Origin of the sequence: Variovorax sp. SG517 (genome assembly GCF_013376045.1) — a bacterium.
Lineage (GTDB): Bacteria > Pseudomonadota > Gammaproteobacteria > Burkholderiales > Burkholderiaceae_C > Variovorax.
The window spans coordinates 112,312-222,003 of record NZ_JABMJG010000009.1 but is presented as its reverse complement, the minus strand read 5'-3'; the positions used below and the strand labels follow the sequence as shown (position 1 = coordinate 222,003).

Genomic DNA, 109,692 nt, shown 5'->3' with positions numbered 1-109,692 from the left:
TTGAGGTTGGTCTCGATGACCGCGCTCCAGTCCTCGGGCGTCATCTTGAGGAACATGCGGTCCCGTGTGATGCCGGCGTTGTTGACCAGCACGTCGATGGGGCCGTGCGCGGCCTTGGCGGCGGAGAAGGCTTCGACGGTGGATTGCCAGTCGCCCACATTGCCGACCGACGCGTGGAACTCGAAGCCTGCGGCTTTCTGTTCGGCCAGCCATTTGGCGTAGTCGCGCGTGGGGCCGCAACCTGCGACCACGGTGAACCCGTCCTTGTAGAGACGCTGGCAGATGGCTGTTCCGATGCCACCCATGCCCCCGGTGACATATGCAACTTTCTTGCTCATGAGATTTCCTTTGTGTAATGGCAAAAGCCTGAACGGCCGCCTTCACTCTAGCGAGTTTCAAGCCACGGGCCCTCTGAGGAAAACACTGAGCCAAGCTTGCAACCAGCTGTCACGAAGATTTGCGTCAGGCGGCCTTCGTGCTCACCCTCTATCCTCTCATCCGTGCGTGTCCGCACAGGCAAAAAACCCAAGGAGTTCCAAAGTATGAATTTCGGGATCATCGTCTTCCCCGACGTCGAGGAACTCGACTTCGTCGGCCCCTGGGAGATGCTCACCATGTGGAGCAAGCTGGCCGGCGGTCCCGAGCACTGCCTGATCGTGGCGGAGAAGCGCGAGCCGGTGGCCTGCGCCAAGGGCCTGTCGATCAACCCCCACGTCTCCTTCGCCGACTGCCCGCAGCTCGACTGCCTGCTCGTGCCCGGCGGCATGGGCACGCGCCGCGAGGTCGACAACGTCGTCATGACCCGCTTCCTCGCCGACCAGGCGCCCGGATGCACCACGCTGATGTCGGTATGCACCGGCGCCTTCGTGCTGCACGCGGCCGGCCTGCTGTCGGGCAAGACCGCCACCACCCACTGGGGATCGCTCGACCGCCTGCGCGCGCTGGGCGACGTGAAGGTGGTGGAGCAGCGCTTCGTGCAGGACGGCAACGTCTGGACCTCCGCCGGGGTATCGGCCGGTACCGACCTGATGCTGGCCTACATCGCCCACACCGCGGGCGAGGAAGCCGCCGCCAAGGTACAGCTGCAGTCCGAGTACTACCCCGCGGACACCATCTACGGCAGCACCGCGAGCCACGAGCGCGCGCCGGCCTACGTGAAGCGGCCCGGTCCGCGCTTCCAGGCCCGATGAGCGCGCCCGCCCTCCCCGAGCCGCTGCCGGTGCTCGCGGAACGTGTCGGCGAAGCGCTGCGCGCACGCGGCCAGACCGTGGCGGTGGTCGAGTCCTCGGCGGGCGGGTTGGTGTCGGCCGCCCTGCTCGCCATCGCGGGCGCCTCGGCCTATTTCAAGGGCGGCGCGGTCGTCTATTCGAGGCGCGCCGGCCGGGCATTGCTGAACCTGACCGCCGAAGACATGACCGGCCTGCGCGGCGAGACCGAACCGTACGCCCTGCTCGTCGCCGGCCGGGTGCGCGACACCCACCACGCGACCTGGGGCATCGCCGAAAGCGGCGCGGCCGGGCCTTCGCCCAGCCCGTACGGCGACGTGCCCGGGCGCGTATGCCTGGCGCTCGTCGGCCCCGTCACCGTGAGCCGCACCGTCGAGACCGGCAATGCCGACCGGCCCGCGAACATGGACCTGTTCGCGCGCCACCTGCTCGCCCTGTTCGACGAGACGCTGCGCGCACAGCCCGTCGACTGAGAAGCTCAGTCCGCCTGCACGCCAGCAGCGCGGATCACCTTGCCCCACTTGCCGACCTCCGCCGCAAGGTGCGTGCGCAGGCTCTCGGGCGTCTGCTTGTCCACCGGCACGATCTCCGAGCTGAGCTCGGCCAGGCGGCTCTTCACCATGTCGTCCTGCAGCCCCGCGCGCAGGGCAGCGTTGAGCTTCTCGATCACCGCGGGCGGCGTGCCCTTGGGCGCATAGATGCCGTGCCACACCCGCACGTCGAAGCCCTTGAGGCCTTGCTCGTCCAGCGTCGGGATGTTCGGCAGGCTCGACAGCCGCTGCGGCGTGGTCACGCCGAACACCTTCACCCGGTTGCCGTCCTTGATGACCGGCGCGGTCTGCGTGGTCTGGTCGCACAGCAGGTCGACCTGCCCGCCCATCAGGTCGTTGAGCGCCGGCCCCGCACCCTTGTAGGGCACGGTCGTCAGCTGCACTCCGATCTGGTTCATGAACAGCAGCCCGCACAGCTGCGACACCGCCCCCACGCCCGCATTGGCCAGCGTCACTTTGTCCTTGTTGGCCTTCACGTAGGCCAGCAGCTCCTGGTAGTTGCTGGCGGGAAAGTCCTTGCGCGAGAGCAGCGTCATCGGCACGTCCAGCACCTGGCCGACGTACTCGAAGTCCTTCACCGGGTCGTAGTTGAGCTTCTTGTAGAGCGCCGGCGCGGTGGCCATGCCCATGTGGTGGATCAGGATGGTGTAGCCATTGGGCGCCGCCTTGGCCACCCGCGCGGGGGCGATGGTGCCGCCCGCGCCCACGGTGTTCTCCACGATCACCGGCTGGCCCAGCGACTTGCCCATGGGAATGGCCAGCATACGCGCCACCACGTCGGTCGGGCCGCCGGCCGAGTACGGCACGACCATCGTCACCGGCTTGTCGGGCCATGCGGCCTGCGCCGATGCCGGCGCCTGCAAGGCGAGCAGGCAGGCGCCCGCCGAGGCGGCGATCAGGGTCTTGAGTTTCCAGGTCTTCTTCGTTGCTTTCACTTTCTTGTCTCCTTTGGTTGTTCTCTGGTCCGGTCGTCAGGTGTGTTCGAGTGCGAGCAGGCGCTTGGCCAGCCGCACCACCGGCGCATCGACCATGCGCCCGTCGAGGCTCACGACGCCGCCGCCGGCCGCTTGGATGGCCTCGACCACGCGGCGAGCCCACGCCAGCTCCTGCGCCGTGGGGCCGAGCCCCGCATGCACAGGCGCGACCTGGTCGGGGTGGATGCACAGCTTGGCGCCGAAGCCGCCGCGCCGGGCGCGCGCGGTGTCGGCCGCCAGCCGGGCGGCGTCTCGCCAGTCGGGCGTAACCCCGTCGATGGGCGCGGCAAGGCCGGCGCGGCGCGATGCCAGCAGCAGTGCGAGGCGCACCGGCACCAGCTCGACCTCGTCGGCATCGCAGGCCAGGCCCAGGTCGGCCTGGAAATCGAGGTTGCCGAAGGCCAGGCGCAGGACCTGCGGGCTGGTGGCGAGCTCGTCGACGGCGGTGAGGCCGGCGGCCGATTCGATCAGCGGCACCAGTACGGCCGAGGGGCCTGCCGCGGTGGCCAGCCGGGAGAGATCGGCCGCGCGTTCCGCCTTCGGCAGCACGATGCCGGCGATCAGGCCCTGCGCAGCGAGCGCTCCGACCTGCGCGCAATCGTCGTCATGCCACGGCGTGCCGGCCGCGTTGATGCGCACCAGCAGCCGTCGCCGGTCTTCGGCGGGCAGCGCGGCGAACGAAGCTGCCAGTTGCTCGCGCGCCTGCACCTTGCGCTCGGGCGCGACGGCGTCTTCCAAATCGACGATCACGCCGCCCGCCCCCGTGGCCAGCGCACGCGCATGACGCTCCGGCCGGTCGGCAGGCACGAAGAGAAAGGCGCGCGCCAGCGAAAGCGGCGGCGCGCTCACACCGCCCCCGCTTCGCGCAGCGCCGCGATGTCGGCCTCGCTACGTCCGAGGCTGCGCAGGATCGCGTCGGTGTGCTCGCCGACGGCCGGGATCGGGTCCATGCGGTAGTCGAAGGCGCTCTGGCGACCCGCCGGCAGCAACGCCGGGATGTCGCCCGCGGGCGAGCCGACCTGCCGCCAGCGCTCGCGCGCCTGCAGTTGCGGATGAGCCCAGAGGCCCGCCATGTCGTTCATGCGGGCGTTGGCGATCTGCGCGGTGTCGAGCCGCTCCAACACCTGGGTCGTGCTCAGCGCGCCGAAGGTCTCCACGATGATCGAGCGCAGCGCCTCGCGGTTCTCGTTGCGGCGCGCGTTGCTGTCGAAGCGCGGGTCGGCGGCCAGCCCCGCCTGCAGCAGCACCTTCTCGCAGAAGGTGCGCCATTCGCGCTCGTTCTGAAGGCCCAGCATCACGGTGCCGCCGTCGCCCGCGGGGAACGGGCCGTAGGGGTAGATGGTCGCGTGCGAGGCGGCGCTGCGCGGCGGCGGCGAAGCGCCGTCGTAGGCGTAGTACATCGGGTAGCCCATCCACTCGGCCAGCGCCTCGAGCATCGACACGTCGATGTGCGAACCCTTGCCGGTCTTGCCGCGCTGGAGCAGCGCCGCGAGGATGCCGGTGTACGCATACATGCCAGCGGCGATGTCGGCGATGGAGTTGCCCGACTTGCAGGGCTCCTCGGGCGTGCCCGTCACCGAGAGAAAGCCCGCCTCGCTCTGGATCAGCAGGTCGTAGGCCTTCTTGTCGCGGTACGGGCCGTCCTCGCCGTAGCCCGAGATGTCGCAGACGATGAGCCTCGGGTGCTTTTCCTGCAGCGTCTGCGCGCCCAGCCCCATGCGCGCGGCGGCGCCAGGTGCGAGGTTCTGCACCAGCACGTCAGCGTCGGCCAGCAGCTCCTGCAGCACCGCCAGCGCGGCGGGCTGCTTGAGGTCGAGCGTGAGGCTCTCCTTCGAGCGGTTCACCCACACGAAGTGCGAGGCCTCGCCGCTCACGCGGGCGTCGTAGGCGCGCGCGAAATCGCCCGCGCCGGGGCGCTCCACCTTGATGACGCGCGCGCCGAGGTCGGCGAGCTGGCGCGTGCAGAACGGCGCGGCGATGGCGTGCTCGAGCGAGATGACGGTGATGCCGTCCAGGGGTCTTGTCATTTGTCTTTTCTCTCCGGATCAGGCGAGCATGGCTGTCGCCTGCATCGTGAGCCAGCCGTCGGCGTCCTCGCCCCACAAATCGAACGTCTTTCCGTCGGCGCCCGGCTTGCCATGTACGCGGAACGGCGCGATATCGAAGGTCGGCCGCACCGCGCGGAACTCGAAGCGTACGAGCTGCGCGCCCGGCACGTTGCGGCGCAGCAGATCGACCAGCAGCGTCGCGATCAGCGGCCCGTGCACGATCAGGCCCGGATAGCCCTCGACCTGCGTGACGTACCGGCGGTCGTAGTGGATGCGGTGGCCGTTGAAGGTGAGCGCGGAGTAGCGGAAGAGCAGCACGTCGTCGGGCACGATGTCGCGGCTGAAGGCGGCGTCCTTCGGGGCGGGCGTGGGCGGCGGGCCGGCCTCGCCAGGCTGCGCTGCGGCGCGGTAGACGATGTCGTGCTCCTCGGTGAGCGCGAGGCCGCGTTCGTTGCGTACCTCGTGGCGCACCAGCACGAACACGAGTTCGCCGGTACGGCCCGCCTTGTGCGTGACCGAGACGATGCGCGAGGTGCGCTCCGCCCTGTCGCCCACCTGCAGCGGATTGCCCGGCTCCCACGCGAGCCGCCCGCCCGCCCACATGCGGCGCGGCAGCGGCACGGGCGGCAGGAAGCCGCCGCGCCTGGCATGGCCGTCCTCGCCGATCTCCGACTGGCGGTGGTGCGGCAGGAAATAGAGCCAGTGCCACAGCTCGGGCAGGCGCGTGCCGGCTGCCGGCAACGGATCGTCGCGGTCGAGCGTGGCGGAGAGAGCGCGCACGGGCGCGGCGGTGATGTCGTCGGCCAGCGTCTCGCTGCGGCCCTGCCAGGCCTGCAGCCTGGCCAGCGCTTCGCTGTCGATCGCGGGAGATGAAGTCTGTGTGTTGTCGCTCATGGGTTTCTTCGTCGTTCAGTCGACCGCGGCGCCGGAGGCCTTGACGATCCGCGCCCACTTGGCGAGGTCGTCGTGCAGCAGCGCGGAGAACTGTTCGGGGGTGGTCGGCGCTGCGATCTCCACGCCCTGCTGGTCGAGCTTGTCGCGCAGGTCCTTCGAGGCCAGCGCCTTGCGCGTGGCGTCCTGCAGCGTGGCGAGCACATCGGGCGGCACGCCGGCAGGGGCGAACAGGCCGATCCACAGCGTGCCGTTGTAGCCGGGCACGGCCTCGGCGATGGCGGGCACGTCGGGCAGCACGGGCGAGCGCTTCTCGCCGCTGACGGCCAGCGCGCGCAGCTTGCCGGCCTTGATGTGCGGCAGCGCCGAAGGCAGGCTCGCGAACACGATGGGCAGCTGCCCGCCCAGCACGTCGTTGAGAGCCGGCGCCACACCCTTGTACGGCACGTGCTGCATCGAGATGCCGGCCATGCTGTTGAGCATTTCGCCGAGCAGGTGGTTGAGCGTGCCGTTGCCGGCCGAGGCGTACTGGTAGTTCGCGCCCTTCGCCCGTGCGAGCTTCAGGAACTCGGCGAGGTTCTTCGCCGGGAACGACGGATTGACCAGCAGCACGTTGGGCACCGCGCCGATGAGGCCCACGGGTTTGAAGTCGCGCTCGGGATCGAAGCCCGGGTTCTTGTAGAGCGCCGGGTTGATCGCCTGGCTGCTGCTGATGGTCATGAGCAGCGTGTAGCCGTCCTTCGGGCCCTTGGCCACGAGTTGCGTGCCGATGTTGCCGCCCGCGCCGGGGCGGTTGTCGACCACCACGCTGGCGTTGTTCATCATCTCGCCGAGCTTCTGGCCGACGAGGCGGCCGACGATGTCGTTGGTGCCGCCGGCCGCCTGGGGCACGACGAGCGTGATAGGGCGGGAGGGATAGGTTTGCGCGAGCGCGGAGCCCGCCGCAAGCGCGAGCGGGGCTGCCAGCGACAGCAGCGCCCATGCGCGGAATTTGGTGTGTCTTGTCTCCATGGCCCGCATGGTCGGCCGCCCCACCCTCGCGCGCAATCTGCGATTTCGGAACCCAGCCTTCTGCAATGCCGAAGGCTCGCGCCATGCCGGCCCCTACCATCGCGGCATGCTCTTCGACCTCACCGACCTGCGCCTCTTCGTCGCCACGGCCGAACTCGGCAACCTCACACGGGCCGCCGAGCGCCAGCACATGTCGCTCGCCGCCGCCAGCGCGCGCATCAAGGCCCTCGAAACCCAGGCCGGGCTGCAGCTGCTGCAGCGCGAGGCTCGCGGCGTACGGCTGCTGCCGCCGGGCGAAGCCTTCCTGCACCACGCGCGCCTTGTGCTGCACCAGACGGAGCAGCTGCGAGCCGACCTGCTCGAATACGGCGGCGGCCTGCGCGGCCACCTGCGCGTGTTCGCCAACACCACGGCGGTGACCGACTTCCTGCCCGAGATCCTGCCGGGCTTCCTGGCGCGCAACCCGCGCATCAACGTCGACCTTCAGGAAAAACCGAATGCTCAGATCCCGCGCGGCGTGCTCGACGGCCGCGCCGACATCGGCATCGTCGCCGGCCGGGTCGACACGCTGGGGCTGGAGGCCATCCACTTCAGCACCGACCGGCTGGTGCTCGCCACCTCGCGCAAGCACCGCTTCGCCAAGCGCAAGAAGATTTCCTTCGCCGAGACGCTCGACGAAGACGCCATCGGCATGCAGCAAGGCAGCACGCTGCAGACCTTTCTTTCGCAGATCACCGACAACCTGGGCAAGCGGCAGAAGCTGCGCATCCAGCTCGGCAGCTTCGACGCCATGTGCCGGATGATCGGCAACGGGGTGGGCATCGGCGTGGTGCCCGAGTCGGCTGCCCGGCGCAACCAGGAAAGCATGCAGCTCGCGCTGATCGACCTCGACGACGCCTGGTGCGTGCGGGAGCGCTACCTGCTCGTGCGCGACCGCGCGGCGCTGCCGATCTACGCGCAGGCGCTGGTCGACACGCTATGCCGGCACTACGCCGAGCAGCAGGCTCCCACGTAAAGCTGAGGCGGGCACCGCAAAAACAGCAACTTGCGCGCGATTGCTGAACAACTCGCTCCCGTCCCCATTTTCTGTGGGCAACTTTGGGGGTAACTCATGAGGAGCCTTGTAAAACGAATGCAAGTTATTGTTTTATAAGGGTATTCCTTAGTTTGCTCAAATTTTGGGCGGTGAACAACCTTGGCCGCCAAAACCGCCCCGCCGGGCCTTGGAACAGCCTTTCGATTGAATTTTTCACGGATTCCCGTGAACGGAAAACACCGTCAGGTCAGTCACTTGCGACGGGAATGTGGAAAAGCCGGCTTCTTCCCCATTTTCAGTGCACAACTTTGGGGATAACTCATGAGGAGCGTTGTAAAAGCAATGTAAGTCGTTGTTTTATAAAGGGAATAGTTAAACTGCCCAAATTTTGGGCGGTGAACAAGCTGCTCTGTGCGCGCTCGCCGCAGGGCGTGCGCGATCAATAAGGCGGCGCCTTGCGCGCCCTCTGCGCACGCGCCGCCTCGGTCCACCAGGCCAGGTCGTCGGCAAAGCGGCCGAAGGCGCGCTGCAGCGACTCGCCCGCCGGGCCCGTTGGCTCGCCGGCCGCATCTAGCGTCTGCGAGATCGGCCCGACGGCCAGCGTGCTCGACACCACGACCATGCCCATCTCCGACAGGATCGAATGCCACACCGTGCCCGAGCGCACGCCCGAGAAGCGCCCCGCCGAGTAGCTCGCGATGGCCGCGGGGCGCCAGAACCACTCTTCCAGGAAGTGGTCGGTGAGGTTCTTCAGGCCCGGCTGCGGGCCCCAGTTGTATTCGCCGGTGACGAAGACGAAGGCATCGGCCGAGCGGATCTTCTCTGCCAGCGCCTCCATCGCGGCGGGAGCGCTGCCCTTGGGGTACTCCTTGTACATGCGGTCGAGCATGGGCAGGTCGACCTGCTTCGCGTCGATCAACTCCGCGTCGTCGCCGCGCTCGCGCAGGCCGGCGACGATGAAGTCGGCCAGGCGCACGCCCATGCGGTCGGAGCGGTAGGAGCCGTAGAAGACCAGGATCTTGTCGCTCATCGTCGTTGCTCCGGCTGTGTGGGTGGCGGGGTGCTGCGCCTCGCTCAGGTCGGCGCCTGCAGCTTGTCCTGGGTGCGCGTGTCGAAGTCGGCCGCGTCGTGGCGCTCGTGCAGCTGGCTTGTCGGCTGGCCCCAGGTGCGGTTGACCATGCGGCCGCGCTGCACGGCCGGGCGCTGGGCGATCTCGTCGGTCCAGCGCAGCACGTTCTTGTATTCGCCCACCTGCAGGAACTCACCCGCCTCGTAGAGCTGCCCCTTGGCCAGCGTGCCGTACCAGGGCCAGACGGCCATGTCGGCGATGGTGTATTCGTCGCCCGCGAGGTAGCGGCTTTCGGCCAGGCGGCGGTCGAGCACGTCGAGCTGGCGCTTGGTTTCCATCGCGAAGCGGTCGATGGCGTATTCGATCTTCGTGGGTGCGTAGGCATAGAAATGGCCGAAACCGCCGCCCAGGTACGGCGCGCTGCCCATCTGCCAGAACAGCCACGACAGGCACTCGGCCCGTGCCGCCCGCTCGGTCGGCAGGAAGGCATTGCCGAACTTCTCGGCCAGGTATTGCAGGATCGAGCCCGACTCGAACACGCGGATCGGCTTGTCGCCGCTGCGGTCCATCAGCGCGGGAATCTTCGAATTCGGGTTCACCGCCACGAAGCCGCTGCCGAACTGGTCGCCGTCGTTGATGCGGATCAGCCAGGCGTCGTACTCGGCGCCCGCGTGGCCCAGTGCCAGCAGTTCCTCGAGCATCACCGTCACTTTCACGCCGTTGGGCGTGGCGAGCGAATAGAGTTGCAGCGGATGCTTTCCGACCGGCAGTTCCTTCTCGTGCGTAGCACCCGAGATCGGGCGGTTGATGTTCGCGAAGCGGCCGCCGCTCTCCTTGTTCCATGACCAGACGGTGGGCGGCGTGTAGGCTGTCGTGCCATTCATGCGATGAGTTCCTGGAGTTGAACCGACGATGATCATTCTCTACGACTGCGCCACCGCCCCCAGCCCGCGGCGCGCGCGCATCCTGCTTGCCGAGAAGGGCATTTCGCACGAGACCGTGCAGGTCGACCTAGTCCGTGGTGAGCAGATGGGCGAGGCCTACCGCGCGATCAATCCGCAGTGCACCGTGCCTGCCTTGCGCACCGACGAGGAAGACGGCCTGCTGCTAACCGACAACGCCGCCATCGCGGCCTGGGCGGAGGCGCGCTATCCGCAGCCGCCGCTGATGGGCGTCACGCCGCGCGAAAAAGCCGAGATCGCCAGCTGGAACTGGCGCATCGAATTCGAAGGATTGCTCGCCATCGCCGAGACGCTGCGCAACAGTTCGCCGGCGATGGCCGACCGCGCGCTGCCCGGCCCGGTCAACTACGCGCAGATTCCCGAGCTCGCCCAGCGCGGGCTCGCACGGATCCAGCATTTCTTCGACACGCTGAACGAGCGTCTGGCCGGCCGCGACTTCATCGCCACCGACCGCTTCAGCATTGCCGACATCACCGCCGTGGTGGCGGTGGATTTCGCCCGCGTGGTGCGGGTCAAGCCCGGGGAGCAGCACCCCGAGCTGCTGCGCTGGCGCGCGGCGATGGCGCAGCGGCCGTCGATGGCGATGGCACGCTGAGCCGGCGACAACGGCGCACCGGACGCCGTCATCGGAGCGAAGGAACGCCGCTCAGCGTTCGATGGTGAGCGCCACGCCCATGCCCCCGCCGATGCACAGCGAGGCAATGCCCTTCTTGGCGTTCTGGCGCTGCATCTCATGCAGCAGCGTCACCAGAATGCGGCAGCCCGATGCGCCGATGGGGTGGCCGATGGCGATGGCGCCGCCGTTGACGTTCACCTTGTTGATGTCCCAGCCCATTTCCTTGTTCACCGCACAGGCCTGCGCGGCGAAGGCTTCGTTGATCTCGAGCAGGTCGAGGTCGGCGGCCTTCCAGCCGGCACGCTGCAGCGCCTTGGTCGATGCGGGCACGGGGCCCATGCCCATGATGGCGGGGTCGAGGCCTGCGGTGGCGTAGCTGGCGATGCGGCCCAGCGGCTTCAGGCCCAGGGCTGCGGCCTTCTTGGCGGTCATGACCATCACGGCGGCGGCGCCGTCGTTCAGGCCCGAGGCATTGCCCGCGGTCACGCCGCCGGCCTTGTCGAAGGCGGGGCGCAGGCCGGCCAGGCCTTCGGCGCTGGTCTTGCGGTTGATGAACTCGTCGGTGTTGAAGACGACCGGGTCGCCCTTCTTCTGCGGAATGCTCACGCCGACGATCTCGTCCTTGAACTTGCCGGCGTCCTGCGCGGCGGCCGCCTTGGTCTGGCTGCCCAGCGCCAGTTCGTCCTGCGCGGAACGGTCGATGCCGTACTTCTTGGCGACGTTCTCGGCGGTGATGCCCATGTGGTACTGGTTGTAGACGTCCCACAGGCCGTCGACGATCATGGTGTCGACCATCTTCCAGTCGCCCATGCGCTGGCCGTTGCGCGAGTTGGGCAGCACGTGCGGCGCGGCGCTCATGTTCTCCTGGCCGCCGGCAATGACGATCTCGCTGTCGCCAGTGGCCACGGCCTGGGCCGCCAGCATCACGGCCTTCAGGCCCGAGCCGCACACGGCGTTGATGGTCAGCGCCGGGGTTTCCTTGGCGCCGCCGCTCTTCAGCCATGCCTGGCGCGCGGGATTCTGGCCCGCGCCGGCCGCCAGCACCTGGCCCATGATGGCCTCGCCGACCTGCTCTGCCGTGAGGTTGGCGCGCGCAATCACTTCCTTGATCACGATCGCACCCAGCTCCGTGGCCGGAATGCCGGCGAGCGAGCCGCCGAACTTGCCGACTGCCGTGCGGGCTGCCGAAACGATGACGATGTCTTCCATGAGGTTCTCCGTTGAAGTGATTTGAAACTCTGCTGCTACGGTCTTGCCGCCGTGCCGTACTCCGCCAAGCTTATGCCTTTGCCTTGACGTAGCGCCCCGGTGCCGGCTCGATGGCCTTGTAGGCCCTGCCGTTGCCGTACGCCTTGGGAGCGGGGATCTGCTTGCCCGCGTGCCCCTTGAGCCATTGTGCCCAGTCGGTCCACCAGCTGCCCGGGTGTTCCTGCGCGCCGGCCAGCCATTCGGTCTGGGTCTTGGGAAACTTGCCGTCCTCGCGGATCCAGTGGCTGCGCTTCTTCTTGGCGGGCGGGTTGATCACGCCGGCGATGTGGCCCGACGCTCCCATCACGAAGCGCTTCTTGCCAGGCAGCAGCTGCGTGGAGGCGTAGGCGCCGCCGATGGGCACGATGTGGTCCTCGCGCGAGCCGTAGATGTAGGCCGGGATGTCGATGCGCCCGAGGTCGATCTTCTCGCCGCACACGGTGAGCGCATTCGGCTTGGCCAGCTTGTTCTCGTGGTACGTGTTGCGCAGGTACCAGGCGTAGAACGGGCCCGGCAGGTTGGTGGCGTCGCTGTTCCAGTACAGCAGGTCGAAGGGCGGCGGGGTCTCGCCCTTGAGGTAATTGCCGACCACGTAGTTCCACACCAGGTCGTTGGGCCGCAGGAAGCTGAAGGTCGAGGCCAAGTCGCCGCCGGGCAGCAGGCCGCCCTTGCCCAACTGCATCTCGCGGTACTGCACCATCTGCTCGTCCACGAAGATGTCGAGGATGCCGGTGTCGCTGAAGTCGAGAAAAGTGGTCAGCAGCGTGACCGAGGCAGCCGGCTTCTCGCCGCGCGCCGCGAGTACGGCCAGCGCGGTGCTCAGGATGGTGCCGCCCACGCAGAAGCCCAGCGTGTTGATCTGCTTGCTTCCGCTGATCTCCTGCACCGTGTGGATCGCCTTGATGGCGGCGTTCTCGATGTAGTCGTCCCAGGTGGCCTTGCCCATCGACTCGTCGGGGTTGCGCCAGCTCACCACGAACACGCGGTGGCCCTGCTCGTTCGCATAGCGGATCAGCGAGTTCTCGGGCTGCAGGTCGAGGATGTAGAACTTGTTGATGCAGGGAGGCACCAGCAGGAAGGGCCGCTCGTACACCTTGGGCGTGAGCGGCTTGTATTCGAGCAGCTGGAAGAACTCGTTCTCGAACACCACGGCGCCCTCGGTGGTGGCCACGTTGCGTCCCACTTCGAAGGCGCTCTCGTCGGTCATGCTGAGGTGTCCCTGCTTCACGTCGTGCAGCAGGTTCTGGATGCCCTTGGCGATGCTCTCGCCCTGCGTGTCGATGGCCTTCTTCTGCGCCTCCGCATTGAAGGCCAGCGAATTGCTGGGCGCCGAGGCGGCCATCCATTGCTCGACGGCGAAGCGCAGGCGCGCCTTGGTTTTTTCGTCGGCCTCGATGGCCTCGGCCATGCTCAGCATGGTGCGGCCGTTGAGCAGGTACACGGCCGCGGAGAAGGCCGACAGGGGATTGTGGCCCCAGGCGTCTCCAGCGAAGCGCTTGTCGCCCTCGGGCTTGGCGTCGAAGCCTTGTCGCCAGAGCTCGGTGGCCTCGGCGAGGTATTGCTGCTGGATGGACTGGAGTTTTTCGGGATCGATGGAGAAACGGGGCAGCTCGGGCATCTTCATGCCCTGCGGCAGCTCCCATAGGGGCGTGCCGCCGACGTTGAAGGCCGAAGCCCCTTGCGCGGCGGACTGCTGGAACGACTCCAGCGCCTTGCTCCACCCTTCCGAAAGTGCCTGCTGGAAGGGCGCGAACGCATCGGCCCCCGCTGCTTGTTGCTTCATCATGTCTCCTGGTCCTCGCCTGAAACGGTACGGATGGCTTGCGTGTTTTGAGTATGCTGCATTCAAAGGGCGCTCACAACGCTACCCCCACCACTTACCAGCTGAAACTTTCCGTGTTTGTCCATCTGATCGTCATCGGTTGGTTGTATGTCGCCTTGATGATGGCCGTGGCCGAGGCCACCAACACCACCGGCACCGTGCTGGGCGCCATCTTCACATTTCTTTTGTACGGTTTGGCGCCGGTCGCACTGGTGGTTTACCTGATGGGCACTCCCGCGCGGCGGCGCGCCATCAGGCAGCGTGAACTCGAGGCGCAGGAAGCCGCGCGGCGAGCAGCCGCCGAAGAAGCACGGCAGCCGACCGGAACGACGGGGTCAGACCTTCCAGACCAGGGCGGCGAAGCGCCCGCTGATGCCGTCGCGCCGGTGAGAAAAGAACCGTGACGGGTTGCCGACGGTGCACCACGGGTCGCTGCCGTCGTTGCCATGGATCGACTCCACGCCCGCCGCGCGCAGCCGCTGGCGTGCCAGCCCGGGCAGGTCGGCGAGCCATTTGCCGGGAGCAGGCGCGGGCCGGAAGCAGGATGCCGCCTCGGGCGCATGCGCCTCGAAGGCAGCCTTGACCTCCGACCCCACCTCGAAAGCCTTCGGACCGATGCACGGCCCCAGCCAGGCGATGACTCCTGAAGCGCGATCGAACGACCTCGCCGTCTGCTCCAGCACACCGCCGGCCAGCCCGCGCCAACCCGCATGCGCCGCCGCCACGCGATGCCCGGCTTCGTCGGTGAAGAGCACCGGCAGGCAATCGGCCACCATGATCGTGCAGGCCACGCCTGCCGTGGTCGCGGTACAGCCGTCCGCAGCCGTGCCGTCGTTCACGGCGCTAGAGGCGGCATCGAGCTCGACCACGCCCGTGCCGTGCACCTGCTGCAGAAAGACCGGACGAGCCCCGATGGCAGCGCGCAAACGGTTGCGGTTCTCCGCCACGTGCGTGGGCTCGTCGCCCACGTGGTCGCCGAGGTTCAGGCTCTCGTAGCGCCCTTGCGAGACGCCGCCCTCGCGCGTGGTGCACACGGCCCGCACGTTCGGCGGCGCAGGCCACTCGGGCACGAGCCAGCTTGCATCCATCGGCTTCAGGCTTCCGCGTCGGGGGCCCGCGAGGGCTGCGCGCGCTGGAAGGCCTCGTGCTCCATGCAGGCGTCGAAGGCAGCCATGGTGCGCGGCAGGCCGCTGAAGTCGCAGTCGAAGCGGCGGCCGTTGAAGATCTGCGGCACCAGGCAGCAGTCGGCCAGCGTCGGCGTGTCGCCCCAGCAGTAGGTGCCGGCGGGGTATTGCGCGAGCTGGCGCTCGAAGGCCATCAGACCGTCGCGCACCCAGTGGCGGTACCAGGCGTTCTTGGCTTCCTCGTCGAGCTTCAGGTCCTTCACGAGGTACTTGAGCACGCGCAGGTTGTTCAGCGGATGGATCTCGCAGGCAATCGACTGCGCCAGCGCGCGCACGTGGGCGCGGGCCACCGGGTCGCGCGGCAGCAGCGCGGGCTCGGGATGCGTTTCGTCGAGGTACTCGATGATGGCCATGGACTGCGAGAAGCGCTCGCCGCCGTCTTCGAGCAGCGGCACCAGCCTGTCGGCGGAGATGGCGGCGTAGGGGCCGGTGCGGTGATCGCCGCGCGCGATGTGCACCGGGATGTATTCGAAATCGAGGCCCTTCAGGTTGAGGGCGATGCGCACGCGGAACGAGGCGGAGGAGCGGAAATAGTTGTGCAGCTTCATGATCCGGCAAGCATAGCGCTCCCTCCGAAACGCAGCGTCAGGAGCGGGCTATAGCCGCCAGCACGCAGCGCAAGCCCAGCAGCGCGGCCTTCGGCGAGGTGGCGGCGACGGCCTCGCGCCACTCGCCGAGGATGCGGCGCGCGGCCTCTTCCTCGCGGGCGGCGATGCCGATGCGCCATGGCCCCAGGGTGCCGGGCTCCTCGCCCTCGCCGTGGTTGTGCCGGCCCTCGCCGTAGGGGCGCCCCTCGGAGCAGGCGCGGCAGAGCATCTGCATGCTGGTGGTCCAGTTCTCGGCGCTGGCGTCGGCGGCCTCGAAGCGCGTCACCAGCGCGTCGATGTCTTCCCTGGTCGCATCCTCGACGGTGACTTCGTAGGTCGAATAGTCCGAAGGCGCAATGAGCTCCAGCGCGTCGAACACCGGCACCTCGCGCTCGCCCCGCAGGCGGTAGCCGTTGGCCGCGCCGTCGTGCAGCACGAGGTCGCCGTAGCGGTGGCCGCAGTCGGGCGTGGGCACGTTGCGCAGGATGGCGCGCGCCGGGTCGATGCGGTCGGCCCAGACAACCTCGCTGGCTTCGAGTCCATGCACGCGGATGGGCGTGAGCCCGATGAAGAGATCGACCGGCCCCTCGCCCTCGGGCACCGCGATGCCGTACTGCCGCCAGGCGCTGCGTGCCGCGGCCCAGTCGCCCAGGGCGGTGGCCGCGATGCCCAGGTTCCAGATCGCGCCTTCGTTGCGCGGGTCGCACTGCACGGCACGGGCGTTGGCCTGCAGCGAGGCGGCCCACTCGCCGCGGTACTTGTGGATGAGGCCGATGTTGTACCAGGGGGCCGACCAGTTCGGCAGCACGGCGCCGGCCTGCGCATAGGCTTGCAGCGCACCGTCCTGGTCGCCTTCCTCGTCGAGCCGGCGGCCTAGTTCGTTGAGCGCGTTGGCCTTGCCGGCCTTGCCGAATCGGATGGGCATGGTGGGAAATGAGGGGAATGGAGAAGAAATACGCCGCGCGGGCCGTCTATTGTGGGCCTCCCGCCTCTGGCACACTGCCGGTTTCCCGCTTGGCTTCCCTGAAAAAAGGACACGTCTCCATGGCTTCCGAGTTCGTCTTCGCCCCGCCCGCCGCCGTTTCGGTGCCGGTGGCCGGCCAGTCAGCCCGCTTTCCGGTGCACCGCATCTACTGCGTGGGCCGCAATTACGAAGATCACGCCAAGGAAATGGGTTTCACCGGCCGCGAACCGCCCTTCTTCTTCATGAAGCCCGCCGACGCGCTGGTGGTGGTCGATGCTGGCCAGACCGGCACCATGGCCTACCCCTCGCTCACCAAGAACCTGCACCACGAGATCGAGCTCGTGGTCGCCATTGGCACCGGCGGCAAGAACATCGCCGCGGCCGACGCCCACAAGCACATCTACGGCTACGCGGTCGGCCTCGACATGACGCGCCGCGACCTGCAGAACGACATGAAGAAGCAGGGCCGCCCCTGGGACATCGGCAAGGGCTTCGAGCAGAGCGCGCCCATCGGCCCCATCGTGCCCGTGGCGCAGGCCGGCGACGCCGAGAAGGCCGAGATCTCGCTGCAGGTCAACGGCACCGACCGCCAGCGCAGCAACGTGAGCAAGCTGATCTGGAACGTGGCCGAGACCATCGAGCACCTGTCGGCGGCCTGGGAGCTGCAGCCCGGCGACCTGATCTACACCGGTACGCCCGAGGGCGTGGCGGCCGTGGTGGCCGGCGACACGCTCGTGGGCGAGGTCGCGGGCCTGCCCAAGCTGACCGTCAAGGTCGTCTGAAGGACGGCGGTCGGTTTCATGCTCCTGCGCGTACCCATCAAGCATTGCAAGAACTGCGGCACCGCGGTGGTCTACCGCGTGCCGGACGACGGCGACACCAAGCAGCGCGCCGTCTGCCCGGCCTGCCACACCATCCACTACGAGAACCCGCTGAACGTGGTCGGCACCATCCCCGTGCTGGGCGACAAGGTGCTGCTGTGCAAGCGCAACATCGAGCCGCGCTGGGGCAAGTGGACGCTGCCGGCCGGCTTCATGGAGCTCGAAGAGACCACCGCCCAGGGCGCGGCCCGCGAGACCGACGAGGAGGCCGGCGCGAACTTCGAGCTCGAGGGCCTGTTCTCGGTGATCAGCGTGGTGCGCGTGGGACAGGTGCACCTGTTCTACCGCGCGCGCCTGCTCGACGACAAGTTCGACCCGGGCCACGAGACCATCGAGGCGCGGCTCTTCACCGAGGAAGAGATTCCCTGGGAAGAGATCGCCTTCCGCACGGTGCGCGAAACGCTCGAGCACTACTTCGCCGACCGGCGGCGCGGCAGCTTCGACCGCGTGCACGAACTCAGCATCGTCTGACCAGATCCATGAACAAGAAACTTCGCGCCACCCTCCTGTGCGGCGCCAGCCTCGGCTTCGCATTCGCGGCAGCGGCGGCCAGGGCGGAAACCGTGGGCGACGTCGACACCGCCTTCAAGCTCATCGGCCCCGACCACAAGATCGTGATCGAGGCCTACGACGACCCCAAGGTCAACGGCGTGACCTGCTACGTCTCGCGCGCCAAGACCGGCGGGCTGGCCGGCGCGTTCGGCGTGGCCGAGGACAAGGCCGAAGCCTCCATCGCCTGCCGCCAGGTCGGCCCGGTGAGCATCACGCAGCCGCTGCCCAAGCGCGAAGAGGTCTACAGCGAGCGGCTGTCGGTGCTCTTCAAGCGCCTGCGGGTGGTGCGCATGGTGGACGCCAAGCGCAACACGCTGGTCTACCTGACCTACTCCGACCTGCTGATCGACGGCTCGCCCAAGAACAGCGTGACGGCGGTGCCCATCGACCGCGGCACGCCGATCCCGCTCAAGTAGCCGGCGGCCAATGTCCTCTTCACAGCCGGTTGCTCTTTCGCGCAGCGCCGGCGCGGCGGTTTGCTAGCATCGCCCGCTTGGCGCGCCCCGGGGCGCGCCGGTTTGCAGGAACCCTCCGCAACGAACCCGTTCGAACAGAGCCCATGCACCTTCAGACTTTAGTTTTACGCACCGGCGCCATGGCGCTGCTCGCCGCGGGCCTCGCGGCCTGCTCCACGGTCGACCTCAACAAGCCCTGGCCGGAGCCCCCGGCGGCCAGACCGCCGGTTCAGCAGCGTCCGGCGGCATTGTTCATCCGCCCCGCGAACGGCCCGACCATTGCCCGCTTCGACGGCGACCGCGTCAAGGGCATCGACATCGCCGGCAACCTCGGCGACCCGGTCGTCGCCTCGGCCGACGGCCGCGTGGTGTACGTGGGCGGCGAACTGCCGGCCTACGGCAACATGGTCATCGTGAAGCACAACGAGACCTTCCTCACGGCCTATGCGCACGTGCAGACCATCCTCGTGAAGGAGAACGCCGTCGTCCGCCAGGGCGACAGGATCGCCGAGATGGGCCGCAGCAACGCCGACCGCGTGAAGCTGCGCTTCGAGATCCGCAAGAACGGCAGCCCGGTCGATCCCGAGCCGTATCTCAGCGGCCGGCTGATGCAGTAACGGCTGGCGGCCACGCTCGCCGCCAACGAAAAAGCCCCCTTTTCGGGGGCTTTTGGCTTTCTGGGGCGCGCTGAATACCGTGCCCCGCGCCCGCGTCACGGCAGCACGGCCTGGGTGTCGCGCAGCACGATCTCGCGCCAGCTGCTGTCGTAGGTGCTGACGAACATGTCGCGGAAGGACACCGAGCCCTGCGCCGGCAGGTTGAAGCTCTTCGATGCCGTGCCCGTGGCCGACGGCGCCACGTCGGCCCGGTCTTCCGCGCCGGCCGACGACCCGGCGATCAGTTTCAGGAAGAACTGCGCCGCGAAGGCGGGGTCCAGCCCGGTCGCGCTGATCGAGAAGTCGCTGCCGCCAACGTAGGAGGCCAGGGCCGGCGTGGTCGTGTAGTCCGGGTAGCTGACGGCGGCGGCTTCCGCCAGCGTCAGCGGGCGGCCATGGAAGCGGTGCTTGTAGACGATGTCGAAGCCGCTGATCTTGGCCACCGTCGTGCCGTCGCTCTCGTAAGCGGTGAAGGTGTACTCGGGCGTCGCGGGGAGCGCCGCGATCGCGCTGTCGCTCAGGCCTGCGTTCTGCCGGCCGTTGCAGTTCGTCGTCAGGTAGTAGTAGTTGAAGTTCGGGCTGCCATCGATGGGCCATGCGCCGCCGCCCGACGGACGCGAGTGGCGCAGGCCGCCCGGGGGCAGCCCCGGCCCGGTGACGACCACCGACGCCACGGTGGCGCTGTTGGTGGTGTTCATGTCCTGGATCTCGAACTGCAGCGAGCTGCTCACGCAACCCGTCGCCTTTTCCTTGGTGGCGTGGACGTGCGGGTTGATGTCCAGCACGCGGCCGTCGCCGCGCAGGCGCCATGCGCCGTCGGTGCCCTTCACGATCTGCATGCCCTGGGTGTTGCTGAAGGCGATGCCGTTCTTGTCCTTGTGCGTGAATTCCACGAAGGCGCGCGGGCTCGTGTTGTTCGCGTCGATGGTGTAGTTGATGCGCCGGATCACCACGTCGGTGAAGCTGGCGCCGATGAGGCTGGTGTCGGTCGCCGTCTCGTTGGCGAACTGCGAGGCCGAGAGGTCGGAGAACCTGAAGCCGTAGGTGCCGGTGACGGGATTGGTGCCGTCGGTCATCAGCGACAGCAGCTGCGACGGCGCGGGCAGCCCGGTGGCGAACTTGCCCACGAAGTCCGAGAGCACCTTGCGGATGGCCACGACGTCGTCGGCCGCCGTGTCCATGCCGGAGCCGCTCATCGGCGTGGCGGCTGGCTCGGCAGCCGCCTTCACGGCCAGGTCGTCGGCAATCTGCTGCTGGGTGACGATGTTGGTGATGGTCGCCACGTTGGTAGCCGGGTCGACGCTCACGCGCAGCACGTCGAGCGCCTTGTCCAGCGCGCTCGACAGCGGCGTGAAGGCCGTGCGCAGCAGGTCGATGCTGGCGTCCACGCCCATCGCCTGCAGCACCGGCAGCAGCTTGGCCTTCAGCGCGTCGCTCTCGGCCTTGAGCTCTTCGGCCGAGAGCGAGGCGAACTCGCCGCCGTCGAAATACTGCGAGGCCAGCCGGCCGGCGATGTTGGCCACCACCAGGTCGGTCAGCGGCGTGATGTTGATGTTGCCGTTGATGTCGGCCGCGGTCGCTGCCGAATGGATCACCGTGCGCTCGCCGGCCACCGTGCCCTCGGCGCGGAAGACGAAGGGCGCGGTCATGCCGCTCACGTCGACGGTGTACTTGCCGTCGACCAGCGGCACGGTCTTGCTCGCGCCCTTGGCGTCCTTGACGGTGACGGTACCCACCAGCGGCAGGCCCGAGGCCGCCGTGCCCGAAAACGTAACAGGCGTCGCCGGTGGGTCGCTCGCAGGCGGATTGCTCGCGGGCGGCGTGTTGTTCGAGGCGGGGAAGCCGGCAAAACCTCCGCCACCGCCCCCGCCGCCCCCGCCGCCCCCACCGCCGCCGCAGGCAACGAGCGAAACCAGGAGCGCCACGGCGCACGCGCAGCGCGTCGTCTGGAAGAAGGACTGGCCGGAGGCCGCGGAGGTCGCGAAGTTTGTTTTCATGGATGGTCTTGTCAGTGAAGGAGCAAACAAAAGAATCAACTCGTAACACGAGCGGTGCGATTCTTCTGGAGCCCCCTCCTGTCGACCATCCTCTGTTTTGAGGATGCGGGCTGCGCCCGCCTGGGGCCTGTTCACACTATTTCCGGGGTCGCGAAGGGCAGCCAGGGCGGGCCAATCAAGGCGCGGGACGACGCGTGTGCATGCGCACACGCTAGGAGCGCAACGCCGAGTGGCGCGCCCTGGCTGCCCTTCCCGCAGGGTTGGCGCGCACCAACGGGCCGGCTGCGAGGCGCCCCTTCGAGCGCCAACGCGACCCCGGAAATAGTGTGAACAGGCCCTAGAGCAGGCTCTCGGGTACCAGCGGTGCGAGCAATTCGAGCTTCCACCTCGACCAGAAGTCCGTTTCGGGCTCCCGGTGCAGGATGGTGTCGGCCGCGTCCCCCGAGGCCGGGCTCACCCACTCGATGGCGCCCGTCGGGCCCAGCTGCAGCTGGTAGGCGCCGTCCAGCCGTATGAAGCCGATCAGGCTGGTGAGCTGCTGCGCGATCTGCGGGCTGAAGATGAAGATGCCGACCTCGGTGTTGTGCAGCATCGAGCGCGGGTCGAAGTTCATCGAGCCGATGAAGACGATCTTGCGGTCGATCACCGCCGACTTGCCGTGCAGCCGGCCGCTGGCCGAGCCGTACATGCCGAAGCGCTTCGTCTGCTCCACCCGCTTGGGACTCAGCTCGTAAAGCTCCACGCCCAGGCGCAGCATCTGCGAACGGTAGCGGCGGTAGCCGATGTGCACCAGCGACTCGTCGGTGGCCGCCAGCGAATTGGTGACGATGGTGTAGCTCACGCCGTTGCCGCGCACGAGGCGGATGGTTTCCATGCCGCCGCGCCCCGGGATCAGGTAGGGCGTGGTCTGCATGATCTCGTTCTCGGCGCCGCGCAGGTAGCGCCGCACGTTGTAGAGCACGCTGTCCTTCGACTCGTCGGCGGGCAGGCCGCGCGCCTCGTCGGTCTGGCCCAGCGCCTTGGCGGGCGGATCGGCGTATGCCTCGGCTCGGGCCCATACCAGCTTCAGCTCGCCTGCAGCAAGATCCCTGGCCAGTGGGTTGTTGCCCAGCAGGTCGGTGGAGCCGGGCTCCTCGGGATGCAGCTCTTCAGGCCCGGTGGTGAGGCGGTCGAAGCGCTCGCGCAGCTGCCGCGGCGTCTCGCCGGTGGGCGGCACCAGCGACTCGATGGGGTAGACGTACTGGCTGTTCCAGTACATGTCGAACAGCGACGACAGCCTGGGCACCACCTCGCCGGCCACCAGCGTGTCGATGTCGATGAAGTTCGAGCCCCCGTCGCGCAGGAAGTACTCGTTGGCCATGTTGCGCCCGCCCATCACGCCGATGGTGTTGTCCACCACGTAGAGCTTGTTGTGCATGCGGCGGTGCACGCGGTCGAAGTCCAGGATCGACCATGCCCAGCGCGTACCCAGGCGGTCGCGCCCGGCGGGAAAGGGGTTGAAGAGCCGCACCTCCACGTTGGGATGCGACGCGAAGCTGGTGAACAGCGGGTCGGCGCCGGCGGTGTAGAGGTCGTCCACCAGCAGCCGCACGCGCACGCCCCGGTCGGCCGCGTCGCGCAGGGCGCGCAGCAGGTAGCGGCCGGTCTCGTCGTTCTGCACGAGGTAGTACTGCACGTCGATGGAGCGCTGCGCCCGACGCGCGAGCTCGATGCGCGCGTGCAGCGAGAACTGCGGCATCGGCAGCAGCCGGAACCCGCTCAGCGGCTCGCCGGGCGGCGCCGCCGCCTTCACCAGGCGGCCCAGCGTGGTGTCGGGGCCATCGGCGATGGCGGTCGAGGGCTTGCGCTGCACTTCCGCCGGCAGGCCGGCGCAGCCCGCCATGAAAAGCGCCGCGACGCCGAGCAGCAGCCACGCCAGCCATCGGACATGCGGTTTGTCGGCTGTCCGGCGGCGGGGATTCGGCATGGATGGCGGCGCGTGGTTTGGGGTCGTGGGTCGGGCGTGGCCAGGGAAAGGCTCGCGGTTTCTACCACGAGCCCGGCGCATGTGCTGCGCCGCCGCACGAGATTCAAGACCCGGTCAGGCGCGACGCGACGGCGCCCATTGCCTGACGAAATGATCGGCCCGCAGCGTGGCCCGTTCGACCGCCGCGTCCCACGACAGCTGCTGGGTGATGACGAGCGCACAGCGCGGAATGCCGCTGAAGCTCAGTTCGGCGATGCCGGCATAGGTGCCGCTGGGCGTACGCATGAGCTCGATCCAGCCCGTCCAGCCTTCCGGAACGCTGAGAGCGAGTCGAGCACCGTCCATGATGGATTCACCGTCACCCATTGAATGCGTATTTTTTGGAATTTAAACCCTAAGAACTACTCTTGGCCAGAGGGGTGACGAGGGTAAGGTCTGGGGAGCCAGAGGGCATCACGCGAACATGGGAGGCCCGGGCCCACCGCCGCCGGACGGGCCCGCGAGGCGGCTTTGGCTTTTGGGCAAGATCGGGGTGCATGAACAGGATGACGACGAACTCCAGGAACACGGGCAGCCGCGGCCGGCCCGCGGCGGCAACCACCCTCGCCCTGTTCGACGACCCGCCCCGCGCGGCGCGCGAGCCGCTGGGCACGGCCGCCTTCGTGCTGCCCGGCTTTGCCCTGCCTTTCGTCGACGAGTTGCTGTCCGCCATTCGTGCCGTGGAAGCGCAGGCGCCGTTCCGCCACCTGGTCACGCCCGGCGGCTTCACCATGTCGGTCGCGCTCACCAACTGCGGCGCGCTCGGCTGGACCAGCGACCGGCGCGGCTACCGCTACAGCGCCACCGATCCCGACAGCGGCAGGCCCTGGCCCGCCATGCCCGAAGCGCTTTCCCGGCTGGCGCGCGAAGCGGCTTCGGCGGCCGGCTTCGACGGCTTTGCGCCCGACGCCTGCCTGATCAACCGCTATGCACCCGGCGCGCGGCTGTCGCTGCACCAGGACAAGGACGAGCGCGACTACGGCGCGCCCATCGTCTCGGTGTCGCTGGGCATGCCGGCGGTGTTCCTGTTCGGCGGCCATGCGCGCGCCGACAAGGCCGCGCGGGTGCCGCTCGCGCACGGCGACGTGGTGGTCTGGGGCGGCGAGGACCGGCTGCGCTACCACGGCGTGCTGCCGCTGAAGGACGAGCCGCATCCGCTGCTGGGCGCCGTGCGCATCAACCTCACGTTCCGCAAGGCGGGCTGACACGCATGCAGGCCATCGACGACGAGAAGACGGAGAAGAAGAGCACGAAAGGCACGAGCCCCGGCGCCGCCGTGCGCCAGCTCTATGCGGCGCTGTGGCACTTCGCGGCCGGCGCGCGTGCGCAGCTGCTGTCGGCCACCGCGCTGCTCGCGGCCTCGCAACTGATCCGCCTCGCGCTGCCCTATCTCGCGGGCCAGGCCATCAACGCCCTGCAGCGCGGCGAGCTCGGCACGGCCGGCCGCTGGATCGCGGCGCTGGCCGGCGTGTACGTGGGCGCCTGGGCGCTGCACGGGCCGGGCCGCATCCTCGAGCGCAACGTGGGCGTGAAGGTGCGCGAGGCGCTGGCCGACCAGCTGTATGCGCGCATCGCCGCCGCGCCGCTGGCCTGGCACGAGGGGCACCACTCGGGCGAGCTGCAGCACCGCGTGCACCAGGCCAGCCGCGCGCTGTCGGATTTCGCGCAGAACCAGTTCATCTGGCTCACCAACGTCGTCAACTTCGTCGGGCCGCTGGTGGCGCTGGCGCTGCTGTCGCGCACCAGCGGCATGACCGCGCTCGCGGGCTATGTGCTGATCGGCCTGGTCATCGTGCGCATCGACCGCGCGCTCATGAAGCTCGCGCGCGCCGAGAACGACGCCGACCGCCGCTACGTGGCCGCCCTGCTCGACTTCCTGGGCAACGCCTCGACCGTGATCGGCCTGCGCCTGCAGGGTGCCTCGCGCCTGCTGCTGCGCCGCCGCATGGCCGCCATTTCGCTGCCGCTGAAGCGCGCCGTGGTGCTGAACGAGGGCAAGTGGTTCGCGGTCGACCTGATGGGGCTGGCGCTGACCTGGGGGCTGGTGGTGATCTACGTGTGGCAGGCCCGCGCGCCGGGGCAGGTCGTGATGCTGGGCGCCGTGTTCATGATCCACCAGTACGCGCAGCAGGCCGCCGGCGTGGTCACCTCGGTGGCCGCCAACTTCAGCTTCTTCGCGCGCATGCACACCGACTACGGCAGCGCCGGGCCGATCTGGCAGGCTCCCTCGGACAAGGAGGCGCTGGCCACGCCGCCCGGGCAGGTGCCGGCGCACGAGCGGGTCGAGGCCGACGCGAGCTGGCGGCAGTTGCACATCGAGGCGCTGCAATGGCGCTACGCACCGCGCGGCGCGCCGGTCGACGAAGCCGGCATCGCCGAGCCCACCGTGCGCAGCGGCCTGCACGACGTGGCACTGACGCTGCGGCGCGGCCAACGCATCGCCCTCGTCGGCCCGAGCGGCGGCGGCAAGAGCACGCTGCTGCGCGTGCTGGCCGGGCTCTACGCACCCGGCAGCGGCGCGCTGCTGCTCGACGGCCAGCCCGCCGACTGGGCGCGGCTGCGCCGGCTCGCCACGCTGATCCCGCAGGAAACGGAACTCTTCGAAGCCAGCGTGCGCGAGAACCTCGCCTTCGGGCAGCCGCACGACGACGCGCTGCTGCATGCCGCGCTGCACACCAGCACTTTCGACGAAGTTCTGAAGGCGACCGGCGGCGACCTGGACACCGCCGTTTCCGAGCGCGGCTTCAATCTTTCAGGCGGCCAGCGCCAGCGGCTGTGCCTCGCGCGCGGCGTGCTCACCGCACAGGGCAGCTCGCTGCTGCTGCTCGACGAGCCGACCAGCGCGCTCGACGCCAACACCGAGGCGCGCGTGCTGGAGCGCATCGCCGGCGCGTTCCCCGATGCCTGCCTGATCGCGTCGGTGCACCGGCTGAGCCTGCTCGAGCGTTTCGACACGGTGGTGCTGATGGAGGCCGGCCATGTGCTCGACCACGGGCCGTTCGAAGAGGTGCTGGCGCGGCAGCCATTGCTGCGGCACATGACGGCGGGCAGCGCCCCTGCTCAAGCCGCGCAACAGGAAGCGGAAACCTGAGGAAGCGGAAACCTGAAGCCGGCCCGCTCAGGCCTGCCCCTGGGCTCCTTCCGTTCTGTCGTGCACCCATCGCATGGCCTGCTGCTCCGCATGGCGCAGCGCCTCGGCCTCGGTGCCGTAGGAGGCGTTGTCGGTGTCGGCGGGCAGTTCGATGTCGTCCTCGCCCGCCGAGGGCGTGCGGCAGATCACGACGGGCCTGTAGGTCTGGTCGTCGAGCCGCTCGGCGCGGCACAGGAACAGCCGGCCGCGATAGCTGAACGTGACGAGGCGTTCGTCGAATGCGGGCGGTGTGGTTTCCATGGCATGGGTCCTTTGCTTGCTTGTTTTCCAAAAGAGGCCGCGATACGCAGCCCCAACGTCGTTCCGGGCCTACAGACAGAACCCGCGCGCCGCGCCAAGGTGGCGCCATGACACATCCCATCGAACTCACCATCGAGGAGCCGCTGCCGGGTGCATACGTCTGGCAGCTGCTCGAAACCGACGACCAGGGCACGCATCCGCGCGTGCTGCGCACGGCCTTCGAGCCCGCGGAAAGCTACGAACTGGCGCTTTCGTCCGGGCAGCGCGCGCTGCAGAGTGAAATTCGGCATCGCACGCCTCCTGGCGCGTCGTAGCCGGGGCGCTGTTCTGTTCTGACCTGATGCCAATCTGCCGGGGTGACGGAGGCCCCGGCCAAGGCCCTGGCCTCGTGCCCGTGTCGGAAAGGGGCTCGTGCATGGCGCGGCAGCCCGCGCATCGGCCGCGATTCTTCAGGCGTGGAGGCCGAAGTCCGCGATGGTGAGCGTGATGGCGCGGCCCGGCCTGGCCCGGTAGCGCGCAACGGCCGCGGGCTCTATGGTGTGGAAGTGCTCCTGGCAGGCACCGAGCAGCTGTTCGCCGATCGCTCGCACGCCGAATTCGTCATGCAGCGTTTCCTCGGAGATCTGCGCGAGCACGCGGGGGCCGGCGGGGCCGTCGGGATAGAAGGCGAAGCGCACGCTCGCGGTGTCGAAGCAGTAGATGCCTTCGAAATTCGTCATCTCTCTTGTCTCCTTGTGTCTGCGGTGTCTGTTCGTTTCCTTGCGGATTGGCGGCATTGGGCGCGCCTCGCATGGTCACCGGGTGTGGAAAGCAGCGCGTGCGCGTGCAGGAAACGTCCTACATGAATCGAGGCGCACGCTTTCACCCTGAAACGGCCATGGCTTCGTTTTCCGCGCGTCGATGCGGCGAAGATCGGGGCCTCCAGATTCGCGCCTCGCTGCATGCACTTTTCTCTTTCCACCGGCAATCCCGATCCGCTGAACGCAATGGCGGCAACGACCGCGACCATCACGACGCGCCCCGTCCGGGTTCGTCTCCGAACCGTCGCGTCCGGCCTTGCCGCCGCCGCCCTCGCCCTCCAGCTCGGCGCATGCGGCGGCCCCAGCGAGGCGCAGCGCCAGGCTGCGGTGACCACCGCGCCGCCCACCGACTGCACCGCCTGGGTCGGCACCGACCGCAACGCGATGATGGACGGCTACCTTCTGCCGCAGGATCCGAAGAACGCCAGGGGCCCCAAGGTCTGCGTGCCGGTGCTGATGAACGCCAACCGGCCGCCCGCCGGCTACGCGGGCGGCAACTACTACATCAGCGAGTTCACCGACGACAAGCTCAAGGCCCGCTGGCGCGCCTGCAAGGAAGACCCGGCCTGCTTCAAGCGCATCGACGCGCAGATGCAGCGCTGGCTGCCGCCCAACAAGGAGCGCGCCACGCGCTCGACCGGGGTTGTCGATCCGTCCGGACGCATCGACCCCGATGGCAACGTCGACCTCAGGCAGATCCGCCGCCCAGCCTTCTTCGCCAAGGCGCTGTACCGCGAAGGCATCGCCGAGGCCGACGCGCGCACCTACGTGGTGGAGTTCACCGCGCCGCGCGACACCTTCGAGCGCATCGACCTGAAGATGACCGGCGACATCAAGCTGCGCGGCTGGTACATCGAGGGCGCGGGCGTGGACGACGGCAAGGGCAGGAAGACGCGCGCGCTGGTCGTCATGGCGCCGGGCGGCGGCGGGCAGCTCACGGCCATCCAGCATCCCGACGAGGTTGCGTACCGCCTCGACCAGAAGACCGGCAGGACCGTGCCGGTGAACTTCCCCAACGCGACCACCGAGACCATGGGCCAGCGCTGGTGGCGCGAGAACCTGTATGCGCTGAACCAGGCCGGCTTCGACGTGCTGGCTTACGACCGGCGCGGCGAGGGGCTGTCGGGCGGCTTCAGCGACACCAACACGCTGGAGCAAGGCGAGGACGTGTTCCGCGCGCTCACGGCGCTGGAGACCGGGCGCGGCCTGCGCATCCTCACGCCCAGGGGCGAGGTGCTGGAAGGCGAAGCCACGCGGGGCCGGCTGCTGGCGGGCATGCCGGCCAGCGAGATACCGCTGGTGCTCGGCGGCTATTCGCGCGGCTCGATGTCCACCGCCTGGGCGATGACGAAGAACTACGTGGCCCAGTGCAGCTTCGACATGCCCCAGCCCAACTGCACGCCGCCCAAGGGCCTGCGCAACATCCGCGGCGCGCTGCTGCTGTCGTCTTTCGCGAGCGGCGCGGGCTACGTGGGCGATTCGCCCGACCTGGCCGACCGCAACCTCTTCCTGGGCGGGATGGCGGCCGAGCATCACATCGTGTTCTATCCCAACTCCTCCACGCTCGCGGGCATGGACCGCTGGCCCGCCGCCTTCTTCGGCAAGGGCCTGTGGGACCGCGCCGAAACGCTCGAAGGCACGGTGGCCGCCTACAACCGCATCCGCGGCCTGAAGGAGATCGTGCTCGCACGCGGGCCGCACTCCATCGAGACCTGGCCCGAATCCGACCGCGCCTACCTGCGCGAGCGCATGGTGGTGTTCGCCAAGGGGCTGATCGTCGGCGGGCGCACCATCCCGGGCGCGCGGCCGTGGAAGGACTTCAAGTCGCTGGTGGCGACCACGCCCGATTCCTGGGAGCCGTCGTCGCGGCCGAAGGCCCCGTGATCGCCCTGGGCGATCAGTAGCTGCGCGGATCGTACGGCCGCCGGTCGTAGCGGTCGGGGATACCGTCCCGGTCGCTGTCGCGGTTGCGCTCGTAGCGGTCGGGAATGCCGTTGCGGTCGCGGTCCCTGTCGTGGCGGTGCCGATCGTGGCCGCAGCCGGCCGCGAGCGTGGCGACGGCGATCAGGAGAATGAAGTGCTTCAAGCTGGTGTGCCCGTGGTGTGGGTGTTGTTTTCGGGAAGCCCAGTGTCGGCAGGCCCGCTGAAGAATCGCTGAGCCTTCGCTGAAGGCTTCGTGAACGCCGGCGCGCCGGGTTGAAAACCGGGCGCGCACCGCCATTTCCTTCAGGTTCCGCCGACTGAAAGAAGAGGTACTCCCATGGGCGCGCGCGACGAATTCATCCTCGACTCCTACTCGGCCACCGTCACCCAGGTGGCCCACACCGCCAGCGCGGCGGTCGCCCACATCAAGGTCCGCAAGGCCGCGCAGCGCGGCGGCGGCCCGGGCGCCCAGGGCAGCGGCTCGGGCTTCCTGTTCACCCCCGACGGCTTCACGATCACCAACGCCCACGTGGTCGAGGGCGCGACCGAGCTGCGCGCCGCCTTCGCCGACGGCACCGAGAGCACGGCGCGGCTGGTCGGCATCGACGCCTCCACCGACATCGCCGTGCTGCGCATCGAATCGCACCCCAGCGCCTTCCTGCCGCTGGGCAGCTCGGCCGCGCTGCAGCCGGGCCAGCTGGCGGTGGCGGTGGGTAATCCGCTGGGCTTCGACTTCACCGTGACCGCCGGCATCGTGAGCGCGCTGGGCCGCAGCCTGCCTTCGCGCGGCGGGCGGATGATCGAGGACGTGATCCAGACCGACGTGGCGCTCAACCCCGGCAACTCGGGCGGGCCGCTGCTGGACAGCGCCGCGCAGGTGATCGGCGTGAACACGGCGGTGATCCCATCGGCGCAAGGCCTGAGCTTCGCGGTAGCCATCGACACCGCCCGCTGGGTGGCCGGTGAGCTGATGCGGCACGGCGCCGTGCGGCGCGGCAAGCTCGGCGTGCAGTGCGCGGCGGTGGCCCTGCCCCGGCGCTGGGTGCGCGAGAACGAATGGCCGGTGGCCACGGGCGTGCGGGTGGTCGAGGTGGTGGCCGGCTCGGCCGCCGCGCGCGACGGGCTGCGCAGCGGCGACATCCTCGTCGGCTGCGACGGGGTGCCGCTGGCCCAGTTGTCCGACCTGCTCAAGCGGCTGGCGGGCGAAGGCTACGGAAAGCCGCTGCTGCTGAAGCTGCTGCGGCCGGTGGCGGGCACGCTCACGCCCTTCTACCTGACGGTGACGCCCGGCGGCTGAGACCCTCCCGAGCCGGCGGAACGACAATAGGCTCCTGCACCGAAGCACCCCGTCAGGAGAAAACCTTGTCCACCGTCACCATCACCCCCCAAGTCGCCACCAGCAACGAGGCCCCCTTCGTCCTCTTCGGCGGCGTCAACGTCCTCGAGTCGAAGGACCTCGCCCTGCGCAGCGCCGAGGAATACGTGCGCGTCACGCAGAAGCTGGGCATTCCCTATGTGTTCAAGGGCAGCTTCGACAAGGCCAACCGCTCCTCCATCCACTCCTACCGCGGCCCCGGCCTCGACGAAGGCCTGAGGATCCTGCAGGCCGTGAAGGACGGCTTCGGCGTCCCGGTGCTCACCGACGTGCATGAGATCGCCCAGGCCGCCCCGGTCGCCGAGGTGGTCGACGTGCTGCAGCTGCCCGCCTTCCTGGCGCGGCAGACCGACCTGGTGGTGGCGCTGGCCAAGACCGGCCGCGTCATCAACATCAAGAAGCCCCAGTTCCTGAGTCCCTCGCAGGTGCTCAACATCGTCGAGAAGTTCAAGGAAGCCGGCAACGACAAGCTGATTCTTTGCGACCGCGGCACCTGCTTCGGCTACGACAACCTCGTGGTCGACATGCTGGGCTTCGGCGTGATGAAGAAGGTGTCGCAGAACCTGCCCATCATCTTCGACGTGACCCACGCGCTGCAGCAGCGCGAGGCCGGCGCCGCCGCCTCGGGCGGCCGCCGCGAGCAGGTGGCCGACCTGGCGCGCGCCGGCATGGCGGTCGGCCTGGCCGGCCTCTTCCTCGAAGCCCACCCGGATCCAGCCCAGGCCAAGTGCGACGGCCCGAGCGCCCTGCCGCTGGACAGGCTGGAGCCCTTCCTCACGCAGATCAAGGCGCTGGACGACCTGGTCAAGTCGTTCCCGCCGCTGAAGATCTGAACCGGGGCCCGGCGGCAGCCGAGGGACCCGGCGGAAAACTTCAAGAAGTTTTCTAAAGTTTTCATTTGAACAACCGATAACCAGCGATGAAGGGCGACCCGACGGTCGCCTTTCGTCCTCTCATTCCTGGTTTCCGGAGTTCGACCATGTTCCTGAGCAACGTCTCAATCGGCAAGCGCCTGGCCATCGTGCTGGGCATCATCCTGGCGCTTTTCCTGGCCACCAGCGCCGCCGCGGTATGGAAGCTGCAGCAGCTCAGCCGCGAGATAGACGCCATGATCGAGAACAACCTGAAGATCGAGCGCGCCGGCTCCGACTGGCTGCGCTACACCACCGCCGGCGTGCAGCGGGCCGCAGCCATCGCCAAGAGCAGCGACCCCAGCCTGGTCGACTATTTCGCGCTGGCCTCGGCGGCGTCGATCAAGAACACCAACGAGCTGCAGAAGTTCATCGAGGAGAAGCTGGCCAAGCCGGACGAACGCGCCCTGCTGGAGAAGATCGCGGGCCTGCGCAAGGCCTACCTGGGCGCGCGCGAGGAAGTGAGCAAGCTCAAGCTGGCCGGCGACCTCGAAGGCGCCAACCGCGTCTTCGACTCCCAGTTCCAGCCCACCTCGGTGAGCTACATCGCGGGCGTGCAGCAGGTGGTGGACATGCAGCGCGAGCAGCTCGATGCCGCCGCCGCCCGCGCCAACAACCTGCGTGCGCAGACCAGCACGCTGCTCGTCGTGTGTTCCGCCGTGAGCCTGGCGCTGGGCGCCCTGCTTGCATGGCAGCTGGCCCGCAGCATCACCCGGCCGCTGCGCAGCGCCGAGAGCATGGCCCAGTCGATCGCCGCCATGGACCTGACGGGCAAGGCCCAGGCCAGCTACGCCGGCGACGAAACCGGCAACCTGCTGCGCGCCCTCGACCAGATGCGCGACGCCCTGCAGGGTTCGCTCGCGCAGGTGCACGGCGTGGTGGCGAGCGTGTCGACGGCCAGCTCGCAGATCGCGGTGGGCAACCAGGACCTGTCCTCGCGCACCGAGGAGCAGGCCAGTTCGCTGGAGCAGACGGCCGCATCGCTCGAGGAACTGACCTCGACGGTCAAGCAGAACGCGGACAACGCACGCCAGGCCAACCAGCTGGCCACCTCGGCATCCGAAGTGGCTGCACGCGGCGGCAACGTGGTGTTCCAGGTGGTCGAGACCATGGGCTCGATCAATGCCTCCTCGAAGAAGATCGTGGACATCATCGGCGTGATCGACGGCATCGCGTTCCAGACCAACATCCTCGCGCTCAATGCGGCCGTCGAGGCGGCCCGCGCGGGCGACCAGGGGCGCGGCTTCGCGGTGGTGGCGTCGGAAGTGCGCAGCCTCGCGCAGCGCTCGGCCGCGGCGGCCAAGGAAATCAAGTCGCTGATCGGCGACTCGGTCGAGAAGGTCGAGGAAGGCAGCCGCCAGGTGGCCGACGCGGGCCGCACCATGGAGGAGATTGTCGGCAGCGTGAAGCGGGTGACGGACATCATGGGCGAGATCAGCGCCGCGAGCCAGGAGCAGACCTCGGGCATCGAGCAGATCAACCAGGCCGTCACGCAGATGGACCAGACCACGCAGCAGAACGCCGCGCTGGTCGAGCAGGCCTCGGCTGCCGCCCAGTCGCTGCAGGAGCAGGCGGGCAGTCTCTCGCAGATCGTGGGCAGGTTCAGGCTGGAACACCAACGCACGGCCGAGGAGCCGACTGCGGGCCTCGCCTTCAGCCCCATGCACCTGATCGCTGCCCGCTAGAAAGAGACCGCCAAGGCCCCCGGCGGGAGAAAGCGGCGAAACTAGGCGCCAGCCTTTCTCCCCCGGAGCCCAATTTGCCATCCAACAAAGCCGCCCGCATCGCCCTGTCCGCCTCGGCCGCCGCGATCGGAAGCATCGCCGCGTACTGGACGCTTCTCGCCGCGCGCCAGGGGCACATCCTCTTCAACGCCCGCAAGCTGCCGGTCGTTCCGCTCTCCGACGATTTCTCGACCTACTCCCACACCGTGCCGGGCGGCATGGTGCGCGGCTATGTCTACCACCCGCAGGGCGAAGAGGCGCTGCAGGACCTCTTCATCTACTTCGCCGGCCGCGGCGAGGACGTTCGCGCCACCGCCCGGACGCTGCACTGGCTGCCCGAGGGCTTCGGCTTCGCTGCGGTCAACTACCGCGGCGTGGCCGATTCGCAGGGGCACCCTTCGGAAATCGCCTCGGTGCAGGACGCCTGCCAGTTCGCCCGGCACCTGCGCAAGGCCTTTCCGCATGCGCGGCTGCACGTGGTGGGGCGCAGCCTGGGCACGGGCGTGGCCATCCAGCTCGTGGCGCGGCAGGACTTCGCGAGCCTGCAGCTGGTGACACCCTACGACTCGATGCTGGAAGTGGCGAAGAAGCGCTTTCCGCTCGTGCCGCTTTCGCTGCTGCTGCGCCACCAGTTCAACTCGCTCGAACACTGCAAGGAAGTCGCGGCGAAAACCCAGGTGCTGCTGGCCGAGACCGACGACGTGGTGCTGCCGGAGCGTTCGCAGAAGCTCATTGCCGCATGGCCCACGCCGGTCAGCGTGCAGACCGTTCCCGCCTCCGACCACCACAACATCATGGGCCTGGAGGCGACCTGGCTGCACCTGGTCGACTTCGCATTGACTTCGATCCTCCCCGAACCGAAGGTGGCGTAGCCGCCTAATTGCCCGCCGCCATTCCGTCGAGCAGCACATCCAGGGCTTGCTCCGCGCTGAGATGCAGGGCCTCTAGCTCGGCCGTGGGCGCGCGCAGCACGCCCACGCCGAGCAGGGTCGAGAGACCATGCACCATGGCCCAGCAGGTGTGCGAAAGCTGTCGCGCGTCGCCCTGGCGGAAGCTGCCGTCGGCCTGGCCCTCGCCGACCAGCCCCAGCAGCAGGTCGAAGAGCCGCGCCCCGGCCTGCACCAGCCCCTCGTTCGATCGCGCCTGCGAGACCGCGCCGAACATGTGGACCAGCAGCCGCGGCGACTTCAGACCGAAGCCCACATAGGCGCGGCCGCACGCCTTGAGCCGCGACCGCGATCCGGCGGGAAGAGCGTCCGCTATCGCCGCTTCGCAGCCGGCCAGCATCTCCTCGAAGCCCTGCAGCGCCACGGCTTCCATCAGCGCGCGCTTGTCCTCGAAATGGCGGTACGCAGCGGTATGCGAGACCCCGACGGCCTTGGCCATCTCGCGCATCGACAGGCCGTCGAGGCTGTCGCGCTCCATCTGCTCGCGGGCATATGCGAGAAGAACGGCTTTCAGGTCGCCATGGTGATAGGAGGTGCTCATGCTCGATGCCCTGATGTTGACAGTGGAAACAACGCAATCCGATAATGTTTCCATTGTAAACACCGAGCACGCATCATGAGCTTTCTCCTTTTCATCTGTTCATTCGGCGCGGTCGCCTGGGCGGTTTCGCGCCTGCTGAAGCGGCCTCTCGACCTGCGCGGAGCAATGCGCTGGGGCATGGGCCTGGGCTTCATGTTCACCGGCGTCGACCACTTCGTGAGCGCATCGACGCGCTATGCGCCGATGATCCCCGACGCCCTCGCCCAGCATGCGCTGGCCTGGGTCTACCTGACCGGCGCGGCGGAGCTGGCCGGAGGGCTGGGGCTGCTGGTCCCCGTGCCGGTCTACGAACGCCTCGGCCTGCCGAACCTGCAGAAACAGGCCGGCATCTGGCTCTCGGTGATGCTGGCCTGCGTGGTCGCCGCGAACATCAATGTGGCGCTCAAGGGGCAGACGGTGCAGGGTCTGGAGTTCGGCGCCTGGTACTTCTGGATCCGGCCGCTGTTCCAGCCCGTCTTCATCGCGTGGGCGCTCTACTGCTCGGGCGCGTGGCCGAAACGGGCGGCCGGGTCGCCACAGGTACGTGCAACTCCATCAATCCGGCAACCCAGTCGATGAACAGGCGCAGCTTGGCGCTGACGTGCCGCTTCGCCGGGAAGGCGATGTACAGCGGCATCGGGTCGAGCCGCCAGCCCTCGAACAGGGGCACGAGTTCGCCGCTTGCCACGTGCGCGCGGGACATGTAGTCCGGCAGCCAGAGGACCCCGAGCCCGGCCAGGCCCGCCGCCAGGTAGGCATTGCCGTCGTCCACCGAGAGCACGTGGCGCCCGTGCACGGTCAGGCTCTCCACATCGCGATGCATGGTGTACGGGAGGTTCCTGCCGGTGCGCGACCACAGGAAACCCACGATGCGGTGATGCGTGTCCTCGAGCTCCCGTGGGTGAGAGGGCACGCCGGCCCGCGCCAGGTAGCCCGGCGCCGCATGCACGCCGAGCTGCAGGTCGCCCACATGGCGCGCGATCAGGGACTGGTCCGTGAGCTGGCCGCCGCGCACCACGCAATCGACGTTCTCGCCGATCAGGTCCACCGCGCGGTCGCTCACGCCCATGTCGAGCTGGATGTCGGGATAGCGCTCGTGGAACGCGGGCAGCGCCGGCACCAGGATGTGGCGGGCCAGCGGGCTCGGCACGTCCACCCGCAGCCGTCCTCTCGGCGATGCGGACGCGGCGGACAGGCTGGTCTCGGCATCGTCCATGTCGGCCAGCAGGCGCACCACCCGCTCGTAGTACGCCGCCCCGTCGGCCGTGACGTTGACCTTGCGCGTGGTGCGGTTGAGCAGCTTCACGCGCAGCCTGGCCTCCAGCTGCTGCACCAGCTGCGTCACGCTGGTCTTGCTCATGTGCAGTGTCTGCGCCGCCTTGGTGAAGCTGCCCGCCTCCACCACGCGCGCGAAGGCCTGCATCGCATCGAAACGGTCCATGTCTGCCCCCGATTGTTTGGCCTGTGCAAACAGTGATTGTTGGCCTTGCCTGTTTATCCGGGCCTCGCGGCTGCCTAAAGTCCCTTCATCGCAACGGCGGATCGGCCCCGATCCGCTCCAGGAAGCAATGAACCAGGCAATCGAGAAGGCAATCCATCCATGACTCCACGCGACGTCGTCTTTCCCCCCGGCCGCCAGGCCCTCTATGAGAAGAACCGCTATTCGCCGGCCATCCGGTCCAACGGTTTCCTGTTCGTCTCGGGGCAGGTAGGCAGCCGCCCCGACGGCTCGCCCGAGCCCGACCTCGAAGCCCAGGTGCGCCTGGCATTCCAGAACCTCGATGCGATCCTGTCGGCCGCGGGCTGCACCTTCGACGACGTGATCGACGCAACGGTCTTCATCGTCGACCCCGAATCGAACTTCGAGACGATCTGGAAGGTGGTGTCCGAACACTGGGGCGGCCCGCCGCACCCCACGCTGACGGGCGTCGGCGTGACATGGCTCTACGGCTTCCAGTTCGAGATCAAGGTGATCGCGAAGCTGCCCGAAGGCAGCGCAGGCAGCTAGGGCCGCAGGGGAGGCACGGCGCCAGGGTAACCTGTCGCCATGGACTCCCTCATCGCCGCCTCCGCCCGCGCCCTTGCCGCGGGCGACGCACTCGGTGCCCTCAAGCGGGTCGCGCTGCGCGACGACCCGCCGGCACTGGCCCTGCGCGGCATCGCGATGGCGCAGCTCGGCGAGCATCCGCGGGCGCGCGAGCTGCTGCGGCGCGCCGCGCGCGGCTTCGGCGCGCATGAAGAGCACTCGCGCGCCCGCTGCATCGTCGCGGAGGCCGAGGTGGCCCTGGCGATGCGCGACCTGGGCGGCTCGCCGCGTTCGCTGTCGGCCGCCGCAGCCGCGCTGGAAGCGCACGAGGACCATGCCAACGCACTGCAGGCCCGGCTGATCGCGGCGCGCCGGCTGCTGCTGCTCGGCCGCCTTGGCGAGGCGCAAGCCGCGCTCGCGCATCTCGATGCGCGCGGCCTGCCCGCATCGCTGGCGGCGGTTTCCGAGCTGGCCACGGCCGAGCTGGCGCTTCGCTCGCTGCGCATCGCTCCCGCCCGCGCGGCGCTTTCGCGCGCGCACGAGGCCGCGGCCCGCGCCCGCGTGCCCGCCCTGCTGGCCGAGGTGAACGAGGCACTGGCGGCATTCGACCGCCCCGCGGCCCGCCGGATCGACGCGGCCGGCGAACAGCCCCTGCGCCTGGACGAGGTGGCCATCCTCCTCGACTCCGACACGCTGGTGGTCGACGCGTGCCGCCGTGGCCTGGGTGCCGGCGATGCATGGCGCCCGCTCGCCCGCAGGCCGGTGCTGTTCTCGCTGGCGCGCTCGCTCGCGCAGGCATGGCCCGGCGACGTGGATCGCGAGGCCTTGATCGAAAGCGCATTCCGCACGCGCCACCCCGACGAGACGCACCGCGCGCGCCTGCGCGTGGAGATCGGCCGGCTGCGCGCGCTCGCCGCCGGGCTGGCCGGCATCGAGGCCACGCCGCGCGGCTTCGTGCTCAGGCCGAACGACGGGCGCGGCGTTGCCGTGCTCGCACCGCCCATCGACGGCGACCAGGCTTCGCTGGTGGCGCTGCTGTCCGACGGCGCGGCCTGGTCCACCTCGGCGCTTGCGCTGGCGCTCGGGGCCAGCCAGCGCACGGTGCAGCGCGCGCTGGTGGAACTGGAGGCGGAGAACCGCGTGCGCTCCATCGGCAAGGCACGCGCGCAGAAGTGGCTCGCGCCGCCGCTGGCGGGATTCACGACGATCTTGTTACTCCCCGCCGCACTGCCGATTGAATAGAGTTGTCTCCAGGCGCCGGTTTCGAGGCGCTTCATACAAGGAGCCAACGATGAGCAGCAAGACAGGCAAGAGCAATCCCACGGTACGCGCCGCCGAGATCGTGCGCGAATACGGCCCGTTCGGCGGTGCCGGCCAGGTCCACGGCGTGACGCATGACGGCCACCGCGTCTGGGCCGCCACCGGCGCGAAGCTGGTGGCCTTCGATCCGGCCAGCGGCGAGACCAGCCAGACACTCGATGTGCCCTGCGACGCCGGCACCGCCTTCGACGGCAAGCACATCTACCAGATCGCGGAGTCGCGCATCGACAAGATCGACCCCGCCACCGGCAAGGTGCTGGCGTCGATCCCGGCGCCGGGCAACGGCTACGACTCGGGCCTCACCTGGGCCGAGGGCAGCCTGTGGGTCGGGCAGTACCGCGACCGCAAGATCCACCAGGTCGACCCCGAGACCGGCGCGGTCGTGCGCACCATCGAGTCGAACCGCTTCGTCACCGGCGTGACCTGGGTCGACGGCGAACTCTGGCACGGCACCTGGGAGGCGGAGGAAAGCGACATCCGCCGCATCGACCCGAAGACCGGCGCCGTGCTGGAGCGGCTCGAAATGCCGCGCGGCGCGGGCGTGAGCGGGCTGGAGTCCGACGGAGCCGATCTCTTCTACGCAGGCGGCGGCGCGAGCGGCAAGGTCCGCGCCGTGCGCCGCCCCGCCACCACCCGCCAGCATTGACGCAGGAGACACCATGAACACCGAAACCATGACGAACCATCGCGTCGTTTCCAGCGAGCAATGGCTTGCCGAACGCAAGGCATTCCTGGCGCGCGAGAAGGAGCTGACGCACTTGCGCGACCAGATCGCGCGGGAGCGTCGCGCGCTGCCGTGGGAGCGCGTGCGCAAGAGCTACCTCTTCGACACGCCCGACGGCCAGCGCACGCTCGCCGATCTCTTCGAGGGACGCAGCCAGCTGCTGGTGCAGCACTTCATGCTCGGGCCCGACTGGGAGCAAGGCTGCCAGAGCTGCTCCTTCATGGCCGACCACACCGACGGCATGAACGTGCACCTCGCGCACCGCGACATCACGCTGGTGGCCGTATCGCGCGCGCCGCTCGCACGCATCATGCAGTTCCGCGAACGCATGGGCTGGCGCTTCGGCTGGGTGTCGTCGCACGACAGCGACTTCAACCTCGACTTCCACGTCAGCTTCACGCCCGAGGAGCTGGCCACCGGCGAGGTCTACTACAACTACGGCAAGCTGCCCTTCCCGCACGACGAGGCGCCCGGCATCAGCGCGTTCTACAAGAACGAAGCCGGCGAGGTGTTCCACACCTACTCGACCTACGGCCGCGGCGTGGAAGTGATGATGGGCGCCTACAACCTGATGGACCTCATGCCCAAGGGCCGCGACGAACGCGAGGTGCCCTACAAGATGGAATGGGTGCGCCACCACGACCGCTACGAGCAGCAGGCGCAGGCACCGGCCATCGGCGCGTGCTGCCACGACAAGCACGCCTGAAGCACAAGCGGCACTCCGGGCGCGTGAAGGCGACGACATCATGGCAAGCCTCTGGCCCTGGCTGGCGGTCGCGGGGGTGGGCGCTCTTCACGGGCTGAACCCCGTCACCGGCTGGGCCTTTGCGGCCGCCTGCGGCCTCCGGTCGGGCGACCGGTCGCGGGTGCTGCAGGCACTGGTGCCGATCGCCCTCGGGCACGCCGCATCCGTCGCGCTCGTGGCTGGCGCCGTGGTGTTCGCTCCCTCGATGGATCGCATCGCCCTGCAATGGGCAGCGGGCGCGCTGCTCGTCGCCGTGGTCGTGCATCACCTGTGGCACGGAAAGAAGACCGGCCATGCCAGGCTCGCACTCTGGTCCTTCATGATGTCCACGGCCCACGGCGCCGGGCTGATGCTGGTGCCGGCGCTGATCCCGCTGTGCATGAGCGAAGCGCCGGCGGCCCGGGAGATCACGGCGTCGGGCTCGCTGGCGCTGGCTTTCGCGGCTGTCGGGGTGCACATGGCGGCGATGCTGGCGGTCACGGGTGCGGTCGCGATCGGGGCGAGCCGCAGCTTCGACGTCGCACTCGCGCTGTTTCAGGGGCGGCCGTTAGGGGTACAAAAGCCTCGACGCTAGCGCTTGCGGGAACCGCCGCCCTCGCCCTTTGCAGCAGTGACCAGTCCCGCGCTTTCGACGAAACCATGGATCAGCCTCAGCCGCGGCGATGACCGCATCCACAGGATGCCGAAGCGCCGCGTCTCCGAAGGCAGTGGCAGCGGGATCTTCGCGATGCGCTGCCCGTCGAGCAGCGGCGAGGCGATGTCGGGCACGACCGAGACGCCCAGGCCCCTGTCCACCATCATCGCGATGGCCAGCAGCGAGCTGAGCTCGAAGCGCTCCTGCGGCACGATGCCGGCGGCGCGCAGGTAGCGGTCGGCCTGCTTGCCGCCGCCGAGGTTGCGGTCGTAGCGGATCAGCGGCGAGGTGCGCAGCAGCTCGTGCGGGTCGCGCCGCGCGAGGCGGCTGGGTGCGAGCAGCACCAGCGGCTCCTCGCGCAGCAGCGCCCAGTCGAAGGTCTTGGCAAGCGCGAACGGCGGATACAGGCACACGGCCGCGTCGAGCTCGCCCTGCTGCATCGCCTTGTAGAGCGCGGCGGTGGTGCCCGACTGCAGGAACACCTTGGCGCCCGGATGCGTCTTCACGAAGCGCGCGAGGATGTCCGGCAGCAGGCTGTGCATGGCCGTGTTGATGGTGCCGACGACCAGCTCGCCGCCCGCAGCCTCGCTGCCCACCAGCGCCTTGATGTCGCTCACCTCGCGCAGCAGCGTGCGCGCCCGTTGCACCAGCCGGTGCCCGGCCTCGGTGGGCTGCACCGTGCGGCCGGCACGCGCGAGCAGCGGCGCCTTGAACTCGCGCTCCAGCGCGCGGATCTGCTGCGCCACCGCGCCGGGCGTCAGGTCGAGCCGGCGAGCGGCCTCGGACATCGAGCCCGATTCCACCACCAGAAGAAAGCTTTGCAGGTAGGCCGTTTCCATGAAGATAGATTTTCTGCGATGTGATCGCAGCAAACAGCTGTTTTTCTCTTCTCATGAACTGCCGACACTGCCCTCATGAGAAGCAAACTCTTCGTTCCCGGCACCCGCCCCGAGCTGTTCGCCAAGGCGCTCGCTGGCGAGGCGGACGCCATCAGCCTCGACCTGGAAGACGCCGTGTCCGAGCCGCGCAAGGACGAGGCGCGCGAGACCGTGCGCAGGTTCCTCGAAAGCGGCGAGGCCGCCTCGTCGCGCAAGACGCTGATCGTGCGCGTCAACGCCATGGACACGCCGCACTTCGAGCGCGACATCGCTGCGGTCGCGCGCACCGGCGTGCACCTGATCAACCTGCCCAAGCCGCAGAGCCCCGCGCACGTGCGCGCGGCCGCCGAAGCCATCGAGCGCGCGGAGCGGGCCAACGGCGTGCAGGCGCCCATCGGCCTGCTGCTGAACATCGAGACGCCCGCCGCCCTGCGCATGGCCGCCGAACTCGCGCTGGGGCATCCGCGCGTGGCGGGCCTGCAGCTGGGGCTGGGCGACCTGTTCGAGCCGCTGGGCATCGCGCGGCGCGAGCCTTCGGCGATCCGCCATGCGATGTTCGCGGTGCGCATCGCGGCCGGCGAAGCGGGTCTGTATGCCTACGACAGCGCCTTCGCCGACATCCGCGACGCCGAGGGCTTTCGCGCAGAGGCCAAGCTGGCGCGCGACCTCGGCTTTCTCGGCAAGACCTGCATCCACCCGAGCCAGATCGCCATCGCCAACGAGGTGTTCCGCCCGACCGACGAGGAGATCGCGCATGCCCGCAAGGTGGTCGAGGCGGCGCGCGAGGCCGATGCCAAGGGCGTCGGAGCCTACGTGGTCGACGGAAAGATGATCGACATCCCCTTCGTGATCCGCGCGCGCGCCATCGTCGAGAGCGCGCGCAGCCTCGGCTTGATACCGGGCTGACCCTGCTTCCCCATCCATAAGAAAACCGGAGACAAGACAGATGCGTATTTCCTCGTTCCTTCGCCCGCGCGCGCTCGCCGCAGCCACGGCGCTCGTGCTTGCCGCGCTGAGCGGCACCGCGCTCGCGCAGGCCGCCTACCCTTCCAGGCCCATCACCATCGTCGTGCCCTACCCGGCCGGCGGCTCGAACGACACCTTCGCGCGGCAGGTGGCCAAGGAGCTGGGCGACCAGCTCAAGCAGCCGGTCATCATCGACAACCGCCCGGGCGCCAGCGGCAACACCGGCACGGGCCAGGTGGCCAAGGCAACGCCCGACGGCTACACGCTGGTGGCCGTGTCTTCGAGCATGACGACCAACGCCGCAGTGCAGTCGAAGCTGCCCTTCGACCCGGTCAAGGGCCTCGCGCCGGTGGCGATGTTCGCCAAGGGGCCGTTCATCGTCGCGGTCAACAACGAGTTCCCTGCCAGGACGCCGGCCGAGCTGATCGCCGCCATCAAGGCGAAGCCGGGCCAGTACAACTACGCATCATCCGGCTCGGGCAGCGTCAACCAGTTCGGCACCGAGCTTCTCAAGGCCAAGGTGGGCGACCTGCAGATCGCACACATCCCGTACAAGGGCATGGGCCCGGCGGTGACCGACCTCGTGGGCAACCAGACGCAGCTGCTGATCTCCAGCGGCCCCTCGCTGCTGCCGATGGTGCGCGCCGGCAAGCTGCGCGCGGTGGGCATCACGAGCCTGAAGCCGAGCCCCATCGCACCCGACCTCACACCCATTTCCACCGCCGTGCCCGGCTACGAGTTCGAGCTCTGGTGGGGGCTCCTGGCCCCGGTGGGCACGCCGGCCGACGTGATCGCGAAGCTGAACGGCGCGGTCAACCAGATCCTGTCGAAGCCCGAGATCGCGGCCAACTTCCTGCGCGAAGGCGCCATCGCCACGCCGCTCACGCCGGCGCAGTTCGGCACCGTCATCGCCGAGGACGTGGAGCGCTGGAAGAAGCTGGCGAAGCAACAGAACATCACCGCAGACTGAACAAGGAAAGAGAAAGCCCATGAGCCATACCGCCCCCGAGGACACGCGCCTGCCAGGGCGCCAGGGCCCCGCCGGGCCGCTGAGCGGCCTGCGCGTGCTCGACCTGAGCGCCTACATCGCGGGCCCGTACGGCTGCTCGCTGCTGGCCGACCAGGGTGCGGAAGTCATCAAGATCGAACCGCCCGCCGGCGACAACCTGCGCAAGTACCCCTCGACGCTGGAAGCCGAGAGCCGCGCGTTCATCGGCGTGAACCGCAGCAAGCTGGGCGCGATGCTCGACCTGAAGAACCCCGAAGACCTGGCTGCGCTGATGGAACTGGTGCGCGGCGCCGATGTGCTGGTGCACAACTTCAGGCCCAGCGTGCCGCCGCGGCTGGGCATCGCCTACGAGCAGCTGAAGGCGGTGAACCCGCGGCTCATCTACTGCGCCGTCACCGGCTACGGCGAGACCGGTCCGCTGCGCGAGAAGGCCGGCTACGACCAGGTGCTGCAGACCATGACCGGCATGTGCGCGCTGCAGGGCAAGCGCGGCGAGCCGCCCGAGATCATCTATGGCTCGGTGGTCGACTACTACGCGGCCGCGCTGGTGGCCGCGGGCGTCGCCTCGGCGCTGTACGAGCGCGAGAAGAGCGGCGAAGGCCAGTTCGTGGGCGTGTCGCTGCTGCGCTCGGCGCTCACGATGCAGTCGGCGCGCATGGTATGGGCCGAGGGCGAGCCCAAGGACGTGGGGCGCGACATGCGCTCCGGCGGCATCACCGGCATTCACCCGACGCGCGAGGGGCACATCTACATCTCGGCCAACACGCCGCACTTCTGGCAGGCGCTGTGCGCCAAGGTCGGGTTGCCGGAGCTCGCTGATGACGAGCGCTACGACTCGGTGCGCAAGCGCGCGCAGCACGCGGCCGAGATCGTGCCGAAGCTGCGCGCCGCGCTGGCCGGGCGCACCGCGCTCGAATGGGAAGAGATCTTCGGCGAGGAAGTGCCCTGCTCCGCCGCGCGCACCGTGGAAGACATGTTCGACAACGAGCAGGTGCTGGCCGAGGACATGGTCGCGAACATTGCGCACCCCACGCTGGGCTCGTACCGGGGCTTCACCCGCCCGGTGCGCTTCGGCCGCACGCCCGGGCCCGAGCCCTTCGCAGCGCCCACGCTGGGGCAGCACACGGCCGCCGTGCTGGCCAAGCGAAGCGCGGGCGACTGAGCCATGGTCGACGAGATCGCCGTGCCCCACAGCGCGGGCACGCGCAAGCCCTCCATCGCGGCGCCCGAAGGCGCATGCGACGCGCACATCCACGTGTACGACCGCCGCTTCCCGATGCACGGCTCGCCCGATGCCATGCTCGACCACGCCACCGCCGACGACTACCGCCTGCTGCAGCAGCGCACCGGCACGCAGCGCACGGTGGTCGTGCAGCCGCGCGTGCACGGCACCGACAACAGCGTGACGCTGGCTGCCATCCAGGCGCTGGGCGCGCATCGCACGCGCGGCGTGGCGGTGGTGCGGCCCGAGGTGAGCGATGCCGAGCTGAAGCATCTGCACGAAGGCGGCATCCGCGGTATCCGCTTCACGCTGTACACATCGGCGAACGCGGCGACGGACTTCTCCATGGTCGAGCCGCTGGCCCATCGCGTTCACGCGCTCGGCTGGCACGTGCAACTGCACTGGAGCGCCGACCAGATCGCTGCGCACTCGGCGCTGCTCGATCGGCTGCCCTGCACGGTGGTCTTCGACCACCTCGCGCGGCTACCTCAGCCGGACGGGCTCGCGCACCCCGCGTACCGCGTGGTGAGCCGGCTGCTCGACAACGGTCGCACCTGGATCAAGCTCTCGGGGGCCTACCTCGACTCCGCAGCCGGCGCCGAGGGCGGCTACGCCGACACCATCCAAATCGCGCGTGCCTGGGCGCAGCAGGCGCCCGAGCGCGTCGTGTGGGGCAGCGACTGGCCCCATCCGACCGAACGCACGGCCAAGCCCGACGACGCGCAGCTCTTCGACCTGCTGGGCGAATGGTTGCCCGATGAGGCCGCACGCCGCCGCGTGCTCGTCGACAACCCCGCGCGGCTCTACGACTTTCAATGAACCACAAGACCCAAGACATCGAGATGAAGAAGCGACTCCTGAAATCCATCGCCACCCTGGCCGCCTGCGCCGCTCCCCTGCTGGGCTGGGCCGCCTGGCCCGACAAGCCGATCCGCATGGTCGTGCCTTATGCGGCCGGCGGCGGCGCCGACAACACGGCGCGCATCGTCGCGCAGCAGATGAGCACCGCCCTGGGCCAGCAGATCGTGATCGACAACAGGCCCGGCGCCGGCGGCGTGATCGGCGCCGACAACGTCGCCAAGGCGGCGGCCGACGGCTACACCGTGCTTTACGACGCCTCTGCGTTCTCGGTGAACCCGTCGCTGCGCAAGCTGCCTTTCGACGCGGCGAAGGACTTCATTCCCGTATCGCTGGTGGCCACGGCGCCGCAGATCCTCGTCGTGCCCGCGACCGCTCCCTACAAGACGGTGCCGGAGTTCATCGACTACGCACGCAAGAACCCCGGCAAGCTGAGCTTCGCTTCGGCGGGCGGCGGCACCGGCTCGCACCTGGCGGGCGAGGCGCTGAACGAGCAGGCGAAGATCAACCTGATGCACGTGCCCTACAAGGGCGGCGCGCCCGCGCTGACCGACGTGATGGGCGAGCAGGTGTCGGCCTACTTCGGCAACGTGGCCTCGACGCTGAGTTATGTGAAGAGCGGCAAGCTGCGCGCGCTGGGCGTGAGCTCCAGCAAGCGCGTGCCGGGGCTGCCCGATGTGCCGACGCTCGCCGAGTCGGGCCTGCCCGGCTACAACGTGGTCGAGTGGAACGGCGTGTTCCTGCCCAAGGGCACGCCGGCCGACATCGTGCAGAAGCTCGGCAAGGCGGTGCAGGCCGCGGTCAACGATCCTGCCGTTCGGCAGAAGCTGCTGCAGCTGGGCCTGGAGCCGGCGGGCACCACGCCAGAGGCTTTCGCGAAGTTCGTGCAGCAAGAGACTTCTCGAGTGAGCGCGCTGGTCCGCTCGCGCAACATCAGGGTCGATTGACGCTCGTGCCCTACTGGGTGTGAAACGTAATGTGCGGCCTGCGCCCCGCAGATACAGAAGCATACGCAATCCGCTCAACGCACAGGCAGCCTGGCGAAGAATCGGCTCCGTTCACAGACGAACGCCCGTCACTCTTCCGAAGGAACCGCCATGCGCTTTCGCTCTTCCGCCCTCTACTTCGCAGTCGCCATCGCCGCCTCGGCGGCTGCGCTCACGCTGACCTTCGCGGCGCCTTCGCCGTTCGGCGGTGACATACCTGCTTCGGAAGCCGTCGCGGCGCCCGAATTCCAGAACATCGACAACTGGCTGAACTCGCAGCCGCTCAAGCTGAGCGAGCTGCATGGCAAGGTCGTGCTGGTCGATTTCTGGACCTACACCTGCATCAACTGTCTCAACCACCTTCCGTACGTGAAGGACTGGAACCAGAAGTACAAGGACAAGGGCCTGGTGGTCGTCGGCGTGCATACGCCGGAGTTCGCATACGAGAAGTCGACGAAGAACGTGAAGGACGCGATCGAGCGCCTGCAGATCAAGCATGCCGTGGCGCAGGACAACAGCTACGGCACCTGGAAGGCGTTCAGGAACCAGTACTGGCCTGCGGTGTACCTGATCGACAAGCAGGGGAAGATCGTCTACTCGCACTTCGGCGAGGGCAGCTACGGCACTACCGAGAAAAAGATCCAGGCGCTGCTGGCCGAGCCTGCGCCTGCTGGGACCTGAAACACCGCTGCTGTTTCAGGGCGCGATCACGCCGACGGGGTACCTTGCTCCGCGAATGTCCCCCGGCCTTCGGCCTCCTCCTTTATTTCGCTGCGCAAGGCACCCCATCGTCGTGATCGACGAGCGCGGCAGTCAAACTGCCGGCACAAGCGGAGCGCCCATGTGCGAATGGCACCGGGTGCTCCCCGCAGCGAAATAAAGGAGGAGGGCCGCAGGCCCGGGGGACATTCGCGGAGGGGAGTACCCGGTGTCATTCGCACGCCCCCCCGACAGCCACTCACGAACCACACACGGAGCAAAAGGAATGAAGAAACTCTGGCTCGCCCTGCTCTTCTTCGCAGGCGGCGTCGCGCACGAAATCCGCAACCCGGTGAACTGCCTGTGCATCTCTTCCAGGCAGCAGGAAGGCTCGCGCGCAAGTTCGCGCAAGCCCTCGAAGTGAAGCCGCCCTACTTCGCCGGATGATCCCGGCGGTAGAGCTCCCATTCCTCGATCTGCCGGCCATCCGGAAGCTGGCAAACGCCGTACTGCCCCTTGTCGTTCGACCTCATGAGGGTCTTGCCCCCAAGGCTGTTGCAGTAGACCGAAGCCGGATTCGCCATGCCGACCCGCGGCGGCAAAGGCGGTGGAGGTTCAGGCTGCGCGCATGCAGTGACCAGAAGAAGCGACAGCGCGCCCGACGGGAGGAACAGTGGCTTGATCATTTCGCGAGTGTAGGCCCGCGGCTGCGGCCTCAGTCCAGGGCTTCAACGGCCGACGAGAAGACATAGCCCTCGCTGCGCACCGTCTTGATGTACCGCGGCTCGCGCGCATCGTCCCGCAGCCGCTGGCGCAGGCGGCTCACCAGCAGGTCGATCGAGCGCTCGAAGAGTTCGGCCTCGCGGCCCTGCGTGAGGCTCAGCAGCTGGTCGCGGTTCAGCACCTTCTGCGGATGGTCGAGGAACACCATCAGCAGCCGGTACTCCGCCCCGCTGAGCGCCACCATCACGCCGCTGTCGTCGATCAGGGTGCGCGCGGTGGTGTCGACCTGCCAGTCGCCGAACGCCAGCTTCGAGGCCGACTCGGTGGAACGCATGTTCGGCGGCAGCATGCGCGTGCGGCGCAGCACCGAGCGGATGCGCGCGAGCAGCTCGCGTGCGGAGAAAGGCTTGGCCAGATAGTCGTCGGCGCCCATCTCCAGGCCGAGGATGCGGTCGGCCTCCTCGCTGCGCGCGGTGAGCATGAGGATGGGCGTGGCCTTGTACTTGCCCGTGCGCAGGTCGCGGCACAGCGTGAGGCCGTCTTCGCCGGGCAGCATCAGGTCGAGGATGATGAGGTCGAAGGGCCCCGACTCCTCCAGCGCCGCGCGCATGTGCCGCCCCGTGGGCACCGTCACGACGCGCAGGCCGTTCTTGACCAGGTAGGTGCCGAGCAGTTCGCGGATCTCCCGGTCGTCGTCGACGATGAGGATGTGGTCGGAAGTCTTGGGAATGTTCATGGCTGTACGGTGATGCGCCCGCTGGCGCGGCGGGTAGACGCAATGTAGCCCTTGCCGGCGCCGGAACGGGCGGTTTTGTATGCCCGTGTATCCGGCGGGCGGGGCGACCACACTATGTTGCTCGCGCACGGCCCGCCCGCCCGAGCCGGCGCCGGCGGGGCGGACGGGGTGGCGACGGGTAATGTTGTATGTCGGGCCGCGCTACCGAACACACTGGAATACAAAGCGGCGCGCCGCGGCGCGGGACCGGTCTATAAACCAGCCCATGCCCACATCCGCAAGCCTTTCCGACGACCTCGCCCCGGCCGCCCCGCCCCCGGGCCTGCACCGGCTGCTGCCGCGCACGCTGTTCTCGCGCGTCACGCTGATCATCGTGGTCGGGCTGGCCATCGCGCAGCTGCTGACCTTCATGGCCATCCGCTACGAGCGCGGCATCGCGATGCGCGAGCTGATGATGATCGGCATCGAGCGCGACATCGCCAGCTCGGTCGCCATCCTCGACCGGCTGCCCGCCGCCGAGCGCGAGGGCTGGCTGGCGCGGCTGGAGCGGCGCAACTACCACTTCGTGCTTGGCGGCAGCGCGGAGGGCATACCGCCCGACACGCCGCTGTCCCAGCAGTTTGCCAATGCCATCATTGACGCGATGCGCCCCTTCGAGATCGTCAAGGTCGGCCAGGTGAGCAATCCGCCGCAGGGCCTGCAGATCCAGGTGCGGATGTCGGACGGCTCCTCGGTGGTGGTGCATGCGCGGCGCGTGGACATGCCGGTGTCGAGCTGGGTGATGTGGCTGCTGTGGGTACAGCTGCTGGTGCTGGCCGTGTGCGCCTGGTACGCGGTGCGGCTGGTCACGCGGCCACTGGCGCAGTTGGCCGACGCGGCCGACGAACTGGGCCCCGATCTGAAGGGCCGGCAGCTCGCCGAGGAAGGCCCGACCGAGGTGCAGCACGCTGCGCGCGCGTTCAACGCAATGCAGAAGCGCATCGCCGGCTACATGGCCGAGCGGGTCGAGATCCTCGCGGCCATCTCGCACGACCTGCAGACGCCCATCACCCGCATGCGGCTGCGCACCGACCTGATGGACGACGGCCATGACCGCGACAAGTTCCGCCAGGACCTCGACGCCATGCACACCCTGGTGCGCGAAGGCGTGACCTACGCGCGCACCCTGCACGGCGCCACCGAGCCGCCTCGCCGCATCGACGCCGACGCGCTGTTCGAGAGCATGGTGGCCGACTACGAGGATGCGGGCCAGCAGGTGCTGCTCGAAGGCCGCGTGGGCGAGCCCATGGTGACCCGGCCGAACGCGCTGCGACGCATCCTGGCGAACCTGATCGACAACGCGCTGAAGTTCGGCACCGACGTGCGGTTGCAGGTGCACGCCAGTGCCGATGCTGGCGGCCACCGGCTGACGCTGGCGGTGGTCGACAACGGGCCCGGCATTCCGCCCGACCAGTTGGAGAACGTGCTCAAGCCTTTCTACCGCGTGGAGGGCTCGCGCAACCGCAACACCGGCGGCACCGGACTGGGCCTGGCCATCGCGCAGCAGCTGGCGACGGCGATGGGCGCGGAGCTCACGCTGCGCAACCGGGAGGAAGGTGGGCTGGAAGCCCGGCTGACCATGGCCACCCACACAGCCGCGCCACCGGACTGAGCCGGCCGCCTCATCCACCAACTCACCAACCCACCCACCCACCAACTCGTCGACCCAAGCAGGAGCGGCTCGCATCGCGAGACCGCGAGGACCCCGCTCGCCCTTCACTTTTCCCTTTCAGCCACTCACCGACAGGACCCGACCATGCTGCTCCTCATCGTTGCCTACCTCGGAGGCGTGCTCACCATCCTGAGCCCGTGCATCCTGCCCGTGCTCCCCTTCGTATTCGCGCGCGCCGACAGGCCCTTCCGCTCGCACGGCCTGCCGATGCTACTGGGCATGGCGCTGGCGTTCTCGGCCATCGCCACGCTGGCGGCGGTGGGCGGCGGCTGGGTCGTGACGCTCAACGAATACGGACGCAGCGCCGCGATTGCGCTGCTGGCGGTGTTCGGCGTGACGCTGCTGTTCCCGTCGGTTGCAGATCGGATGAGCCGCCCGCTGGTGGCGCTCGGGCTGCGGCTGTCCGAGCCGGCGCCGGGAAAGGCGTCCGTGTTCTCGCCGCTGCTGCTGGGCGTCGGCACCGGGCTGCTTTGGGCACCCTGCGCGGGGCCGATCCTCGGGCTGATCCTGACGGGTGCGGCGCTCAATGGCGCGAGCGTCGGCACCTCGCTGCTGCTGCTGGCTTATGCGGCGGGCGCGTGCACCTCGCTGGCGGCTGCGCTGCTTTTCGGCGGCCGGGTCTTCTCAGCGATGAAGGGGTCGCTGCACGCGGGTGAATGGATGCGCCGCGTGGCCGGCGTGGCGGTGCTCGTGGGAGTGGGCGCGATCGCGTCGGGGCTGGACACGGGGCTGCTGAGTCGTCTGTCGGCGGGAACCACATCGGCGCTGGAGCAGGCGCTCGTGAACAGGCTCGACGTGTCGGCGCCAGCGCCGGCGCCGCAGCCGCAGGCTTCCGCCGCCTCGGAAGGACTGATGCCCGTGTCCGCCCAGTCCTTTCCGACGACGCCCCTGCCGAAGCTGCCGGATGAAGGCGGGCTCCCTTCGCTGGCCGGTGCCGTCGAATGGATCAACTCCCCACCGCTCACGCCCGAAGCCCTGCGCGGCAAGGTGGTGCTGGTCGATTTCTGGACCTACTCCTGCATCAACTGCCTGCGCACCCTGCCCTACGTTCGCGCGTGGGCCGAGAAGTACAAGGACGCCGGGCTGGTGGTGGTGGGCGTGCACACGCCGGAGTTCGCGTTCGAGAAGCAATCGGCCAACGTGCGCCGCGCGGTGAAGGACCTCGGCATCGGCTTTCCGGTGGCTGTCGACAGCGACTACGCGATCTGGCGCGCCTTCGGCAACCAGTACTGGCCGGCCTTCTATCTCGTCGATGCGCAGGGGCGCGTCCGGCACCACCAGTTCGGCGAGGGAAAGTATGCGAAGTCGGAGCAGGCCATCCAGCAACTGCTGGCGGAGGCCGGTCGGCCCGTCGCATCGGCGGGGATTGTCTCGCCCGAAGGCAAGGGCACGCAGGCTGCGGCAGCCGCAGAGCCGGCCCTCTCTGGCGAGACCTACCTCGGCTACGAGCAGGCGTTCAACTTCGCCTCGCCCGGCGGCATTTCGAACGACCGCGCGCGGGTCTATTCCGGTGTTTCAGCGCTGCGTACCAATCAGTGGACGCTGGCTGGCGAATGGAAAGTCGAGCGCGAGCGCGCAGTGCTGGTGCAGCCCAACGGCCGCATCGCCTATCGCTTCCATGCGCGTGACCTCCACCTGGTGCTCGGGCCCGCGGCCGATGGAAAGCCGGTGCGCTTCAGGGTGCGGATCGACGGTGCGCCGCCGCTCGCGGACCATGGCACCGATACCGATGCGCAGGGCAACGGCGTCATCGACGGGCAGCGCCTCTATCAGCTGGTGCGCCAGACCGCGAACGAGAAGGACCGCCTCTTCGAGATCGAGTTCCTGGACGCGGGCGCGCAGGCCTACGCGTTCACCTTCGGTTGATCGACAGTCGCCTACAGATGCTGGGCGACAAGCACCACGGCGCCAGCGACGGAGATCGCGCCGCCGACGAGTTTCCTGAATGCTTTCATGGCGTGCTCCTTGTTCGGGTATGACGCCTGATGGTGCCCCGGAAAGGGCGCTTCGTGGGTTGGGAATCCTCATCCGCGGGATAGCGAACTCCAACCATCGCCCCCGCGGCGCGGGGAATCAGCTCGACCTTGCCAGGCTCGCCGAAGACATGTCGAGCGGAGCGAGCCGCTCCCGGGCGAACTGGCTCGCCCGCAGCCGCACGCGCTGCAGCGCGGCTTCCAGCGTGGGCTGCTGCATGAAGACCAGCACGCCGTACTTGAGCCCGCGCAGGTTCAGTTCGGCAACGCCCGCGTAACGGCCGCTGGTGGTGCGCTTGATGTCGATGCGGCTGGACCAGCCATCGGGCAGGTCGACGAGGAGTTGCAGTTGCTGTGCGGCATTCATGTGGGCGCGAAGGATAGGCGCGAAGGCAGCGCAAACAAAGGAACTAATTCCGAGCTATCCGCATTTCTTCGGCATCCATGCGCGAGAGCCCCGAATTCGAGAACTCGTCCTCGATGTCTCCCAGATTGGCCGCGATCATCGATTCGCCCGCCCCCTGCGGCGGGCTCCTCCCTCCGACCCCATGCGAGAACGGGGTCCTTCAGCTCACCCTCGGGTGAGCTTTTTTTTGAGCGCTGAAACCAAGGGCGCAACAAGCTCTGCGGCCACAAAGAAAAACGGCTTACGCCTTTTGAGCGTAAGCCGTTGTTTCATCTACTGACTTTGGTCGGTGTGAAAGGATTCGAACCTTCGACCCCTTGCACCCCATGCAAGTGCGCTACCAGGCTGCGCCACACACCGAAGCTCTCGATTATAGCCTCTGAAATTCAGCGTCCGACGGTCAGCAGCTCACGAATTTCAAATAGTTCGCGCCGAAGGTGCAGCAGCTGCGACAGATCGGCCGTCTGCACGGCCGCTGACGCGGGCGAATCCTCGATGATGGCGGCGTCGAATTCTTCCTGGTCGATCTCGATGGCCTCCACGCCTTCGAGCGGCACCTCGCCTGCCTTGCGGCGGTCGCGCTCGCCCTGCACGAGTTCCTGCAGCTTGTTGCGCGCGCCGCTGATCGTGAAACCCTGGTCGTAGAGCAGATCGCGGATGCGGCGAATCATGAGCACCTCGTGGTGCTGGTAGTAGCGGCGGTTGCCGCGCCGCTTCATCGGGCGCAGCTGCGTGAACTCCTGCTCCCAATAACGCAGCACGTGCGGCTTGACGCCACAGAGCTCGCCGACCTCACCGATGGTGAAGTAGCGTTTGACGGGAATCGGAGGGAGCGTTTTCTCCATTGAAATCAAGACTGTGCGCGGGAAACCTCAGAGATTACTCCACGCAGCCGCGCAGCACCAAGCACTTATTCGGAACCGAGGCTCCATTCGACTTCGGAGGTGTTGCCCTGGTCGATGCTTCCGTGAATCTGTTCCTTGAGCTTGGCGCTCGCATGGAACGTCGCCACGCGCCGCTCGCCGATCGGAATCGCCTCGCCCGTGCGCGGATTGCGCCCGGGCCGGGGCGCCTTCACGCGGATCTGGAAGTTGCCGAAGCCCGAGATCTTCACGTCCGTGCCTTCGATGAGGCTGTTGGCCACGAGTTCGAAGAAGGCCTCGACCATGTCCTTGGACTCACGCTTGTTCAGGCCGATCTGCTCGAACAGCAGGTCGGCGAGATGCGCCTTGGTGAGCGCAGGCGTTTCCAGAGCCTCGAGCGTGAATTCGGCAGCGTTCATTCTCATCACCCCCTCAAGCGGCCGCCGAGTTTGGCGCCCAGTTGTTCGACGATCGCGCGGACGGCGGGCTCGACCTGCTCATCCGTCAGCGTGGCGCTGTCGCTCTGGAAGCTCAGGCGCACCGCCATGCTCTTCTCGCCCTGCGCCAGCGCGCCGGGCGCGGCCACCGCACCCTCGCGCAGCGGCTGCGGACGGTAGATGTCGAACAGCGTCGCGTCGCGCAGCAAGCCCTTGGCCGCCGCGGTGGAGCGAATGGTCTGCATCAGCGCGTCGTGCGTGACGGCCTCGGCCACCACCACGGCGATGTCGCGCTCGACGGCCTGGTGCTTGGGCACTGGCTGCGCCACGGGCACGGGGCGTGCGGTGACTGCATCGAGGTCGAGTTCGAACAGCACGGGCGCCTGCGCGAAGTCCCACTTCTGGCGCCAGCGCGGGTGCAGTTCGCCGACGAAGCCGATGGCCTTGCCGTCGACGAGCACGCGCGCCGAGCGGCCCGGGTGCAGGGCCGGATGCTCGGCCGCCTCGAAGGTCGGCTGCAGCGGGGCGAGCAGCGCCTCGACGTCGCCCTTCACGTCGTAGAAGTCGATGCGCTGCGGCTTGCCGTCCCAGCGCGCCTCGTCGGCGTCGCCCCATGCGAGGCCCGCCACGCGCATCGGCTGGTTCACGCCGCGCACGGTGCTGTCGGTGGTGACGACGCCGTCGTCGCGCATGAACACGCGGCCCAGCTCGAACACGCGCACGCGCGGCGCCTTGCGGTCGAGGTTGAACTTGAGCACCTGCAGCAGCGAACCCATCAGCGAGGAGCGCATCACGCTCATCTGGCTGGCGATGGGGTTCAGCAGCTTCACCGGATTGGCGTTGCCCGCCAGGTCCTGTTCCCAGTGCGCCTCGACGAAGCTGAAGTTGATCGTTTCCTGGTAACCCAGCGCGGCGATGCTGCGGCGAACCGCGAATCGGCTGCGCTGCGCCTCGGGACGCACGCGCGCGGTGATGGGCGCGAGCGGCGCGGTGGTCGGCAGGTTGTTGAAGCCGATCAGGCGCGCGACCTCTTCGATCAGGTCTTCCTCGATCAGCAGGTCGAAGCGGTGCGGCGGCGGGGTCACGGTCAGCGTGCCCTCGCCCTCGGTGATCGCAAAGCCGAGGCGGTTCAGCGCTTCGGCGCATTGGGCCTGCGTCAGCGGCATGCCGATCACGCGCGATGCACGCGCCACGCGCAGCGTAACGGGCACGGCCTCGGGCACGCTCAGCGTCTGGTCGTCCATGCGGCCGGCCTGGCCGCCGCAGATCTCGGTGATCAGCTGCGTGATGCGCTCGATGATCTGGACGGTGCGGCTCGGGTCGACACCGCGCTCGTAGCGATGGCCGGCGTCGGTCGAGAAGTTGAAACGGCGCGAGCGGCCCTGCACGGCCTCGGGCCACCAGAAGGCGGCTTCGACGTAGATGTTGCGCGTGTCGTCGGACACCGAGGTGGCGTCGCCGCCCATGATGCCGGCGAGCGACTCCACCTCTCGGTCGTCGGCGATCACGCCGACCTTGTCGTCCACGGTGATCGTGTTGCCATTGAGCAGCTTGAGCTGCTCGCCCGGCTTGCCCCAGCGCACCGTGAGGCCGCCGTGGATCTTGTCGAGGTCGAAAATGTGGCTGGGCTGGCCGTATTCGAACATCACGTAGTTCGAGATGTCGACCAGCGGCGTCACGCTGCGCTGGCCGCAGCGCGCCAGGCGCTCGACCATCCAGGGGGGCGTCGCGACCTTGGTGTTCACGCCGCGCACGATGCGGCCCGAGAAGCGGCCGCAGAGCTCTGGCGCCTCGACCTTCACCGGCAGCACGTCGGCGAACGAAGTGGCGACAGGTGCGATGTCGGGCGTCTTGAGCGGCGCGCCCGTGAGCGCGGCCAGCTCGCGCGCGACGCCGTAGACGCTGAGGCCGTGCGCCAGGTTGGGCGTGAGCTTCAGCGTGAGCAGCATGTCGTCGAGCTTGAGCACCTCGCGCACGTCGGCGCCGATGGGCGCGTCGGCGTCGAGCTCGAGCAGGCCGCCGTGGTCTTCGCTCAGCTGCAGTTCGCGCGCCGAGCACAGCATGCCCTGGCTTTCCACGCCGCGCAGCTTGCCGAGCTTGATGAGGAAGGGCTTGCCGTCTTCACCCGGCGGCAGTTCGGCGCCGACCAGCGCGCACGGCACCTTGATGCCGACGCGCGCATTGGGCGCGCCGCACACGATGTTCAGCAGGGCGCCCTGCCCTGCGTCGACCTGGCACACGCGCAGGCGATCGGCGTTCGGGTGCTGCACCGCTTCCTTGATTTCGCCGACCACGATGCGCGTGAAAGGCGGCGCCACCGGTCGGCGCTCCTCGACCTCGAAACCGCCCATGGTGAGCGTTTCGGCCAACGTGGCGCTGTCGATGGGCGGGTTGCAGAACTCGCGCAGCCAGGATTCCGGGAATTGCATCTCTTCGATCTCGATCTGGTTTTTTCTGTGATGGGGTGCTTACTGGAACTGCGAGAGAAAACGCAGGTCGCCGTCGAAGAAGAGGCGCAGGTCGTTCACGCCGTAGCGCAGCATCGTGAGCCGGTCGGGGCCCATGCCGAAGGCGAAGCCGATGTAGCGCTCCGGGTCGAGGCCCATGTTGCGCACCACGTTCGGGTGCACCTGGCCCGAGCCAGACACCTCCAGCCAGCGGCCGGCCAGGGGGCCGCTCGCGAACTGGATGTCGATCTCGGCGCTCGGCTCGGTGAACGGGAAGAAGCTCGGGCGGAAGCGCAGCACGAGATCGTCGCGCTCGAAGAAGGTGCGGCAGAAGTCGGTGAAGACGACCTTCAGGTCCTTGAAGCTCACGTTCTCGCCGAGCCACAGGCCTTCGCACTGGTGGAACATCGGCGAATGGGTGGCGTCGCTGTCGACGCGGTAGGTGCGGCCGGGGGCGATCACGCGGATCTCGGGCGCCTTCACGGTGCCGGTGGTGTCGGCCGCGGCAGCCGCGAACTCGGCGGCGTACTTCTTGATGTGCTGATGCGCATAGCGCACCTGCATCGGGCTGGTGTGCGGGCGCAGGTTGTAGGGGATGCCGTCGTCGCCGTTCAGGTCGACGTAGAAGGTGTCCTGCATCGAGCGCGCAGGATGGTTCGGCGGGTTGTTGAGCGAGGTGAAGCTGTGCCAGTCGCTCTCGATCTCGGGGCCGTCGGCCACGTCGAAGCCCATGCTGGAGAAGATCTCCTCGATGCGCTCCAGGGTGCGGCTCACGGGATGCAGTCCGCCGGAAATGCGGCGGCGGCCGGGCAGGCTCACGTCGAGCGCCTCGGCACGCAGTTGCAGCGAGAGTTCTTCGTCGGCCAGCTGCTGGCGGCGGTCGGTCAGCGCGGCTTCGATGGCTTGCTTGGCGACGTTGATGGCGGCGCCGCGGGACTTCTTCTCTTCGACACTCAGCGCGGCCATGCCCTTCATCAGCTCGGTGATGCGGCCCGACTTGCCCAGGAACTGGGCCTTGGCGTTTTCGAGCTCGGCGGGTGTCTTCGCTTCGGCGAAGGCGGCACGTGCGGTGTCGACCAGGGAGTCCAACTCGTTCATAGCAACAAAAATCTTCGAGGGGAAATAAAAAAGAGCTGGAGCCTTTTCAAGCGCCAGCCCTTGAGCCGTGGGCGCAGGAAGCTGCCCGGAGGCAGCGCCCTGCTGTGCAGAATCAAGCAGCCAGCTTGGCCTTGACCTGCTCCACGATGCCGGCAAAAGCGGCCTTGTCGTGCACGGCGATGTCCGCAAGCATCTTGCGGTCGATCTCGATACCGGCCTTGCGGATGCCGTTGGCGAACTGGCTGTAGGTCAGGCCCAGTTCACGCGAGGCGGCGTTGATACGCGCGATCCACAGCTGACGGAACACGCGCTTCTTGGTACGGCGGTCACGGTAGGCGTATTGGCCTGCCTTCATCACCGCCTGTTTGGCGACGCGGAAGACATTGCCGCGGCGACCGCGGAAACCCTTGGCGAGTGCGAGAACTTTCTTGTGGCGGGCGCGAGCCGTTACACCACGTTTGACGCGAGGCATGTGTGTACTCCTTGTTCGTCTGAGTTAGATGCCACGGCCGGGCAGCATGGCGGCGACAGAAACCATGTTGGTTTCATGCACTGCGACTGCACCACGCAGGTGACGCTTGTTCTTGGTGGTCTTCTTGGTCAGGATGTGACGCTTGAAGGCTTGACCGCGCTTGACGGTGCCACCGGGACGAACGCGGAAACGTTTTTTCGCGCTGCTCTTGGTCTTCATTTTGGGCATGTGAATGCTCCTTTAGTTTGTGCTCGTGAGGCGCCATGGATGCTCCACGGACTTGTTGGCCCCGAGACACTTCTTCATCCCGCCCCTGCCTGCACTTCTTGCGAAACGCGGGCAAAGGCGAAATCCCTTCAAAACCTCTCTACCGCGGCTCCAGCCTTCGGCCCTGTCAGGCCGTGGCGGGCGTCGCTGCCGGAGCGGTGCCGGCATCCGCTGCCGGTTTCTGCCCACCGCCACCGGGCTTCTTGCGGCCCGGCGCGATCATCATGATCATCTGCCGGCCTTCGAGCTTCGGGAACTGCTCGACGATGATCGTGTCGCCCAGCTCGTCGCGAATGCGCTGCAGCAGTGCCAGACCCAGCTCCTGGTGCGTGATCTCGCGGCCACGGAAGCGCAGCGTGATCTTGCATTTGTCGCCGTCATCGAGGAAGCGCCGGATGTTGCGCATCTTGATGTTGTAGTCGCCATCGTCGGTACCGGGCCGGAACTTGATTTCCTTGACCTCGATGACCTTCTGCTTCGACTTCGCCTCGGCCGCCTTCTTCTGCTCGTGGTACTTGAACTTGCCGTACTCGATCAGGCGACACACCGGCGGGTTGGCCGCCGCAACGACCTCCACCAGATCCACGTCCTGCTCACCGGCAAGGCGTAGAGCCTCGGCAAGACTCACGACACCCAATTGCTCGTTATCCGGGCCGATCAGGCGGACTTCCGGGGCCATGATTTCCCGGTTCAGGCGGTGTTGGCGTTCCTCGCGGTGGCGGCGGTCGCGGAATGCAGTAGCGATGGTCAGGATCCTTCAAAATTTGCTACAAAATCTGTAGCGAACGCCGCTCAGCCCTCGCGGACAAGCGGCACGATTTGGCAAGGAAACATATGGGGTTTTCCGAAGACAAATCAACGCTTGTCGGCAACATCCTGGACGAGCCGTTGCACGAACGATTCGAGGGACATTGCACCGAGGTCTTGATTGCCCCGGGCGCGCACTGCGACGGCACCAGCTTCCTTTTCCTTGTCGCCCACGACAACGATGTAAGGGAGCTTTTGCAACGAATGCTTCCGTATTTTATACGTAATCTTTTCGTTGTGCAGGTCAAGCTGGACCCTAAGCCCTTGATTTTGCAGCGCTTTCGCAACTTCCGAGGCGTAATCGGCCTGCCCTTCGCTGATATTCAGCACCGCAACCTGCACCGGAGCGAGCCACGCAGGCAGTGCGCCGGAGTGGTGTTCGATCAGCATGCCGATGAAGCGCTCCAGGCTGCCGACGATCGCGCGATGCAGCATCACGGGGTGCGCGCGGCCGCTCGATTCCGTCACGTATTCGCCGCCAAGTCGCTCGGCCGTGTTGAAGTCGACCTGCATCGTGCCGCACTGCCACTGGCGGCCGATGGCGTCGCGCAGCGTGTACTCGATCTTCGGGCCATAGAAGGCACCGTCGCCCGGCGCGATGACGAAGTCGACGCCGGAGCGGCGCAGCGATTCCATCACCGCATGCTCGGCCTTGTCCCACAGCTCGTCGGAGCCGACGCGGTTCTCCGGCCGCGTCGCGACCTTGTAGAGGATGTCCGTGAAGCCGAAGTCGGCGTAGACCTTCTGCAGCTGCGCCGTGTACGCAATGCACTCGTCGAGGATCTGGTCTTCCGTGCAGAAGATGTGCCCGTCGTCCTGCGTGAAGCCGCGCACGCGCATGATGCCGTGCAGCGCGCCGCTGGGCTCGTTGCGGTGGCACTGGCCGAACTCGCCGTAGCGCAGCGGCAGGTCGCGGTAGCTGCGCAGGTCGCTCTTGAAGATGAGCACGTGGCCCGGGCAGTTCATCGGCTTGAGCGCGTACTCGCGCTTCTCCGACTCCGTCGTGAACATGTTGTCGCGATAGTTCTGCCAGTGGCCCGTCTTCTCCCAAAGGCTCTTGTCGAGGATCTGCGGCCCCTTCACTTCCCAGTAGCCCGTGTCGCGGTAGATGGCTCGCATGTACTGCTCGACCGCCTGCCAGATGGCCCAGCCCTTCGGGTGCCAGAACACCACGCCAGGCGCCACTTCGTCGATGTGGAACAGGTCGAGTTCCTTGCCAAGCCGGCGGTGGTCGCGCTTCTCGGCTTCCTCGATGCGCTGGATGTACTGGTCGAGCTGCTTCTTGTCGGCCCAGGCCGTGCCGTAGATGCGCTGCAGCTGCTCGTTCTTGGCGTCTCCGCGCCAGTAGGCGCCGGCCAGCTTCGTGAGCTTGAAGACCTTCAGGAAGCGCGTGTTCGGCACGTGCGGGCCGCGGCACATGTCGACGTATTCCTGGTGGTAGTACAGGCCCATGGCCTGCTCGTCGGGCATGTCCTCGACCAGGCGCAGCTTGTAGTCCTCGCCGCGCGACTTGAAGACCTCGATGACCTCGGCGCGCGGCGTCATCTTCTTGATCACGTCGTAGTCCTGCGCGATCAGCTCGCGCATGCGCCCCTCGATGGCGGCCATGTCCTCGGGCGTGAACGGGCGCTCGTAGGCGATGTCGTAGTAGAAGCCCTCGTCGATCACGGGCCCGATCACCATCTTGGCCGTCGGGTAGAGCTGCTTCACCGCGTGGCCGACCAAGTGAGCCGTCGAGTGGCGGATGATCTCCAGGCCCTCTTCGTCCTTGGGCGTGATGATCTGCAGCTTCGCGTCATGGTCGATGACGTCGCTGGCATCGACGAGCCTGCCGTCGACCTTGCCGGCCACCGTCATCTTGGCCAGGCCGGGACCGATGGACTGGGCGACTTCGGCCACCGAGACCGGGCCAGGGAACTCGCGGCGCGAGTTGTCGGGGAGCGTGATCTGGATCATTTTGGGAAAACCTCGGGGAGAAAAACAAAAAAGCGCGGTGGATGACCGCGCTTTGCTTGGTTGTGTAGCTGGCGAAAACCAGCGAGCGCGGGCTACCGGCCTTTTCCTTCGGTGAAGAAAAAGCCGCTGAAACCTTGCGGGGTAGTTCGCGGTGTCATAACCAAGGTGCCTTTCTCGCTCTTGTTGGAGTGCAGAGTCTGCGATTCTAGCCGCTGCACGCCCGGGATGCGTCCAGCGCCCATTGGAGCGAAGTGCGGCTCGAAGCCCGACCTCATTGCGGCCGCAACAAAAAAGCCCGGCACAGGGCCGGGCTGAAAGTGACAGCGAAAACTGTCCGTCGGATCAGTGGAACTGTTCTTCCTCGGTCGAGCCCGACAGCGCCTTCACGCTGGAAGAGCCGCCCTGGATCACGGTAGTCACGTCGTCGAAGTAGCCCGCGCCCACTTCCTGCTGGTGCGACACGAAGGTGTAGCCCTTGTCGCGCGCGGCGAACTCGGGTTCCTGGACCATGTTCACGTAGTGCTTCATGCCTTCGCCGCGAGCGTATGCATGGGCGAACTGGAAGGTGTTGAACCAGTTGACGTGGATGCCGGCCAGCGTGATGAACTGGTACTTGTAGCCCAGCGCCGACAGGTCTTCCTGGAACGAGGCGATCTGCTTGTCGTCGAGGTTCTTCTTCCAGTTGAAGGAAGGCGAGCAGTTGTACGACAGCAGCTTGCCCGGGCAGGCGGCGTGCACGGCCTGCGCGAATTCGCGGGCGAAGCCGATGTCCGGCACGCCGGTCTCGCACCACACCAAGTCGGCGTACGGTGCGTAGGCCACGCCGCGGCTGATGGCCTGCTCCAGGCCGTTCTTGACGCGGTAGAAGCCCTCTTGCGTGCGTTCACCGGTCAGGAACGGCTTGTCGTTGGCGTCGTGGTCGGACGTGATCAGGTTCGCGGCTTCGGCATCGGTGCGGGCCAGGACGATGGTGGGCACGCCCAGCACGTCGGCAGCGAAGCGCGCGGCGATCAGCTTCTCGCAGGCTTCCTGCGTCGGCACGAGCACCTTGCCGCCCATGTGGCCGCACTTCTTCACGGCAGCCAGCTGGTCTTCGAAGTGCACGCCGGCGGCACCGGCGGTGATCATGTTCTTCATCAGCTCGAAGGCGTTGAGCACGCCGCCGAAACCGGCTTCCGCGTCGGCCACGATGGGCAGGAAGTAGTCGATGAACTCCTTGTCGCCCGGGTTGATGCCACGGCCCCACTGGATTTCATCAGCGCGGCGGAAGGTGTTGTTGATGCGACGGACCATCGTCGGCACCGAGTCGTAGGCGTAGAGCGACTGGTCGGGGTACATCGTCTCGGAGGTGTTGCCGTCGGCGGCGACCTGCCAGCCCGACAGGTACACGGCCTCGAGGCCGGCCTTGGCCTGCTGCATCGCCTGGCCGGCGGAGATCGCGCCGAAAGCGTTCACGTAGCCCTTCTTGGCGCCGCCGTTGATCTTGTCCCAGAGCTTCTCGGCACCGCGCTTGGCCAGCGTGTGCTCGATGGGGAATGAACCGCGCAGGCGCACGACGTCGGCTGCGCTGTAGCCGCGCTTGACGCCCTTCCAGCGGGGGTCGGTGGCCCATTCTTTCTCGAGTGCGGCGATCTGCTGTTCGCGGCTCAGTTGTTCTGTGAGGGTCTGGGGCATGGTCACTCCGTGAGGTTGGTTGAAGGTTGGGCGCTGCGGCCGTGGAGTTACTGTAACTCCCTGTCGGACTCTTATGTCTTATAGAAGACATATTTATCAATCAACAAAATCAACAAGTTACCGCGATATTCCTCAATGCAAAATTATTTTTCTCATATCGAGAAAAAATATTGCGGCGCAGCAGCCTTTAATTTCGCAATGCGCAATCAGTCTTTCGGTTGTGAAAACGATGCCCCTCCCAGCGCCGCATGAGCAATCCAGTCGCCGCTTTCGATCACGCGGCGGCTTGCGATGCGCGCCGGGTGGATCTCGTAGACCAGGCAATCGATCCACTGCCCCTCCACGCTCACACGCACACGACGCCTGATGTATTCGCCCAAGTCGTCGTCCGCCACTTCTTCCAGCACGTCGAGCGCCTCCTCTACCGCCGGCTCGACGACGTAGACCTCGCCCTTCACCCGCCCCGCGCCACCGAGCACGACGCCGGGATAGGCGCCGAAGTCGTAGAGCGTGCCGGCGATCTCCGCCTCACCCACCAGCAAGGGCTCGGGCCGGTAGCGCGCGATGTCGTTGCGCCCGCCGCGGCGCAGCGTGCCGTAAACAAAAACGTGGGGCATCATCGAAACCGCTTCCTTCCTTCGCAACAACAACACTTCAGTCTATTGAACTCCCCTGCCCACGCATCAGGCCGCCTCGTGGCCTATGGCTGCCTGGCCCTGAGCATGTCGCTCGTCGGCGGCTACGTCGCCCTCTCCAAGCCCCTCGTCGCCGCCTTTCCGGTGCTGCTGCTCGCCTGGCTGCGCTTCGGCATCGCGGCGCTGGCCATGCCGCACTGGCTCAAGCGGGCACCCGACGAGCCGCCGATGACCTCGCGCACCCGCTGGCTGGTGTTCCTGGAGTCGTTCCTCGGCAACTTCATGTTCTCGATCTGCATGCTCTTCGGCGTGAGCCTCACGAGCGCGGTGTCGGCGGGCGTGATCATGGCGTCGATTCCCGCCTGCGTTGCCGTCGCCAGCTGGCTCTTCCTGCGCGAGCGCATCACGGTGCGCATCGGGCTGGCGATCGCCTGCGCGGCGCTCGGCATCGGGCTGCTCGCGCTGTCGCCTGCGCACGCACCGGCGTCGCCTGCCGCCGCTTCCGCTTCTGCCGCTTCTGCCGCTTCGATGCCCTGGCTCGGCAACCTGCTCGTGTTCTGCGCGGTGCTCTGCGAGACGGCCTACGCCGTGATCGGCAAGTCGCTCACAGGGCGCCTCGGCCCGAAGCGCATCGCCTCGCTCATCAACCTCTGGGGCTTCGTCCTGTCGATGCCATTCGGCATCTGGTTCGCGCTGCAGTTCGACTTCACCGCCGTGCGCTTCGGCACCTGGGCGCTGCTGGTGGCCTACGCGCTCGCCGCGAGCATCTGGACCGTGTGGCTGTGGATGACCGGACTTCGCAACGTACCAGCCGCACAAGCGGGTGTTTTCACCGTGCTGCTGCCGGTGAGCGCAGCCCTCGTGGGCGTGCTCGTGCTCGGCGAAAACCTCTCTTCCCCACAGCTGATTGCGTTCGTCGTCGCTCTCGTCGGCGTGGTGCTCGCCACGTGGCCCGGGCGCCGAACGTGAAGAAGTGGCCTTCTCCCCTCTGAAAAAACAACAACTCCCAATGAAAAAAGCGCTTTTTCCCTTGGAAACGCGTTTTTTCTCCTTTAGCATCCGCATTGCCACTGGAGACGCAAGTTTTTCATTGGTGACTGTTTCAACCAAAAAAGGAAATCAACCATGGCAACTGCAAAGAAGGCTCCGGCCAAGAAAGCTCCGGCAAAGAAGGCCGCTCCTGCAAAGAAGGCTGCGGCTCCGGCAAAGAAGGCTGCACCGGCCAAGAAGGCGGCTCCTGCAAAGAAGGCCGCACCGGCCAAGAAGGCAGCTCCTGCAAAGAAGGCCCCCGCAAAGAAGGCCGCTCCCGCCAAGAAGCGCACGCCCAACGCCGCGTTCATGAAGGCACTGACCCCCAGCCCGGCACTGGCCGCCGTCGTCGGCTCCACGCCGCTGCCGCGCACCGCTGTCGTGAGCAAGCTGTGGGACTACATCAAGAAGAACAACCTTCAGGACAAGGCCAACAAGCGCAACATCAACGCCGACGCCAAGCTGAAGGAAATCTTCGGCAAGGCCCAGGTCTCGATGTTCGAACTGGCAGCGCTGATCGGCAAGCACGTCAAGTAAGCGCTCAGGGGCCTCGAGCTCCTGAATCGGAAAGCCCGCTTCAAGCGGGCTTTTTTTTCGCCTGCGGCAAGGCCACGCCCTCCTCGAAGAAGCGTGCCGGCGTACGGCCGAAGTGCTTGCGGAAGGCCTCGATGAAGGCGCTCACCGAGTTGTAGCCCACCGTCAATGCCACTGCCGTCACGGGCTCCGCCAGGCTCAGCAGTTCGACGGCCTTCAGCAACCGCGCCTGCTGGCGCCACTGTGCGAAGCTCAGTCCCGTCTCCGCGGCGAAGCGGCGGGTGAGCGTCCTTCGCGCCATGCCGATGCGAGCAGCCCATTCGTCGATGCCATCCGGCAAGGCGGGATCGTCGGCCAGCGCGGCTGCCATCGAAGCGAGGCGCCTGTCCTGCGGCATCGGCAGGTGCAGTGATACCACGCCGCTCGCGGCGAGTTCGTCGACAAGCACGCCCACCAGACGCGCACGGCGGGGCTCCAGCAGGGGCTCGGATGCATCCATGCCCGTCAGCCGATCCACCAGCGCACGCACCAGCGGCGTCGCCGCGAACACGTGCGGCACGCCCGGCAACGCCTGTGCCGTCATTGCATCGATGTGCAGGCTCCAGCCCGCGGTGGCGCCGAAGGTCTGAGCCGCATGGGCGCAGCGCGGCGCGATCCAGCCGATCCACCCCGGCGGCTGCACCCAGCGGCCCGACGGCGTCTCGATGACCTGAAGCCCCTCGCGCAAGGCGAACAGCTGTCCGGTCTCGTGCGAGTGATAGCCGGTGACGCGCGCCGCCTCGTAGGCGTTGATCCACAGCGTCGCGGGCGTCCGTTCAGCCATGGGTGGCCCGCCGGAGGTATCGATTGGCCCTGCCCCGCAAGCCCGAAGGAGCGGCGCTGCCTAGCATCGAAACCCTCTCAACTCCAACCAAGGAACAGCCTCCATGAAAGCCCAGGACGTACTCCCCGACGGCGAAGACTTCACCACCATCAACGGCCGCGCACTGCGCAAGGGATCGGTCGCAGCCTTCCTCGCCAACGCGCGCATCCTCGAGGACGCCGCCACATCCGCGGCAGAGCGGCAGGCCGCCGAGCAGGATTTCGCCTCGCTGATCCCCACCCTCGACGCGCTCGGCCTGTTCGACGTGTTCGAACTGCGCTCGCCGTTCCTGCGCGCGGAGGTGGCCCGCCATCGCGCCGCGCTCAGCCCTGCGCCTGCTTCGCCGAGCGCGTGATCGACGACAGCGTGCCGCGCGTGGTGATGACCTCGGGGTCGAGCGGAATCTCGATCAGCGTGCCGGTCTCGGCCTCCAGCGCGCGCAGCAGCGCCGCCTCGAACTGCGCCGTCTCCGTTACCCGTTCGGCCGCGTAGCCGTAGGCGCGCGCAAGCCCGCAGAAGTCGGGGTTGCGCAGCGCCGTGCCGCTGGTGCGTTCGGGGTACTCACGCTCCTGGTGCATGCGGATCGTGCCGAACATGCCGTTGTTGAGCAGCACGATGATGCTCTTGCCGCCGTGCTGCGAAGCCGTTGCGAGCTCCTGCCCCGTCATCAGGAAATCGCCGTCGCCGGCGATCGTGAAGGCCACGCGCCCCGTCGCCAGGTTGGCCGCGATACCCGCCGGCACGCCATAGCCCATCGCCCCGCTGGTCGGCGCTAGTTGCGTCTTCGCGCCCTTGGCCAGGCCGCTGTAGCGGAAGTAGCGATGCACCCAGCTCGCGAAGTTGCCCGCGCCGTTGGTGATGGCCGCGTCCGCCGGCAGATGCTTCTGCAGCAGCGCGACCACTTGCGCCATGTCGACCGAACCCCGCGGCGTTTCGGCGGGCATGCCGGCCAGCGGCTGGGGTACGAGGTTGGCTTCGTAGTCGGCATGGGCCTGCAGCGTCCATTCTTCCCACGGCAGCGTCGGCGGCGCGCTCAGCACTTCCAGGCTGCGCGCAGCCGCGCTCATGCCGGCGTTGATCGCCAGATCGGCCTGGTAGACGCGGTTGAGCTCCTCGGCGCTCGCGTGGATGTGCACCAGCGTCTGCTTCGCCTTGGGCGCCTCCAGCAGCGTGTAGCCGCTGGTGGTCATCTCGCCGAGGCGCGGGCCGATGGCGAGGATCAGGTCGGCGTCCTTCACGCGCTGCGCGAGCTTCGGATTGATGGCGATGCCGACGTCGCCCGCGTACTGCGGATGGTGGTTGTCGAAGGTGTCCTGGAAGCGGAAGGCATTCGCCACCGGCAGGCGCCAGTTCTCGGCGAAGCGCTGCAGCGCCTGCGCGGCCTGCGCCGTCCAGCCGCCGCCGCCGGCAATCACCAGCGGGCGCTGCGACTTCAGCAGCAGCTCGCGCAGGGTGCGCAGCGCGCCCGGATCGCTCCAGGGCTCCACCGCCTCCACGCGCGCCAGCGGACGCGCGGTGGTCTCGCTGCGCAGCATGTCTTCCGGCAGCACCAGCACCACCGGCCCCGGCCGGCCGTTCATCGCGGTGGCGAAGGCGCGCGCGATGTATTCGGGAATGCGGTTCGCGTCGTCGATACGCTCCACGCGCTTGGCGAAGCCCTTGGTGCTCGGGCCGAAGAAGCTGGCGTAGTCGACTTCCTGGAAGGCCTCGCGGTCGCGGAAGTCGCTGCCGACGTCGCCTACGAACAGCACCATCGGCGTGGAGTCCTGGAAGGCGTTGTGCACGCCGATCGACGCATTGGTCGCGCCCGGACCGCGGGTGACGAAGCACACGCCCGGCCGTCCCGTGAGCTTGCCGTGCGCCTCGGCCATGAAGGCGGCGCCGCCCTCCTGCCTGTTGACGACGAAGCGCGCGCGGTCGCGGTAGGCGTGGAAGCCGTCGAGCACCGCCAGGAAGCTCTCGCCGGGCACGCCGAATGCGATCTCCATGCCCTGTTCGACCAGGCATTCCACGATCAGGTGGCCCGCGGGTTGTGATGTACTCATGTGAAGAAAAACCTCGCTACGAATGTCTCCGGCAATTATGTGCGCCCGCTCCAGACGCCTTGCGTTAATTCCCCAACCAGTTAAATTCGCGCCATGAAGGCCCCCAAGGACCCCACGCCCGACATCGCGATCGAAGCGATCGAACCCCGCTCGCGCGATGCGGACAGGTCGCAGCTGGCCATCCTCGCATCGGCGCGCGACGAGTTCTCCTCACGCGGGCTCGCTGGCGCGCGCATGGACAGCATCGCCGAGCGCGCAGGCCTCAACAAGCGCCTCATCTACTACTACTTCGGCAGCAAGGACGACCTGTTCCTCGCGGTGCTGGAGCGCGTCTATGCGGACATCCGCGAAGCCGAGCAGCGCCTTCACCTCGAAGAGATCGACCCCGTGGAGGCGATTCGCCAGCTGGTGTCGTTCACCTGGAACTACTACCTCGAGCACCCGGAATTCATCACGCTGCTCAACAGCGAAAACCTGCACTGTGCGGCGCACCTGAAACGCTCGGACCGCATCCAGGAGATGAACTCGCCGCTGGTTCAACTGCTCGACACGGTGCTGGAACGCGGCCGCCGCGACGACCTGTTCCGTGCAGGCGTGGATCCGGTGCAGCTCTACATCTCCATCGCCTCGCTCTGCTACTTCTATCTCTCGAACAACCACACGCTCTCGGCCATCTTCGGCCGCGACCTGCGTGCACCCAAGGCGATGGCGCAGCGCCTCTCGCACATGACCGACCTGGTCCTGGGCTACGTCCTGAAATAGGTTCGCCCCCAGGCTCGCGCACTTCGTGTCGCTTCGCCACCCCCTACCGGGGGCGACACCGGTGGCCCGACAAAGCCGGTTCCACGGTGTTCCTGGCCTTGGGCCGCGCCGGTTCCAACGGTCGTGAACGGCGCAGTTGCGCCCGAAAACCACTGAACCTCCTCCTGCGGGTATTCACTAGGGAGCGCCCGTTGACGCTCCCGCGCGGCCGTTCCTACAATCAATAATTCACTCAATGGTGAATTGATCGATTCCAAGAATGCGGCCCGACCGCGCGGAGACATTCATGAAGTTCATTGCCAGCAGCACCGCACGCACCACCGTCCTTGCCTCGCTGACCTGCATCGCGGCGCTGCTGCCGGGGCTGGCGGCGGCGCAGAACGGTTATCCGAACAAGCCGATCCGCGTGATCGTTCCCTTTGCGGCGGGCAGCACCACGGACATCATTGCCCGCGCGATCACCGACAAGATGAGCGCCAGCATGGGCCAGACGCTGGTGATCGACAACCGCGGCGGTGCCAGCGGCACCATCGGCCAGCAGGCCGTGGCCGCGGCGGCGCCGGACGGCTACACGGTGATGATCCATTCGTCGTCGCACACGGTGAGCCCCTCCACCTTCGCCAAGCTGCCGTTCGACACGGTGCACGACTTCGCTGGCGTCACGCCGATCTCTTCGCTGCCCAATGCGCTGGTGATCTCGCCGAGCAAGAACATCAAGACGCTGCCGCAGTTGCTGGCCGCGGCGCGCGCCAAGCCCGGCAGCATGAACTTCGCCTCGGCCGGCCAGGGCAGCGCCACGCACCTGAATGCCGAGAAGTTCAAGATGGCCGCCAAGATCGATGCCACCAACATCCCCTTCAAGGGATCGGGCGAGGCCGTGACCGAGGTGCTTTCGGGCCGCGTCGACTACTACTTTTCGCCCATCGCGCCGGTCATCGGCCAGATCAAGGAAGGCCAGCTGCTGGCGCTGGCCGTGGGCTCGCCCAAACGCGCGGCTGCGTTGCCCGACGTGCCCACCACCAGCGAAGCCGGCGTGCCCGGCTCGGAGTTCAACTTCTGGATCGGAATGATGGCGCCGGCCAAGACGCCGCGCGACGTCGTCGAGCGCCTGCACGCCGAGGTGGCGAAGGCACTGGCCACACCCGAGGTGAAGGAGCGCTTCGCCAAGCTGGGCGCCGACCCGTGGACGCTCAAGCCCGAGCAGTTCGACGCCTACATCAAGGAAGAGATCGCGAGCAACGCTCAGCTCGTGAAGGCCGCCGGCCTCTCGGTCCAACAGTAAGCAACGCAAGCCATCCCGAACGCTCCTCCTGAAAGCCCCGGCTCCCGCCATGTTCCGCAAGCTCCTGCTCTCCCCGGCCCTGCGCCCCTTCATCCTGATCCTGTTGCTGCTGGTGCTGTGGGACCTGGCGATCCGCCTGTTCAAGATTCCGGCGTACCTCATTCCCCCGCCGTGGGAGGTCGTGAAGCAGCTCGTGGCCGAATGGCCGCGCCTGCTCGCTGAGAGCTGGAAGACCACGCTCGCCACGCTCGGCGGCTTCGGGCTGACCATCCTGATCGGCATTCCGATCGCGATGGTCATCGCCTACTCGCGCGTCGTCGAGTCGTACGTCTATCCGCTGCTGGTGTTCTCGCAGAGCATTCCCAAGGTGGCGATCGCGCCGCTCTTCGTGGTGTGGTTCGGCTTCGGCATCTTCCCGAAGGTGATCAGCGCCTTCCTGCTGGGCTTCTTTCCGGTGGTGGTGTCCACGGTGATGGGCTTCAAGTCGGTGGAGCCCGACATGCTCGACCTGTCGCGCTCGATGGGCGCGAGCCGGCTGCAGACCTTCTTCAAGATCAGCCTGCCGCAGGCGCTGCCCCAGATCTTCAGCGGGCTGAAGGTGTCGGTCACGCTGGCGGTGGTGGGCGCCGTGGTCGGCGAGTTCGTCGGCTCCAACTCGGGCATCGGCTACGTGCTGCAGGTGGCCAACGGCAACTTCGACCTGCCTCTGATGTTCGCCGCGCTGGTGGTGCTGTCGAGCATCGGCGTCATTCTTTTCGTCGCCGTCGACCTGGTCGAGCGCGTGATGATTCCGTGGCACGCATCGCAGCGCCACACGCATTGAGTTCACCGAGTTCCTTCGCAAAAGCCAACAACTCCCGGAGACAACACCATGAAGAAACTGCTCCCCACGCTGCTCGCAGCAGCCGCGCTCGCCACCTTCGCCGTCGCCCCGGCGCACGCCCAGGGCGACAAGCCCAAGGACAAGGTCACGCTGATGCTCAACTGGTACCTGTACAGCGAGCACGCGCCCTTCTTCCTGGGCAAGGAAAAGGGCTTCTACGCCGAGGAAGGCATCGACCTCGACATCCAGGAAGGCCGCGGCTCCGCAGTCACGGCGCAAGCTGTTGCCGCCAAGTCGGCGACCTTCGGCTACATCGACGTCACGACCATGATCAAGGCCGCCGCCAAGGGCGCGCCGCTGAAGTCGACCGGCGTGCTGTTCCAGGTGAGCCCGATGTCGGTGATGGGCTTCACCGAGAAGAACATCAAGACGCCGAAGGACATCATCGGCAAGACCGTGGCGGTGACACCGGGCGACTCGATGTCGCAGATGTGGCCGCTCTTCCTGAAGATGAACGACATCAAGCCCGACCAGATCAAGACCGTCTCGGGCGACGCGCAGACCAAGCTCAATGCGGTGATCAACGGCCAGGCCGACCTGCTGCTCGGCTACGTGATGGACCAGGCCATCAAGCTGCAGGACACCACCGGCAAGCCGGTCACGCCGATCCGCTTCGCAGACTCTGGCGTGAACCAGATCAGCTCCGGCATCATCACCAACAAGAACCTGCTGACCGAGAACCCCGACCTGGTGAAGCGCTTCATGCGCGCCTCCACCAAGGCCGCCGAAGCCGCCGAGAAGAGCCCCGAGGCCGCGGTCGACGCGATGCTCAAGGCCAACCCCAAGGCCGGCGTGCGCGACACGCTCATCGTGGGCATGAAGCAGAGCGTGGCGCTCTATCACACGAAGGAGACCGCCAACCAGCGTCCCTTCCGCGTGCAGATGAAGAACGTCAACGACTCGCTCGACCTGCTGGTGCAGTACGGTGGCATGGATGCCGCCACGCGCGGCAAGCCCGAAGACTATGTGACCCTCGACTTCCTGCCCTGACCTTCCCTCTCTCCTGAATCCGCGCGCCTTCCGCAGCAGTCACCTCTCACGCATTCCATGTCCCAAGTCAACCTGATCGAAGCGCGCGGCGTCTCGAAGATCTACCCCAGCAAGGACGGCCCGGTCGAGTCGCTCAAGCCGCTCGACTTCGCCATCAAGGAAGGCGAGTTCGTCTCCGTCGTCGGCCCTTCGGGCTGCGGCAAGAGCACGCTGCTGAAGATGGTGGCGGGCCTGCTGCCCATCAGCGGCGGCAGCCTCACGCTGGCAGGCCACCCGATCAAGGGCCCGCAGAAGGACGTGGGCATCGTGTTCCAGAGCGCGGTGCTGCTGCCCTGGCGCAGCGTGGAAGACAACATCCTGCTGCAGGCGGAGATGCGCCACATGCCGATGGAGTCGGCCAGGGCGCGCGCCCGCGAGCTGATGGAGATGACCGGCCTCAAGGGCTTCGAGAAGAAGTACCCGTGGCAGCTCTCGGGCGGCATGCAGCAGCGCGCGTCGATCTGCCGCGCCCTGCTGCACGACCCCTCGGTGCTGTTGATGGACGAGCCCTTCGGCGCGCTCGACGCGATGACGCGCGAAAAGATGAACCTGGAGCTGCAGCGCATCTGGATGACGTCGAAGAAGACGGTGATGCTCATCACCCACAGCATTCCAGAAGCCATCTTCCTGTCGGACCGCGTGATGGTGATGAGCGAGCGCCCCGGCTCCATTGCCGCCGTGTACGACATCGACCTGCCGCGCCCGCGCACGCTCGACGTGATGGCCTCGCCGGAGTTCGGCGCCTACACGAAGCTGGTGCGCGCGCATTTCTACTCGCAAGGCATCCTGGACCACTGAAGAGCAGATGCAGGCCATGGACGCGATCCGCTTTCACGTCGAGGAGATCCGCTTCGCCGAGCGCAACGTGGCGCTGCGGCTGCCCTTCCGCTTCGGCGCCGCCACCGTCACGGCCTGCCCGCAGGTCTATGTGAAGGCGCGCATCCGCTTCGCCGACGGCCGCACGGCCGAGGGCTGTGCGGCGGAGATGATGATTCCGAAGTGGTTCGACAAGAACCCGGCACTCAACAACGAGCAGAACTTCGAGCAGCTGCGCTTCGCGCTGCGCGACGCCCGCGAGGCCTACACCGCCGAGCCCGATGCGCAGACCGCCTGGACGCACTTCGCCTCCAACTACGCCGCGCTGCAGTCGCGCGCCAGGGCCAAGGGCCTGCAGCCGCTGGTGGCGAGCTACGGCCCGGCGCTGATCGACCGCGCCCTGCTCGATGCGCTGTGCCTGCACAGCGGCACGAGCTTCGCGGCGGCGATGAGCGGCAACCTCTGCGGCATCGACATCGCCGGCAGCGGCCTGGCCGACGACCTCGCAGGCTTCGACATGCCGGCCTTCCTGGCGAAGCAGTCACCGCGCAGCCGCATCGCCGCGCGCCACACGGTCGGTCTGGCGGACGCCATCGACGAGTACGACGCCTCGCCCGACGCTCCCTCCGATGGCTTGCCCACAACTCTGCAGGCCGCCGTACAGCGCTACGGCCACACCCACTTCAAGCTCAAGCTGTGCGGCAACACCGCGCAGGACATCGACCGGCTCCAGCGCATCGCCCGCGTGATCGACGGCCAGGCGCAGTTGGTCACGCTCGACGGCAACGAGCAGTACGCGGATGCCGACGACTTCGCCACCTTCCTCGACCGCATGCTTTCCACTCCTACGCTGTGGAAGCTCGCGCAGAAGACGGTGTTCGTCGAACAGCCGATTCGCCGCGATGCGGCACTGCAGCGCGACGTGTCATTGGGCAAGCGCATTCCGCTGCTCATCGACGAATCGGACGCCTCGCTCGACGCCTTCGTGCAGGCTCGCGCACTGGGCTACACCGGCGTGTCGAGCAAGAGCTGCAAGGGCTTCTACAAGTCGGTGATCAATGCCGCGCGCTGCGCGCAGTGGAATGCCGCGCTCGAGAAGCCGCGCTACTTTCTCTCCGGCGAAGACCTGACCATGCAGGCCGGCATCGGCGTGCAGCAGGACCTGGCACTCGTCGCCTGGCTCGGCCTTTCGCACGTCGAGCGCAACGGCCACCACTACGTCAACGGCCTGGCGGCGGCGCCCGAGGCCGAGCAGCAGGCGCTGCTGCGCGCCCACCCCGGGCTCTACGAAACCAGCGACGGCGCAGTGCGCCTCGCCATCCGCGAAGGGCAGCTCGACCTGTCCTCGCTCAACGCCGCGCCCGGCTTCGCCACCGGCAAGCCAGGCGCAGGCATCTCGTGGGACGCGATGCGTTCCGTCTACTGAAGCGCGCGTCCAGCCCGCACCAATCTCTCGCACCCAAGGAAGAAAACGATGGCCACCCAACGTCTAGGAATCATCATGCACGGCGTCACCGGGCGCATGGGCATGAACCAGCATCTGATCCGCTCGATCTGCGCCATCCGCGCCCAGGGCGGCGTCACGCTGTCGAACGGCGACAAGGTCATGCCCGACCCGATCCTCATCGGCCGCAACGCCGAGAAGATGGAAGCGCTCGCCAAGGCGCACAACATCCCGCGCTGGGGCACCGACCTCGACAAGGCGCTGGAGAACAAGGACGACACCATCTTCTTCGACGCCGGCACCACGCAGATGCGCCCCGCCCTGCTGGCCAAGGCCATCCGCGCCGGCAAGCACGTCTACTGCGAGAAGCCCATCGCCACCAACCTCAACGAGGCGGTCGAGATCGCCCGCCTTGCCGAGGAAGCCACGAAGACCCAAGGCCTGAAGCACGGCGCCGTGCAGGACAAGCTCTTCCTGCCCGGCCTGCGCAAGCTCGACATGCTGCGCCGCGCCGGCTTCTTCGGCCGCATGCTCAGCGTGCGCCTGGAGTTCGGCTACTGGGTGTTCGAGGGCGACCTGCAGCCCATCCAGCGCCCGAGCTGGAACTACCGCAAGGAAGACGGCGGCGGGATGATCCTGGACATGATGTGCCACTGGCGCTACGTGCTCGACAACCTGTTCGGCGAAGTGAAGTCGGTGAGCTGCCTGGGCACCACCCACATCCCGACGCGCTGGGACGAGGCCGGCAAGCCCTACGAGGCCACCGCCGACGACGCCGCCTACGCCACATGCGAACTCACCGGCCACAACGGCGAGCCAGTCATCGCGCAGATCAACATGAGCTGGGTCACGCGCGTGCGCCGCGACGACCTGGTGACGTTCCACGTCGACGGCACCGACGGCTCGGCCGTGGCGGGCCTTTCGAGCTGCCGCGCCCAGTCGCGCGTGGCCACGCCGCGCCCGGTATGGAACCCCGACGAGAAGCAGACCATGAACTTCTTCGACCAGTGGCAGGAGATTCCGGACTCGCAGGTGTATGACAACGGCTTCAAGATCCAGTGGGAGCATTTCATCCGCCACGTGGTGGAAGACGCGCCCTACAAGTGGACGCTGCCCGAAGGCGCCAAGGGCGTGCAGCTGGTCGAGGCCGCGCTCGAGTCGTGGAAGGACCGCCGCTGGGTCGACGTGCCCACGCTGAAAGTCTGACATGGCTCTTTCGCTGAACCTCCCCACCGCCAGCGGCACGCTCGCACCCTACGCGCTGCGCGGCATCGCGCCGGTGAAGCCCGATGCGGGCGTCAAGTTCAACCGCATCGCCTACTCGGCCGCCCACGTGGTGGCCGACCCGACGGCCGCCATCGACCCGTGGCTGCAGTGCGCGGTCGACTGGGACACCACCATCGCCTACCGCCGCCACCTGTTCTCGCTGGGCCTGGGCGTGGCCGAGGCCATGGACACCGCGCAGCGCGGCATGGGCCTCGACTGGCCCACCTCGCTGGAGCTGATCCGCCGCTCGCTCGACGCAGCGAAGGACGTGCCCGGCGCGCTGGTCGCCTCGGGTTGCGGCACCGACCACCTGGACATCGACAGCGTGAAGAGCGTCGACGACGTGATTCGCGGCTACGAGGAGCAGATGGCCGCCATCGAGGCGCTCGGCGGCAAGCTGATCGTCATGGCCAGCCGCGCGCTGGCCCGCGTGGCGAAGAGCCCCGCCGACTACGAGCGCGTGTACGACCGCATCCTGAGCCAGGCGAAGCAGCCGGTGGTGCTGCATTGGCTGGGCGACATGTTCGATCCTGCGCTGGCGGGCTACTGGGGCACCAAGAACGCCGATGCGGCTATGGACACGGCACTGGGCATCATCGCCGCCCACCCCGACAAGGTAGACGGCATCAAGATCTCCCTGCTCGACAAGGACAAGGAGATCGCGATGCGCCGCCGCCTGCCGCCGGGCGTGCGCATGTACACCGGCGACGACTTCAACTACGCCGAGCTGATCGCGGGCGACGGCGTCGGCAGCGAACCCACGCACGGCAAGAGCGATGCGCTGCTGGGCATCTTCGACGCGATCGCGCCGGCGGCCAGCGCAGCCCTGGGTGCGCTGGCGCGAGGCAACGAAAAGAAGTTCCACGACATCCTCGGCCCCACGGTGCCGCTGTCGCGCCACATCTTTGCCGCGCCCACGCGCTTCTACAAGACCGGCGTGGTGTTCATGGCGTGGCTGAATGGCCACCAGAAGCACTTCACGATGGTCGGCGGCCAGCAGAGCACGCGCTCGCTGCAGCACTTCGCGGAACTCTTCAGGCTGGCCGACGCGGCCAACCTGCTGGAGCAGCCCGAGCTGGCGGTGCAGCGCATGAAGACGCTGCTGGCTTTGCACGGCGTGGAAGGCTGAAGACGAGCATGCGCGACTTCTCGCAGAACCACGACTGGCTCTCGATCAACACCGCCACGGTGCGCAAGCAGTCGGGCGCCGAGGTGCCGCTGGACCGCATCATCGACCAGTGCGCCGAGCGCGGCATCCGCGCGATCAGCCCCTGGCGCGACCAGGTCGCGGCGGTCGGCCTCGACAAGGTTGCGAAGCAGCTGAAGGCGCACGGCATCGGCCTCTCTGGCTATTGCCGCGGCGGCTTCTTCCCCTCGCCCGATGCGGCCGGCCTGAAGGCCGCGCTCGACGACAACCGCCGCGCCATCGACGAGGCGAAGACGCTCGACGCTCCCTGCCTCGTGCTGGTGGTCGGCGCCCTGCCCGGCGCGCTCGAAGGCAAGGCCGCCTACAAGGACATCGGCCGCGCCCGCAATGAAGTGCGCGACGGCATCGCCGCCTCGCTCGAATACGCCCGCGAGGTCGGCATGCCGCTCGCCATCGAGCCCCTGCACCCGATGCAGGCGGCCGACCGCGCGTGCATCAACACGCTCGAACATGCGCTCGACCTGTGCGACGAACTCGACGCGGGCAGGAGCGGCATGCTCGGCGTGGCCCTGGACATCTACCACGTGTGGTGGGACCCGAAACTGCAGCAGCAGATCGTCCGCGCCGGCCGCGAGCGCCTGCTGGCGTATCACGTCTGCGACTGGCTCACGCCTACGCGCGATCTGCTGAGTGACCGCGGGATGATGGGCGATGGCGTGGTCGAGCTGAAAAAGATCCGCGGGTGGGCGGAAGACGCGGGCTTTGCAGGGTTCAGCGAGGTGGAGATTTTTTCGAACCTCGACTGGTGGCAGCGGCCTGGGGATGAGACGCTGGACGTCTGCATCGAGCGGCACAAGCAGGCTGTCTAACACTGCTCTGTGCTCGCGTTGTTCAGGGCGAGTGCACAGGCCACGGGTACGCCTCTTCGCGAATGTCCCCCCGGGCTTCGCCCTCGTCCTTACTTCGCTGCGGGTATCGCTGCACGACGCTTCGATCTCGCGCGCGTCAACTACTAATGCGACTGACCGCTCATGCCCGTGTTTGCTGATACCCAAGCTTTGCGCCAGTCACGGCGAATGGCCGAACTGAGCGACTATGCCCGGCGCATCGTGGCCTCGGCGCATCTTTGACCCTGCCACCAAGTGCAGCAGTTTTCTTGCTGCACCAAGGCCACTGCTTCACTTATGTTCTGGCAGATGGCACCTTCGATAGCTCAGCAATCCAGCGGATCGAGCCGTTTGTCGCACCGTATTCAGGCTATCGACCGTAAACCTCCAATCACCGCATGGTCAGATCCAGACCTATCCAATTGCAAAACTCAAAGGTGAGGAAGAGCACGAGGAACGCAGAAGCGACGAACGCCGAGCCCACCTGGATGGATGTCAGGACCACTGCAGCTGTCTTTTGATTCTTGTACTTCTGTCCCCGTTCGTAATGCCACTTGACGGCCAAATACATGCCCACGCTGAGCACGAGAACCTTAAAAATAACAAAAGAGATAGGGATTGAATTCATGATTGAAAAGACATCAGGTGACAGACCGAGAAATGCCCGAGTGCGGCGAGTAGCTCAATAGACCGATGAAGAAACGGAAAGATTAATTAATTGGTTGATTAATCAATCCAACGAACGGTAGCGGTCAGCTAAATGGGCGTCTGCAAGACGCGTCGAAAGGCGGAGCAGTCCGCCTGCACACAGAAGCACTCTCATCGTGCTGTCGAGTGTTCATCTTGCAGGCTGATACGTACATAACCAGATCAGCTGAAAATCTCCGTATCAGATGCAAGGAGGCCGGTAGCCGCGTCGGGCAGGCCAACGTCTGATATGACAATCTCGGGAGCGGTCCAGAACGCCCGTATCAGAAAGAGATGCCCATGAACCGCTACGAGAAGCTTGCCGACAACATCGCCCAGCGTATTCGCGCGGGTAGCCTGAAGGCGAACGATCGCCTTCCCTCCGTGCGCGAACTGAAGTCGCAAATGGGCATCAGCGCGTCCACCGTGTTCTCTGCCTACTACCTGCTGGAGGCGCAGGGGCTTGTCGAAGCGCGGCAGCGGTCGGGATACTTCGTTCGAGCGGGGGCGGAAATGCCGACCAATGAACTCGCCGCCACCGAGCCTGTCCTCCGGTCCATGCCGGTCGACGTCTCGTCGCTTGTCTTTCAGGTCCTTGCGCAGGCTCGCGAGCGCGACATGGTCCCGCTCGGCTCGGCCTTTCCGTCGCCAGAGCTGTTTCCCTTCGAACAACTTGCCGCCGGCCTGACGCGAGCGCTCAAGCGGATGGATCCCTGGCAGACCGTCGAAGATTTGTCACCAGGAAACGCCCAATTACGCCATCAGATCTCCCTGCGTTACGGCAGCGTCGGAATGGATGTTCCCGCGTCTGAACTGGTCATCACCAGCGGGGCGATGGAGGCCCTCAATCTTGCGCTCGAATCGGTGACGCAGCCGGGCGACGTCGTGGCGATCGAAACGCCAACCTTTTATGGTGCGTTGCAGGCACTGGAACGGCGAGGTCTTCGCGCGGTCGAGGTCGAGACCCACCCGCGTACAGGCGTAGATCTCAGCTCTCTTGCTCGCGTGATCGACCAGCATCCGGTGAAGGCCTGCTGGTTCATGCCGACCTTCCAGAATCCAATGGGCTGCACCATGAGCGACGCAGCCAAGGAGCAACTGGTCAGCATGCTCACCACCCGCGCCATACCGCTGATCGAAGACGACGTGTATGGCGAACTCGCGCATGGGGCTCGGAGACCGCCACCAGCCAAGGCCTGGGACCGGGCTGGCTGGGTGCTGCACTGCAGTTCCTTCTCGAAATCCCTGGCACCCGGATATCGCATCGGTTGGGTAGCGGGCGGTCGCTTTGCAGCCACTTTGGGTCGGAACAAGTTGATGAGCTCGCTGGCGACGGCACTCCCCTCGCAACTGGCGTTGCAGGAGTACCTCCAACACAGGAGTTTTGATCGTCACCTGCGCGCCCTGCGACATTCGCTCAGCCGCCAGCAGGCTGCATGCTTGCGACTTATCGAACGATACTTTCCGACTGGAACGCGGGTCACGCGCCCCGAGGGTGGCTATTTCCTGTGGCTCGCGCTGCCAGAAGGCGTCGACTCGCTCGCACTGCACCAGGACGCTCTTCAGCTCGGCATAGGCGTAGCGCCGGGCCATTTGTTTTCAGCCGACCGCCGATACACCCGGCACCTGCGCATCAACTACGGGCATCTCGGCGACCCGCGCTTGGAAGGGGCTATAAGAAATCTTGGAGAACTCGCCGACGCGCAGCTTAAATCTACAGCCGGAAAATCGGGGCCGATCTTCGAGGAACGTTCGTCGAGACCCTAGTTGGCGTTAATGCAGGTCGAGGTCCGCTGCCTTCGACTGACTCTCAACGTCACGCGCGCCGCTTCTGTCCAGTCGTCGGCGCTTCGCCGCAAGATGGCACGAAGGCCCGAAGCGGTAGCCCCCACTTCTTGGCGACATGATCGAAGGCGTCGTGGACGACTGCGCCTTGCACGTTGCCGAGTGGCCAGTCGAGATTCGCGCGCCGCGAGGAGTCAGGCAGACGACCGTCAGGCACTAACTGCGCGAAGGCCTGCTGTCGCCGCGCACAGGGCCAGCCGGCGCGTCTCGGCCTTACCTGGAGTTCACCGAATCCGACCTGCGCCTGCTCTCGGCCATTCGGGCGGGCCAGGCTCTGGGCCTCTCACTCCAGGAAGCCTTCACGCAGGCCGCGAAATCCGCGGCCCGCAGACCGACCGCTACTCGCCGGTCTCAGGCGTCCCACGCCGCGCCTTCTCGCTCACCTGAAACAACTCCCCCGCCTTGCGCGCCATCTCGGCCGCAAGCCAAAGCAGATTGTTCAGTTGCCGAGGCCCATCCCCGCTGCACCAGTCGATCTCTTCACCATGGCAGACCCACAGGAGGGCTTCGAGCTGAGTGAGGGTGTTTTCAAGAAGATCCGCCGGGTCTTGTTGGGCGGTTTCTGCGGAAGCTACCGGCGTGCGAGGCCGGGCTATAGTCTTGGTAGCCATTTTTGTGCGGTCCTTCCAAGGTGTTGCACGAACTTGGTTAGACGGTCGGGGTGCTAGTAACACCCTGGCCGTCGCCTTTTGATACCTCGCATCTGCATCGCTGCTTTCGCACCGACGACCTGCCGCGAGGCAAGCAGCCTTCGAACATCTGGGTGACTTGAGTGGGTGGCGCCTTTCTGCACCCCTTGGCGGGGTGTTGAGTGACAGGGGCATTCACTCTAGAGAAGAACCCTGCAAGACACCGCTCCGCTCAGCAGGAAGTCGCCGAGACTGCCAACAAATGCAGCTTCCGCAATGCGCAGTGCGCGAGCCCCCGTGAGCCCATGCCGCAGCAGCGCAGAACGCTCACGCCGATGGGGTGCCTTGCGCAGCGAAATAAAGGAGGAGGCCGAAGGCCGGGGGACATTCGCGGAGCAAGGTACCCCGTCGGCGTGAGCAAGCCCCGAACAACAGCGCCAACAAACAAACCCAGCAAAGCGAAACCGCCCCGCCTGTGCTGCAATCCGCCGATGCCTGCCCCGACCCTCGACGACCTGCGCCACTACGCAGTGGCGCGCACCCTCTTCAAGCCCACGACGCTACCCGCCGCGATCCGCCTGCTCGGCTTCGTGCAGGCCGACCCGATCCGCGCTCCGGCGCGCGCGCAAGACCTGACGCTGCGCCATCGCGTGAAGGACTACCGCGCGGGCGATCTCGAAAGCCGCTACACGCGCCTCGCGGTCGAGGAAGACTGCCTCGTCAACTACGGCTTCCTGCCGCGCGAGCATCTGGCACTGATGCATCCGCGCGAGGCCAAGCAAGCATGGAACGCCGACACGCGGCGCAAGGCGGCCGACGTGCTCGCCTATGTGAAGGAGCATGGCCCGGTGCATCCGCGCCAGGTCGAGCAGCACTTCGCGCACGGCCGCATCAAGAACTACTGGGGTGGCTCCAGCAACGCGACCACGCACCTGCTCGACGGCATGCACTATCGCGGAATGCTGCGCGTGGTGCGGCGCGACAGCGGCACGCGCGTCTACGCGGCGGTGACGCACGTGCCCGCGGACGACAGCCCTGCCGGCCGCGCCCGGCGTGCTGCGGCGCTCATCGAACTGGTCGTGCGCAAGTACGCGCCGCTTCCTGCATCGAGCCTCACGTACCTCGTGCGCCTGCTCGGGTACGGTGCGCCGCATCTCTCGGCACAGACGCAGGCAGCGCTGCGCATCGCGCGCGAGGAACTCGCCAGCTGCAGCATCGACGGCACCACCTGGTTCTGGCCCGCCGACGAGAACCCGGCCTCGCGCCGCCACGCGCCCGACGACGCGGTGCGCCTGCTCGCGCCCTTCGACCCTGTCGTGTGGGACCGCCGCCGCTTCGAGCTGCTCTGGGGCTGGACCTACAAGTTCGAGGCCTACACGCCCGCGCCGAAGCGCCAGTTCGGCTACTACGCGCTGCCCATGCTGTGGCACGACCGCGTGATCGGCTGGGCCAACGTGAGCGCGCCGGAAGGAAAGCTGCAGCCGGCCTTCGGCTTCGCCGACAGGAAGCCTCGCGATGCGGCCTTTCGCGCAGCGCTCGACGAAGAACTGCAGCGCATGACGCAGTTTCTCGCCGGGCGTTGATGTCTTTCTTCCTATAATCCGCCCGCTCAGCCAGCCGCCCGCAACGGGCGCGCAAGCCGTCTTCGAAGGAACGAAGACCGCAGCCGCAACGGCTGCCCGCGACGACGCAACTAGAACCCACAAAACACACCGGCCGCCAGCCCGAAGCGAGCCGCCGGTTTGCGCTCGTCCGAACCGAATGGATCAGAGACGAGAAGCCATGGCGCGCCCGCATCCGGCGTGCGCCGCAGCCACTCCCCCCCAAACGCAGGACACAGGAGAAGCTGCACATGACATCGAAGAAGCATCGGCGCCCGGCTTGGCGCCCCACTTGGCGCATCACGCATACCCGCCGCGCCACGCTCGCGGCAACCGCCATGGCGCTGGGCGCCGCCCTACCGGCCTACGCCGAAGAAAAAGACGAATCCGCCGAGACCCGCAAGGCCCTGCCGACCATCACCGTGACCGGTGAATCGGTCGAAAGCGCCACCGGCCCCGTGACCGGCTTCGTCGCCCGGCGCGGCGGCACCGCCACCAAGACCGACACGCCGCTGATCGAGACGCCGCAGGCCATCTCGGTGGTCACGCGCGACCAGATGGAGGCGCAGGGCGCGCTCACGCTGCGCGAGACCACCAACTACACGGCGGGCGTGGTGTCGAGCTACTTCGACAGCCGCGTCGACTCGTTCAAGGTGCGCGGCGGCGACGCCATCCAGTACCTCGACGGGCTGCAGCGCAGCTACGGCACCTACAACACCACGCGCGCCGATCCGTACATGCTGGAGCGCGTCGAGCTGCTGCGCGGCCCCTCTTCCGTGCTCTACGGCCAGGGCGGCATCGGCGGCGTGCTGAACCTGGTGTCGAAGCGCCCGCAGGCCGAGCTGCAGCGCGAGGTGCAGGTGCAGCTGGGCAGCCACAACCGCAAGCAGGTCGCGGCCGACTTCACCGGGCCGCTGGACACCGAGGGCAAGTGGCTCTACCGCCTGGTGGCCGTCAACCGCGACAGCGGCACGCAGGTCGACCACGTGCCCGACGACCGCATCCTGCTCGCGCCCTCGCTCACCTGGCGTCCGAGCGCCGACACCTCGCTCACGCTGCAGGCGCTCTACCAGAAGGACAAGAGCGGCTCGCTGATCGGCTTCTTCCCTTGGCAGGGCACGCTGCTGCCATCGCTGTACGGCCAGATTCCCACCTCGACCTTCACTGGCGAGCCGGGCTTCGACCGCTACGACACGCGCAACACCTCGCTGGGCTACCTGTTCAGCCACCGCTTCAACGACACCTGGACCTTCAGGCAGAACCTGCGCTCCACCGAGAGCAAGGTGGTCTACAACTCCTCTTACACCAGCTTCACTGCCAACCGGCTCACCGGCCGCCCGGCGCGGCCGGTGTTCAATGCCGACCAGCGCACCATCGAGCGCGACCTGATCACACAGCTCAACGGCGGCAAGATGCTGCTGCTCGACAACCAGGCAGAGGCGCATTTCAAGACCGGCGCAGCCGAGCACACGCTGCTGGTCGGCGCGGACTTCCAGCGCAACGAGACCTCGCAGCTCACCGGCCGCGGCCGTGCGGGCGCGCTCGACGTGTATGCGCCGGTGTACGGCAACTACACGGCGCCCACCTTCCTCACGCGGCAGCCCGCGGTGCTGCAGAAGCAGGCCGGCATCTACCTGCAGGACCAGGTCAAGTACGGCCGCTGGATCGGCCTGCTGGGCCTGCGCCACGACAAGGCCACCACCGACACCGAAGGCCGCCCTGCCGCGGCGGTCGACGACAAGGCCACCACCAAGCGCGCCGGCCTCGTCTATCTGGCCGACGGCGGATGGGCGCCCTACCTGAGCTATGCCGAGTCGTTCCTGCCGCTGGGCGGCGTGGACGTGAACAACACGCCCTTCAAGCCCCAGCGCGGCAAGCAGTGGGAAGCCGGCGTGAAGTGGGAGCCCGAAGGGCAGCGCACCTCGTTCATGGCGGCGGTGTACGACCTGCGCGACACCAACCGCAAGACCACCGACCCGACCAACCCGCTCAACAGCATCCAGCTCGGCGAGGTACACGTGAAGGGTCTGGAGCTCGAATACAAGGGCAGCATCGGCCGCGACTGGGACTGGGTCGCCTCCTACGCCTACACCGACGCGCGCGTCTCGCGCAGCACCGGCTCCGACCTGGGCAAGCGCATTTCGGGCGTGCCGAAGCACACGGCCTCGGCCTGGCTGATGCGGCGCTTCTCGATCGGCGGCGTGCCCGGCTTCTCGCTGGGCGGCGGCGTGCGCTACATCGGCAAGTCATGGGACGGCATGGACGCCAACCCGGTGCCTGCGGTCACCCTGCTGGACGCGATGTTCGCCTGGGACAACGGCCCGCTGCGCCTGTCGCTCAACGTGGGCAACCTGACCGACAAGGTGCAGCTCACCACCTGCCTGGCCCGCGGCGACTGCTTCTACGGCCAGCGCCGTACCGTGACTGCGGCGGCCACGTATCGCTTCTGAAGAAAATCCCCGCCCGGGCGAAGGTCTGGCGCGGGGGCGACAGGCTCGTGCTGCAGGCGCCACCTAGAATCGCCCCCGCCGCGCGGTTCGCCGGGCGGCAAGCGTTCTCAGGGCGGGGTGAAACTCCCCACCGGCGGTGATGGCGGCGTCTTCCGGAAGGAAAAACCGCACAAGCCCGCGAGCGCCCGGAGCTTGCAACGAGCTTCGGGGTCAGCAGATTCGGTGCGATTCCGAAGCCGACGGTCACAGTCCGGATGAAAGAGAGCGCGAAATGCGGGTCTGCCCGCGCGTGAGGCTTTGGGCCTGCGCGCGAGCTGCCTTGCGGTTTCGTGCGCCCTGATTCAGGAAACCTGCTTTCTCAGAGGCACACCATGAGTCAGATCAACGACCTTCCCCTTTCCGCCGTCACCGCGTCGGGTTCGCCACGCGGCACGCGCATCGCATTCGTCGAGGCGCAATGGCATTCCGACATCGTCCACCAGGCGCGCGACGCCTTCCTCGAGGAGATGGACCGCCTCGGCGTGGCGCGCGATCTCATCGACATCTTCGACGTGCCGGGCGCCTTCGAGATTCCGCTGCACGCCAAGCGCCTCGCCAACTCGGGCAAGTACGCGGCCATCATCGGCTGCGCGCTGGTGGTGGACGGCGGCATCTACCGCCACGAGTTCGTGGCGAACACGGTGGTCAGCACGCTGATGTCGCTGCAGTTGGAAACCGACGTGCCGATCTTCTCGGCCGTGCTCACGCCGCACCACTTCCACGAGCACGTAGAGCATCGCAAGTACTTCCACCGCCACTTCGCGGTCAAGGGCACCGAAGTCGCCGAAGCCTGCTTCAAGACGCTCGAAGGCCTGAAGAAGGTGGACGCGCTTCTGGCCGCCTGACCTACGTGACAGCGGCGGCGGGCCTGCGTAACCTGCGCGGATGAGCACGCCATCCGCCTCCGCCCGCGAAGACCGCTACACCCTCTACGGCGCGCCCGGCTCGGGCGCCACACCCATCCACGCCGCGCTCACGCTGATCGGAGCGCAGGTGGAGGCCATCGACGTCGCCCCCTGGGAGGGCGAGGCCGAGCGCGAGCGGGTCGCCGGCGTCAACCCGATGCGGCAGGTGCCGGCGCTCGTGCTGCCTTCGGGCGAGGTGATGACCGAGAGCGCGGCCATCCTGATCTGGCTGGGCGACCGCTATCCCGAGGCCCAACTCTGCCCCGCGCCCGACGACCCGCTGCGTGCGCGCTACCTGCGCTGGATGGTCTACCTGCCGGCCGCCATCTATTCGATGTTCTGGGTGCGCGACGAGCCTTCGCGCCTCGTGCCCGACCCCGCCGCGCAGCCGGCGATGCTCGAACGCACGGCCGAGCGCATCGCGCATTGCTGGCAGCTGATGGATTCGCAGATCGACGAGCCCGCGCCCTACCTGCTGGGCGACAAGATCAGCATGCTCGACCTGTACGTGACAGTGATGTCGCGATGGACACCGCGCCGCAGGCGCTTCTATCGCGTGGCACCGCGCATGACGCAGGTGGTGCGCCGCGTCGATGCCGATCCGCGCCTGGCGGACTTCTGGGCGGCGCGCTTCCCGTTGTCGATGGGCGCGCAGGAAAGCTGAGCGGCGCCTGTTTTCTATCATCGGCACCATGACCGCACGCCCCCCCACCACCGTCTACCCGATGACGATCTACCACAAGCCCAACTGCAGCACGTCGCGCAACGTGCTGTCGTTGATCCGCGAAAGCGGCGTAGAGCCCGAGATCGTTCTCTATCTCGAAACACCGCCCTCGAAGAAGAAGCTGCGCGAGCTCTCCAAGGCCATGGGCATGGGCGCGCGCGACCTGCTGCGCACCAAGGAAGCGCCCTACGAAGAACTGAACATCGCCGATCCGAAATGGACCGACGACCAGATCTTCGACTTCATCGTGGAGCACCCGATCCTGCTGCAGCGGCCCATCGTGGTGTCGCCGCGCGGCACGCTGATGTGCCGGCCGTGGGAGCGGGTGCGCGAGATCCTGCCGGCCTGAGGCCTCAGCCCGCAGGGTCCTGCGCGAGGCCCCAGGCGACGTGCTCGCGCACCAGCTCGCTCGGGTGCTCGGCACGCGTCGCCAGCGCTTCCTTCGCACCGCCCTCGCCCGAACGCACCGCATTGCCCAGCGCCACCGCGATGTTGCGCAGCCAGCGCTCGTGGCCGATGCGGCGGATCGGGCTGCCTTCGGTGCGGCGAAGGAAGTCGTCCTCGGTCCACGCGAACAGGTCGGCCAGCGTGCGGCCGGTGAGTTCCTCGCGCGCGTCGAAGTCGGGCAGCGTGCTCTTCTTGGCGAACTTGTTCCAGGGGCAGATCAGCTGGCAGTCGTCGCAGCCGTAGATGCGGTTGGCCATCAGCGGACGCAGTTCGACCGGGATGGAGCCGCCGTGCTCGATGGTGAGGTACGAGATGCAGCGCCGGGCATCGAGCCTCTTCGGCGCCACGATGGCCTGCGTCGGGCACACGTCGATGCAGGCGCTGCAGCTGCCGCAGTGCGCGGTGACGGGCTCGCTGGGCGGCAGCTCCATGTCGACGTAGATCTCGCCCAGGAAGAACATCGAGCCCGCGTCGCGGTCGAGCACCAGCGTGTGCTTGCCGCGCCAGCCCTGGCCGCTGCGGGAGGCCAGCTCGGCCTCGAGCACGGGGGCCGAATCGGTGAAGGCGCGGTGGCCGAAGGGGCCGACCTCCGCGGCGATGCGCTCGGCCAGCTTCGCGAGACGGTTGCGCAGCACCTTGTGATAGTCGCGGCCCCGTGCGTAGACCGAGACGATGGCCTCGCCGGGGCGCTTCAGCCGGTCGAATTCGATGGCCTGCCACTCGGGCTCGGTGCTGCGCGGCAGGTAGTCCATGCGCGCCGTGATCACGCTCACAGTGCCCGGCACCAGCTCGGCCGGACGCGCGCGGCGCGTGCCGTGCGTTTCCATGTATTGCATCTCGCCATGGAACCCATGGGCCAGCCATTGCATCAGACCGGCCTCGGCGCTCGATAGATCGACGCCCGCGATTCCGATTTGGGAGAATCCGAGTTCCCGGGCCAAGGCCTGAATACGCACAACGAGTGGATGGCTGACGATCACTTGCCGATTGTAGAAACGCACAAGAGCACCCGCAGCCTGCGCTGGTGCAGCGAAGCCGACACCGATGCCTTCGCGCGGGCGCTGGCCGCGGCCCCCCAATTGCGCGACGCATTCATCGAACTGCATGGCGACCTCGGCGCCGGCAAGACCACTTTCGTACGCCACCTGCTTCGTGCCCTGGGCATCGCCGGGCGCATCAAGAGCCCCACCTACGCGGTGGTCGAGCCCCACGAGGCGCCCGACGGGCTGCAGATCTTCCATTTCGACTTCTATCGCTTCGCCGATCCGCGCGAATGGGACGACGCCGGCTTCCGCGACATCTTCGCCGGGCCGGGGCTCAAGCTGGCCGAATGGCCGGACAACGCCGCGGGCCGCACACCAATTGCCGACCTCGCTATTAAAATAGAAGCAATGACTGACGACACACGCAGCGTGACTCTCCTCGCGAACACCGCTCGCGGCAGCGATCTGCTGGCGCGCATCGCCGCATGAAGGCGGGCGGCCTGAAACGGCGCGTGCTGCTGCAGGGCGGCAGCATCGCGCTGATGCTCGGCGTGCACCAGATCGCGCGCGGAGCCAGCATCCTCGCAGTGCGCGTGTGGCCCGCCGCCGACTACACGCGCGTGACGATCGAATCCGACGCTCGCCTGAACTCGCAGCAGCTCGTGGTGGGCAGCCCGCCGCGGCTCGCGGTCGACATCGAGGGCATCGATCTCAACCCCGAACTGCGCGAGCTCGTCGGCAAGATCAAGCCTGGCGACCCGTACATCAACGGGCTGCGCGTCGGGCAGAACGCGCCGAAGGTGGTGCGCATCGTGTTCGACCTGAAGCAGGCCGTGGTGCCGCAGGTGTTCTCGCTCGCGCCCGTGGCCGCGTACAAGCACCGGCTGGTGCTCGACCTGTACCCCGAGCAGGCGGTGGACCCGATGGAAGCGCTGATCGCCGAGCGCCTGCGCGACGCGCCGCGCACTTCGGGCGGCGGCTCCGCGATCGCCGTCGCCCCGCCGGCAACCGCGCCGGCGCCGGCCACGGACCCGCTGGGCGACCTGATGGCACAGCAGTCGATGCGGCCCGGCCCGCAATCGCCGCCTCCCGCCGCAGCGGCCGGCAACGACAGGCCCGTGACGCCACCGCCTCCCGTGGTGGCCGCCGCGCCGGCCAGGCCCCCTGCGCCGTCCGCACCGACCGTGCAGCCCCCGCCACCGGTTGCCGCCACCGCCAATCGCACCGACCGCATCATCATCGTGGCGCTCGACCCCGGCCACGGCGGCGAAGACCCCGGCGCCATCGGCCCCAACGGCACGCGCGAGAAAGACATCGTGCTGCAGGTGGCACACCGCCTGCGCCAGCGCATCAACGCGAGCAGTGTGAACGGCAGCCCGATGCGCGCCTTCCTCACGCGCGACGCCGACTTCTTCGTGCCGCTGGGCGTGCGCGTGCAGAAGGCGCGGCGCGTGCAGGCCGACCTCTTCGTGAGCATCCACGCCGACGCCTTCACCACGCCCGCCGCACGCGGCGCCAGCGTGTTCGCGCTGAGCCAGAGCGGCGCTTCCAGCAGCGCCGCGCGCTGGCTCGCCAACAAGGAGAACGACGCCGACCGCGTCGGTGGCGTGAACGTGGGCAACCACGAGGCCCAGGTGCAGCGCGCGCTGCTCGACATGAGCACCACCGCGCAGATCAACGACAGCCTGAAGCTCGGCGGCGCGATGCTCGGCGAGATCAAGGGCATCGGCGCGCGGCTGCACAAGGGCCAGGTCGAGCAGGCCGGCTTCGCGGTGCTGAAGGCGCCCGACATTCCGAGCGTGCTGGTGGAAACCGCCTTCATCAGCAACCCGGAAGAAGAAGCGAACCTGCGCCGCGTCGACTACCAGGAGAACCTGGCCGATGCGCTGATGCGCGGCATCCAGCGCTACTTCGCGCAGAACCCGCCGCTGGCGCGCAGCAGGCAGCTGTAGTTCCACGTTTCCACGCCTTGGCTTTCCGTGTAAAGCCAAAGCGTGCACTCCTGTCCCACGCCGGACGCCCCAGGAGAGCGCACAGGCACGTGCGGCAGGTTCCTACACGGCATGGGCCCGCCTGTTGGTGATGATGAAGCATCACTTCCTCGAAAGGTGGACATCATGAACACACGTCTTTGGATCGCTGCTGCTGCAGCCACTTCGGCCCTGACGATCGCGGGTTGCGCAAGCGGCCCCAATCAGAACCTCGGCACCGGCGTGGGCGCGGTGGGCGGCGCGCTGGTGGGCAATGCCATTGGCGGCAACACCGCGAGCACGGTGGGTGGCGCGGCCATCGGCGGCATCATCGGCAACCAGGTCGGCCGCAACGCCGACGAGCGCAACTACTACAACCAGCAGCGCTATCCGCGTGGCAGCGGCTACTACCCGGGCAACGGCCCGAACTACTGAGGCATCCGGGATGCGGCCTGAACGCTGAACGGGCCTGAATGAAAAAGCGCGCCTGGGGCGCGCTTTTTCGTTGCTCGATGAGATCGGAAGATCAGGCCTGCGAAGCCTGCTGCGCCTCGCGCGCCTTCTCGGCCTTGGAGGCTTTCCAGGCACCATAGATGGCCAGGAGGCCTGGCACGAAGATCAGCGCCCAGATGATCTTGTCGAGGTGCTGGCGTACGAACGGCAGGTTGCCGAAGAAGTAGCCGGCGGTGGCGATGCCGAGCACCCAGATCAATGCACCCACCACGTTGAACATCGTGAACTTCGCGCGGCTCATCTCGGCCACGCCCGCCACGAAGGGCGCGAAGGTGCGGATGAAGGGCATGAAGCGCGCGAGGATGATGGTGATGCCGCCGTAGCGCTCGTAGAACGAATGGGCCTGGTCGAAGGCCTTGCGGTTGAAGAAGCGGGAGTTCTCCCACTGGAACACCTTCGGCCCGAAGTAGCGGCCGATGGAGTAGTTGCACTGGTCGCCCAGGATCGCGGCCGCGATCAGTATTGCGCAGGCGAGCGGATAGTTCATGAGCCCCGCGCCGCACAGCGCGCCGACGATGAAGAGCAAGGAGTCGCCGGGCAGGAACGGCATCACCACCGCGCCGGTTTCCACGAAGACGATGAGGAACAGCAAGGCGTAGACCCAGGGGCCGTAGGCAATGACGAAGGCCTCGAGGTGTTTGTCGACGTGAAGAATGAAGTCGACGAGAAAGCTGATGATTTCCATGGGCGCGGATTATCCTTGCTCGCCCCACACGCCCCCGCGAATCACCCCATGCTGCACATACGCGCCGCCACCGAGCTTGACTGGCCCGCCATCTGGTCGGTGCTCGAGCCGACCTTTCGCCGCGGAGATACCTACACCTATCCCCCCGACGTGACCGAAGAGCAGGCGCGCGACTTGTGGATGAAAGTACCCACGGCAACTTTCGTCGCCTGCAACGATGAAGGCGCGGTGCTCGGCACCTACGTCATCCGCCCCAACCAGCCCGGCCAGGGCTCGCACGTAAGCAATTGCGGTTACGTGGTATCCGATGCGGCGCGCGGCATGGGCGTGGCATCGGCGCTGTGCGAACACTCGCAGCAGGAGGCCCTGCGCATGGGCTTTCGCGCGATGCAGTTCAACTTCGTCGTGTCCACCAACGAAGGCGCTGTGCGCCTGTGGCGCAAGATGGGCTTCGCGATCGTCGGCACGCTGCCTGGGGCGTTCAGGCATCCACGGCATGGTTTCGTGGATGCGTACGTGATGTTCAAGCAGTTGCAGCAGCCCTGAGCCGACGCCCCGGAACCCGCGCTTTTAGAATGCCCCGGTGAGCGCCCTCCCCACCTCCATCACCCCCGCACAACGCCGCCCCATCCGCGAACTCCCCGACGAGCTGATCAGCCAGATTGCCGCCGGTGAAGTCGTCGAGCGCCCGGCCTCGGTGGTGCGGGAGCTGCTGGACAACGCGCTCGATGCGGGCGCGAGCCAGATCACGGTGCGGCTGGCCTCGGGCGGCGTGCGGCTGATCTCGGTGGAAGACGACGGCCTGGGCATTCCGCGCGAAGAACTCACCGTGGCGCTGCGGCGCCACGCCACCAGCAAGATCGCCAGCCTCGTCGACCTGGAGACGGTCGGCACGATGGGCTTTCGCGGCGAGGCGCTGGCGGCCATCAATTCGATTGCCGAGCTCAGCATTCTTTCGCGCTTCGCCGGTTCCGACACCGCCTTCGCGCTCGACGGCCGCACCGGCGAGCTGCGGCCGGTAGCGCGCTCCACCGGCACCACGGTCGAGGTGCGCGAGCTGTTCTTCGCGACGCCGGCGCGCCGCAAGTTCCTGAAAACCGACGCCACCGAGCTGGCCCATTGCATCGAGGCGGTGCGCCGCCATGCGCTGGCACGGCCCGAGGTGGGCTTCTCGATCTGGCACGACGGCAAGCTGGTCGAGCAATGGCGCGCCGCCTCCACGCGCGAGCAGCGGCTGGCCGATGCGCTGAGCGACGAGTTCGTGGCGCAGAGCGTGGCGGTCGACCGCGAAGGCGGCCCGGTGCGCGTGGTCGGCCGCGCGGGCATTCCCGACGCGGCCCGCTCGCGCGGCGACCAGCAGTTCTTCTACGTCAACGGCCGCTTCGTGCGCGACAAGGTGCTGTCGCATGCGGTGCGCAGCGCGTATGAAGACGTGCTGCACGGCCAGCGCCAGCCCGTCTACGCGCTGTACCTCGAGATCGATCCGTCGCGGGTCGACGTGAACGTGCACCCGACCAAGATCGAAGTGCGCTTTCGCGACGGACGCGAGGTGCACCAGGCGGTGCGCCACGCCGTGGAAGACGCGCTGGCGGCCCCGCGTGCCGGCGACGCGGTAGCGCCATCGGGCGCCCCGCAGCCTTTCTTCAAGCCGGCGCCCCTGCCGTCGAACGCCGGCTGGGCCCAGCCGGCCATGGATTTCACGCCGCGCGAGCAGCGTGGCACCGGCGACTTCGAGGCCATGTGGCCCCAGCGCAGCGGCGATCAGGTTCCGCTGCACGCGGCGGAGCCCGCCGCGCCGCCGCCCTGGCCCGCCGCGAGCGCGGCCCCGGCAGGCTTCCAGGCGCCGGCCGGCCTGCCCCTGGCGCCGAACGCCGGTGCGCAATCCATCGCCACCAATGACGAAGCCTGGCCGCTCGGCCGCGCGCTGGCCCAGCTGCAGGGCATCTACATCCTGGCCGAGAACAGCCAGGGCCTGGTGATCGTCGACATGCACGCGGCGCACGAGCGCATCGTCTACGAACGCCTGAAGACCCAGCTCGACGGCGCGACCATAAGCAGCCAGCCGCTGCTGATTCCGGCCACTTTCGCGGCCACGCCGCAGGAAGTGGCCACGGCGGAGGCCTGTGCCGAGGTGCTGCCCACGCTGGGCCTGGAAATTACGCCCTTCTCGGCGCGCACGCTCGCGGTGCGCGCCGTGCCCGGAACGCTGGCGGACGGCGATCCGGTCGAGCTGGCGCGCAGCGTGCTTGCCGAACTGGGCCAGCACGACGCGAGCACCGTCGTGCAGCGCGCCCAGAACGAGCTGCTGTCCACCATGGCCTGCCACGGGGCGGTGCGGGCCAACCGCAAGCTCACCATCGACGAGATGAACGCCCTCCTGCGCCAGATGGAGGAGACGGAGCGTTCGGACCAGTGCAACCACGGCCGGCCGACCTGGCGCCAGCTTTCGGTGCGCGAGCTCGACTCGCTCTTCATGCGTGGCCGATAAACGGGGTTGATGGGGCCAATCAGCGGTTTTCGGACTTTTTAGGCCTTTTTTCTAGGGTTTTCCTCAGTCGGCGGAAGCGTGGGCACATACGTTGCATGTGTTCTGTAAAGCGCCGGTTGAGCGCTGTTTCGGGGAGTTACCTTGATGCTGTGTCGGCGCATCAAGGTGAAAGCAGGTGAACTTTCGAGCCGACTTCGCTGTCCCTCAACCCCATGATGAAACGCTGGACCCTCCTCGCGTCTGTCCTCTCGCTGTGTGCCCTGCTCGCCGCCGGTTGCTCGACGCTCGACGAGCAGCAGCGCGAATGGATCTTCCAGCCCAGCGACCGCAGCTGGGGCAACACCGCCTCCATGACCCAGGGCATGGAGGACGTCTGGATCGACTTCCAGTCCTCCATTACCGGCGAGCCGGCGCGGCTGCACGGCCTGTGGCTGGGCGGCGCGCCCGAGACCACCGCCACGCCGGTGCTGCTGTATCTGCATGGTGCCCGCTACAACGTGGCCGGCTCGGCACCGCGCATCCAGCGCATGCACGAGCTGGGCTTTTCCGTCCTGGCCATCGACTATCGCGGCTTCGGGAAGAGTTCCAAGGGCCTGCCCTCGGAGGAATCGGCCCGCGAGGACGCCCGCGCCGCCTGGACCTGGCTGGCCGCGCGCCACCCGAAGCAGCACCGTTACATCTTCGGCCACTCGCTGGGCGGCGCCATCGGCATCGATCTGGCGGCGCACGTCAACGACGAGAGCGGCACCATCGTGGAGAGCACCTTCACCTCCATCGCCGACGTGGTCAGCGGCTTCAAGTGGGGCTGGCTGCCTTTCAGCCCGCTCATCACGCAGCGCTTCGAGGCGATCAACAAGGTCAAGGACATCGGTGCACCGCTGCTGGTGGTGCACGGCACCGCCGACAGCCTCATCAACCCGACGCTGGGCCGCAAGCTGTACGACGCGGCCACCGTGCCGAAGATGTTCGTGCTGGTCGAGGGCGGCTCGCACCACAACACCAACTCCATCGGCGAGGCGCAGTACCGCGCGGCGCTGACGCAGCTTTTCCGCATGAAGCCGGAGAACATGGTCGCCAGCAACGCCGGCGTGCAGCGGCCGACACCGCGCCTGGCGCCGCCGACGGCCGGCGGCACGCTCACCCCGCAGGACGTGAGCGGCAAGCTGGAGCAGCCGGTGCCCTCGGCGATCTGACCCGGGGCCACGCCACCAAGCCCCGGCATCCGGCCGGGCTCGCGCCATTTGCTACGCTCGGCGCACCATGTCTCCCAGTTCCGAGGCGGCCACGAAGGCCGCAAAGGCCGCCACGGCGGCATCTCCCGACGCCGCTCCCCACTCGAATCCCCCGCGCTACGTCGCACTCGCAGGCCCGACCGCCTCGGGCAAGACGGCCGCCGCGCTGGCGCTCGCACGCCTGCTGCCGGTGGAGATCGTCTCGGTCGATTCGGCACTGGTCTACCGCGGCATGGACATCGGCACCGCCAAGCCCACGCCCGCCGAGCAAGCCGCCGTGCCGCATCACCTGATCGACATCCTCGATCCGCGCGAGAGCTACAGCGCCGCCGCTTTCGTGGCCGATGCGACGCGGCTCATCGATGAGATCCGCTCGCGCGGCGCGCTGCCGCTGCTGGTGGGCGGCACCATGCTGTATTTCAAGGCGCTGTTCGACGGCATCGACGCCATGCCCGCGGCCGACGCCGCGGTGCGCGCGCGCATCGACGCCGACGCGGCCGCGCTCGGCTGGCCCGCCATGCACGCGCGGCTCGCGCAGGTCGATCCGGTCACGGCCGCGCGGCTGGCGCCGCAGGACAGCCAGCGCATCCAGCGCGCGCTCGAAGTGTGGGAAAGCAGTGGTCAGCCGTTGTCGAGCTTTCACGCGAGGGACAACAAGACCACTAGCGCGGTCGAAGGCGGCATGCTCTTTTCGCTCGAGCCCACCGACCGCGCCTGGCTGCACGGGCGCATTGCCGAGCGATTCGACGCCATGCTCGCCACCGGTTTCCTCGACGAGGTGCGCGCCCTGCGCGCGCGCGGCGATCTTTCGACCGACCTGCCCTCGATGCGCTGCGTCGGCTATCGGCAGGCCTGGGAAACGCTCGATGCGGCCGGCAGCGCGGCGCCCGACGCCAGGGCCATGGCCGACCTGCGCGAGCGCGGCATCGCCGCCACGCGCCAGCTCGCCAAGCGGCAGATCACCTGGCTGCGCAGCATGCCGCAGCGCACCGTGATCGCCTGCGACGCACCCGATGCGGTGCAGGCCGCCGTTCAACTCATGGCAAAGGCCGTCGCTCCCAGATGACGCTTCGCATTTCAAACCTCGGCAAGCACTACGGCGATGCGCCTGTCTTCGAGAACGTGACGCTCACCGTCGAGCCCGGCGAGTTCGTCGCCATCGTGGGCGAATCGGGCGTGGGCAAATCCACACTGCTCAACTGCATGGCCGGCCTCGACAGCTGGGACCAGGGCACGGTGACGCACGACGGCACCGACATCGGCGCGCTCGACGGCGAGGCCTGCGCGCTCTGGCGGCGGCGCCACGTCGGCTTCGTATTCCAGGCCTTCCACGTGCTGCCGCACCTGGACGTGGCGCAGAACGTGGCGCTGCCGCTGATGCTGCTGGGGCAGCAGAAGGAGAACGAAGAGCGCATTGCGCACATGCTCGAGGCGGTGGGCCTGCCCGGCATGGGTGCGCGGCTGCCGCAGACGCTCTCGGGCGGGCAGCTGCAGCGCGTGGCCATTGCGCGTGCACTGGTGCATCGCCCCGCCCTGCTGCTGGCCGACGAACCCACGGGCAACCTCGACCCGACCACCGCGGCGAAGGTGATGGAACTGCTCATCGGCCAGACCCGCGAGCACGGTGCGTCGCTGGTACTGGTGACGCACTCCGAAAGCGCGGCGGCCCGCGCGGACCGCCTGCTGCATCTGACGGCCGGCGGTATCCGCGCCTGAGGCTTGACTACTGCGGCGCGATCAGCGCCGCGAAGCGCGACAGGTCGACGTTGCCGCCGCTGATCAGCACGCCCACACGCTGGCCTGCGATGGCCTTGCCCGCCGCGATCGCGCCGGCGAAAGCGAGACAGCCGGTGGGCTCCACCACCATCTTCATGCGCTCCGCAAAGAAGCGCATCGCGTCGACGAGCTGCTCGTCGGTGACGGTGAAGATGTCGTCCACGTCGCGGCGGATGATGCCGAAGGTGTATTCGCCCAGGTGCTGCGTCTGCGCGCCGTCGGCGATGGTCTTCGGGGTCTCGATGTGCACGATCTTCCCCGCGCGGAACGACTGCTGGCCGTCGTTGCCGGCCTCGGGCTCCACGCCGTAGACCTTGCACTGCGGCGACAGCGCGCGCGCCGACAGCGCCGAGCCCGAGAGCAGCCCGCCGCCGCCGAGGCACACGAACAGATGGTCGAGCGGGCCGGTTTCCTCGATCAGCTCCTTCACCGCGGTGCCCTGGCCGGTGAGCACGTCGGGATGGTCGTAGGGCGGGATCATCGTCATGCCGCGCTCCTGCGCGAGCTTCCTGGTCAGCGCCTCGCGGTCTTCGGTGAAGCGGTCGTACATCACGACCTCGGCGCCGTAGCCCTTGGTGGCCGCGACCTTGGCGGCCGGCGCGTCCTTGGGCATCACGATGACGGCGGGCATCTGCAGCAGGCGCGCCGACAGCGCGATGGCCTGCGCATGGTTGCCCGACGAGAAGGCGATCACGCCGCCCTTGCGCTGCGCGGCATCGAACTTCGAAAGCGCGTTGAAGGCGCCGCGGAACTTGAAGGCGCCCATGCGCTGGAAGTTCTCGCACTTGAAGAAGAACTCGGCGCCCCAGCGCTCGTTGGCGGTGGTGGAGCGCAGCACCGGCGTGCGGTGGGCGTGGCCTTCGAGCCGCGCGGCCGCGGCGATGACGTCGTCGTAGGTGGGTAGTTGCATGGGGTCGAGCTTAGCGGCGGCTTCCGCTCTTTTGCAGCCCCGATGGGTAAAAACCCGCTATCCGTGGCGGCCCCGAACTTCGTACTCTGTATACAGAGTTCAAAGAACCCGGCGCAAGGAGACAACCATGCCCGCCCAGCTCGTCAGCATCGAGGTCGCACCCGACCTCGTCGACCAGGTCTACCGCGCCCTGCTCGGCGCCATCAGCAGCGGCACGCTCGCACCCGGCGAGCGCATCACGCAGGAAGACATCGCGCAGCGCCTCTCGGTGTCGCGCCAGCCGGTGCTGCAGGCGCTGCGGCTGCTGAAGAAGGACGGCTTCGTGCTCGACGCGCCCGGCCGCGGCGTGCTGGTGGCCCCGCTGGAAGCGGAGGCGATGCGCAAGGTCTACCAGGTGCGCGGCGCGCTCGATGCCCTGGCCGCGCGGCTGGCGGCGCGGCAGCGCTTTCGCATCGACCCGAAGCTCATCGAACGCGGCCGGCGCGCCGCGCGCGGGCGCAACGTGGAAGCGATGATCGATGCCGACGTGGCCTTCCACCAGGCCATCTACGAAGCGTCGGGCAATCCGCTGATCGCACAGAGCGCCGATCCGCACTGGCGCCACCTGCGCCGCGCGATGGGCGCGGTGCTGCAGGCCGAGCCGCAGCGCGAGACGCTGTGGGACGAGCACGAGGCCATCGCCGAAGCCATCGCGGCAGGCAACGCCGACCGCGCCGCGCGCCTGAGCGAGGAACACGTCTCGCGGGCCAGCGAGGCATTGAGCGAGCGGCTGCTGGCACGTGCCGCATCCGCCGACACCGCCATCACCCCCAGGCAAAAAGGAGACAAGGCATGAAGCTCACCCCCGAGCAGCGCGCGCAGTTTGAGCGCGACGGCTATCTGTTCTTCCCCGGCCACTTCTCGGCCGAAGAAACCAAGGTGCTGACCGACGCGGTGCCCGATCTCTACGCGAAGCGCGAGGCCTTCAACGTGCGCGAGAAAGGCTCCGATGCCGTGCGCACGAACTTCGCCGCGCACCTCGTGAGCGAGCCCTTCGCACGGCTCGCGCGCCACCCGCGCATGGTCGAGCCGGTGGTCGATCTCTTCGGCGAGGAGGTCTACATGCACCAGTTCAAGATCAACGGGAAGATGGCCTTCGAAGGCGATGTGTGGCAGTGGCACCAGGACTACGGCACCTGGCTCAACGACGACCTGATGCCCACCGAGCGCGCGATGAACGTCGCGATCTTTCTCGACGACGTGAACGAGCACAACGGCCCGCTGATGTTCATCCCGGGCAGCCACCGCAAGGGCGTGGTCGACGCGAAGCACGACCTCACCACCACCAGCTACCCGCTGTGGACCGTCGACAACGACCTGATCCGCCAGCTGGTGGAGCGCGCCGGCGGCAGGCAGGGCGGCATCGTCTCGCCCAAGGGCCCGGCGGGCTCGATGATCCTGTTCCACAGCTGCCTGGTGCATGCCTCTGGCAGCAACCTCTCGCCCTTCAACCGCGTGGCGGTGTACCTGAGCCTGTGCGCCGTCAGCAACCACATCCGCCGCCACAAACGGCCCGAGTACATCGCGCACCGCGACTTCACGCCCATCGAGCTGCTGCCCGACGACTGCCTGCTGAATCCCTACCCGGTGGATGTGCCGTGGAAGAACGGCCTGCCCCAAAGCGCCCTGCGCACCTCGCCCGACGTGCTCGACACGGTGGAGGCCTGAACGACATGAGCCTCCACGCCCGCCTGCAGCAGCGCGCCGCCGAAGGCCGCCCCATCCGCATCGGCCTGATCGGCGCCGGCAAGTTCGGCTCGATGTACCTCGCGCAGATTCCCCGCACGCCCGGCGTGCAATTGGTGGCGATCGCCGACTTGTCGCCGGACGCGGCCCGCGTCAACCTCGAGCGCGTGGGCTGGGAGCCCGGCCGCGCCGCCGCCGCCTCGGTGCAGGAGGCGCTGAAGCAGGGCACCACCTGGATCACCGACGAGTGGCAGGCCGTGACGCGCGAGCCCTCCATCGACATCGTGGTCGAGTGCACCGGCAACCCCATCGCGGCGGTGGACCACTGTCTCGACGCCTTCGCGCACGGCAAGCACTTGGTGAACGTGACCGTGGAGGCAGACGCCTTCTGCGGCCCGCTGCTCGCGCGCAAGGCCCTGCAGGCCGGCGTGGTCTATTCGCTGGCCTTCGGCGACCAGCCCGCGCTGATCTGCGACCTGGTCGACTGGGCGCGCACCTGCGGCTTCCCGGTGGTGGCGGCCGGGCGCGGCCACAAGTGGCTGCCGCACTTCACCGAATCCACGCCGGAGACGGTGTGGGGCAACTACGGCCTCACGCCCGAGCAGGCCAGGCGCGGCGGGCTCAACCCGAAGATGTTCAACAGCTTCCTCGACGGCTCCAAGCCTTCGATCGAAAGCTCGGCGGTGGCCAACGCCACCGGGCTCACGGTGCCCTCGGACGGCCTGCTCTACCCGCCCGCGAGCGTGGAGGACATTCCCTTCGTCACGCGGCCGAAGAGCGAAGGCGGCGTGCTGGAGCGCAAGGGCATGGTCGAGGTGATTTCCTCGCTCGAACCCGACGGTCGGAAGATCCCGTACGACATCCGCATGGGCGTGTGGGTCACGGTCGAGGCCGAGACCGACTACATCAAGAACTGCTTCGAGGAGTACAACGCCCACACCGACCCGAGCGGGCGCTACTTCACGCTCTATAAGCGCTGGCACCTGATCGGGCTCGAAGTCGGCATGTCGGTGGCCAGCGTGGCGCTGCGCGGCGAGCCCACCGGCGTGGCCACCTGCTGGAACGCCGACGTGGTCGCCACAGCCAAGCGCGACCTGGCCGCCGGCGAGATGCTCGACGGCGAAGGCGGCTACACCGTCTGGGGCAAGCTGCTGCCGGCCGAGCGCTCGCTGCGCCTGGGCGGCCTGCCACTGGGGCTGGCGCACAACGTCAGGCTGGTGCGCCCGGTGAAGAAGGGCCAGAGCCTGAGCTGGGCCGACGTGACCATCGACACCACCACTGCCGCCTACAGGCTGCGCAACGAGATGGAAACCCTGTTCGCCCCCTCGGCACGGGCAGAGGCCGCCTGAAGGCTGGCCGAGAACTTTCCGCTTCGGTGCAGGCACCGTTGCAGCGGGAGGCTTTCGCGTAAAAAATGTTCTGCTCGGCACGAAGCCCGTGTCGAAATGCTCGCCGGCTGGCCGTCATTGTGGTGAGCGATCCTGCTCAGCAAGCTTTTCCTTTGACGGAGAGACACCATGCAGTACATGTTGATGTTCTATCAGCCCGCGTCCGAATTCGAGCAACGCGAAGACGCATCCGCGCAGGCCTACCGGGCCAGCTGGGTCGCGTATGCCGACGCGGTGCGCCAGTCGGGCATCTCGCTCGGCGGCCACGGCCTCTTTCCGCCCATGACCGGCACCACGCTGCGCGTGCGCGGCGACCGGCGCCAGGTGCAGGACGGCCCTTTCGCCGACACCAAGGAGCAGCTCGGCGGCTACTTCGTGATCGACGTGCCCGACCTCGACGCCGCACTCGAATGGGCCGCGCGTGCGCCCTGCGCGACCAGTGGCGGGGTGGAGGTGCGGCCCGTCTTCGTGGCCACGGCACTGGCTGCTGCTGCATGAGCGATCCGGCGGTTCACAGGGCCGCCGAACGGGCGGCGCGCGAATCGTATGGCCGGCTGCTGGCCATTCTCTCGGCGCGCACCCATGACATCGCCGCATCGGAAGACGCCCTCGCAGACGCCTTCTCACGGGCGCTCGAGCGCTGGCCCTCCGACGGCATTCCCGACCAGCCCGATGCCTGGCTGCTGAGCGTGGCGCGGCACCGCAAGCTCGACGCCTGGCGCCACACCCGCGTGCAGGACCAGGCCACCCAGACCTTGCTGCTGCTCGCCGGCGAAGTCGACGACGCCGCCGATGGCAGCAGCGCCATTCCCGACGAGCGGCTGCGCCTGCTGTTCGTGTGCGCGCATCCGGCCATCGACGCGGCGGCGCGCGCGCCGCTCATGCTGCAGACCGTGCTCGGCCTCGACGCGGCGCGCATGGCCGGCGCCTTCCTCACCGCGCCTTCCACCCTCGGCCAGCGGCTGGTGCGCGCCAAGGCCCGCATCCGCGCGGCCGGCATTCCCTTCGAATACCCGCAGGCGCGCGACCTGCCGCAGCGGCTGCAGGATGTGCTCGACGGCATCTATGCCGCCTACGGCACCGGCTGGGACGACATCGACGGTGCCGACGCCCTGCCGCGCGGCCTCACCACCGAAGCCATCGACCTGTGCCGCATCCTCTGCAGCCTGATGCCCGCCGAGCCCGAGCCGCTGGGCCTGCTGGCGCTGATGCTCTTCTGCGAGGCCCGCATGCCCGCGCGCCGCAGCGACACCGGCGCCTACGTGCCGCTCGATCAGCAGGACCCGTTGCGCTGGAACCCCGACCTGCTCGCCGAGGCCGAGCTCTGCCTGCGCCGCGCGTCCGAAATGAAGTCGCTCGGCGCCTACCAGCTAGAAGCTGCGATCCAGTCGGCCCACTGCGAACGCCGCGTCGGCGCGCCGGTGCCGCCCGAAGCGCTGGTGTCACTCTACGAAGGACTGCTGGCACTGCGCAGCAGCATCGGCGCACAGGTCAGTCTCGCCTGCGCGCTCGCGAACGCGCGCGGTCCCGAGGTCGGCCTACGTGCGCTCGAAGCAATTCCCGCGCAGGACGTGGCGAACTATCAGCCGTACTGGGCGGCGCGCGCCCACCTGCTCGCAACCGGTGGCGCACGCTCCGCGGCGCGCCAGGCATTCGATCGCGCCATCGGGCTGAGCTCCAACGCGGCCGTGCGTGCGTACCTGCACGCGATGTCGGACCGGCTCTGAGGCTGCGCGACTTCAGCGGATTGCTTCGCGTCGAACGTGCGCGGGGGACGACGCCCTGAGTTCAGCTACTCCTGCTGTACGGCGGCCGCGTCGCTCACCCGGCGCGCATCGAGCTGGCTGCCCCCCTGCGCCAGCGACACCCCGATCACCGCGTTCGCCGCATCGCGCCTGAACATGACCTGCGCGCCGATGGCGGTCACGGCAAAGCGATCGGTGCCCGTGGGCGTGAGCGCGTTGTAGCCGCGCCCTGTCTCGCGCACCAGCAGCCGGCCGCTGCGCACGGTGAAGTTCAGCGACTGGGTGCGCGTCACGCGGTATTCGCCCCTGTATTCGTCGAGCCGCTTCGGATCGATGGGCACTTCCGCGGTCGGCACCGGATAGCGGCTCTTGCCGATGGCCAGCATCACCGTCTGCATCGGCGCGTGCGCATTGCTGCTGAGCACGACCAGCGCCTCGCCGGTGTCGGGCGCGAGCAGCCATAGCGTGCGGTAGCCCTGGGTGACGCCTGCGTGGTAGTAGGTGCGACGGCCGCCTTCGGGCCCGCGCACCATCACCGCATAGCCGATCTCTGCGCCCTCGTAGCGCGCCAGCGGCGTGAGCACGCGCGCGGCGGCCGGGCCCAGCGGCCCGCTGGCGCCCGCGAGGATGGCGCGGCTGAAGGTCATCATGTCGGCCGCCGTGGAACGCAGCGCGCTGGCCGGCGCGTAGGCCTGCATGTCGAACAGCGGCTGGCGGCGGTCGCCCGCGAAGGCCGGGGCCATGCGCGAGGCCTTGTCGCCCAGCGTGATGACGGTGTCATTCATGCCCAGCGGCTCGGTGATGCGCGCGCGCACCAGCTCGCCCCACGAGGTGTCGTAGTGCTCGGCGAGCAGCTGCCCGAGCAGCGCCATGCCGAAGTTGCTGTACGCGCCTTCGCAGGGCGGCGCCGCGGCCGTGAGCCTGATGCGCGCGAGCGCGGCCCAGAACATGGGCTTGTCGAAGGAGTGGAACTGCTCGACGAGCGGCGCGCCGCCGGTCACGCCATCGGCCATCACCGGCATGCAGCCGGTGTGCGTGACGAGCTGGCGCAGCGTGACCGAGGCCACCGCGGGCGAAAGGCCGTCGACCTTGCCGGCGAGCAGCTTGCCCACCGTGTCGTCCAGCTTCAGGTCGCCGCGCTGCACCGCCTGCGCGAGCAGCAGGCCGGTGAACACCTTGGTGACGGAGCCGATCTCGAACATCGGCTGCTCCGCGCTCCCCGATGCGATGGCGCGCGGGGCCGAAGGCGGCTCGGGGTTGTAGGCCGCGCCGTAGGCGGCCTGCCCGTTGCGCAGCGTGCCCACCACCAGCGTGCCGCGTTCCGCGCCGAGCGCGGCCCTGGCCAGGACGCCCGGGTCGCTCGCCAGCGTCAGGGGCTGTTGCTGCTGTTGCGGCGGCTGCAGCTGCGCGACGGCATTGCCGGCCAGCAAGGGGACGAGAAGCCAGCCCGCGAGCCAGGAGCGGTACGGCAAGGCATGGGGCATGAGCCGCATCGTCGGATTCCTCAGCGTTCGAAGAGCGCCATCGTGCCATGCCCCCGCGCGCCGCGACGACAATGGCCCGATGCGCGCATTGCTCGGCACCTTCTCCTGGCAGGAACTCCGCCACCATCCCTGGCGCAACGCGGCGGCCGTGCTGGCCGTGATGCTCGGCGTTGCGCTGGCCTTCTCCGTGCAGCTGATCAACGCCTCGGCGCTCGACGAATTCTCCAGCGCGGTGCGCTCGGTCAACGGCGAGCCCGATCTGGAAGTGCGCGCCGTGCAGGGCGGCTTCGACGAAGCGGTGTTCGCGCGGCTGGCCCGGCATCCGCAGGTGGCGCTCGCGAGCCCGGTGTTCGAGTTCCAGGGACTGGCGCTGGCCGGCGAGCGGCAGGTGCCGATCCGCGTGATCGGCATCGACGCACTGGTGCTGCCGACCATCGCCCCCGCGCTGATGCCGCAGGTGGCCGCGGGCGCCGACCGCTTCGCGCTCTTCGCGCCCGGCCGCGTGTTCCTCAACCTCGCGGCACGCGACGCGCTGGGACTGCCTGCGCAGGCACCCGGCGAAGGCGCCACGGAGACAGTGCAACTGCGCAGCGGCGACGCCTGGCACTCGCTCACGGTGGATGGCCACGTGGCTGCGGGCGGCAAGGCCCTGGCGGTGATGGACATCGCGGCGGCGCAGGAACTCTTCGGCCGCATCGGCCAGTTGAGCCGCATCGACCTGCGGCTCGCGCCCGGCACCGACCGGGCCGCCTTCATGGCCTCGCTGCAGAAGTCGCCCGACTGGCCCACGGGCGTGCAGTTCGCCGAGCCCGGCGATGCGGCGCAGCGCGTGAGCAACCTCTCGCGCGCCTACCGCGTGAACCTCACGGTGCTGGCGCTGGTAGCCCTGTTCACCGGCGCATTCCTGGTGTTCTCGGTGCTGGCCCTCAGCGTGGCCAAGCGGGCGCAGCAGTTCGCGCTGCTCGGCGTGCTCGGCCTCACGCCGCGCGAACGGCTGCGGCTGGTGCTGGCCGAGTCGCTGGTGCTGGGCCTGATCGGCAGCGTGGCCGGCCTCGCGCTGGGCACGGCGCTGGCGGCCTTCGCACTGCGCGTGCTGGGCGGTGACCTGGGCGGCGGGTATTTCGAGGGCGTGGCGCCCACGCTGCACTGGAGCGCCGGCGCTGCCCTGCTCTATGGCGGGCTCGGCGTGGTGGCCGCGCTGGTCGGCGGCTGGTGGCCCGCCCGCGCGGCGCAGGCGCTGCCCGAGGCGCAGACGCTCAAGGGCCTTGGCGCGGCGCCCACGCAGGGCAATGGCCACTGGCTCGCGCTGGGACTGATCGCCCTGGGCGCGGTGCTGGCCAGGCTGCCCGCCATCGGCGGCATTCCGGTGGCGGCCTATCTCTCGGTGGCTTGCCTGCTGGTGGGCGGCATCACCGCCCTGCCCTGGCTGATCGCGCTGGTGTACGACCGCGTCGCGCCGCTGTTCGCGCGGCGCGTGCTGCCGATGCTGGCGGTGGAGCGCGCGCGGCGCATGCGCGGCACGGCGGCCGTGGCCGTCAGCGGCGTGGTCGCGAGCCTGAGCCTTGCCGTCGCGCTCACGGTGATGGTCGCGAGCTTTCGCGATTCGGTGACGCAATGGCTCGACGTGGTGCTGCCTGCCGACCTGTACGTGCGCGCCACCTCGGGCGGCCGCGGCGGCAACAGCGGCGGCGCCAGCAGCACCGACACCGCGACCTTCTCCCCTGCCTTCGTGCAGTCGCTGGCGCAGTTGCCCGGCGTGGCGCGCACCGGCACGCTGCGCACGCAGTCGCTGCAGCTGGATGCGACGCGGCCCGCAGTGACGCTGATCGCGCGCAGCCTCGAAGGCGGCGCCGCGCAGTCGCTGCCGCTCGTGGGCAGCGCGCTTGCCGTGCCGGATGGACAAATCGGCATCTACGTGAGCGAGCCGATGGTGGAGCTCTACGGCGCGAAGCCGGGCACGACGTTCGCGCCGCTGTCGGGCGCGATGGGCAACGCCCGGGCGTCGTTCTTCGTGGCCGGCGTGTGGCGCGACTACGCGCGGCAGTTCGGCGCCATCACCATGGACGCACGCGACTACGAGCGCATCACCGGCGAGCGCAACGTGAGCGACGTCGCGCTGTGGCTCGCGCCCGGCGCATCGGAGGGTGCCGTCCAGGCCTCTGTGCACGAACTCGCCGCGCGCCAGGACGACGGCTCGGCCGGATCGGTGGAGATCGCCTCGGTGGGCCAGATCCGCACGACCTCGCTACGCATCTTCGACCGCAGCTTCGCCGTCACCTACTGGCTGCAGGCGGTGGCCATCGCCATCGGCCTGTTCGGCATCGCGGCCAGCTTCAGCGCGCAGGTGCTCGCGCGGCGCAAGGAGTTCGGGCTGCTCGCGCACCTGGGCTTCACGCGGCGGCAGGTGCTGGCGGTGGTGGCGGGCGAAGGCGCGGCATGGACCGCGATCGGCGCCGTGGCGGGGCTGGGCCTCGGCCTGGCCGTGTCGGTGGTGCTCGTGAAGGTGGTGAATCCGCAGAGCTTCCACTGGAGCATGGACTTGCTGGTGCCATGGGCGCGCCTGCTGGTGCTGTGCGGCGCGGTGGTGGCGGCAGGGACCATCACTGCCTGGCTGGCCGGCCGCGCCGCAGCAGGCAAGGATGTGGTGCTGGCTGTGAAGGAAGACTGGTAGGCCGATGACCGTATTCGTGCAAGGCCCGACTCTTGAACTGGAACCCATGCAGCAAGCACCTTTCTCCTTCTCCCTTTCGCGCCGAAGCCTGCTGCTCGCCGCGCTCGCGTCGGGCCCGCTGGCCGCGTGGGCATTGCCCGAACGCCGCCTGGAGTTCCCGCGCGATTTCGGCAGCCATCCCGACCTGCGCACCGAGTGGTGGTACATCACCGGCCATGCGAAGACGTCGGCCGGGCGCGAATTCGGCTACCAGCTCACCTTCTTCCGTTCGCGCGTCGAGGCCACGCAGGGCATGCGATCGGCCTTCGCGGCGAAGCATCTGGTGTTTGCACACGCGGCCGTCACCGACCTCCAAGGCCGCGTGCTGCTGCACGACCAGCGCATCGCGCGCGCGGGCTTCGGCGTGGCGGAGGCCTCGGTGGCCGACACCGACGTGCGCATCCGCGACTGGTCTCTGGCGCGCCAGAACGGCATCTATGTCGCACGCATTCCGGCGGGCGAGTTCGCACTCGATCTGCGCTTCACGCCCACGCAGCCGGTGCTGCTGCAGGGCAATGCCGGGCTCTCGCGCAAGGGGCCGGAAGAATCGCAGGCCAGCTACTACTACAGCGAGCCGCAGCTCAAGGCGCAGGGCAGGCTCACGCTCAAGGGACAGGCCCTGGACATCGCCGGCACCGCCTGGCTCGACCACGAATGGAGCGAGGCGCTGATGCACCCCGAGGCCGTGGGCTGGGACTGGATCGGCATGAACCTCGACGACGGCAGCGCCCTCACCGCCTTTCACCTTCGGCGCAGCGACGGCAGCGCGCTGTGGGCCGGCGGCTCGTTCCGGCCGCGCGATGACGCGGCGCGCATCTTCAGGAACGAGGAAGTGCGCTTCGGAGCCCTCGAGACCTGGAACAGCCCGCGCACGCAGGCGAAGTACCCGACCCGCTGGCGCGTACAGACGCCCGCCGGCAGCTTCGAGGTGCGCGCCCTGCTCGACGACCAGGAACTGGACAGCCGCGGCTCCACCGGCGGCGTGTACTGGGAGGGCGTGAGCGACCTGATCGATGCGCAGGGGCGTCGCGTCGGGCGCGGCTATCTCGAGATGACCGGCTACGCGGCGCCGCTGAAGCTGTAACTGTTGTCACCTCGGTCCGGGGCTGACAACCGAACACCGCCTACATGCGTTGGGAAAATTTCCCATAAATAATCAACCGACTCAGAGGAGCCCCCATGAAAACCCGAATCGCAATGCTGGCCGCGGCCGGCGCGCTCTCCATTCTCACGATCCCCCTTGCCGCCACCGCGCAGGTCTCCGTCAACATCAACGTGCCCGGGCTGGTGATGACGGCCCCACCCCCGCCGCGCTACGAGCCCCTGCCCCCGCCCCGCGGCGGCTTCGTCTGGGTGCCGGGCCGCTGGGTCTGGGACGGCCGGGCCTATGCATGGCATGCGGGCGGCTGGCAGCCGGCGCGCGCGGGCTACGTGTATGCACCGGGCCGCTGGATCGAGGACCGCGGCGGCTGGCGCTGGAACGACGGCGACTGGCGCCGCGAAGCCCGCCGTGAGGCACGCCGCGAGCGCGAGTGGGAAGAAGACCGCCGCCACGACCGCTACGAGCGCGATCACCGGCACGGCCACGATCGCGACCGCGGCGATTTCTGCCCGCCCGGCCAGGCCAAGAAGGGCAACTGCTGAGGCGCAGGCCTGCAGAGCCTCAAATGAAAAGGGAGCCGACGGGCTCCCTTTTTCTTTCTGCTTGTCCGCGCCTGCCTACTTCGCCCGTCGCCGGTCGATGAACGCGATGATCTCGCCCATGATCCCCTTGCGGAAGGCCAGCACGCAGATCACGAAGATCAGGCCCGTGACCATGGTCACCGACTCGCCCAGCGTGTTGAACCACTCCACCGTGGTGATGCGTGCGAGGAAGTTGCCGAGTTCGCCGATCTTGTTCTCCAGCAGCACCACCACCGCCGAGCCCACCAGCGGACCCGAGAGCGTGCCGAGGCCGCCCACCAGCGTCATCAGGATGACCTGGCCGGATGCCGTCCAGTGCACGTCCGACAGCGTGGCGAAACCGAGCACCAGCGTCTTGAGCGAGCCGGCCAGGCCCGACAGCGCCGCCGAGATCACGAAGGCCAGCAGCTTGAAGCGGCTCACGTCGTAGCCCAGCGACAGCGCGCGCGGCTCGTTCTCCTTGATGCCCTTGAGCACCTGGCCGAACGGCGAATGGATGGTGCGCACGATCAGCAGGAAGGCCGCGACGACGACGACCAGCGCGACGTAGTACATCGTGAGGTCGTTCGACAGGTCGATCACGCCGAAGAGCTTGCCGCGCGGCACGCCCTGCAGGCCGTCCTCGCCGCCGGTGAACTTGGCCTGCAGCGCGACGAAGAACATCATCTGCGCGAGCGCCAGCGTGATCATCGCGAAGTAGATGCCCTGGCGGCGGATGGCCAGCACGCCGAAGACCCAGCCGAGCAAGGCGCCGGTGAGCGTGCCCGCGATCAGGCCCAGCTCGGGCGTGAGGCCCCAGACCTTGATCGCGTGGCCCGCCACGTAGGCAGAACCGCCAAGGAAGGCCGCATGCCCGAAGGAAAGCAGCCCGGTAAAGCCCAGCAGCAGGTTGAACGCAGCCGCGAAGAGAGCGAAGCACATCAGCTTCATCACGAACACCGGATAGGCGCCGAAGAACGGGGCCAAGACGAGTGCGAGCAGCAGCAGCGCGTAGACGACGGTGGAGATTTTTTTCGTGTTCATGCCGCTCGCCTTATTTCTCTTTGCCGAACAGGCCGGCCGGACGGATGAGCAGCACGATGACCATGATCACGAACACGACAGTGGAGGATGCCTCCGGATAGAAAACCTTGGTGAGCCCTTCGATCACCCCGAGTCCGAGGCCCGTGAGGATGGCCCCCATGATCGAGCCCATGCCGCCGATCACGACCACGGCGAACACCACGATGATGAGGTTCTGCCCCATCAGCGGCGACACCTGGATGACCGGCGCGGCCAGCACGCCTGCGAAGGCGGCGAGCGCGCAACCGAAGGCGTAGGTCAGCGTGATCATCAGCGGCACGTTGACGCCGAAAGCTTCCACGAGCCGCGGATTCTCGGTGCCGGCGCGCAGGTAGGCGCCCAGGCGCGTCTTCTCGATCACGTACCAGGTGGCGAAGCACACCACCAGCGACGCCACCACCACCCAGGCGCGGTAGTTGGGCAGCACCATGAAGCCCAGGTCGGTGGCGCTCGACAGCGCGTCGGGTGCGTCGTAGGGCAGGCCCGAAACGCCGTAGACCGAGCGGAACACGCCCTCGATCAGCAGCGTGAGGCCCAGCGTGAGCAGCAGGCCGTAGAGGTGGTCGAGCTTGTAGATCCAGCGCAGCAGCAGCCGCTCGATGAGCACGCCGAAGATGCCGATGACGATGGGCGCCGCGATCAGCATCACCCAGTAGTTGACGCCGAGATACTCCATGGCCATCCACGTCAGGACGGCGCCGAGCATGAACAGCGCGCCGTGCGCGAAGTTGATGACGTTGAGCAGGCCGAAGATCACCGCCAGCCCGAGGCTCAGGATGGCGTAGAAGGAGCCGTTGACCAGCCCCAGGAGGAGCTGGCTCAACAGGGCGGGAAGGGAAATGTTCATAGAAAGTTCAGGACACCACTGGCCGTTTCTTCTTTTTCGCGGGGGCCGCCGCGCACGGCCGCCCGAAGCGGCCGGCCCGCCCCCCTTGCAAAGGGGGGTTGGCGAAGCGACACGCAGTGCGCGCAGCCTGGGGGGTTACTTCCATAACGCGCACTTGCTTTCGGCTTTGGTCGTGAAGACCTCTTCGCCCTTCAGCTTCTGGACCACCTTGTAGTAGTCCCAAGGCTGCTTCGACTCGGCCGGCGACTTCACCTGCACCAGGTACATGTCGTGCACGAAGCGGCCGTCGGCGCGGATGCTGCCCTTGGCATAGAAGTCGTCGATCGGGGTGGACTTGAGCGTCTCCATCACCTTGTCGGCATCGACCGTCTTGGCGGCCTGCACGGCCTTCAGGTAGGTCATGGTGGCCGAGTAGTCGGCGGCCTGGATGTCGGTGGGCATGCGCTTGGTCTTCTCGAAGAAGCGCTTGCCGAAGGCGCGCGTCTTGTCGTCGAGGTTCCAGTCCCAGCTGGTGGTCAGC

At 67.9% G+C, this 109,692-nt stretch carries 112 protein-coding genes, 1 tRNA gene and 1 riboswitch (2 of these 114 cut by a window edge); of the genes, 66 read left to right on the top strand and 47 right to left on the bottom strand.

Going from position 1 to position 109,692, the window contains the following annotated elements; all coding sequences use genetic code 11:
• Positions 1-338 carry the 5' end (the start) of an acetoacetyl-CoA reductase gene (phbB, locus tag FHT32_RS26090; RefSeq protein WP_093201910.1) on the bottom strand. 400 nt of this gene lie to the left of the window's left edge, so the window shows 338 of its 738 coding nt (coding positions 1-338); it begins with the start codon at positions 336-338; the stop codon falls past the left edge of the window.
• Positions 339-542: 204 nt separating this feature from the next.
• Between phbB and FHT32_RS26085 the strand changes: the two genes are divergently transcribed.
• Positions 543-1,190, top strand: coding sequence for a DJ-1/PfpI family protein (locus tag FHT32_RS26085; protein WP_176667486.1), 648 nt, complete (start codon positions 543-545; stop codon positions 1,188-1,190).
• Positions 1,187-1,699, top strand: a complete 513-nt coding sequence (locus tag FHT32_RS26080; RefSeq protein WP_176667485.1) for a CinA family protein — start codon at positions 1,187-1,189, stop codon at positions 1,697-1,699. Before FHT32_RS26085 ends, FHT32_RS26080 begins: the two co-directional genes overlap by 4 nt.
• A 5-nt stretch (positions 1,700-1,704) precedes the next feature.
• Here the strand turns inward: FHT32_RS26080 and FHT32_RS26075 are convergent, their stop codons facing one another.
• The 5 genes from FHT32_RS26075 to FHT32_RS26055 are packed head-to-tail and all read right to left on the bottom strand — an operon-like array spanning position 1,705 to position 6,701.
• Positions 1,705-2,712 carry a tripartite tricarboxylate transporter substrate binding protein BugD gene (locus FHT32_RS26075; protein WP_176667484.1) on the bottom strand — a complete coding sequence of 336 codons (1,008 nt, stop codon included), beginning with the start codon at positions 2,710-2,712 and terminating at the stop codon, positions 1,705-1,707.
• 36 nt (positions 2,713-2,748) lie between these two features.
• Positions 2,749-3,600, bottom strand: a complete 852-nt coding sequence (locus tag FHT32_RS26070) for a CoA ester lyase (protein ID WP_176667483.1) — start codon at positions 3,598-3,600, stop codon at positions 2,749-2,751.
• The gene (locus tag FHT32_RS26065) at positions 3,597-4,778 is read right to left on the bottom strand and encodes a CaiB/BaiF CoA-transferase family protein (RefSeq protein WP_176667482.1); all 1,182 of its coding nucleotides are present in this window, start codon (positions 4,776-4,778) and stop codon (positions 3,597-3,599) included. Before FHT32_RS26065 ends, FHT32_RS26070 begins: the two co-directional genes overlap by 4 nt.
• A gap of 18 nt (positions 4,779-4,796) precedes the next feature.
• Positions 4,797-5,693 (bottom strand): MaoC family dehydratase N-terminal domain-containing protein, encoded by an 897-nt coding sequence (locus tag FHT32_RS26060; protein ID WP_176667481.1) that lies wholly within the window; start codon positions 5,691-5,693, stop codon positions 4,797-4,799.
• A gap of 15 nt (positions 5,694-5,708) precedes the next feature.
• Positions 5,709-6,701 (bottom strand): tripartite tricarboxylate transporter substrate binding protein, encoded by a 993-nt coding sequence (locus tag FHT32_RS26055; protein WP_176667480.1) that lies wholly within the window; start codon positions 6,699-6,701, stop codon positions 5,709-5,711.
• A gap of 106 nt (positions 6,702-6,807) precedes the next feature.
• On the opposite strand from FHT32_RS26055, the gene FHT32_RS26050 reads away from it, so the two are divergent.
• On the top strand, positions 6,808-7,716 hold the full coding sequence (locus FHT32_RS26050) for a LysR family transcriptional regulator (RefSeq protein WP_176667479.1): 909 nt from the start codon (positions 6,808-6,810) through the stop codon (positions 7,714-7,716).
• A gap of 460 nt (positions 7,717-8,176) precedes the next feature.
• Here the strand turns inward: FHT32_RS26050 and FHT32_RS26045 are convergent, their stop codons facing one another.
• Positions 8,177-8,767 (bottom strand): NADPH-dependent FMN reductase, encoded by a 591-nt coding sequence (locus FHT32_RS26045; protein ID WP_176667478.1) that lies wholly within the window; start codon positions 8,765-8,767, stop codon positions 8,177-8,179.
• A 44-nt stretch (positions 8,768-8,811) separates the two neighbouring features.
• Positions 8,812-9,690 carry a glutathione-dependent disulfide-bond oxidoreductase gene (gene yghU, locus FHT32_RS26040; protein WP_176667477.1) on the bottom strand — a complete coding sequence of 293 codons (879 nt, stop codon included), beginning with the start codon at positions 9,688-9,690 and terminating at the stop codon, positions 8,812-8,814.
• A gap of 28 nt (positions 9,691-9,718) precedes the next feature.
• On the opposite strand from yghU, the gene FHT32_RS26035 reads away from it, so the two are divergent.
• Positions 9,719-10,363 (top strand): glutathione S-transferase family protein, encoded by a 645-nt coding sequence (locus FHT32_RS26035; protein WP_176667476.1) that lies wholly within the window; start codon positions 9,719-9,721, stop codon positions 10,361-10,363.
• A gap of 51 nt (positions 10,364-10,414) precedes the next feature.
• Here the strand turns inward: FHT32_RS26035 and FHT32_RS26030 are convergent, their stop codons facing one another.
• Both FHT32_RS26030 and phaC read right to left on the bottom strand, forming a co-directional pair.
• The gene (locus tag FHT32_RS26030; protein ID WP_176667475.1) at positions 10,415-11,593 is read right to left on the bottom strand and encodes an acetyl-CoA C-acetyltransferase; all 1,179 of its coding nucleotides are present in this window, start codon (positions 11,591-11,593) and stop codon (positions 10,415-10,417) included.
• Positions 11,594-11,663: 70 nt separating this feature from the next.
• Positions 11,664-13,415: a class I poly(R)-hydroxyalkanoic acid synthase gene (phaC, locus tag FHT32_RS26025; RefSeq protein WP_176667474.1), complete on the bottom strand. Its 1,752-nt coding sequence runs from the start codon at positions 13,413-13,415 to the stop codon at positions 11,664-11,666.
• Positions 13,416-13,468: 53 nt separating this feature from the next.
• Between phaC and FHT32_RS26020 the strand changes: the two genes are divergently transcribed.
• A complete protein-coding gene (locus FHT32_RS26020) occupies positions 13,469-13,858 on the top strand; it encodes a hypothetical protein (protein ID WP_176667610.1) in 390 nt (129 codons plus the stop codon).
• Here FHT32_RS26020 and pgeF read toward each other — a convergent pair.
• The 3 genes from pgeF to FHT32_RS26005 are packed head-to-tail and all read right to left on the bottom strand — an operon-like array spanning position 13,790 to position 16,150.
• Positions 13,790-14,542, bottom strand: a complete 753-nt coding sequence (gene pgeF / locus FHT32_RS26015) for a peptidoglycan editing factor PgeF (protein WP_176667473.1) — start codon at positions 14,540-14,542, stop codon at positions 13,790-13,792. The two genes, FHT32_RS26020 and pgeF, sit on opposite strands and share 69 nt — an antisense overlap.
• 5 nt (positions 14,543-14,547) lie before the next feature.
• Complete coding sequence (gene maiA, locus FHT32_RS26010; RefSeq protein ID WP_176667472.1) at positions 14,548-15,186, bottom strand: maleylacetoacetate isomerase; 639 nt, start codon at positions 15,184-15,186, stop codon at positions 14,548-14,550.
• 37 nt (positions 15,187-15,223) lie between these two features.
• On the bottom strand, positions 15,224-16,150 hold the full coding sequence (locus FHT32_RS26005) for a tetratricopeptide repeat protein (RefSeq protein ID WP_176667471.1): 927 nt from the start codon (positions 16,148-16,150) through the stop codon (positions 15,224-15,226).
• Between the two features lie 119 nt (positions 16,151-16,269).
• Here FHT32_RS26005 and FHT32_RS26000 point away from each other — a divergent pair, with 119 nt between their 5' ends.
• The 4 genes from FHT32_RS26000 to FHT32_RS25985 all read left to right on the top strand — a co-directional run bounded on the left by FHT32_RS26000 (position 16,270) and on the right by FHT32_RS25985 (position 18,694).
• Positions 16,270-16,971 carry a fumarylacetoacetate hydrolase family protein gene (locus FHT32_RS26000; protein WP_176667470.1) on the top strand — a complete coding sequence of 234 codons (702 nt, stop codon included), beginning with the start codon at positions 16,270-16,272 and terminating at the stop codon, positions 16,969-16,971.
• 18 nt (positions 16,972-16,989) lie between these two features.
• A complete protein-coding gene (locus FHT32_RS25995) occupies positions 16,990-17,541 on the top strand; it encodes an NUDIX hydrolase (protein ID WP_176667469.1) in 552 nt (183 codons plus the stop codon).
• An 8-nt stretch (positions 17,542-17,549) separates the two neighbouring features.
• A complete protein-coding gene (locus tag FHT32_RS25990; protein WP_176667468.1) occupies positions 17,550-18,038 on the top strand; it encodes a CreA family protein in 489 nt (162 codons plus the stop codon).
• A 179-nt stretch (positions 18,039-18,217) separates the two neighbouring features.
• Positions 18,218-18,694: a murein hydrolase activator EnvC gene (locus FHT32_RS25985; RefSeq protein WP_371132253.1), complete on the top strand. Its 477-nt coding sequence runs from the start codon at positions 18,218-18,220 to the stop codon at positions 18,692-18,694.
• A gap of 95 nt (positions 18,695-18,789) precedes the next feature.
• Here the strand turns inward: FHT32_RS25985 and FHT32_RS25980 are convergent, their stop codons facing one another.
• The 3 genes from FHT32_RS25980 to FHT32_RS25970 form a co-directional block, all read right to left on the bottom strand.
• A complete protein-coding gene (locus tag FHT32_RS25980) occupies positions 18,790-20,730 on the bottom strand; it encodes a hypothetical protein (protein WP_176667466.1) in 1,941 nt (646 codons plus the stop codon).
• Positions 20,731-21,067: 337 nt separating this feature from the next.
• Positions 21,068-22,696: a phospholipase D family protein gene (locus tag FHT32_RS25975; RefSeq protein ID WP_176667465.1), complete on the bottom strand. Its 1,629-nt coding sequence runs from the start codon at positions 22,694-22,696 to the stop codon at positions 21,068-21,070.
• A gap of 114 nt (positions 22,697-22,810) precedes the next feature.
• Positions 22,811-23,041 (bottom strand): hypothetical protein, encoded by a 231-nt coding sequence (locus tag FHT32_RS25970; RefSeq protein WP_256099158.1) that lies wholly within the window; start codon positions 23,039-23,041, stop codon positions 22,811-22,813.
• 200 nt (positions 23,042-23,241) lie between these two features.
• On the opposite strand from FHT32_RS25970, the gene alkB reads away from it, so the two are divergent.
• Both alkB and FHT32_RS25960 read left to right on the top strand, forming a co-directional pair.
• Positions 23,242-23,940, top strand: a complete 699-nt coding sequence (alkB, locus tag FHT32_RS25965; protein ID WP_256099157.1) for a DNA oxidative demethylase AlkB — start codon at positions 23,242-23,244, stop codon at positions 23,938-23,940.
• A 5-nt stretch (positions 23,941-23,945) separates the two neighbouring features.
• Positions 23,946-25,826, top strand: a complete 1,881-nt coding sequence (locus FHT32_RS25960) for an ABC transporter ATP-binding protein (protein WP_176667463.1) — start codon at positions 23,946-23,948, stop codon at positions 25,824-25,826.
• 27 nt (positions 25,827-25,853) lie between these two features.
• Here the strand turns inward: FHT32_RS25960 and FHT32_RS25955 are convergent, their stop codons facing one another.
• On the bottom strand, positions 25,854-26,126 hold the full coding sequence (locus FHT32_RS25955) for a hypothetical protein (protein ID WP_176667462.1): 273 nt from the start codon (positions 26,124-26,126) through the stop codon (positions 25,854-25,856).
• Between the two features lie 107 nt (positions 26,127-26,233).
• Between FHT32_RS25955 and FHT32_RS25950 the strand changes: the two genes are divergently transcribed.
• The gene (locus FHT32_RS25950; protein ID WP_176667461.1) at positions 26,234-26,440 is read left to right on the top strand and encodes a hypothetical protein; all 207 of its coding nucleotides are present in this window, start codon (positions 26,234-26,236) and stop codon (positions 26,438-26,440) included.
• Between the two features lie 135 nt (positions 26,441-26,575).
• Here FHT32_RS25950 and FHT32_RS25945 read toward each other — a convergent pair whose 3' ends face one another.
• Positions 26,576-26,845: a hypothetical protein gene (locus tag FHT32_RS25945; RefSeq protein ID WP_176667460.1), complete on the bottom strand. Its 270-nt coding sequence runs from the start codon at positions 26,843-26,845 to the stop codon at positions 26,576-26,578.
• Positions 26,846-27,067: 222 nt separating this feature from the next.
• On the opposite strand from FHT32_RS25945, the gene FHT32_RS25940 reads away from it, so the two are divergent.
• Positions 27,068-28,810, top strand: coding sequence for a hypothetical protein (locus tag FHT32_RS25940; RefSeq protein ID WP_371132252.1), 1,743 nt, complete (start codon positions 27,068-27,070; stop codon positions 28,808-28,810).
• A gap of 13 nt (positions 28,811-28,823) precedes the next feature.
• Here the strand turns inward: FHT32_RS25940 and FHT32_RS25935 are convergent, their stop codons facing one another.
• On the bottom strand, positions 28,824-29,012 hold the full coding sequence (locus FHT32_RS25935; RefSeq protein ID WP_176667459.1) for a hypothetical protein: 189 nt from the start codon (positions 29,010-29,012) through the stop codon (positions 28,824-28,826).
• Between the two features lie 174 nt (positions 29,013-29,186).
• On the opposite strand from FHT32_RS25935, the gene FHT32_RS25930 reads away from it, so the two are divergent.
• The 4 genes from FHT32_RS25930 to FHT32_RS25915 all read left to right on the top strand — a co-directional run bounded on the left by FHT32_RS25930 (position 29,187) and on the right by FHT32_RS25915 (position 33,731).
• Positions 29,187-30,146, top strand: a complete 960-nt coding sequence (locus FHT32_RS25930) for a S1C family serine protease (RefSeq protein ID WP_176667458.1) — start codon at positions 29,187-29,189, stop codon at positions 30,144-30,146.
• 65 nt (positions 30,147-30,211) lie between these two features.
• Positions 30,212-31,057 (top strand): 3-deoxy-8-phosphooctulonate synthase, encoded by an 846-nt coding sequence (kdsA, locus tag FHT32_RS25925; protein ID WP_176667457.1) that lies wholly within the window; start codon positions 30,212-30,214, stop codon positions 31,055-31,057.
• A 146-nt stretch (positions 31,058-31,203) separates the two neighbouring features.
• Positions 31,204-32,820, top strand: a complete 1,617-nt coding sequence (locus tag FHT32_RS25920; protein WP_256099156.1) for a methyl-accepting chemotaxis protein — start codon at positions 31,204-31,206, stop codon at positions 32,818-32,820.
• A 74-nt stretch (positions 32,821-32,894) separates the two neighbouring features.
• The gene (locus FHT32_RS25915; RefSeq protein WP_176667456.1) at positions 32,895-33,731 is read left to right on the top strand and encodes an alpha/beta hydrolase; all 837 of its coding nucleotides are present in this window, start codon (positions 32,895-32,897) and stop codon (positions 33,729-33,731) included.
• Positions 33,732-33,735: 4 nt separating this feature from the next.
• Here the strand turns inward: FHT32_RS25915 and FHT32_RS25910 are convergent, their stop codons facing one another.
• Positions 33,736-34,347, bottom strand: a complete 612-nt coding sequence (locus FHT32_RS25910; protein ID WP_176667455.1) for a TetR/AcrR family transcriptional regulator — start codon at positions 34,345-34,347, stop codon at positions 33,736-33,738.
• 75 nt (positions 34,348-34,422) lie between these two features.
• Here FHT32_RS25910 and FHT32_RS25905 point away from each other — a divergent pair, with 75 nt between their 5' ends.
• A complete protein-coding gene (locus FHT32_RS25905; RefSeq protein ID WP_176667454.1) occupies positions 34,423-34,965 on the top strand; it encodes a hypothetical protein in 543 nt (180 codons plus the stop codon).
• Here the strand turns inward: FHT32_RS25905 and FHT32_RS25900 are convergent.
• Positions 34,865-35,827 carry a LysR family transcriptional regulator gene (locus FHT32_RS25900; protein ID WP_176667453.1) on the bottom strand — a complete coding sequence of 321 codons (963 nt, stop codon included), beginning with the start codon at positions 35,825-35,827 and terminating at the stop codon, positions 34,865-34,867. The two genes, FHT32_RS25905 and FHT32_RS25900, sit on opposite strands and share 101 nt — an antisense overlap.
• Positions 35,828-35,986: 159 nt before the next feature.
• Between FHT32_RS25900 and FHT32_RS25895 the strand changes: the two genes are divergently transcribed.
• The 5 genes from FHT32_RS25895 to FHT32_RS25875 are packed head-to-tail and all read left to right on the top strand — an operon-like array spanning position 35,987 to position 39,775.
• A complete protein-coding gene (locus FHT32_RS25895; protein ID WP_176667452.1) occupies positions 35,987-36,394 on the top strand; it encodes a RidA family protein in 408 nt (135 codons plus the stop codon).
• Between the two features lie 39 nt (positions 36,395-36,433).
• On the top strand, positions 36,434-37,654 hold the full coding sequence (locus FHT32_RS25890; protein ID WP_176667451.1) for a helix-turn-helix domain-containing protein: 1,221 nt from the start codon (positions 36,434-36,436) through the stop codon (positions 37,652-37,654).
• 49 nt (positions 37,655-37,703) lie between these two features.
• Entirely contained in the window at positions 37,704-38,378 is a 675-nt protein-coding gene (locus tag FHT32_RS25885) for a PQQ-binding-like beta-propeller repeat protein (RefSeq protein WP_176667450.1), read from the top strand.
• Positions 38,379-38,391: 13 nt separating this feature from the next.
• Positions 38,392-39,162: a thioredoxin family protein gene (locus tag FHT32_RS25880; protein ID WP_176667449.1), complete on the top strand. Its 771-nt coding sequence runs from the start codon at positions 38,392-38,394 to the stop codon at positions 39,160-39,162.
• A 40-nt stretch (positions 39,163-39,202) separates the two neighbouring features.
• On the top strand, positions 39,203-39,775 hold the full coding sequence (locus FHT32_RS25875) for a hypothetical protein (protein WP_176667448.1): 573 nt from the start codon (positions 39,203-39,205) through the stop codon (positions 39,773-39,775).
• Here FHT32_RS25875 and FHT32_RS25870 read toward each other — a convergent pair.
• Positions 39,772-40,674: a LysR family transcriptional regulator gene (locus tag FHT32_RS25870; RefSeq protein WP_176667447.1), complete on the bottom strand. Its 903-nt coding sequence runs from the start codon at positions 40,672-40,674 to the stop codon at positions 39,772-39,774. The two genes, FHT32_RS25875 and FHT32_RS25870, sit on opposite strands and share 4 nt — an antisense overlap.
• 75 nt (positions 40,675-40,749) lie before the next feature.
• On the opposite strand from FHT32_RS25870, the gene FHT32_RS25865 reads away from it, so the two are divergent.
• The 7 genes from FHT32_RS25865 (at position 40,750) to FHT32_RS25835 (ending at position 46,877) form a co-directional block, all read left to right on the top strand.
• Entirely contained in the window at positions 40,750-41,619 is an 870-nt protein-coding gene (locus FHT32_RS25865; protein WP_176667446.1) for a CoA ester lyase, read from the top strand.
• Positions 41,620-41,659: 40 nt separating this feature from the next.
• Positions 41,660-42,649, top strand: a complete 990-nt coding sequence (locus FHT32_RS25860; RefSeq protein ID WP_176667445.1) for a tripartite tricarboxylate transporter substrate binding protein — start codon at positions 41,660-41,662, stop codon at positions 42,647-42,649.
• Positions 42,650-42,668: 19 nt separating this feature from the next.
• Complete coding sequence (locus tag FHT32_RS25855; protein ID WP_176667444.1) at positions 42,669-43,850, top strand: CoA transferase; 1,182 nt, start codon at positions 42,669-42,671, stop codon at positions 43,848-43,850.
• 3 nt (positions 43,851-43,853) lie between these two features.
• Positions 43,854-44,729, top strand: a complete 876-nt coding sequence (locus FHT32_RS25850) for an amidohydrolase (RefSeq protein ID WP_176667443.1) — start codon at positions 43,854-43,856, stop codon at positions 44,727-44,729.
• The gene (locus tag FHT32_RS25845; protein WP_176667442.1) at positions 44,726-45,715 is read left to right on the top strand and encodes a tripartite tricarboxylate transporter substrate binding protein; all 990 of its coding nucleotides are present in this window, start codon (positions 44,726-44,728) and stop codon (positions 45,713-45,715) included. The genes FHT32_RS25850 and FHT32_RS25845 overlap by 4 nt, the downstream gene beginning before the upstream one ends.
• A 150-nt stretch (positions 45,716-45,865) precedes the next feature.
• On the top strand, positions 45,866-46,435 hold the full coding sequence (locus FHT32_RS25840) for a thioredoxin family protein (protein WP_176667441.1): 570 nt from the start codon (positions 45,866-45,868) through the stop codon (positions 46,433-46,435).
• Positions 46,436-46,739: 304 nt separating this feature from the next.
• Entirely contained in the window at positions 46,740-46,877 is a 138-nt protein-coding gene (locus tag FHT32_RS25835; protein WP_176667440.1) for a hypothetical protein, read from the top strand.
• 7 nt (positions 46,878-46,884) lie between these two features.
• On the opposite strand, the gene FHT32_RS25830 is transcribed toward FHT32_RS25835, so the two are convergent.
• A complete protein-coding gene (locus FHT32_RS25830; RefSeq protein WP_176667439.1) occupies positions 46,885-47,139 on the bottom strand; it encodes a DUF333 domain-containing protein in 255 nt (84 codons plus the stop codon).
• A gap of 29 nt (positions 47,140-47,168) precedes the next feature.
• Positions 47,169-47,912, bottom strand: a complete 744-nt coding sequence (locus FHT32_RS25825) for a response regulator (RefSeq protein ID WP_176667438.1) — start codon at positions 47,910-47,912, stop codon at positions 47,169-47,171.
• 265 nt (positions 47,913-48,177) lie between these two features.
• Between FHT32_RS25825 and FHT32_RS25820 the strand changes: the two genes are divergently transcribed.
• Together FHT32_RS25820 and FHT32_RS25815 are read left to right on the top strand one after the other, a co-directional pair.
• On the top strand, positions 48,178-49,563 hold the full coding sequence (locus tag FHT32_RS25820; RefSeq protein ID WP_176667437.1) for an ATP-binding protein: 1,386 nt from the start codon (positions 48,178-48,180) through the stop codon (positions 49,561-49,563).
• A gap of 144 nt (positions 49,564-49,707) precedes the next feature.
• Positions 49,708-51,489 carry a cytochrome c biogenesis protein DipZ gene (locus tag FHT32_RS25815; RefSeq protein ID WP_176667436.1) on the top strand — a complete coding sequence of 594 codons (1,782 nt, stop codon included), beginning with the start codon at positions 49,708-49,710 and terminating at the stop codon, positions 51,487-51,489.
• 207 nt (positions 51,490-51,696) lie between these two features.
• On the opposite strand, the gene FHT32_RS25810 is transcribed toward FHT32_RS25815, so the two are convergent.
• The 12 genes from FHT32_RS25810 to FHT32_RS25755 all read right to left on the bottom strand — a co-directional run bounded on the left by FHT32_RS25810 (position 51,697) and on the right by FHT32_RS25755 (position 62,643).
• Positions 51,697-51,963 carry a hypothetical protein gene (locus FHT32_RS25810; RefSeq protein ID WP_176667435.1) on the bottom strand — a complete coding sequence of 89 codons (267 nt, stop codon included), beginning with the start codon at positions 51,961-51,963 and terminating at the stop codon, positions 51,697-51,699.
• Positions 51,964-52,285: 322 nt separating this feature from the next.
• Positions 52,286-52,362: transfer RNA gene (locus FHT32_RS25805), tRNA-Pro, on the bottom strand.
• A 26-nt stretch (positions 52,363-52,388) separates the two neighbouring features.
• The gene (locus FHT32_RS25800; RefSeq protein ID WP_176667434.1) at positions 52,389-52,847 is read right to left on the bottom strand and encodes a MerR family transcriptional regulator; all 459 of its coding nucleotides are present in this window, start codon (positions 52,845-52,847) and stop codon (positions 52,389-52,391) included.
• A 65-nt stretch (positions 52,848-52,912) separates the two neighbouring features.
• Positions 52,913-53,284 carry an integration host factor subunit alpha gene (locus tag FHT32_RS25795; RefSeq protein WP_176667607.1) on the bottom strand — a complete coding sequence of 124 codons (372 nt, stop codon included), beginning with the start codon at positions 53,282-53,284 and terminating at the stop codon, positions 52,913-52,915.
• Between the two features lie 5 nt (positions 53,285-53,289).
• The gene (gene pheT, locus FHT32_RS25790; RefSeq protein ID WP_176667433.1) at positions 53,290-55,731 is read right to left on the bottom strand and encodes a phenylalanine--tRNA ligase subunit beta; all 2,442 of its coding nucleotides are present in this window, start codon (positions 55,729-55,731) and stop codon (positions 53,290-53,292) included.
• 39 nt (positions 55,732-55,770) lie between these two features.
• Positions 55,771-56,847, bottom strand: coding sequence for a phenylalanine--tRNA ligase subunit alpha (gene pheS, locus FHT32_RS25785; RefSeq protein WP_093202106.1), 1,077 nt, complete (start codon positions 56,845-56,847; stop codon positions 55,771-55,773).
• A 112-nt stretch (positions 56,848-56,959) separates the two neighbouring features.
• Entirely contained in the window at positions 56,960-57,319 is a 360-nt protein-coding gene (gene rplT / locus FHT32_RS25780; protein ID WP_007832499.1) for a 50S ribosomal protein L20, read from the bottom strand.
• Positions 57,320-57,343: 24 nt separating this feature from the next.
• Entirely contained in the window at positions 57,344-57,547 is a 204-nt protein-coding gene (rpmI, locus tag FHT32_RS25775) for a 50S ribosomal protein L35 (RefSeq protein WP_007832497.1), read from the bottom strand.
• A 166-nt stretch (positions 57,548-57,713) separates the two neighbouring features.
• Positions 57,714-58,340 (bottom strand): translation initiation factor IF-3, encoded by a 627-nt coding sequence (infC, locus tag FHT32_RS25770; protein ID WP_176667606.1) that lies wholly within the window; start codon positions 58,338-58,340, stop codon positions 57,714-57,716.
• Between the two features lie 101 nt (positions 58,341-58,441).
• Positions 58,442-60,349: a threonine--tRNA ligase gene (gene thrS, locus FHT32_RS25765; protein WP_176667432.1), complete on the bottom strand. Its 1,908-nt coding sequence runs from the start codon at positions 60,347-60,349 to the stop codon at positions 58,442-58,444.
• A 342-nt stretch (positions 60,350-60,691) separates the two neighbouring features.
• Positions 60,692-62,023, bottom strand: coding sequence for an isocitrate lyase (gene aceA, locus FHT32_RS25760; protein ID WP_176667431.1), 1,332 nt, complete (start codon positions 62,021-62,023; stop codon positions 60,692-60,694).
• Positions 62,024-62,229: 206 nt separating this feature from the next.
• Positions 62,230-62,643, bottom strand: coding sequence for a gamma-glutamylcyclotransferase (locus FHT32_RS25755; RefSeq protein ID WP_176667430.1), 414 nt, complete (start codon positions 62,641-62,643; stop codon positions 62,230-62,232).
• A 42-nt stretch (positions 62,644-62,685) separates the two neighbouring features.
• On the opposite strand from FHT32_RS25755, the gene FHT32_RS25750 reads away from it, so the two are divergent.
• Positions 62,686-63,627 (top strand): DMT family transporter, encoded by a 942-nt coding sequence (locus FHT32_RS25750; RefSeq protein WP_176667429.1) that lies wholly within the window; start codon positions 62,686-62,688, stop codon positions 63,625-63,627.
• A 156-nt stretch (positions 63,628-63,783) separates the two neighbouring features.
• Positions 63,784-64,224, top strand: a complete 441-nt coding sequence (locus FHT32_RS25745; protein ID WP_176656515.1) for an SWIB/MDM2 domain-containing protein — start codon at positions 63,784-63,786, stop codon at positions 64,222-64,224.
• A gap of 40 nt (positions 64,225-64,264) precedes the next feature.
• Here FHT32_RS25745 and FHT32_RS25740 read toward each other — a convergent pair whose 3' ends face one another.
• Entirely contained in the window at positions 64,265-65,044 is a 780-nt protein-coding gene (locus FHT32_RS25740) for a helix-turn-helix domain-containing protein (protein WP_176667428.1), read from the bottom strand.
• Between the two features lie 103 nt (positions 65,045-65,147).
• Here FHT32_RS25740 and FHT32_RS25735 point away from each other — a divergent pair, with 103 nt between their 5' ends.
• Positions 65,148-65,438, top strand: coding sequence for a hypothetical protein (locus FHT32_RS25735; protein WP_176667427.1), 291 nt, complete (start codon positions 65,148-65,150; stop codon positions 65,436-65,438).
• Here the strand turns inward: FHT32_RS25735 and FHT32_RS25730 are convergent.
• Positions 65,407-67,128 carry a thiamine pyrophosphate-binding protein gene (locus FHT32_RS25730; RefSeq protein ID WP_176667426.1) on the bottom strand — a complete coding sequence of 574 codons (1,722 nt, stop codon included), beginning with the start codon at positions 67,126-67,128 and terminating at the stop codon, positions 65,407-65,409. The two genes, FHT32_RS25735 and FHT32_RS25730, sit on opposite strands and share 32 nt — an antisense overlap.
• A gap of 93 nt (positions 67,129-67,221) precedes the next feature.
• Between FHT32_RS25730 and FHT32_RS25725 the strand changes: the two genes are divergently transcribed.
• From FHT32_RS25725 to FHT32_RS25685, 9 genes are all read left to right on the top strand, one after another.
• Positions 67,222-67,890, top strand: a complete 669-nt coding sequence (locus tag FHT32_RS25725; RefSeq protein ID WP_176667425.1) for a TetR/AcrR family transcriptional regulator — start codon at positions 67,222-67,224, stop codon at positions 67,888-67,890.
• A gap of 286 nt (positions 67,891-68,176) precedes the next feature.
• The gene (locus FHT32_RS25720) at positions 68,177-69,172 is read left to right on the top strand and encodes a tripartite tricarboxylate transporter substrate binding protein (protein WP_176667424.1); all 996 of its coding nucleotides are present in this window, start codon (positions 68,177-68,179) and stop codon (positions 69,170-69,172) included.
• A gap of 49 nt (positions 69,173-69,221) precedes the next feature.
• On the top strand, positions 69,222-69,995 hold the full coding sequence (locus FHT32_RS25715) for an ABC transporter permease (protein ID WP_176667423.1): 774 nt from the start codon (positions 69,222-69,224) through the stop codon (positions 69,993-69,995).
• A gap of 48 nt (positions 69,996-70,043) precedes the next feature.
• Positions 70,044-71,045 (top strand): ABC transporter substrate-binding protein, encoded by a 1,002-nt coding sequence (locus FHT32_RS25710; protein ID WP_176667422.1) that lies wholly within the window; start codon positions 70,044-70,046, stop codon positions 71,043-71,045.
• Positions 71,046-71,102: 57 nt separating this feature from the next.
• Positions 71,103-71,882, top strand: a complete 780-nt coding sequence (locus FHT32_RS25705; RefSeq protein ID WP_176667421.1) for an ABC transporter ATP-binding protein — start codon at positions 71,103-71,105, stop codon at positions 71,880-71,882.
• Positions 71,883-71,898: 16 nt separating this feature from the next.
• Complete coding sequence (locus FHT32_RS25700) at positions 71,899-73,326, top strand: enolase C-terminal domain-like protein (protein ID WP_176667420.1); 1,428 nt, start codon at positions 71,899-71,901, stop codon at positions 73,324-73,326.
• A gap of 48 nt (positions 73,327-73,374) precedes the next feature.
• On the top strand, positions 73,375-74,550 hold the full coding sequence (locus FHT32_RS25695; protein ID WP_176667419.1) for a Gfo/Idh/MocA family protein: 1,176 nt from the start codon (positions 73,375-73,377) through the stop codon (positions 74,548-74,550).
• 1 nt (position 74,551) lies between these two features.
• Positions 74,552-75,739 carry a dihydrodipicolinate synthase family protein gene (locus tag FHT32_RS25690; protein ID WP_176667418.1) on the top strand — a complete coding sequence of 396 codons (1,188 nt, stop codon included), beginning with the start codon at positions 74,552-74,554 and terminating at the stop codon, positions 75,737-75,739.
• A gap of 8 nt (positions 75,740-75,747) precedes the next feature.
• Positions 75,748-76,626: a sugar phosphate isomerase/epimerase gene (locus tag FHT32_RS25685; RefSeq protein WP_176667417.1), complete on the top strand. Its 879-nt coding sequence runs from the start codon at positions 75,748-75,750 to the stop codon at positions 76,624-76,626.
• Positions 76,627-77,035: 409 nt separating this feature from the next.
• Here the strand turns inward: FHT32_RS25685 and FHT32_RS25680 are convergent, their stop codons facing one another.
• The gene (locus FHT32_RS25680) at positions 77,036-77,272 is read right to left on the bottom strand and encodes a hypothetical protein (RefSeq protein WP_176667416.1); all 237 of its coding nucleotides are present in this window, start codon (positions 77,270-77,272) and stop codon (positions 77,036-77,038) included.
• Between the two features lie 359 nt (positions 77,273-77,631).
• Between FHT32_RS25680 and FHT32_RS25675 the strand changes: the two genes are divergently transcribed.
• Positions 77,632-79,098 (top strand): PLP-dependent aminotransferase family protein, encoded by a 1,467-nt coding sequence (locus FHT32_RS25675; RefSeq protein WP_176667415.1) that lies wholly within the window; start codon positions 77,632-77,634, stop codon positions 79,096-79,098.
• A gap of 416 nt (positions 79,099-79,514) precedes the next feature.
• Here FHT32_RS25675 and FHT32_RS25670 read toward each other — a convergent pair whose 3' ends face one another.
• The gene (locus FHT32_RS25670) at positions 79,515-79,787 is read right to left on the bottom strand and encodes a hypothetical protein (protein ID WP_176667414.1); all 273 of its coding nucleotides are present in this window, start codon (positions 79,785-79,787) and stop codon (positions 79,515-79,517) included.
• Between the two features lie 509 nt (positions 79,788-80,296).
• Here FHT32_RS25670 and FHT32_RS25665 point away from each other — a divergent pair.
• The 5 genes from FHT32_RS25665 (at position 80,297) to arsC (ending at position 85,873) form a co-directional block, all read left to right on the top strand.
• Positions 80,297-81,388 (top strand): DNA glycosylase AlkZ-like family protein, encoded by a 1,092-nt coding sequence (locus tag FHT32_RS25665; protein ID WP_176667413.1) that lies wholly within the window; start codon positions 80,297-80,299, stop codon positions 81,386-81,388.
• Positions 81,389-81,657: 269 nt separating this feature from the next.
• Positions 81,658-83,856: a TonB-dependent siderophore receptor gene (locus FHT32_RS25660; RefSeq protein WP_176667412.1), complete on the top strand. Its 2,199-nt coding sequence runs from the start codon at positions 81,658-81,660 to the stop codon at positions 83,854-83,856.
• A 99-nt stretch (positions 83,857-83,955) separates the two neighbouring features.
• Positions 83,956-84,126: riboswitch (FMN riboswitch) on the top strand.
• Between the two features lie 101 nt (positions 84,127-84,227).
• Positions 84,228-84,740: a 6,7-dimethyl-8-ribityllumazine synthase gene (locus FHT32_RS25655; protein WP_176667411.1), complete on the top strand. Its 513-nt coding sequence runs from the start codon at positions 84,228-84,230 to the stop codon at positions 84,738-84,740.
• Positions 84,741-84,780: 40 nt separating this feature from the next.
• On the top strand, positions 84,781-85,464 hold the full coding sequence (locus FHT32_RS25650; RefSeq protein ID WP_176667410.1) for a glutathione S-transferase family protein: 684 nt from the start codon (positions 84,781-84,783) through the stop codon (positions 85,462-85,464).
• A 28-nt stretch (positions 85,465-85,492) separates the two neighbouring features.
• Positions 85,493-85,873, top strand: coding sequence for an arsenate reductase (glutaredoxin) (gene arsC, locus FHT32_RS25645; RefSeq protein WP_176667409.1), 381 nt, complete (start codon positions 85,493-85,495; stop codon positions 85,871-85,873).
• Positions 85,874-85,877: 4 nt separating this feature from the next.
• Here arsC and queG read toward each other — a convergent pair whose 3' ends face one another.
• Positions 85,878-86,951, bottom strand: a complete 1,074-nt coding sequence (gene queG, locus FHT32_RS25640; RefSeq protein WP_176667408.1) for a tRNA epoxyqueuosine(34) reductase QueG — start codon at positions 86,949-86,951, stop codon at positions 85,878-85,880.
• Here queG and tsaE point away from each other — a divergent pair.
• From tsaE to FHT32_RS25625, 3 genes are all read left to right on the top strand, one after another.
• Positions 86,937-87,443 (top strand): tRNA (adenosine(37)-N6)-threonylcarbamoyltransferase complex ATPase subunit type 1 TsaE, encoded by a 507-nt coding sequence (gene tsaE, locus FHT32_RS25635; RefSeq protein WP_176667407.1) that lies wholly within the window; start codon positions 86,937-86,939, stop codon positions 87,441-87,443. The two genes, queG and tsaE, sit on opposite strands and share 15 nt — an antisense overlap.
• A complete protein-coding gene (locus FHT32_RS25630) occupies positions 87,440-88,906 on the top strand; it encodes an N-acetylmuramoyl-L-alanine amidase (protein WP_176667406.1) in 1,467 nt (488 codons plus the stop codon). The genes tsaE and FHT32_RS25630 overlap by 4 nt, the downstream gene beginning before the upstream one ends.
• 165 nt (positions 88,907-89,071) lie before the next feature.
• Positions 89,072-89,359 carry a glycine zipper domain-containing protein gene (locus tag FHT32_RS25625; RefSeq protein WP_176667405.1) on the top strand — a complete coding sequence of 96 codons (288 nt, stop codon included), beginning with the start codon at positions 89,072-89,074 and terminating at the stop codon, positions 89,357-89,359.
• A gap of 91 nt (positions 89,360-89,450) precedes the next feature.
• On the opposite strand, the gene FHT32_RS25620 is transcribed toward FHT32_RS25625, so the two are convergent.
• A complete protein-coding gene (locus tag FHT32_RS25620; protein ID WP_176667404.1) occupies positions 89,451-90,122 on the bottom strand; it encodes a DedA family protein in 672 nt (223 codons plus the stop codon).
• A 48-nt stretch (positions 90,123-90,170) separates the two neighbouring features.
• Between FHT32_RS25620 and FHT32_RS25615 the strand changes: the two genes are divergently transcribed.
• The 5 genes from FHT32_RS25615 to FHT32_RS25595 all read left to right on the top strand — a co-directional run bounded on the left by FHT32_RS25615 (position 90,171) and on the right by FHT32_RS25595 (position 95,558).
• Positions 90,171-90,668: a GNAT family N-acetyltransferase gene (locus FHT32_RS25615; protein WP_176667403.1), complete on the top strand. Its 498-nt coding sequence runs from the start codon at positions 90,171-90,173 to the stop codon at positions 90,666-90,668.
• A gap of 37 nt (positions 90,669-90,705) precedes the next feature.
• Positions 90,706-92,610, top strand: a complete 1,905-nt coding sequence (gene mutL, locus FHT32_RS25610; RefSeq protein WP_176667402.1) for a DNA mismatch repair endonuclease MutL — start codon at positions 90,706-90,708, stop codon at positions 92,608-92,610.
• 212 nt (positions 92,611-92,822) lie between these two features.
• A complete protein-coding gene (locus FHT32_RS25605; protein WP_176667401.1) occupies positions 92,823-93,803 on the top strand; it encodes an alpha/beta hydrolase in 981 nt (326 codons plus the stop codon).
• A gap of 67 nt (positions 93,804-93,870) precedes the next feature.
• Complete coding sequence (gene miaA / locus FHT32_RS25600; RefSeq protein ID WP_176667400.1) at positions 93,871-94,908, top strand: tRNA (adenosine(37)-N6)-dimethylallyltransferase MiaA; 1,038 nt, start codon at positions 93,871-93,873, stop codon at positions 94,906-94,908.
• A complete protein-coding gene (locus FHT32_RS25595; protein WP_176667399.1) occupies positions 94,905-95,558 on the top strand; it encodes an ABC transporter ATP-binding protein in 654 nt (217 codons plus the stop codon). Before miaA ends, FHT32_RS25595 begins: the two co-directional genes overlap by 4 nt.
• Positions 95,559-95,565: 7 nt before the next feature.
• Here the strand turns inward: FHT32_RS25595 and FHT32_RS25590 are convergent, their stop codons facing one another.
• Positions 95,566-96,528, bottom strand: a complete 963-nt coding sequence (locus tag FHT32_RS25590; protein ID WP_176667398.1) for a threo-3-hydroxy-L-aspartate ammonia-lyase — start codon at positions 96,526-96,528, stop codon at positions 95,566-95,568.
• A gap of 127 nt (positions 96,529-96,655) precedes the next feature.
• Between FHT32_RS25590 and FHT32_RS25585 the strand changes: the two genes are divergently transcribed.
• The 5 genes from FHT32_RS25585 to FHT32_RS25565 all read left to right on the top strand — a co-directional run bounded on the left by FHT32_RS25585 (position 96,656) and on the right by FHT32_RS25565 (position 101,368).
• Positions 96,656-97,363, top strand: coding sequence for a GntR family transcriptional regulator (locus FHT32_RS25585; protein ID WP_176667397.1), 708 nt, complete (start codon positions 96,656-96,658; stop codon positions 97,361-97,363).
• The gene (locus FHT32_RS25580) at positions 97,360-98,235 is read left to right on the top strand and encodes a phytanoyl-CoA dioxygenase family protein (RefSeq protein ID WP_176667396.1); all 876 of its coding nucleotides are present in this window, start codon (positions 97,360-97,362) and stop codon (positions 98,233-98,235) included. Before FHT32_RS25585 ends, FHT32_RS25580 begins: the two co-directional genes overlap by 4 nt.
• A gap of 5 nt (positions 98,236-98,240) precedes the next feature.
• On the top strand, positions 98,241-99,602 hold the full coding sequence (locus FHT32_RS25575; RefSeq protein ID WP_176667395.1) for an NAD(P)H-dependent oxidoreductase: 1,362 nt from the start codon (positions 98,241-98,243) through the stop codon (positions 99,600-99,602).
• A gap of 168 nt (positions 99,603-99,770) precedes the next feature.
• Complete coding sequence (locus FHT32_RS25570) at positions 99,771-100,139, top strand: YciI family protein (RefSeq protein WP_176667394.1); 369 nt, start codon at positions 99,771-99,773, stop codon at positions 100,137-100,139.
• Positions 100,136-101,368, top strand: a complete 1,233-nt coding sequence (locus tag FHT32_RS25565; protein WP_176667393.1) for an RNA polymerase sigma factor — start codon at positions 100,136-100,138, stop codon at positions 101,366-101,368. The genes FHT32_RS25570 and FHT32_RS25565 overlap by 4 nt, the downstream gene beginning before the upstream one ends.
• A gap of 65 nt (positions 101,369-101,433) precedes the next feature.
• Here FHT32_RS25565 and FHT32_RS25560 read toward each other — a convergent pair whose 3' ends face one another.
• Positions 101,434-102,879: a serine hydrolase gene (locus tag FHT32_RS25560; RefSeq protein ID WP_176667392.1), complete on the bottom strand. Its 1,446-nt coding sequence runs from the start codon at positions 102,877-102,879 to the stop codon at positions 101,434-101,436.
• A 70-nt stretch (positions 102,880-102,949) separates the two neighbouring features.
• On the opposite strand from FHT32_RS25560, the gene FHT32_RS25555 reads away from it, so the two are divergent.
• The 3 genes from FHT32_RS25555 (at position 102,950) to FHT32_RS25545 (ending at position 107,224) form a co-directional block, all read left to right on the top strand.
• Positions 102,950-105,541, top strand: a complete 2,592-nt coding sequence (locus FHT32_RS25555) for an FtsX-like permease family protein (protein ID WP_176667391.1) — start codon at positions 102,950-102,952, stop codon at positions 105,539-105,541.
• A 46-nt stretch (positions 105,542-105,587) separates the two neighbouring features.
• Positions 105,588-106,664, top strand: coding sequence for a lipocalin-like domain-containing protein (locus tag FHT32_RS25550; RefSeq protein ID WP_176667390.1), 1,077 nt, complete (start codon positions 105,588-105,590; stop codon positions 106,662-106,664).
• A 95-nt stretch (positions 106,665-106,759) separates the two neighbouring features.
• On the top strand, positions 106,760-107,224 hold the full coding sequence (locus tag FHT32_RS25545; RefSeq protein WP_176667389.1) for a YXWGXW repeat-containing protein: 465 nt from the start codon (positions 106,760-106,762) through the stop codon (positions 107,222-107,224).
• Positions 107,225-107,299: 75 nt separating this feature from the next.
• Here FHT32_RS25545 and FHT32_RS25540 read toward each other — a convergent pair whose 3' ends face one another.
• The 3 genes from FHT32_RS25540 to FHT32_RS25530 all read right to left on the bottom strand — a co-directional run.
• Positions 107,300-108,286: a branched-chain amino acid ABC transporter permease gene (locus tag FHT32_RS25540; RefSeq protein ID WP_176667388.1), complete on the bottom strand. Its 987-nt coding sequence runs from the start codon at positions 108,284-108,286 to the stop codon at positions 107,300-107,302.
• A 10-nt stretch (positions 108,287-108,296) separates the two neighbouring features.
• Positions 108,297-109,172 carry a branched-chain amino acid ABC transporter permease gene (locus tag FHT32_RS25535; RefSeq protein WP_176667387.1) on the bottom strand — a complete coding sequence of 292 codons (876 nt, stop codon included), beginning with the start codon at positions 109,170-109,172 and terminating at the stop codon, positions 108,297-108,299.
• Between the two features lie 135 nt (positions 109,173-109,307).
• On the bottom strand, positions 109,308-109,692 hold the 3' end of the coding sequence (locus FHT32_RS25530) for an ABC transporter substrate-binding protein (protein WP_176667386.1). The gene runs 812 nt beyond the window's last position; the window shows 385 of its 1,197 coding nt (coding positions 813-1,197); its start codon lies off the right edge, out of view — the gene reads right to left on this strand; the stop codon is at positions 109,308-109,310.

Bases quoted from the DNA above. Each gene is read 5' to 3' on its own strand.
- FHT32_RS25980 (WP_176667466.1), bottom strand. From the start codon at position 20,730: ATGAAAACAAACTTCGCGACCTCCGCGGCCTCCGGCCAGTCCTTCTTC.
- FHT32_RS25825 (WP_176667438.1), bottom strand. From the start codon at position 47,912: ATGAACATTCCCAAGACTTCCGACCACATCCTCATCGTCGACGACGAC.
- phaC (WP_176667474.1), bottom strand. From the start codon at position 13,415: ATGAAGCAACAAGCAGCGGGGGCCGATGCGTTCGCGCCCTTCCAGCAG.
- FHT32_RS25835 (WP_176667440.1), top strand. From the start codon at position 46,740: ATGAAGAAACTCTGGCTCGCCCTGCTCTTCTTCGCAGGCGGCGTCGCG.
- FHT32_RS25650 (WP_176667410.1), top strand. From the start codon at position 84,781: ATGAGCACGCCATCCGCCTCCGCCCGCGAAGACCGCTACACCCTCTAC.
- FHT32_RS25885 (WP_176667450.1), top strand. From the start codon at position 37,704: ATGAGCAGCAAGACAGGCAAGAGCAATCCCACGGTACGCGCCGCCGAG.
- FHT32_RS25800 (WP_176667434.1), bottom strand. From the start codon at position 52,847: ATGGAGAAAACGCTCCCTCCGATTCCCGTCAAACGCTACTTCACCATC.
- FHT32_RS25870 (WP_176667447.1), bottom strand. From the start codon at position 40,674: ATGGAAACGGCCTACCTGCAAAGCTTTCTTCTGGTGGTGGAATCGGGC.
- FHT32_RS25630 (WP_176667406.1), top strand. From the start codon at position 87,440: ATGAAGGCGGGCGGCCTGAAACGGCGCGTGCTGCTGCAGGGCGGCAGC.
- FHT32_RS25940 (WP_371132252.1), top strand. From the start codon at position 27,068: ATGCACTTTTCTCTTTCCACCGGCAATCCCGATCCGCTGAACGCAATG.
- FHT32_RS25695 (WP_176667419.1), top strand. From the start codon at position 73,375: ATGGCCACCCAACGTCTAGGAATCATCATGCACGGCGTCACCGGGCGC.
- FHT32_RS25745 (WP_176656515.1), top strand. From the start codon at position 63,784: ATGGCAACTGCAAAGAAGGCTCCGGCCAAGAAAGCTCCGGCAAAGAAG.
- FHT32_RS25795 (WP_176667607.1), bottom strand. From the start codon at position 53,284: ATGAACGCTGCCGAATTCACGCTCGAGGCTCTGGAAACGCCTGCGCTC.
- FHT32_RS25815 (WP_176667436.1), top strand. From the start codon at position 49,708: ATGCTGCTCCTCATCGTTGCCTACCTCGGAGGCGTGCTCACCATCCTG.
- FHT32_RS26035 (WP_176667476.1), top strand. From the start codon at position 9,719: ATGATCATTCTCTACGACTGCGCCACCGCCCCCAGCCCGCGGCGCGCG.
- FHT32_RS25715 (WP_176667423.1), top strand. From the start codon at position 69,222: ATGTTCCGCAAGCTCCTGCTCTCCCCGGCCCTGCGCCCCTTCATCCTG.
- FHT32_RS25545 (WP_176667389.1), top strand. From the start codon at position 106,760: ATGAAAACCCGAATCGCAATGCTGGCCGCGGCCGGCGCGCTCTCCATT.
- pgeF (WP_176667473.1), bottom strand. From the start codon at position 14,542: ATGGATGCAAGCTGGCTCGTGCCCGAGTGGCCTGCGCCGCCGAACGTG.
- FHT32_RS25540 (WP_176667388.1), bottom strand. From the start codon at position 108,286: ATGAACACGAAAAAAATCTCCACCGTCGTCTACGCGCTGCTGCTGCTC.
- FHT32_RS25810 (WP_176667435.1), bottom strand. From the start codon at position 51,963: ATGAATGCCGCACAGCAACTGCAACTCCTCGTCGACCTGCCCGATGGC.
- FHT32_RS26080 (WP_176667485.1), top strand. From the start codon at position 1,187: ATGAGCGCGCCCGCCCTCCCCGAGCCGCTGCCGGTGCTCGCGGAACGT.
- FHT32_RS25675 (WP_176667415.1), top strand. From the start codon at position 77,632: ATGAACCGCTACGAGAAGCTTGCCGACAACATCGCCCAGCGTATTCGC.
- FHT32_RS25555 (WP_176667391.1), top strand. From the start codon at position 102,950: ATGCGCGCATTGCTCGGCACCTTCTCCTGGCAGGAACTCCGCCACCAT.
- FHT32_RS26050 (WP_176667479.1), top strand. From the start codon at position 6,808: ATGCTCTTCGACCTCACCGACCTGCGCCTCTTCGTCGCCACGGCCGAA.
- FHT32_RS26005 (WP_176667471.1), bottom strand. From the start codon at position 16,150: ATGCCCATCCGATTCGGCAAGGCCGGCAAGGCCAACGCGCTCAACGAA.
- FHT32_RS25890 (WP_176667451.1), top strand. From the start codon at position 36,434: ATGGACTCCCTCATCGCCGCCTCCGCCCGCGCCCTTGCCGCGGGCGAC.
- FHT32_RS25705 (WP_176667421.1), top strand. From the start codon at position 71,103: ATGTCCCAAGTCAACCTGATCGAAGCGCGCGGCGTCTCGAAGATCTAC.
- FHT32_RS25985 (WP_371132253.1), top strand. From the start codon at position 18,218: ATGGCGCTGCTCGCCGCGGGCCTCGCGGCCTGCTCCACGGTCGACCTC.
- FHT32_RS26085 (WP_176667486.1), top strand. From the start codon at position 543: ATGAATTTCGGGATCATCGTCTTCCCCGACGTCGAGGAACTCGACTTC.
- FHT32_RS25740 (WP_176667428.1), bottom strand. From the start codon at position 65,044: ATGGCTGAACGGACGCCCGCGACGCTGTGGATCAACGCCTACGAGGCG.
- FHT32_RS25840 (WP_176667441.1), top strand. From the start codon at position 45,866: ATGCGCTTTCGCTCTTCCGCCCTCTACTTCGCAGTCGCCATCGCCGCC.
- FHT32_RS25620 (WP_176667404.1), bottom strand. From the start codon at position 90,122: ATGGAAATCATCAGCTTTCTCGTCGACTTCATTCTTCACGTCGACAAA.
- alkB (WP_256099157.1), top strand. From the start codon at position 23,242: ATGACGACGAACTCCAGGAACACGGGCAGCCGCGGCCGGCCCGCGGCG.
- FHT32_RS25690 (WP_176667418.1), top strand. From the start codon at position 74,552: ATGGCTCTTTCGCTGAACCTCCCCACCGCCAGCGGCACGCTCGCACCC.
- aceA (WP_176667431.1), bottom strand. From the start codon at position 62,023: ATGCCCCAGACCCTCACAGAACAACTGAGCCGCGAACAGCAGATCGCC.
- pheS (WP_093202106.1), bottom strand. From the start codon at position 56,847: ATGAACGAGTTGGACTCCCTGGTCGACACCGCACGTGCCGCCTTCGCC.
- FHT32_RS25880 (WP_176667449.1), top strand. From the start codon at position 38,392: ATGAACACCGAAACCATGACGAACCATCGCGTCGTTTCCAGCGAGCAA.
- rpmI (WP_007832497.1), bottom strand. From the start codon at position 57,547: ATGCCCAAAATGAAGACCAAGAGCAGCGCGAAAAAACGTTTCCGCGTT.
- FHT32_RS25895 (WP_176667452.1), top strand. From the start codon at position 35,987: ATGACTCCACGCGACGTCGTCTTTCCCCCCGGCCGCCAGGCCCTCTAT.
- FHT32_RS25735 (WP_176667427.1), top strand. From the start codon at position 65,148: ATGAAAGCCCAGGACGTACTCCCCGACGGCGAAGACTTCACCACCATC.
- FHT32_RS25560 (WP_176667392.1), bottom strand. From the start codon at position 102,879: ATGCGGCTCATGCCCCATGCCTTGCCGTACCGCTCCTGGCTCGCGGGC.
- FHT32_RS25595 (WP_176667399.1), top strand. From the start codon at position 94,905: ATGACGCTTCGCATTTCAAACCTCGGCAAGCACTACGGCGATGCGCCT.
- maiA (WP_176667472.1), bottom strand. From the start codon at position 15,186: ATGAAGCTGCACAACTATTTCCGCTCCTCCGCCTCGTTCCGCGTGCGC.
- FHT32_RS25550 (WP_176667390.1), top strand. From the start codon at position 105,588: ATGCAGCAAGCACCTTTCTCCTTCTCCCTTTCGCGCCGAAGCCTGCTG.
- FHT32_RS26055 (WP_176667480.1), bottom strand. From the start codon at position 6,701: ATGGAGACAAGACACACCAAATTCCGCGCATGGGCGCTGCTGTCGCTG.
- FHT32_RS25570 (WP_176667394.1), top strand. From the start codon at position 99,771: ATGCAGTACATGTTGATGTTCTATCAGCCCGCGTCCGAATTCGAGCAA.
- FHT32_RS26060 (WP_176667481.1), bottom strand. From the start codon at position 5,693: ATGAGCGACAACACACAGACTTCATCTCCCGCGATCGACAGCGAAGCG.
- yghU (WP_176667477.1), bottom strand. From the start codon at position 9,690: ATGAATGGCACGACAGCCTACACGCCGCCCACCGTCTGGTCATGGAAC.
- FHT32_RS25710 (WP_176667422.1), top strand. From the start codon at position 70,044: ATGAAGAAACTGCTCCCCACGCTGCTCGCAGCAGCCGCGCTCGCCACC.
- FHT32_RS25995 (WP_176667469.1), top strand. From the start codon at position 16,990: ATGCTCCTGCGCGTACCCATCAAGCATTGCAAGAACTGCGGCACCGCG.
- tsaE (WP_176667407.1), top strand. From the start codon at position 86,937: ATGGCTGACGATCACTTGCCGATTGTAGAAACGCACAAGAGCACCCGC.
- FHT32_RS25665 (WP_176667413.1), top strand. From the start codon at position 80,297: ATGCCTGCCCCGACCCTCGACGACCTGCGCCACTACGCAGTGGCGCGC.
- thrS (WP_176667432.1), bottom strand. From the start codon at position 60,349: ATGATCCAGATCACGCTCCCCGACAACTCGCGCCGCGAGTTCCCTGGC.
- FHT32_RS25565 (WP_176667393.1), top strand. From the start codon at position 100,136: ATGAGCGATCCGGCGGTTCACAGGGCCGCCGAACGGGCGGCGCGCGAA.
- FHT32_RS25830 (WP_176667439.1), bottom strand. From the start codon at position 47,139: ATGATCAAGCCACTGTTCCTCCCGTCGGGCGCGCTGTCGCTTCTTCTG.
- FHT32_RS25670 (WP_176667414.1), bottom strand. From the start codon at position 79,787: ATGGCTACCAAGACTATAGCCCGGCCTCGCACGCCGGTAGCTTCCGCA.
- FHT32_RS25990 (WP_176667468.1), top strand. From the start codon at position 17,550: ATGAACAAGAAACTTCGCGCCACCCTCCTGTGCGGCGCCAGCCTCGGC.
- FHT32_RS25930 (WP_176667458.1), top strand. From the start codon at position 29,187: ATGGGCGCGCGCGACGAATTCATCCTCGACTCCTACTCGGCCACCGTC.
- FHT32_RS25850 (WP_176667443.1), top strand. From the start codon at position 43,854: ATGGTCGACGAGATCGCCGTGCCCCACAGCGCGGGCACGCGCAAGCCC.
- FHT32_RS26065 (WP_176667482.1), bottom strand. From the start codon at position 4,778: ATGACAAGACCCCTGGACGGCATCACCGTCATCTCGCTCGAGCACGCC.
- FHT32_RS25955 (WP_176667462.1), bottom strand. From the start codon at position 26,126: ATGGAAACCACACCGCCCGCATTCGACGAACGCCTCGTCACGTTCAGC.
- FHT32_RS25590 (WP_176667398.1), bottom strand. From the start codon at position 96,528: ATGCAACTACCCACCTACGACGACGTCATCGCCGCGGCCGCGCGGCTC.
- FHT32_RS25905 (WP_176667454.1), top strand. From the start codon at position 34,423: ATGAGCTTTCTCCTTTTCATCTGTTCATTCGGCGCGGTCGCCTGGGCG.
- FHT32_RS25700 (WP_176667420.1), top strand. From the start codon at position 71,899: ATGGACGCGATCCGCTTTCACGTCGAGGAGATCCGCTTCGCCGAGCGC.
- FHT32_RS25660 (WP_176667412.1), top strand. From the start codon at position 81,658: ATGACATCGAAGAAGCATCGGCGCCCGGCTTGGCGCCCCACTTGGCGC.
- FHT32_RS25860 (WP_176667445.1), top strand. From the start codon at position 41,660: ATGCGTATTTCCTCGTTCCTTCGCCCGCGCGCGCTCGCCGCAGCCACG.
- pheT (WP_176667433.1), bottom strand. From the start codon at position 55,731: ATGCAATTCCCGGAATCCTGGCTGCGCGAGTTCTGCAACCCGCCCATC.
- FHT32_RS25720 (WP_176667424.1), top strand. From the start codon at position 68,177: ATGAAGTTCATTGCCAGCAGCACCGCACGCACCACCGTCCTTGCCTCG.
- FHT32_RS25725 (WP_176667425.1), top strand. From the start codon at position 67,222: ATGAAGGCCCCCAAGGACCCCACGCCCGACATCGCGATCGAAGCGATC.
- FHT32_RS25575 (WP_176667395.1), top strand. From the start codon at position 98,241: ATGAGCCTCCACGCCCGCCTGCAGCAGCGCGCCGCCGAAGGCCGCCCC.
- FHT32_RS26030 (WP_176667475.1), bottom strand. From the start codon at position 11,593: ATGGAAGACATCGTCATCGTTTCGGCAGCCCGCACGGCAGTCGGCAAG.
- FHT32_RS25820 (WP_176667437.1), top strand. From the start codon at position 48,178: ATGCCCACATCCGCAAGCCTTTCCGACGACCTCGCCCCGGCCGCCCCG.
- FHT32_RS25845 (WP_176667442.1), top strand. From the start codon at position 44,726: ATGAACCACAAGACCCAAGACATCGAGATGAAGAAGCGACTCCTGAAA.
- FHT32_RS25585 (WP_176667397.1), top strand. From the start codon at position 96,656: ATGCCCGCCCAGCTCGTCAGCATCGAGGTCGCACCCGACCTCGTCGAC.
- FHT32_RS25535 (WP_176667387.1), bottom strand. From the start codon at position 109,172: ATGAACATTTCCCTTCCCGCCCTGTTGAGCCAGCTCCTCCTGGGGCTG.
- FHT32_RS25900 (WP_176667453.1), bottom strand. From the start codon at position 35,827: ATGGACCGTTTCGATGCGATGCAGGCCTTCGCGCGCGTGGTGGAGGCG.
- FHT32_RS25730 (WP_176667426.1), bottom strand. From the start codon at position 67,128: ATGAGTACATCACAACCCGCGGGCCACCTGATCGTGGAATGCCTGGTC.
- FHT32_RS25580 (WP_176667396.1), top strand. From the start codon at position 97,360: ATGAAGCTCACCCCCGAGCAGCGCGCGCAGTTTGAGCGCGACGGCTAT.
- FHT32_RS25970 (WP_256099158.1), bottom strand. From the start codon at position 23,041: ATGGACGGTGCTCGACTCGCTCTCAGCGTTCCGGAAGGCTGGACGGGC.
- FHT32_RS26045 (WP_176667478.1), bottom strand. From the start codon at position 8,767: ATGAGCGACAAGATCCTGGTCTTCTACGGCTCCTACCGCTCCGACCGC.
- FHT32_RS25960 (WP_176667463.1), top strand. From the start codon at position 23,946: ATGCAGGCCATCGACGACGAGAAGACGGAGAAGAAGAGCACGAAAGGC.
- FHT32_RS26020 (WP_176667610.1), top strand. From the start codon at position 13,469: ATGCTGCATTCAAAGGGCGCTCACAACGCTACCCCCACCACTTACCAG.
- FHT32_RS25855 (WP_176667444.1), top strand. From the start codon at position 42,669: ATGAGCCATACCGCCCCCGAGGACACGCGCCTGCCAGGGCGCCAGGGC.
- FHT32_RS25950 (WP_176667461.1), top strand. From the start codon at position 26,234: ATGACACATCCCATCGAACTCACCATCGAGGAGCCGCTGCCGGGTGCA.
- FHT32_RS25975 (WP_176667465.1), bottom strand. From the start codon at position 22,696: ATGCCGAATCCCCGCCGCCGGACAGCCGACAAACCGCATGTCCGATGG.
- FHT32_RS26000 (WP_176667470.1), top strand. From the start codon at position 16,270: ATGGCTTCCGAGTTCGTCTTCGCCCCGCCCGCCGCCGTTTCGGTGCCG.
- FHT32_RS25875 (WP_176667448.1), top strand. From the start codon at position 39,203: ATGGCAAGCCTCTGGCCCTGGCTGGCGGTCGCGGGGGTGGGCGCTCTT.
- FHT32_RS25945 (WP_176667460.1), bottom strand. From the start codon at position 26,845: ATGACGAATTTCGAAGGCATCTACTGCTTCGACACCGCGAGCGTGCGC.
- FHT32_RS25615 (WP_176667403.1), top strand. From the start codon at position 90,171: ATGCTGCACATACGCGCCGCCACCGAGCTTGACTGGCCCGCCATCTGG.
- FHT32_RS25755 (WP_176667430.1), bottom strand. From the start codon at position 62,643: ATGATGCCCCACGTTTTTGTTTACGGCACGCTGCGCCGCGGCGGGCGC.
- FHT32_RS25685 (WP_176667417.1), top strand. From the start codon at position 75,748: ATGCGCGACTTCTCGCAGAACCACGACTGGCTCTCGATCAACACCGCC.
- FHT32_RS25680 (WP_176667416.1), bottom strand. From the start codon at position 77,272: ATGAATTCAATCCCTATCTCTTTTGTTATTTTTAAGGTTCTCGTGCTC.
- FHT32_RS25655 (WP_176667411.1), top strand. From the start codon at position 84,228: ATGAGTCAGATCAACGACCTTCCCCTTTCCGCCGTCACCGCGTCGGGT.
- miaA (WP_176667400.1), top strand. From the start codon at position 93,871: ATGTCTCCCAGTTCCGAGGCGGCCACGAAGGCCGCAAAGGCCGCCACG.
- FHT32_RS25625 (WP_176667405.1), top strand. From the start codon at position 89,072: ATGAACACACGTCTTTGGATCGCTGCTGCTGCAGCCACTTCGGCCCTG.
- FHT32_RS25605 (WP_176667401.1), top strand. From the start codon at position 92,823: ATGATGAAACGCTGGACCCTCCTCGCGTCTGTCCTCTCGCTGTGTGCC.
- arsC (WP_176667409.1), top strand. From the start codon at position 85,493: ATGACCGCACGCCCCCCCACCACCGTCTACCCGATGACGATCTACCAC.
- FHT32_RS25865 (WP_176667446.1), top strand. From the start codon at position 40,750: ATGAGAAGCAAACTCTTCGTTCCCGGCACCCGCCCCGAGCTGTTCGCC.
- FHT32_RS25910 (WP_176667455.1), bottom strand. From the start codon at position 34,347: ATGAGCACCTCCTATCACCATGGCGACCTGAAAGCCGTTCTTCTCGCA.
- FHT32_RS25920 (WP_256099156.1), top strand. From the start codon at position 31,204: ATGTTCCTGAGCAACGTCTCAATCGGCAAGCGCCTGGCCATCGTGCTG.
- rplT (WP_007832499.1), bottom strand. From the start codon at position 57,319: ATGCCTCGCGTCAAACGTGGTGTAACGGCTCGCGCCCGCCACAAGAAA.